Below are 113,819 nucleotides of genomic sequence, written 5' to 3' on the forward strand. Positions count from 1 at the left end.
TCATCTCTTAATACTACCTCTCCAGCTGGAATATTGACCATTAATGAATCGATTAGTTGAATTAAATCGTTAGTCATTTTCTATTCCTCCAAACGTTCATTTTATATGAACTTATAGTCATATACTTATTACAAAATACAATTTTCAAAAAGCGTTAAATCTTTCATAATAAAAAACGATTAGTTTTATTAAACTAATCGGTAAGATCCACAAAGAATTTTTGTGTTACATTCTATTATTATATGTGCTCTAAAAATTTCCGAACCTCATTTGGAGATTTTAAAACAATAACCTTTTTCTCTTCGGGCAATTGCTCTAACCCTTTTAAAATTGTAGGTCGTTTAGCATTAGGATATTCCCATATCCATTTAAAAAATTGCAAATCAAATCTTTCTTCACATCCCGCGCCCATATCTGGTCTTATTTTATTCCGGTATTTTACAATTCTTTTAAAAGCACGATAAATACAAATTGTTCTATGAATATCAAGGAAGATAATTGTATCAGCTGCATTCAGTCTTATACCCATCGTCCCACCATAATTCCCATCAATAATCCACTTCTCATCTTTAATTAAGTTATTTTGAACTGCTATTTGTTCTTCTCTCGGAACACCTTCCCAATTCGGTTTCCAAAATAATGCATCAAGATGATGCACCTTAATATTTAATTTATTCCCTAACTGCCTTGGTAATGTAGATTTTCCTGAACCACCAGAACCAATTAATATTATTTTTTTCATACCTTTACGATACCTTCTATAACTTCTTCAATAGCTTCCTTATTAGCGAAAATCCAGGAGAACATTTCTTCATTTAACTTTAATAAATCTGGTAACTGGACAAAATAAGCAATAAAGATAATTTGAATTGAAAGCATAACATACCAAATGGCTTTTAGTTCTTCTTTCGTTAAATCATTTTGTTTATAATAACCTTCAAAGACTTTGCTAACGATATGTAACCATTTCCCTCTTAATCTTTCATCACTAAATAGCTCGCTTAATATACTTGTACAACAATAACATAAATCAAATATTTTTACATTATTTTCTAAAATCTCAAAATCTATAAACCCTTCCAGTTTATCATCTTTAAAGATTACATTTGATAGATGCATATCACGATGAATAATTTGTCTCGGTAATGGATGGACTGTTTCCTTGAAAGCTGCGTGCATTCGCTCCATCTTTTGAATTACCTCTCGATGAACATACTCATTCTTTTCTAAAATCGGTATAGCCCATTCAAATACCATCCTATATAAATCTCTTTTTATTAACTCATGGTCACTATTCACCGAATGTAATGCTTTGTGCAGATTAGCTATTTCTTCTCCAATTGTACTTGCTAGCCTTTCCAGCTTATTCGTATCTTTTATTTCTAAAACACTTCCGGCAACATACTCATATAAGCAATAATATTTTTCTTTATATAATACATATTGTTCATCATTTTCTGTCTTTACTACTCTCTGTACTTTAATTCCCTTTTCATACAGTTGCTTCAAAACATCGAATTCAACTAGAAGTTGCTTTATTGATCCTGTTTTCTTTAAAATATACTCTTTATTCTTGCATATAACCTTCGCTACTTTTTGTTGAATTACAGTAGCTGTGACATGTTCATTTTGAAACCAAAACTTTGCAATTTCCAGTGCTTGTTCCATTTACAAATACCCCTTTTACAATTCTTATGTCTTCCGAAAAATAACCTCACACAGTACTCCCACTCCAACACCAATTGTATAAGCAACTAAATCACTCCACAAAAATCCGTACCCTAACACAAGTCCACCTAAAGTCGTTGCACGAATATTATCTATCCATTCCGCATGATACAATTGGCTCACTTCAATCCCGTAGCAAAACATTAAACTAATAAAAGCCAACTTCTTCGTCTCTGTTTTAGGAAACAAAAATCCAAAGCCAGTGAAAATCATTAATGCCCATAAAGCATCGCCTAAGTAATCATTTAATAGATGTGGTAGTGCAAAAGCAAACTTTCTTGAGCTAAGACCTAAAATAATAATAACTATAGTAAATAGTGCATATACTACTCTATTTCGTTTCGTATTCATTTTAAAGTCCCCTAATATGTAATGTAAAACTGTAAATAGCTAGTAAAACAAAGTTATTTTACTAGCTATTTATTAGTTGCTTTAATGATAAGAAAATGTGGATTCGTATTTAGATAATAATATGATTTTTCGTCTACTTCTTTCATTTTTTCAATTGCCTTCGGTTCTACTATCTCTTCTAATACAAAATAATTTGTAGTTTCATTTAGTATGTCTTGTAATGATCTTCTAAAAAACTTGACTTCAATAGTAATATTCGGTTTAACCCAAGTATCTATTAATAACTGTTTTTCAAAATAATTTTCACATGGAAACTTTGTGAAATCCATAAAAGGATGATGAATAGAATAAATAAGTTCCCCACCTGGCTTCAATACACGACGAAATTCTTGAAATACTTGATTCCAATTTTCTATATAATGAAGAGTTAATGAACTTACAATCACATCATATGTATTATCTTTAAATGGCAATGTTTCTTGCAGATCATGACAAAGGAACGTTGCTTCTTCTCCTATATTTTCTTTTGCTGCTTTTACCATTTCAGGACTTACATCAATTGCTGTAACATTTGCTCCTCTTTTTATGAATTGAGAAGTATACCATCCAGCTGCACATCCAGCATCTAGTATCTTTTTTCCTTCTAGTTCCTTTGGAATAAGCTCCATCATCGCCGGTCTTTCATAATAACTGTTATATGGATTTGCGAAATCTAGATTTTCTTTATATGTACTCGCTAATTTATCATACGTATCTTTAATCGAATCTTTCATTACACACACTCCTAATACATATTAATCCATTAACTCCTGCTGCTTTTTCTTTGAAAATGATTGTAGTACTAAATCATACGACCAATCAATCATTTTATTAATTTGCTCCTGCTCTATATCCTTATGAATATAAACAGTATTCCAATGTTTTTTATTCATATGATACCCTGGAATAATTGTTTCTGGATAATCTTCTCTTATTCTTAATGCGACTTCTGGATCACACTTCAATGTAATCGCAGCTTTTTCGCCTTCTTCATGATTTACTATCGCAAATATTTTATTATTAAGCCTCATACACGTTGCACTCCAGCCATCTGGAGAATCTTCTGTCGCTTTTCTTTTCGATAAACAGTACGCTCTTGTTGCATTCATTTTAATTGGCACCTCTTATTCTTTCCCTGTTTGATTACGATGCATCACAATTTGCTTCGTTGCTTGAAATTGCTGCTCACCGTAAAACTTTATTAGCTTCTCACCGCAAAATAGACTAACAATATCAATATGAGATATTTCTCGAAGTAATATTGTAAGCATTTTCTCTCCAATACCTTTATTTCTTACACTCTCATGTACGACAACATCTTCAATGTATGCTCGAAAAACACCATCAGAAACGACTCTAGTAAATCCAACTAATTCATTTTCTTCCCATACTCCAATGGCTATACTATTCTTTAACATTTTTTCAATATCGACTTCTTTTCTTTCTGGCCACCAACCGACAGAATCATAAAGCTTCTTTATTTTTTCTGCACAGATTGGTTGTTCTTGTTGCAATTTATACGTGTACATATGCTTCCTCCCATCAATCAGTATACATAATATTATTATAATCTCTTTTCAAAAAAGTGCTGACTATGACCTTTCGGATGATCTTCAACGACACCATACTCCCTGTAACCGTGCTTTTTATAAAATTCTGGTGCTTGAAAACTAAATGAATCTAGCAATATTAATCTGCACTCTTTTTCCTTCGCAATTTCTTCAATTTTATGTAAAAGTTGGCTACCATAACCGTCATGACGAACTGATTTATCAACCCATAAAAAGTCGATATGAAGATGATAAAAATACATCGTACCTGTTACACCACCAAATATTTTTCCTTCTTCATTTTTTACTACGAGGCTTACTTCTTCCATCGGCTGTTTTACTTCATCTGTTAAGATGGACATATTATATTGAATAACTTTATTTTTAATGTATTCTCCTTCAATACGTGTACCGTTCTCTATATGTTTCATATACATTGCTTCCTTTCAACTTAGTAAGCTACATTTTATTTTTCCCTTTTAAAATACTAATCAAAACGAATCCACCATATGTAATAAAGCATGAAAAGCCAATTATCCCTGGTACAGAGACATAGCCTACCCTTATGTAACTTATAACTGCAAAACAAGCGATAGACAATAAAACAGATGGCCAAAATATAACAGCTATTTTTCTTCGTCCTCGTTTCGATGTACTTTCTTTCACTTCAGAAACACGTGTGCCAAAAAGCAATACAATACAAATAAGGATCGCTGCAAAGTAAATTGTATCTAATGACAAATTGTGATCATATAGTGCGATTCCAACTTCAAGAGCAATAATCGTTAAAATTAAAATAATGATTGTTGAAGTCTTTAAGTTTCTTTTCAATCGCTCACTCCTAGCATGCTTTCACTATATTCTTTGTATATGTACTTTAAAACTACTGCAAAAGCTTCATCTACCTCTTTATTTTCACGGCGATTCGGTAAATCTTTTCCCCCATCACATAAAGAAGCGGAAATTCGTTAAACATTCCTATAATACCAATATTTATTGTAGCTGTGAGTAATCCACCTTTCATATGAGCTAGATGATAATATGGGATTTCTTCATACTCTCCTTGCTGTCTTACCATGCCGCAAATAATTGGTTCCCATAATTCTGGTTCTGATTTATAACCTTGAAAGGTTTGTATGAAAAGGGCAAGAACTTCACTTAATTCTCCAACATTTTTCTCATCTCTAGCATTCTCTTGTATATAAATTTTTGAAAAGTACGTTTGTGCGTACATTTTCACAGCATCCCATCCACCACAGTGCATTACAACTGACTGTGCAACGCAACTATCATGACAAGCAATCATTACCTCTACCGCTTGACTAAGTGTTAAAGAAGTTCTTCCTTGTAAATGCGGATATAACTGCGCACTATCTTCATGCGGATTAAATTTAATGTGATGAAGTATATCATTCCAATTATGTTTATTTTCCTTCACCATTTGCGTTACTACAAATCCAATGACTAATTTTGCTGCTGATGCTAACGGAATATTTAATTCATTATTATATGAAGCAACTATCCGATTATCTTTTGTAGAATAAATTGCCATTCCCACATAATTAGATTGTACCTCTTTTATTTTATTTATAACAATTTCCATTTCCATCCCTCTTTTTATATCGTTATATTAACTTCTAATATTTCAACATTGAATGTAAAAAAACTTTTCATTAGCTATTAAAATAAGAAAAAGGTAGCATGAATTTTTTCTTGCTACCGAAAAATATTTATTCTTCTATAGGATTTTCAGGACCGTTAAGTTCCAGCTGATAAAAAGCTAAATCTAGCCATTTATTAAACTTATAACCAGCTTTTTTTATTGTTCCTGCATGAATAAATCCATAGTTTTGATGCAAGGCAATACTTTTCTCATTCTCTGCATCAATTCCAGCAATTAAGGTCATATACTCTCTTTCCTTTGCAATTTCGATTAATGTTTTCATTAAAGACGTCCCAATCCCATTTTTTCTATAATCCTTATCAACATACACCGAATGCTCAATTGAATATTTATAAGCAGGCCAAGCTCTAAATGGTCCAAATGTCGCAAATCCTACTACTTTATTATCTGATTCATATACGAAAATTGGATACCCTTCAGCCTTTTTTTGTTCATACCAATCTATTCTATTTTCAAGGGTTACAGGTTTATACGCATATACAGCTGTTGTATAAAGTATCGCATCGTTATAAATATCTAAAATGTATGCTAAATCTCTTTTCGTTGCTTCCCTTATCATTGTTTTCTTCCTTTCATCATGTTCATCTTATTTCACTATCTTTTCAATAGTTTTATTTTATCGAAATTTCCGATTTTTATCTACATACGAATACTAGCTTTTCGGAAACCATCAAGTATATTTATTGCAGCAGATAACATGTAGAAGAAAATTCCTCCCCCAATGAGCCACGTTTTAAACTCCTCTGAGGAAATAGTAAATGCATTTGCCAAATACGTAATGAATCCTTCGTTTAATAAATGTGGATTTACTACAATTACAATGAATATGATTGTTCCGACTACTTGAAGAATAGCATTTCCAATTGCCAACCTTTTCGTCCATTGTCCCTGTACTAACTTATAAAGTGATATAGCTACTTCGAAAACGATCATAACCAAAATTAGGGGCCAGTATTGAAGCAAAACATCTTGATTAAACGTTGGCGCGACAAACTTCAATCCGTTTTCTGTACCATGATATACGCCTACAAGATGATTCGCATAAAAGTAAAGTGTAGCCCATATTGCTGTCCACATTAAACCTCCAAAAACTTCAAACTTCGAGATTGCTTTTTTCTTTGGGATATACGAGATGTTTTTCAAATCATCTGGTGTCCATTTTTTTAAACTTGTCGTCAACGGCTCGATACCTTTGTCTTTATCTGTTCTTTCTAAAATAACAAACACAAGTGTCAACCAGAAAAATACATGGAGACCCACTTCAAAAATTTCCCCTATACCTTTACCTATCAATTGTAAAATAACATTTAATACCGCTTGATCACCATTATAGCCTATAAAATTTTCTGCAACCATTGAAATGAGCGCAATAACAGCTGCAATTGGTATAATCATTTTTAATAGCGTCGTATATACATCAAAATAACGTGGTCCAATTAAATGCATTGGTCTATCCAAGTACCCATTAGCCAATGAAACTGGACTTCCCAATTTTTCGAGTACGCTCTTCACATCTTCCTCATTATAATCGTCTGGTAACATATCCTCTATTGTTGACCGTAGTTCAAGTGTAATATCTTCACGATTTTGTTCAGGCAATCTCTTCGCAACTTCATGGACATACATATCAATCAAACTCATTTTCGTCCTCCTCCTTTAATAAGTTATAAAGTTCTTTCGAATCCTTTACCCACTGCTTTTTCAATTGTAAAAATATCTCTAATCCATATTCACTTAAAACATAATACTTACGAGGTCTACTCTCTGTTTTATCCCAACTACTCGTCACTAACCCCTGCTTTTCTAATCGGCGAAGTAGTGGATATAAAGTACTTTGATCAATTGTAATCCCTGATTGCTCCAATAACTGGACAAGTGAATATCCGTACTGCGGCGTTCTTAATTGACTTAAAACAGCTAACGTTAATGTCCCTCTTCTTAACTCAGTAATTAACGAGTTTAATAAAGTATCCATTCACTCACCTCATTTCCATTACTATATGTCATACAGTATGTGTTTTATACTATGTATCGTACAGTATTAATGTGACAAAAACTATAATCATTTACCAAAAAACGGATAATAAAAAGCGCAAATTATATGATTTTTGCTTTTTTAGCTAAGTTATATATCTATAGCACTAACTACTAATTTTGAAGTTCCAGTAATGCTATATTAAGTTACAAATATCGTATACATATGATGTGAACATAACATTTCACTATAGGAAGCTATAAAAATGGCGAATTACCATGCTTGAATGATTCCCGTTTTCAGCACCTAATCAACGTTATTTCCTTCATAAACTTCATCTTGTTCAAAATCTTTATTTTTGTTTGGTTTATTAGAGAAAAATAAAAAAACAATTAAATTAGGTTAATTGTTTTTCAAATGCAAAATCTTTATTTTTTTAAATAATCTATGATATTCGAAAAGACAAACTCTCCAAATGCAAGTGGTATATAAATAAACCATAACTTTAATATTGCCTTTGTTTCTTTGTGATCAGAATCCCCCATTAAAACCAACCCTATCCTTTTTCTTCTAATATTTTCATTTTAATTCCAATAACAAGGAAATTATACCATTCATTAAAGTTATAGTCTATTTTTTCTAAAAATTAAATAAATAAAATTCTTGTATTCCCTCAATATTCAGATAAACATAATAACTTTTTTACGTTTCATCTTCAAAGTCAATAATGAGTCCTGTTAGAACCGCTACATTACCAATTGATTGGATTCCGTGACCAATAAAATCCATCTTAAATTCTTCCTACTTTAATTTATGTAATGATATAATAACAATAAATTTTCAACACGTGCTTAATAGAATGGGGACTTATAATGGATAAACCTCTCACTGCATTACAAACTATTATTATACATATGAATACAAATGAACATTGGCATGATTTTATTTGTTATTGTCAGCATCGCGAAGCGGGACTTCGAAAATTAGCTTATAAACCTTTAGAGACATTTATTTCAAATGCAAAGAAATGGGAATCAAAAGATCAAGAAGAGTTTGCCATTTCACTGTTTACTATTTTAGATGCATTAAACGAAAAAGATGAGGTCTTAACTTTTTCACTAAATAGTTTTCTAATAGACATTCTATATAGATGGACAGAAAACAACCCATTTGATTCAAGACCTTTTAGATGGATAGGAATTTATATGGACTCTAGCAATAAAGATGACGATTTAGAAAAATTCCTTCGAAAAGCGATTGAATTAGGTGGTGATACCGAACAAGAAGCTATGATATACCTAGTTTCTAATTACATCCATACTTTAGAATTTGGTACACATGAATTCCCTTCAGGTTATTGCGGAGATTTAAGCGAATGTATAGAAAAACTTCCCTATATGCTTCAATTAATTAATAGAATTCAGAATAAGAACATAAAGGAGCAAAACATTGGTCAAATACAAGAACAACTACACCTTATTCTAGATTGGTTAAAACATACACAAACTCCAGTAGATGCTGTTCGTATATGGGAAAAAGAACAAACTAAGGAATTAGAAATGGTCATTGTATATTATTTACACAACAGCTCAAGTCGTTAATTCATCTTGTACAGAGATAATAAAGTTGTTTAAAACATAATAAAATTGTTTGAAAAACGCCAGTCATGTTATTCAACAATCGGACTATATAATGGAATGAATCCTTGTAAAAATTATAAATATTTGAAATAATCATTATTAAGTTGAAGCAGAACGATTGCAGAAAAAGGTGATACGACTTTTTCTTACTTAAGAATCGCGAAACAGTTGAAAATTTTAATTAATTATATTCCGAAAGGGTGTGTGTAGTATCTTATCAACTAATGTTTTTACTTATAAATCTAAGGATGGAAAAACAGTAATAATTAGAGAAGCTAAAGAACAGGATGCAGAAAGAATACTAGATTCTGCTTCAAAAGCTTTAATAAACGCTCCATACATGCTAAGTACGGTTGAGGATGTAAAAAAGGTACGTATCGATGCTATTCAAAAAACGTTAAAAGCTTATCATGAAAATCCAAATTATGTACAGTTTATTGCTGAAGTTGATGGTAAGTTAGTCGGTGCAATAGATTTTAAGAACGGAAACAAAGAAAAAATTAGTCATCAAGGGGCTTTTGCGATGACCATACTACCTGAATATCGAAATTATGGTATTGGAAGAGCTCTTCTAGAAACGTTAATCAATTGGGCTAAAAATAACAGTAAGATTGAAAAAGTTTGTCTTGAGGTAATGGAAGATAATCTAGGTGCAATCCAGTTATATAAGAATCTAGGCTTCTTTGAAGAGGGTAGAAAAGCAAAGGGTGTAAAATTGGATGATAGCTATCAAAATTTAATATTAATGGCTTTATTCGTTTAAAATTGAACATTAATTTCAATATAAAAAGAGGATCTTCATAGTCATCTCCCTGTTAAGTAGACAGTAATAGAAATCCTCTTTTTATATTTATCCCACATTAGCTTGCAGTAAAACTCCCCACTGATTATAGTTCCACTTTATTTTAATCCTTTAATTAAAGGTGACGCTTCCCCACTATGGAAAATCCATAAGTCATGAAGTGATCTCGTACATCCGACATATAGTAATTTTGCATCATGTTTTGTGTTTTTGTAATGTTCTTCATCCACATCAATTAAAAGCACCGCATCAAATTCTAAACCTTTCGCTAAATAGACAGGTACTACTGATATACCACCTTCATATTTACTTTGGTTTGCTTCAATTACGTTGACCGTTAATCCTGCATTTGTTAATTTCACATATATATCACGGCATTCATCTTCTGTTCTTCCGATTACCGCAATTGTTTTCACATCTGCATTTTGCAAATGTTTTACCGTCTTCACAATTTCAGTAAATTGATTTTCTGCATGAATTACTTTCACATCTTCTCCACTGCGGAAGACTGGTGTTGCGAGTCCTACTGGGATTTCTGCATTTTTAATTATTTCATTTGCAAATTCAATAATTTCTTTTGTAGAACGATAACTTCTTGTCAATTCATAATAACCGGTTTCTTGGAATACTTCCTTAAAAGCATTCCAATCTTCAATTCCTTGGTAATCATAAATCGCTTGCGATAAATCACCTAATATAGTGAAAGAATTACCTAATGTAATTTCTTTTAATACATAAACTTGGAAAGGCGAAAAATCTTGCGCTTCATCAATAACAACGTGATGAAACTTCTGCCCGATTTCAATCCCTGTTATACGATGATGTATGTATATTAAAGCTGGTAAATCTTCTACATACACTTCTTTTTTACGACAACTCTTTTCTGTTTCTTTAACAAGTTCTTCAGGTAATACCTCAAGTATTTCTTTACTTTTTACTATTGAACTATACAGTGAAAGAGCACTCATTTTCGGCCAAAACTTCATATATGCGTTCAGTCTCTTAGTCGCTTCTTTTTTAAGTAATTTTTTCTCGTTTGTTTCCCCGAATTTTTTAAGTTCAATTTCAATCCAGCGCTTCATTCGTCCTACTAATCGTTCTCTTCTTTTCTGTAAAGGATAATGTTTATATTCAACTTGCATCCATTTTTTAATATCTTCTACTGGAATAATTGCTCTATCCCACGCCTCAAAATCTTTTGTCGGAACTAACTCATTTTCAAATTGGATCATTCTCTCTTCAATAAACGTCTTAAATTCCAACGTACCCTTTAATTTACCTAGCATTACCTTCTTTTCATCACGACTAATTGAAAATGCTTCTTTCAATTTTTCTTCTGTCTGCTTTAGTTTCACTGAATCATCTAACGTACGTAATGCCCAATCCGGAAACGTTGTTTGATTAATATTCCCTACACCTAATTCAGGAAGTACACTCGAAATATAGTCTAAAAACAGACTATTCGGCGCAAATACGATCATTCTTTCTGCTTCTAGTTGTTCACGATATTCATAAATTAAAAAAGCAAGGCGATGTAAAGCAATTGTTGTCTTTCCACTCCCTGCAACCCCTTGAATAAGTAATGGTAAATTTCTTTCCGCTCGAATAATATCATTTTGTTCCGATTGAATCGTTGAAACAATATCCTTTAGCTTATTATCTTTATTCTCACCTAATCGATATAGAAGAAAATCATCGGCATGCGATACATCTTCATTTCCTTTTACATATGTATCAACAACACGTTCAAGTTCTCTTTTTCGAATGGAAATGTTTCGTTTTAAATACACATCACCTTCTACTAACCCATCTGGTGATTGATAAAATGCTAATTCGTCTCCACCGGTAAATGAATAAAACATACTTGCGACAGGTGCCCGCCAATCGATAATGATTGGCTTCATCGTGTCCATATCCGAAACCCCTACTTTTCCGATATAAATCGGCATAACTTCTTCTTTTCCATCTTCCTGAAAATCTAACCTTCCAAAGTACGGCTCTTGCACACCAATACGTAAGTTTTGTCTATTAGACTCCCTCATACTTTCAAGAATTTGCTCTTTAAAATCTTCTCCATAATAAACTGGGATTTTTTCAAGCTTATCCAATTGCTTATCCATCGTATGTAAAGTATCCTTCATTTTTTGTAACTCATCTTCAAATATGTTGCTCATTTCGACGATTCCCTCCTGTCCGTTCTAATTTTTCAGTCGAAGTATCATTGTATTAAAAATCCAATCATAAAGTCAATAGTTTCCATTTAAATTTTCCGAAAAAACTTACTTTTCATCTTTCTAATTTAAAAAGAATATGCAACATCTAAATCACACAAATACACATATAGTATAATGATGCATGCAAAAGATACTACTTTCTATTTGTCTCCTATTTAATTTATCTATTAAAAAACATTGTAAAAATTAAAGAATTTAATCAATGGGCGCTTTACTGCCCATAAATAGTAGGATAAATAAAAGTAAAGGAGGCTCTTCAAATGAATATTTTGAATCTATCTCAAGATTAAATATGCTTCTATCTGGCTATATCCTTATGGTTTGTTGGTCAATTATGTATGTTGAAATATATAGACTTACAAAATCCGTCTGGCCATGCGTTATCATGCATGCGATTGAGGATGCTGTTCCTACTGTTTTAGTTACCCTAACAGGGATTATTACCCTTACAAACAGTAGTGATTTTTGGTTAAATCCTATTAGCGGGGTCGCTGCTACTGTTTTATTTCTCGGAATTGGAATCGTACTAAGAACTATAAGAATAAAAAGAGAACGACAATTATTCACACAATAAAAAGCAGATAATGAATTCGTCATTATCTGCTTTCCAATTTTTAAAACTACCTTATTATATTTTTTGATACATAAGCCAGTCACCAGAGTCTATCACTTTCTTTAACATCTTTTTATCTTGAGCGATATACACATATGCCTCAATTTCCCTATCAGCAACATATACTGTTTGCGTGATTCGATCATATAAATCAGTCTCCGCATTACCTGTATATTCTTCTAGTTCATCTAACTTACACAATATCTCATCATTTACTACATAAACTTCTCCATACACCTGTTCTTCAATCGAATAAGTCATGGCCGGATATCCTTCGTTCGTATCAAATAATTTGCCATATGTCCAAGCTCTGTCTGCGATGCATGTTGCACCTAGCATATAATGAGCATTCGTTTGTCCTCTTCTTAACGTGCCATAAACGAAAACATGATACATAAATTCTTATCCCCTTTATATGCCTCTACTTTCTTATTTGTAAATAAGCACGAATCATAAAGTAACTCACTTCATTCGGAAGCTGTTCTTTAATAGATTTCAGACCACCATCTGCATTTTGAACGGCAGTTTCAATAAGAGATTCATACTCTGCTGGAACAAAGCTTTTCCAATCTACTTCCATTCCATCCTCATAGCAGCGAATTAAATGGTTTTCGATTGTTTGTCTTGATAAGTTACGTTCTTTTGCAATCTCATTCAAATCAATACCTTGTTTATACATTTCATACGTTTCTAAATGAGAATTTGCGGACGCTTTTCCTGACTTTTTACGCTCTGAAACTACTTCTGTCTTAATCGTTTCAGCATAATTTGGATTTTCTTCAATAAAATGCTGAACTGCTTGTAAGAAGTGCGAGCCATATTTCACAAGTTTGTGTTCTCCGATACCTTTTACCGTCAACAATTCGGAATCACTTTGCGGCATTTTCACGCACATATCTTTCAATGTTTGGTCAGAGAAAATAACGAACGGAGGTACACCTTCTCCTTGTGCAATTTCTTTACGTACTTCACGAAGCACTTCAAATAAAGGATGGTCTTGAACAATTTGTCTTGTCTCTACTCGTTCTTTTCGTAAAACATTCTCTTTACCAAGTAATACTTCTTTCCCTTTTTCTGTTACTTTTAACGTCGGATAAGTGCCATGCTCAACTGCAATTAACTCGTCTGAAATTAAAAACTCAATAAACTCACTGACCTCTTTTACACTACGGTTCGATAAAAGCCCATACGTTGGTAAAGTATGAAAATTAAATTCAATAACTTTCTTATTCTTCGACCCAGTTAGTACTTGCGCTATCATTTGCTTTCCAAAGCGTTGGTTCGTTCTAATCATGCATGATAAAACCATTTGTGATTCCCTTGTCACATCGATGCTCTCGCGATTGTCTGTACAATTACCACAGCGTCCACAATCTTCTTTCGGTTCTTCTCCAAAGTATTGCAAAATGAATGATTGTAAACATTGTTCTGTATGACAGTAATCGGTCATATTTTGCAATTTTTCAAGTTCATTTGAAAAACGTGATTCTCCAGTTGATTGATCAATTAAAAAACGCTGTACTTGTACATCTTGAGAAGAATATAACAATATACATGTACTATCTAATCCGTCACGACCAGCACGTCCTGCTTCTTGATAGTAACTTTCCATATTTTTTGGAAGCTGATAATGAATTACGTAACGAATATTCGATTTATCAATACCCATCCCGAATGCAGATGTTGCTACCATTACACTTACTTCATCTCGTAAAAAGAGTTCTTGTTGCTCATTTCGATCACTATCACTCATACCAGCGTGATATTTTGATACAGAAACTCCTGCCTTCATTAAATCTTCATATAACTGATCGACTACTTTTCTAGTAGCTGCATATATAATCCCAGATTCCTTTTGATTTTGACGAATATAATCCGCCAAATATGCATTTCGATCTTGCCCTTTAATGACAGAAAACGATAAGTTCTCACGCTCAAACGTTGTCATAATTGTATTTTCTTTATTAATTTCAAGTGTATTACAAATATCATCACGTACTTGCGGTGTTGCTGTTGCTGTTAATGCTAATACGAGCGGCTTTTCTGGAAGATAATCTAATATGCGATGTATATGTAAATAACTTGGACGGAAATCATGTCCCCACTGTGAAATACAGTGTGCTTCATCAATCGCAATCATAGGGATTTTCATATCGATAAGTTGGTCAACAAACTCCATCGAATCAAGACGCTCAGGCGCGACATAAAGTAATTTGTAATGTCCTTGTTTCGCTAATTGAATTCGCTGATTTGCTTCAGCAATCGAAATAGAACTATTAATATATGTAGCTGAAATGCCATTCTGTACCAATGTATCTACTTGATCCTTCATAAGTGATATTAAAGGAGATATAACCAACGTCGTGCCTTCAAATACTAATGCCGGAATTTGATAACAAATTGACTTACCGCCACCCGTTGGCATAATACAAACCGTATCTTTCCCATCTAGTACATTTTTAATTGTTTCATCTTGTCCTCTTCGAAACGAAGAATAACCAAAGTAGGACGCTAAAAGTTCTTGTGCTTTAGTAAACAAAAAAGAGTCACCTGCTTTTCTTTATCTTTCATCTACTTCTATTATATCAATCACTTATGCGACTTGAAAGGGATGGATAAACGCTTATTGTTTTTTCATTATTCTATATTTAATATGAATTAGCATCCGTGTTTTATATGTTTTACAACATTTATAACGTAAATCCAGTACACAAGAAGAAAGAGTTTCAATTTAAATGTTCATTTTATTTCCCTTTCTTGAATACTACTAATCGTATACATATAAATTCAGGAGGTTACTATATGAAGCATCGTAATATGAGTTCCATCACAGCGAAAACGAAAACACAAAAACTCCAATTCTCTAATAATGATGCGTGGAAATATGAATCATACTATAAGTATCAGCCATTATTCTCTTATAAAAAGCTTTTACATTTTCTTTCTCAACTTTTTAGACGTTAATATATGCGCAAAAAATGTATCATTCACAGAAGTTTTCTCAATATTAAACGTATAGACTTACTACAATTCAGTTGTTACCATATATAATAATCTGTTGGATAAATCCCTTAAGTTGACCTGCTTATATTAGCAGGTCTTTTTCATGATTACATACTTCTGTGTACCTCGATCTCACTTCCAAGTCTTTTCTCCATTTTATAACCATATTTAACTCCCAACAATTCATGATTATCATGAATTGTTGGGAGTTAAATTGTTCACATATAATTATGCAATTCTTCTTTCTCAATACACAAAAGACATTTTACTTGTTACTATAAAAGTACTCCAGATGAGTTTTTTGCTCATCGACATTATCTAGTTATTGGGGCCTGCCGCGGGAAGCAGGTCCCTTTGACTGTATGAAGGTCCTAATTTCATTTGGACACATTTACCAGGGTTTTTCAAAAGAATTTTATGATAACATTACGTAGTCGAGTCCGACATCTCGGCAATACCCTTTTGAGGGTCTGCAACTTCCCTTGCAGACCCTCTTTTACTTTATATTCAATTTATTCATATATACCACAACATCATTCATTGAATTTCTCCATTTCAAATTCCCTAAAAATAATCTAGGACACGTAACTAAAAATAAATCTTCATCATACTTTGAGTTATACATGTTCAAAGGAGTGTTACTATTTATGTATTCTTATTGGCAATCGTATTACTCCCCCTACCATAACCCTTATGTAAACTATGATTTATCCGTACGGAACTACCGAATTAGTAAAAATGAGAATTTTTTAAAAGGGTATATGCGTTCTTTATGGGAACAACACGTCGCTTGGACGAGATTGGCTATTATAAGTATAGTCTTTAATTTACCAGATGTTAACGTTACTGTTGGACGACTTCTACAAAACGCAACACATATGGGACTATCACTTGAACCATTTTACGGTGAGGATGCAGTGAAAAAATATAGTGCATTAATTAAAGATCACTTAGTAATTGCAGCGGATCTTGTTAAAGCCGCAAAAGCTGGTAATCAAAATGCAGCGGCCGCTATAGAGAAAAAATGGTACGCTAATGGTGATGAAATTATTGAATTTCTTAACAGTATCAACCCATATATAGATAAAGAAGAATTTAGAAAAATGTTTTATGAACATTTAGCACTAACGAAAGCAGAAGCACTTGCCTTCCTAAATAAAGATTATGAAGCAGGAGTAAAACTTTACGATAAAATTGAAAAAGAAGCATTAGAAATGGCCGACATGATAACAAACGCAATCGTAAAACAATTCCCGCAAGTATTTCAATAAAGTGAAACTTTAATCAGAGTAGATATTACTACTAAGTAATACTTGATAAAAATAAGTCGGTTTCCAAACATAAATCGGCTTATTTAGTTTTCTCTCCATGATATTTCACCTCTCCTCTTTACATTTAGCTTATATCGATATATTTTATTAATATCCGTTTTTTATAGGAGGAAATAGTTTGATTAACGCGATTGGTCTCGTTTTTATACTTACAAATAAACACGAGAAAAAAAAGAAAGTTTACTTAAATGAAAAATTTGCACTAATAGATATTATTGATTCTAAAGAAGTATTTGATGATGAAGGGAATCCTTTAGTAGAACTAACATGTAAATACAGTATATATTTAGATGAAAAATATTACTGTAAATCTCTTGATGATTATACCGGACAAGTATTTCCTTTCTTAAGTGCAAAAATAGGAAAAGGTCTTCTAAGAAACTTAAACTACTACTTTTCTTACGTTGATGCCTATGATAAGAAACCACCAGTTAAAGAAATAAGACCACTTATGAAACAAGTAACGAACAGATAGCCAAAAATACAAAAAAAAGAAAGCATCTAACTCTGGATGTTTTCTTTTTTATTGAAAACTCATTAACTTTCATCCTCTTCTAAAAGTATGTATCCAAGCATATTTTAAATTAAAAACATTGGAGGATTAGAGTGAATGAAATACTCAGAAACAATTATAAGCAAACGACTTCGAATACTTAAAATGACGGGTATGTTTTTCATGCTAGTGTTAATAGCATGGATTGGCTATACAAAATTACTTTATGAAAACGGCTTTCTTCAAGAAAAAAAGAATTCAGTAGAAGTAATGAACACTAGCATTACAGGAGAAATAGAGCAGCTTTTTCATATAAACTTGCAAGGTTATCGAAAAACAAGCCTTGATGCTGTTATAGAAGCAAGCAAAACCGATCCAAGTGAACTATCCCTAATTGAACTGGTCAACAAATCCTGCTCGCGAGATTGCATAGGCGAACCAGTAACATATGTAAACTCAAACAATGGATATATCTTTTATAAGGAATCTAATGGAACTAATGTAGCTATAACGGTTAAAAAGAAAGACACATGGGTAATTGTAAAGAAATCTGTTCAAGATGGAATATAATCACCCAAAAAAAGAGTACGTATCTGGTCATCTCCCTGTCAAGTAGACAGTAATAAAAAGAGTATTATGCCACGGCCTTTTCCCGATATTCTATCGGGGAAAGGCCGTGAAGTTTTTCTTGGAACCTTTCTGTATTATAGAATTGAATATATTCTTGAATTGCTTGATAAGCCATTTCATATGTTTTTGGGCGCACTAAATACAACTTCTCTGTTTTTAAATGTGAGAAGAATGATTCAATACATGCATTATCAAAACAGTTCCCACGTCTAGAATGACTACCGACAAATCCTAATCTTTCTAACTGCTTTGCGTAAGATTTTGATGTATATTGAAACCCTTGATCTGAATGTAAAAGGGGCTTAATGGATAAGGATTTCCCCTCTAATTGTTGTAATGTAGTTAAAACCAAATCTAAATCATTTCTTCGAGATAGCTTCCAAGCGACAATTTCATTGTTATATAGGTCTAACACGGCTGACAAATAAGCAAACTGATCTCCAATTCGTACATAAGTAATATCCGTTACATATTTTTGATTTTGTTTGTCCGCTTGAAACTCTCGGTTCAAATGATTTTTAAATATCACCGATGTTTTCCTTCCGTAAAATGGACGTTTTTTTCGGATGATAGATTGGATACCTAATTCTCTCATGAGACGGCGAACACGTTTATGATTCATTACCATTCCTTCTCGAGCTAAAGCACGAGTCATACGTTTATACCCATAGTAAGGGTGCTGACGATGAATAGATAAAATATGTTCTTTATGCCACATATCCCTTTTCTGACGTAAACGCTGCACGTTATGATATTTCCGCCATTTATAGTAGCCAGCCTTAGAAACTTCCGCGATTTGAAGCAACTATCGGAGTGGATAGGCTTGGCGTAATGAATCGATAAGAGAAAATCGTTCTTTCTTTAGGACCATTCCTTCCCGTGTAGATTTGGATTGCGCTTTTTTAAATACTCAACCTGTGCCTTCAAATAAGCATTTTCTTCTTCTAGACTATTAAAATTCTTTCGATTCCAGACACCACGTTGATCATCAAAGGACTCCCCCTGTTGCGCACGTTTTACCCACTCAATAATCTGGGCATCGCTCTTCACACCGAGTTGTTCACGAATTTCTCGCAATGATTTTCTCTCTTCTAATCGAAGACGAACTGCTTCTCGCTTTAGTTCTTCTGTATATTTTTGAAATGATTGTCCTTTTCTTGCCATAAAAAAATCCCCTCCAGATAAAACAGTATTGAGTCCATCATATCAGATGGACTCTTTTTTTACTGTCTACCTATAGGGGATAATACCAATCGTACTCTTTTTTATTATTAAAACCCTTCCTCTTCATGAATACAATGGCATTTCGGTTTTGTTTTACAATGACATTTTTCACACTCACATTTCGGTTTCTCTTTGCAACAACATTCGTGAAAATCATTGCGTTTACATCTACATCTCCCAAACATTAAATTATCCCAAAATGTATTACAATTTCGGGAATGCCCACAATGACAAGTATTCCCCATGAATCTGCTTCCTCCTTAATAGAATTCATCATATTCTATGTTTAAAAGTATACAAAGGCTTGTTTATTAGTCTATTTTCTCCATATTATAAGTAGAGTTAAAAGATTACATAAAAATAAAAAACCGTCACATGACGGCTTTTTATTTAGCAAACTACTCTTTTGTATAAAAATATTTAATTCCTTTCGTATCTAACCAAGCAGTTGCTTTGTCCAGTTCGTTCCCTTGACGATAATCTGTTTCGAAATACACAAGCCCTTGGTTATCTCCACGAGATATTATTTTAGAAGTATATCCAAGCTTATCCATCATTTGAATCATGTCAGGAACTAAATTTACACCAAATTCATAAGTAACTACTTTGTTATATTTATTCACTATAATTCCAACCCCTTCTTGTTTTTTTATCGGCTCAACAATTTGATTTGTAAACCAAGCTAACGGCTTATTTCCAATCAGCTTATTTAAATCACACTTGCCGATACCAGCCACATTGCCTGTTTCTGTGTATTGCCAAATATCACATGGATATGCCGGTTTGTTACCACCATAACGAGGAATCCATACAAAATCAGAATTGACATTTGCCATTCCAAATGGAGCATACATATGATGAGCAATATATAAACCAGCCTTCTTAGCTCCTAATCTGCGTAATTCATCAATAAAAGCTTGTGTACCTGCTCTCATATCGTTCATTGTTCTTACTTCTACGTCAGCTACCCAAACTGTTGCATTTTTATCACCACGGTTCCAAAAGTCTCTTGCTTCTATCCGTGCATCCTCTACTGAAACGAAACGACAGAACGCATAATTACCAAACGGAATATTTCTTGCTTTCATTGCTTGTACATAATTTTTATATAAAGGATCTACATAATTTGAACCATCTTGCACACGTGCAATTACAAAATCTAATTGTGGTGCTGCGATATCCCAGTTAATGTCGCCATTCCATTTCGAAATATCTACAATATAACCCATTATTTAACATCTCCTTTTTCATTATTATATTCAAAGCTTGTTTTTTTGCTATTATCAACTAATAAATAGTATGAGAGGTAGTATATTATTGGGTAATAATTTAAAATTCGGCTTATGTATTGAGAAAACAAAATATTATTACAGGTTTAACAAGTAAAGATTTACAAAGCTCTAAACTATATAAAGTGAAACTATAATTAGTAGGAGGCTACGAGCAGTGAAATTCCCACTTAATTTCTTAGCTTCATCCGAATTTTGAGATAAGAATTTTACTGCCCACAAATAGCTAGATAAACAAAACCACCTTTCTGACAGGTGGTTTTGTTTACTAATTTACATATACATTGTCCATATTTTTATAGTTACATAATTATTAGTTACTTAATATACTTGTTAACTAAATATAAGACAATTTTTAGTTTTTAATCAAACTAATTTTCATTTTATCTCACGTACTCATAGTACCATTTTCGTGCATCTAACCAAGCTGTAAATTTATCGATATTTCCAGACGGATAGCCATTCGTTATAGCATAACCAATGCCATCTTTCTGAACGACAATTTGTCCATCAATACCCGCATCTACCATAGCTTGAGCCAAAGCTTGTAAATTACTAAATGCTACACCACCAGTTTTTACTTTGAGCAAATCCGCTGCACCTCCTCCAGTTTGTCCTGTAAGAGCAAATACAACAGAATTAGCGATTTTATCAACATTCCATTTTGCCATATCAGATTCATTGTCAATAAATCCTAATTCTATAAGAATAGCAGGTGCTTTCGTCCCATTTAATACCGCTAAATCTGTACGCTGTTTCGCACCTCGATCACGCCATCCAATATCTTTTGCTAGTTGAGCTGAGATTTTAGCCGCCAAATCTTTCTGATCATAATACAAAACCTCAACACCCTGTCCATTTCCATCACTTGCATTAAGATGAAAAGAAATAACTAAATCCACAGCATGGGAATTGCTATTCCGAATGATATTATTTAAATTTTGTGATTGAGTTGCCCCTACCTCGTCCGTATCGTCATAAACCGTGTGTCCTAGGGATCTTAACTTAGCCGCCACAGCATCTTTAACTTGCCTATCTAAAACGTGTTCTTTCCGATTCCCAAAATTAGCACCTTGAACAATACTATTGTGTCCTCCATGCAAACTATATCTGGCCATTATTTATCAACATCTCCTTTCTTAATATCCTATTCAAAACTTGTCTTATTGCTATTCCCACTTACAATTTTAACTGTACCCATATGTCCTACATTTTCTAGAAGTGAAGCAATTTGTTTTCGATATAAAAAAGCTATCGCTTCATAAATCGAATGATTTATTCTCTAAATTACTTTTACATGAATGACGACACGAACAAAAAAAGCATCACCCTTTCGGCGATGCCTAAAAACTCTATTTTACTTTTCAGCTCCCTAAATAAATAGAGTTTAAAATCACTGAAACTACACCTATATTTCCTCCCCTTCCTTCACCGCTTCTTTCAACCTCTGCAACATATATCCAATCCCTTTACACCCCTCTAGCGGATATGTAATCATTTCTTCTGGATATAACTTTGTCACTACTTTTTTATGCTTCTTCCCTGCTAGTAAGACGATTTCGTCAAACTGTAATAAACTTTTATCTACCATCTGTTTTTGTAATTGCTCTATATTTATTACCTCATCGCTTTTTGAATCAAATGCAAGATCATAGTTTTCTAATACAATATCATTTGGTCTTAAAAATCCATGTTTCGCCGATAATATAACCCAGTTTTCGAAAAACATAGTTGCGTACGCCTGACATGCTTTTCCGAACGGACTAATATACACATCTTTTGCTTCCATCGGTCCGTAGTCTGAATGTTTATCCCAAATTTTCTTTTTTCCACATGGAATTATACATATCCTTTTCATATATATTTCTACTCCCTTTACTTTGGTAAATAAAATTCGTTATTTTGTACATTTTTCTCTCAAAATACTATATAATAATTCTGAAAAGTTTAAATTACACATTTTACCATATATGTACTATGGATCACTCTCATTGCAAATATTATAATACCATAAAAATTTTTGCATTTTTTTCTTCAAATTTTTATAATTAAATTGAAATATTATGATTTATAAATTAAATTAGGAAGGAGGTCCATAAAAATGAAAAATATTATCCCTGCACTATTAGTCTATTTTATTGTTTGCGTTATTTCCGTTATCATCCCAGCATCTGAAGGCTATAATTATGTCGGCTGGAAGTTATTTGTTGGGCAAGTGTATGCGATACCTATTTTCTTCATTACTGCTATAATTACATTTTATATAAACAAGAAAAAATCTTACGAATAAACGATTATAAGGATAGCTAACGCTATCCTTATTTTAATTCGTTAATCAAATTTAGAATGACCCTTGCAGTACTTTATATCCTTTCTTCTAAAAAGTCAAACGCAACTTCTGTATTTCAGCGTTTAAACGTAGCTCCTCCGAGAGCCAGCTCTCTAATTCTGAAACCGACGTAATATTTCGTTCTAAAAGTGACTGTAATTTACTCTCCAAATCATTAAACATACACAATCCTCCCGTTTTTAATTTTCTGTTTTTTAGAGATAAAAAAGGACAAGTAGCCAATCTGACTACTTGTCCTTACTGTTCATCTGTACGCAATACGATTAAGCTTGGAATGCTTCTGTTAATACTGGTACGATTTGTTTTTTACGAGATACAACACCTTTTAAAGTAGCTGTGTTGTTTTCTAGTGATACGTTGTATGCTTTCTCAACAACGTTTGCTGCTTTACCAATCGCAAGACCGACAGAATCATTAGTTAAGATATCAGTTACAACGAATAAGAATAGGTCTAAACCTTTTTCTTCTACTACTGCAGAGATTACTTTTTCAAGTTCCGCTTGGTGTACAAGAACGTCGTTTGTATCAACAGCGTTTACTTGTGCGATTTCAACTTTCGCATTACCCATTTGGAATTCTTTAGCGTCAAGAGAGATTAATTGCTCCATTGTTTTTCCGCTTAAGTCAGCACCAGCTTTTAACATTTCTAAGCCGTAGTTATCTGCATCTACACCAGCGATTTGCGCTAATTCACGAGCAGCTGCTACGTCTTGTTCTGTGCAAGTTGGAGATTTGAATAGTAAAGAATCTGAAATGATTGCAGATAACATTAAACCTGCAACTTCTTTACGAATTGTTACGCCATTTTCTTTGTACATTTTGTTTAAGATTGTAGCTGTACAGCCAACTGGCTCACAACGATAGTATATAGGATCGCTTGTTTCAAAGTTAGCAATACGGTGATGGTCAATAACTTCTAACACACGAACTGATTCGATATCGTTAGCACTTTGTTGACGCTCGTTATGGTCAACTAAAATAACGTTGTCCACTTCGCTTGCTACTGTCTCAACAAAACGCGGTCCTGCTACTTTAAAATAGTCTAACGCAAATTGAGTTTCACCGCTGATTTCGCCTAAACGTACAGGCTCAGCATTCATTCCTAATTCTTTTTTCAATTCTGCATAAGCAATTGCAGAACAAATTGCATCTGTATCTGGGTTTTTATGCCCGAAAACTAGTACTTTTTCCATGTTTTCCACCTCTTCATGAAAAGGATATCTTAAAGAAGCAAATATGACAATATTTAAAGCATATTTTTTTATAAATAATTGCACTTTCTTCTATATTTTTCATCATTTTCATAAAAAAAATCATCTAAAATGAATTAGATGATCGAAATGTATGTTTCAATTAAAATAGTGTAGGAGCTTGCACTACATTGTTAAAAGCGAAATTTGAGGATAAGCCATTATTCAAAAGGTTTACATCTATAACTTGATAAAACGCATTTCCAGTGTCTGCAATTTCCCAAACAGCTAAAATAAGATGGTATCCACTACGGTCAGTTGGTACATTTGCTTCGTGCGTTACTGTTGTCCCTGGTCTAGCTCCACCGTCATTTTTCACATAGAATGGCACTAAATCTAAATCTGATCGCGTTAAAGGTTTATTTGGATTCCAACCTTTTTTCGTAATATAATATTTCCACTCTTTTGTACTATGAGGAGCCGTTAGTTTCCACTTGAATGTATTCGTCCCGCCATTTAACGTAACTTTCTTCCACCTATCTACAGTTTGAACATCTAAAGCGGGAAAATGACCAGCCCCTGCAATTTGTCCATCAGAAGGTCCTAGTTGCGGAAATCCACCTATCCCTTCTACGCTTTGTGGTTCATATTGAATCGGTCCACAATTTACATTTACCCCTTGCTTACATAAATAAGATCGGCTCGCTGGTGATTCTACATATCCATGAGCTGAAGCCTTTTCTGAAAATCCAAATGTTAATAATCCCGTAAGTAATACTCCACCACTTAAAATAACTTTCTTCATCTTTTGTAAACTATTCTTTTTCATACTTTCATCCCCTTCCGATAATAAAGCGAAAATAACTATAGTTGGCTAGTCATCTTCTCTACATTTATTATAAGACGAGAATCATTACTAAAAGAACCCTCTAAAAACTTTCTCAAATTCATTTAGTGCGTTAATTAGATTATAATTAACTATTTTAACACCGCCAGAAAAATATAGACGGTGTTAAAAATAGTCGTTTATTATTCACTTACTAATAATTAAGCACTCTCCCCGTTTGATTATACCTTAAATGTTTTTATAATAAATAATCGTAGCATCTAACTTACCATTCGGAGAAATTGCATACCCTGGTATTGTTCCAACTTCTTGGTAGTCTAGTGATTTGTACAGTTTATTGGAAGGATCTCCTTCTCTAGTATCTAATACTAAAAGAGACCTGTTTTCTTGCTTTGCTCGTTCCTCTGCTTTTTGCATAAGCGATCGCCCAATACCGTTACGTCTAAAGTTTGGATGAGTCATTAATTTGCAAATCTCGGCTCTATGAATTCCGTTAGGCTTAGTAACTAATTGTAATTGAATACTCCCTGCTACTTCGTTGTTTATTTTAGCCACATACAATATCACTTCTGGCGCTAATACTGTTTGCCAATACTTTGTTGCGTCTTTTTGTTCCAGTGGAGGCAAAAAACCAATTGATGCCCCATCATTTACAACCATTTTCAAAAGTTTCGAAAGTTCTTCCATATCATTTTCTAGTTGCTTTATTTCTTCAATTACTAAATTTCGCATTACTTTTCCCCCTTTTGTTTCATTGTAACAATTTTTAAAGAAGGAATAATGAAATAATAAGATGAATTTATAGAAAGATATGACTTTTTGTGAAAGGATAACGATATGAAATATATATTAGATAGAACGTACGCAAAAGAATTACTCGAATGGGCATATGAAAAAAAACCGGGCCCTTGGTTTGAACATTCACTACATGTTGCTCATGCAACTGAAAACATAATTATAGAACTTATTAAAAATGGGTATAACCTAGATGCTGACATAGCATATAACGCTGCCCTTTTGCATGATATCGGAAGATACAAAGGTTTTACCAAATCGGTCATTCATTCCTATGATGGTTATATGTATATGAATGATTTAGGGTATACAGGAAACGCTGTTATTTGTGTGACACACTCATTCCCATGCAAAAATGAACATATAGATATCGCAGCGGAATGGAGTCTCGTTCCTGACCATATGAGAAGCCGGTTAGTTGAAATATTAAATGAACATTGTAACTACGACTTATACAATAAAGTAATTACTCTTTGTGACGCTCTTGCTGATGCGGGTGGCTTTACTACGCTGGAAAGAAGATTAATTTCTGTTGGTTTGCGTCATGGTACAACATCTCATACATCTTTACATTGGAAAGGGTTTTATGCGATTAAGAAAGAATTAGAAGCTTTAATCGGTAAGAGTATATACACAGTTCTTCCTGATGTAGAAAAATCTATTTATGAAGATATAGAATATTGAATTGAATTGAATACAAATTTAATTTCAAATAAAAAAACGTTTTAAACATAAAGTTTAAAACGTTTTTTTATTCAATGCTTTTGATTTTTCAGTTCTGTTAAACACTCTTGCACTAAAGTTACCGCTTGACTCATCGCAGCTCCGCCAGCAAATGCTGCTGAAACACCACATGCTTCCAGAATCTCTTTATCTGAACATCCTTGATCAAGACAACCTTTTGTATGATAAATTGTACAATACTCATCTTGCGTTGCTAAACTAATTCCTAATGCAATAAGTTGCTTTTCTCTTTTTGTTAAAGCACCCTCTTGAAAACAAGCTTGCGTGAACGCATTATATGTCTCAGCGATTTCAGGAATTTGATTTGTAAAACTACCTATACCTTCTTTATAATGATGTAGAATATCATTTATCGAACTATGTTGCTCATGTTCCATCTTATTCCCTCCAGTCATATTATCCATACCTATTGTAGTATGTGATGAAATGGAGGCAATATACCTTCTTTTAAATTAAGAATTTTCAGTTAATTTAAGTTATAATTTTAAATTATCATCTACAATAACTTTTTCTCTAGAACTTTTTCTTTCAACCTCTTTACTTCTTTCTTCCCAAAATGTTAATCCTTCAATCCCTATATTTTTAGGATTAAATACTGGATCTTTCCCTTCTTTTTTCTGCGTTTCATAATCTTTTAACACTTTTAATGCGGTTTTACTTAAAAGTAAGATTGCGATTAAGTTTAACCATGCCATACTACCAATTCCTAAATCTCCAAGATTCCATAAAAGCGACGCTGATTCAACACTACCGATGTAAACCATAATTAAAAATCCAAATTTTAAAACTGGTTTTAACCAGCCATACTTCAATTGACGATCTAAATAAGTAAGTGTCGTTTCAGCGATATAGTAATAAGCGAGTAACGTTGTAAATGCAAAAAAGAAAATCGCAATTGAAATAAATATTGGACCAAACCCTGTTATCACAGTTTCAACTGCTTGTTGTGTATAAATTGGACCAGCTTCCACATTTCCTATATTTTGTACAATAGCGGTTTTCCCTTCAGGTATAACATTATACATACCTGTTATTAAAATCATAAGAGCTGTCGCTGTACATACGACAATTGTATCGATATATACGGAAAACGCTTGAACTAATCCTTGTTTTGCAGGATGCGATACTTCAGCAGCCGCCGAACTATACGTCGCTTCTCCGACACCAGCAACGTTTGAAAATACAGCACGTTTTACGCCCCATGCAATAGCTGCACCAACAATTCCACCAAACATTTCATTTACACCAAATGCACTAGAGAAAATTAAAGCAAACATACTTGGAATCTCCGTTACATTCGCAATTAATATGATACATGTAACAATTACATAACCAATTGCCATAAATGGCACAAGCATTTGAGAAACGCCAGCAATTCTCTTTACACCACCAAAAATAATTGCTGCTAGTAACACGACTAAAAATATACCAGTTATATATTTGCTAATACCATTAGAGTTTTCGAATCCAACTGCGATACTACTAGATTGAATACCTGGTAATAACACGCCATATGAAAGTGTTACAACTACCGCTACAATGACTGCAAACCATTTCATTTTTAAACCTTTCTCAATGAAATATGGAGTACCGCCGCGATATTCATTCCCTACTTTACTTTTGTATACTTGAGATAATGTTGATTCTACAAACGCGCTCGCTGCCCCTAACAAAGCCATTACCCACATCCAAAATACAGCTCCAGGCCCGCCGAAAGCAATCGCTGTCGCTACCCCTGCAATATTACCAATTCCAACTCTTCCTGATAAGGCTAAACAAAATGCCTGAAAAGATGATATTCCCGTCTCGGAACTCTTTCCTTCAAATAATAGTTTAATCATCTCTTTAAAATAACGAATTTGCAAAAAACGTGTTGCAATCGTGAAATATACGCCTGCCCCTAATGCAAAAACAACTAAACCGATACTCCACACTTGCCCTACTAACCATTCTACTAAATTCTCCATCCAAATCCCCCTTATCATTCTTCGGAAAAGCAATTTTGTATATAAAAAAACGGACAACTATTATCAAACTTTCTAGTTGTCCGCATCTTTCATTATTTCATCCCTCAATTTTTGTCAGTAAAACACCCTATTACTTTATATTTACCCAAACACTTTTCACTTCTGTATAATTATCAAGCGCATATGAACCTAATTCGCGGCCAATACCAGATTGTTTGTATCCACCAAATGGTGCAGCTGCATTTTCTAAGTTATAATCATTAATCCACACTGTTCCTGCTTTTAATTTATTTGCCACTTGATGACCCGTTTTGATATTTTGCGTCCATACACCCGCAGCAAGGCCATAGGATGAGTTGTTCGCTCGTTCAATTACTTCTTCTGTCGAATCAAATGGAAGTACAACAACAACTGGTCCAAATATTTCTTCCTTAACGATTGTCATATCGTCTGTAACATCTGTGAATACAGTTGGTTTAACGAAATAACCTTTTTCAAGCGCACGTTCGCCACCAGCCGCAACTGTAGCACCTTCTTTCTTCCCTTGCTCAATGTAATGTAACACACGCTCTTGTTGTTTCTTAGATACGAGTGGACCCATTTCCGTTCCTTTCTCCATACCTGCTCCAAGTTTTACGTTGTTCGCCATTTTCATAAGTGCATCTACTACAGTTTCATAATGTTTACGATGAACAAATACACGTGATCCTGCGCTACAATTTTGACCGTGATTATACATAATACCTTGGAATGCACCATTAATTGCTTCTTCCAAGTCCGCATCTTCTAAAATGATATTTGGTGATTTTCCGCCAAGCTCTAACGTTACATGCTTAATCATTTCTGCAGACTGACGCATAATATACTTTCCTGTAACAGTAGATCCTGTAAAAGCAACTTTATCAATGTCATGATGATTTACAATTGCCGCTCCTGCATCAGGACCAAAGCCTGGTACAAAGTTTACAACGCCGTTTGGAAATCCAGCCTCTTTAAAGAGTTTTGCTGTATATAGTAAAGATAAAGGCGTTTGCTCTGCTGGCTTTAATACGATCGTACAACCTGTCGCCAGTGCAGCTCCCATTTTCCAAGAAGACATAACGAGCGGAAAATTCCACGGAATAATCTGACCTACAACACCTACAGGTTCATGTCTCGTGTAATTTAAGTAATCTTTTGAAATTGGGATTGTTTGCCCAATAATTTTTGTAGCCCATCCTGCGTAATAACGATAATTTTCTACAGTTGCTGAAATATCATCATCAAGTGCTACTTGATATGGCTTTCCATTATCTAAAGCTTCTAGTTGCGCTAATTCTTCTCTATGTTCTTCAATTAAATCTGCTAATTTATAAATAAGATGCGCTCTTTCAGCAGTAGTCATTTCTGCCCACGGACCGGATTCAAATGCAGATCTTGCCGCTTTTACTGCAGCATCAATATCCTCTTCTTGCGCTTCACATACGACAGCTAGAACATCTTCTGTAGCTGGATTATACGTTTCAAACGTCTTTCCCCCAATAGCAGCAACAAATTCGCCATTAATAAACATTTTAATTTCTTCATTTAAAAACGCTTCCACTTTTGGTTTCAGCTCAATATTTGTCTTTAACATTATGTTCTCCTCCTTATTTAAACAGCTACATGAGCTGCAATATTTGATAAAATCGTTTGAAGCTTTTGATCCTCGTCAACAGTTAATCCTAGTCTTGGATAGCGAGAAGGTCCTCCCGCTTGCCCATGTAATTCCATGGAACGTTTAACGATTTGAACATATTTCCCTGATCCTTCAAGAAACTCGCAAAGTGGTAAAATAGCATCGTTTATTTCCCACGCCTTTTCTAATTCACCATTTTGAAAATGCTCATACATTTTTGTAACGAGACCGGGAACGATATTTCCTGCTACTGAAACCCATCCCGAAGCACCAACTAAATATGATTCCATAACTAAATCTTCAGAACCACAGAAGACTTGGAAAGCCCCTTCACTTTGTCTTACTAAATCTCTCGCTTTTCGAATATCTCCGCTAGATTCTTTAATATGTGTAACATTTTCACACTCTTTTCCAATACGGAGCATTAGCTTTGTACTCATATCAACACCAGAAGTAAATGGGTTATTGTATAGCATAATTGGTATATTTACAGAATTTGAGATTTCTTTAAAATGAAAATAAATCTCCTCTTCCTTCGGTTTACAATAGTAAGAGTTTATAATTAATGCACAATCCGCTCCGTGCGCTTCTGCATGTTTCGTATATTCAATTGTTTCTTTCGTCGTCTCTGCTGCAGTTCCAACAATGACTGGAATACGGCCATCAATTTCTTTCAACACGGTTTCTACCATTTTAAATCGTTCTTCTTTTGATAAACTTACAAACTCTCCTGTACTTCCATTAATGATGACACCTGCAACCTTTTGTTCGATAAAGTAATTTACATTTTGTTTTACCCCATCCCAATTAATTTCCTGAAATTCATCCATCGGTGTTATTAATACTGGACATGCCCCTTTAATTTTTTGCATATTTATCTCTCCTTATCACATTTTATTTTAATAAGAAACCTGCCGGAAATGGATCCGTAGGGTCTAATAGAAACGTCTGCATTCCTGTAATAAATCCTCTACTTTCAAAACGGAAAATGTATCCTAGTTCCTCCTTCTTCACTTTTTCCACAGTTATAAAACTATTAAATATACTTTCATTTTTAAAAGGTTTATCCGCCATATAATCATTTTTAAATAACGCATGAACATAGGAAACGATAGTAGAAACAAAACCTGGCGAACGTACGATAAAGTTATCTTCATGAAATGTAATCGACTTTATATGGTTCTTTTCTTTTTGCGAAGGATCTACTAAAATAAGCCTTTTTATTAGCGACTGTTTTTGTATAGCCTGCAGTGTAGCTTCTCCCCATCTTTTCAATTCTGAAATGTTTTCAACACGAATTTCTGGCGAATACGCACCTTTTTCTACAACTGCATATACTTTATCTGCTTGTATGAGAGAATAACTTACATTACCAACCTGTAAATTTTCCTCAATCAAATAGCATAGTTTGCTTTCAAACGAAACCGATATAACTTCATCATTCTCTACATACGCATGAACTAAAAATATTCCAGATAACGTTTCAATTTTGTATTGATTGGACTCTCTCTTTTTTAAATACCCACTTTCGAGTAACATCGTTATTACTGCAACAATGCCTCCATAATGAAGCGGAATCGAACCTTCATGATTAAAAAATAATACAGCTGCATCCACTTCATTATGGATAGATGGAACGACAATACACCCATTCAAACCGATAAAACCACGTGGTTCATTTAATAAAAGCTTCATCTCTTCTGCTAATTCACCTGAAAATTGTTCATTTAATTGCTCCAAACTGTAGTAGTATTTGCATGGTACGTCTTTCATTACACGAAATGCCTCGCCATTTACATGTACGTCTACTGCTGTATACATTTTTTGAATGTTCATTTTATATCCTCCGTTTCATGTTCCATCGGCGGAATTAGCAAAAATCCTTCTTTAAGTGGATCCATTTCATTGTAAAAAAATCTATGCATACCCATAAGCCAAGCTGATCCCGTAATTTTCGTTATGACAGCTTCAATATTTTCAACATGTGTCGTATTCATGACATATCCTTTAAATAAAGAACCAACGATACTCTCATGAATGAACTCTTCACCAATTTCGATTTCTTTCTGAGCGTATAATACAGCTAGCTTCGCAGATGTTCCTGTACCGCATGGAGATCGATCTATTCCGCCTGGTGGTACAACAACTGTATTTTTCACATGCGCACATTCATGAGTAGGATCTGTATAAAATTCAACATGTGTTAATCCTCTTATAAACGAATACTCTGGATGAGTGATTTCAAACTTCTCATTAATTGTGTTTCTTATATGAATCGCCTTATCGATGATTGTAGATGCATTTTCTGGTACTAATTCTAGATCTACTGATTTCGCATCAATAATGGCATAAAAATTCCCTCCATACGCAATATCAGCTTCTATAGTTCCAATGTCTTTCACTTGTACAGTAATATTTTTTAATAAAAAAGCTGGTATGTTACAGAAAGATACTTCTTTTGCTTTTCCATCTTGAACAGCAATATCTACTTCAACTAAGCCAGCCGGTGTATCTAGTTTTAAAGAAGTAATCGGTTCAACTACCGGAATTAAACCTGATTCAACTAACGCTGTACATACACCGATTGTATCGTGACCACACATCGGTAAATATCCACCTGTCTCTATGTATATAACACCTATATCAGCCTCAGGATGACACGGGTCTGTTAATAATGCCCCTGACATTACATCATGACCACGCGGTTCATTCATTAACAATTTTCGAATCCAATCATACTCCTTTTTCATATGTAACATCTTCTCTGCCATCGTCTCTCCAATCAACTTTGGAAGTCCACTAATTAATGTCCTCGTTGGATTCCCACCCGTATGTGTATCAATTGTCGTAAAGACTCTTTGTGACTTCATCCGTTTAACACCCTTTCTGTAAAACGACTCAAACGAAGTGGTTCAATAGGAATAATTGTCTCTTTTTCATTTAATAACTCTTCAATTACTTTCCCAGTAACTGCTGCAAGACTAATTCCATCCCCTTCATGCCCAGCGGCAATGAAATAATTTGGAATATGTTCCACTCGTGAAATAATCGGTAAATGATCTTCTGTCCACGGACGTAAACCAGCGTAAGAACGAATTACCATCATATCTGCCATTTTCGGATAAAAGCGAATCGCTCTATTTGCAATACATTTAATGGCTTCATTGTTTATTCTCGTATGAAACCCTACAAATTCACGGCTACTTCCAATTAAGAAATTTTGACTTTCAGTAGGCTCAAATACGAGCGCAACCCCGTATTTTTCAGTTAAAGCATCTACTTTTCGTTTTCCGCCAAATTTAGAAATTAAATAACCGAATTCCATTACTTTACGGCATCCTACGTGTTGTTGCCTTGAAGCTACAATAATATGCCCTTTTCTCGGTTCAATTGGTATATTTATATTTAACATCTGACCAATCTTAGGAGCCCACACACCCGCTGCATTTACAACTTGTTGTGCTGTAAAAGTTCCATTCGTAGTTTCTACAACAAATGAACCATTCGTATCTATGTTTATACTCTTTACTTCGGTCTGTTTAAAAGCTTTTGCGCCAAACTTTTGTGCCTCTGACAGAAGCGAGAATGCAAGGAGATATGGATTCACAGTTGAATCCGTCGCACATTCTAAACCGCCTAATAAATCATCAGCAAAAAAAGGCGACTCTTCTCTTATATCTTGCCTATCAAGCATTCGAAACGGTAATCCAGCTTCTTTTTGCCGATTTACCCATTGCTGCGCAGCTTCCATCTCTTCGTCTGACTCACATACAAGAATACTTCCTGGTGCCCTATATTCAAATGAATGCTCTAATTCTTCACTTAAATCAGTTACTAATTTTTGACTTACTAAAGACATTTGACTATCAAACCCTGGGTCTTTATCAATGGCCAAAATATTCCCATCACACCGTGAAGACGTCCCGCTGACAAATTCTCCTTTTTCAATGATTGTTACGTCTCTTCCGTATTTTGAAGTGTAATAAGCGATAGAACACCCTATTATTCCACCACCTATAATTAAAACGTCGCAGTGCCTCACACTATACTCCTCCTTTCCCTAAACCTCTCACTTTCTTTTATGCAATTGACGTGCCAATTCTGTACATATACAATTTTTATAAACAATATTTTTATTTGTAAAAATATTTTAAATTTATAGTAAATAGGTGTATTATTTTTTTATCACTGTCAAAATTTTTATACATAACAGGAGGACATTATGGCATTTTCATTTCCGACTATACAAGAATTTTTGGAAAGCGCTTTAATCAATCATACATGTAGCCTTGATCGCATTAAGAAAATAAACGAAAGGTTTTATTATCTCCCTTCTACTACAGAAGAATATAATTGCGCAATTATTTATGTAGATGACTCATTCACTGCATTAATTGACGCTTTTTCTTATGAATTAGCTGTTATCATCCTTAACGAAAACGATGAGCCGCTATGCTGTATAACTTCTCAGCAAATGATTCCATTTCTTTATAAGTCCTACAATGAACTACAGTCATTTTATGACACTGTAATACAAACAACTGACTCTTCTATTACAGTCATTGATAGTAAAGAATACGTTCGAACTTGGACAGATGGCGCTGAAAAAATATTTTCAGTCAACCATAATGAGATTATTGGGCAACCGATTACTCGTTTTTTTGATTATAAAGACTTGGAAATTTTACAATCTTTACATGATGGAAAAAGCATAGTCGCTCAGTTCCATCAGCCTCGTCCCGATTTATTCGTATTAATTAATTCAAATCCAGTTTATTGTAATGATGAAATTATAGGAGCAGTCGTTTCAGAAACAGATGTTACAAATCAAGTCGCTTTAAATGAAAAACTATTCAATATGTCACATGAAATGCACCGTTTAGAACAAGAAGTGGCAAAGTATAAAGATGAATCCGATCCATTCCTTGCGATGAATGGGAAAAGTCCTGTTATACAAAGAACGATACAATTAGCTAGAAAAGTTTGTTCGGTAAAATCAACTGTTTTAATACTTGGGGAAAGCGGAGTTGGAAAAGAAGTATTTGCGAAAGCAATTCATGAAGCAAGTGAGGCAGCGAAGGCGCCTTTCATTTCGATTAACTGCGGGGCAATTCCAGAAGCGTTATTTGAAAGTGAATTATTCGGTTACGAGCGTGGGGCGTTTTCTGGAGCAAATAGTAAAGGAAAAAAAGGGAAAATTGAACTCGCGCAAGGCGGTACTTTATTTCTTGATGAAATAGGTGAAATGCCACTTGATATGCAAGTAAAACTGTTACGTGTACTGCAAGAGCGAAAGTATTACCGAGTTGGTGGTGAAAAAGAAATTAATATTGATTTCCGCATTATCGCTGCTACAAATCGTGATTTACAAGAAGAAATGAGAAAAGGAACTTTCCGAGAAGATTTATATTACCGCTTAAATGTAGTTAGCTTGCATATTCCACCGCTGCGCGAAAGACGCGAGGATATTATTGAATTAACTTATTCTTTCTTAAATGATTTTTCAATCAACTATAACCGACCAATTCGTGACCTACCTTCAAGCATTATGCATGAACTGCTTCATTACAATTGGCCAGGTAATATTCGCGAACTTCGAAACGTTGTTGAACGGCTTGTGGTATTCGCAACAGACGGAATTATAAAACAAGAATATCTACCATTTCATACGACTGAAACTTTAGACAACCATACATCTCATTCCCTATTACTCAGCAACAATAATACAATCCTTTCTTTACAAGAAGAGATGGATGAGCATGAGAAAAAAGTTATTGAAAGGGCTTTACGAATTTTAAATGGGAATAAATTAGAATGCGCAAAACAACTTGGCGTAACAAGGGCTACTTTATATAACCGTTTAAAGAAACTTGGACTTCAATAAAGAATCATTATGCACCAATCAGGCGTTTACAGGTAGCCATCTCCTCTCTATATTGGCATGATTTTTGCATATATAATTTGTGAAAATCGAACTAGAGGAGGAATACACATGACAAATAAAAACAACTTAATCGTTTGTCGTTGTGAAGAGGTTACATATGGACAACTTCAATCGACAATTGCTGAATATAACTGCTCGGCAAGAGAATTAAAACTAAGAACACGTGCTGGCATGGGATTTTGCGGTGGGCGCACATGCAGAATAATGATAGATCGAATGATTGAAAATGCGAATCCTGACGTAACTCTTAATGAACTACCGTTAAAATATCAACCACCAATACGTGCAGTTACTTTTGGATCAGTAGGTGAAAGTAAATGAGTAGAATTACACATCACCCTATTTTAGGTACTTTACAAAGTAGTGAGCGTATTACCTTTCAATTTAACGGTCATCAATACGAAGCATATGAACATGAAACGATAGCTGCTGCCCTGTTAGCAAATGGAATACGGACATTAAGAGTTCATGAAGATAGCGGAACACCGCGAGGTATTTATTGTAATATCGGGCACTGTTCCGAATGCCGCGTGACAGTAAATAATCAAACAAATGTACGCGCATGCTTAACTGTTGTAGAAGAAAACATGGTTGTTGAAAGCGGGAAACAGCATCCGAATATCGTGAGAGAGATGGTGAAAAAGCGATGAGTGATGTAATTATTATAGGTGCAGGGCCAGCGGGATTATCTGCTTCTATCTCTTGTGCTCGTTTCGGACTAAAAGTGCTCGTTATTGATGAATTTATGAAGCCGGGCGGGAGATTGTTAGGACAGTTGCATCAAGAGCCTACTGGAGAATGGTGGAACGGAATAGAAGAATCGAAGCGACTTCATGAAGAAGCAGAATCACTTTCAGTACATATCAGGTGCGGTGTTTCGGTCTATAATTTAGATAGAGATGAAAACAATTGGTTTGTACATACTAATATCGGTACATTAGAAGCACCTTTCGTACTACTTGCTACTGGAGCTGCGGAATATTCTATTCCCCTTCCTGGCTGGACACTTCCAGGAGTGATGTCAATTGGAGCAGCTCAAGTTATGACAAATGTTCATCGCGTGCAAGTTGGAAAAAAAGGAATTATTATTGGTGCTAACATTTTGTCTTTCGCCATTTTAAGTGAATTGCAATTAGCGGGAATTACAGTGGATCATATTGTACTCCCTGAGAAAAGCGAGTTAAGTCAAAAAGCTGGTGAACCTGAAGAAGTTTTAAACTCTCTTTTAAATGCAGCTCACCTCGCTCCTTCTGCTTTCTTGCGAATAGGTAGCCACTTTATGAAATTTGATTGGATTCGAAAAGCTGGATTAACATTCTATCCAAACAACGGAATGAAAATAAACGGAACGCCACTTCACCTTCGGAAAGCAGCTCTTGAAATTATCGGAACAGATCAAGTTGAAGGTGTACGTATTGCTAATATTGACTCTAAAGGAAATGTTATTAATGGAACAGAGAAAATATATGAAGCAGATTTTGTATGTATTGCCGGGGGATTATACCCACTTGCCGAACTTGCAGCTGTAGCCGGTTGTCCCTTCCATTACATTTCAGAATTAGGCGGACACGTTCCTCTCCATTCCGAAACAATGGAAACTCCTCTTCCTGGTTTATTTGTAGCTGGCAATATTACAGGCATTGAAAGCGGAAAAATTGCGATGGCGCAAGGAACAGTTGCAGGTCTATCTATCGCAAAATATGCAAGTAAAAAACGTGATATAGTCGACCAACAATTATCTCACGCCATGCAAAACGTTCACTTTGTTCGTCAGAAAGCTGCAATTCAGTTTAATCCGATGGTAGATATCGGTAGACGAAAAATGAATGAAATTTGGCGTGATTATTCTTCTACATATGCACATACTAAAAAGAGCTCCTGAGATTATTCTCAACAGCTCTTTTCTCTACTCATCTGAGTTATTAAATTTCGCTAATGCGTAAATTCCTTCTTCATCATCTAATTCAAGTTGCAATCTCGCTACGAATGGATTGACATTATATTCTCTGTCAAGCAATAAGCGTAAAGCTTCGATTAAGTTTGCTTGAATTAAAATTTGCTGGCGACCATTTACCTCTACTTCCGCAGAGAAACCGTAGTCATCATCATACATAAGTTCAACTAATACTTCTTCTGGACCCACTTGTCTTTTTTCAGCGATATATATACAAAGCGCATTTATAAGCTCTTGTTCAGAAATTTTTATTGTTTCCATGCTACTTCATCTGCCTTCTTCTTACGTTGGTCTTTGAAGTATTTAAATGCACGAACTGCTAACATTACGATACCAGCCATTACTAACATATTTACCATAAACGCTAATACAGAACCAAGAGCTCCCATATTTGCAAATAAGCTACCCATTAGTAAACCACCAAGACCACCTAGTAATAAACCTTTCATAAAGCTTCCTTTATTACTTTTTGGTGCTGTATTTGTTGCTTTCGTTTTTGAATCTGGAGTCGTTTTTTGAGAATTTACATTTGAGTCTTTTTTGTTTAAATCAACTTTTGACTTTTGACCTGAACTTGGTGTAAATGATTTTTTACCAGATTTGTAACTTTTCGCTGCCGCATGATCTACGAACATAAAGCTGCTAGCCCCAAAGATAACCATGAATGCTGTCATTACTGCTACAAGTTTTTTCAACATATTATATCCATTCTCCTTTTATATAGATATATGTGAAATCTATCTTTCTAGTAAATTCAGAATGATAGATTTGTTTTTAAGAACATTTTAAAGGTTCTTATGAACTTATTATATGAACTTTTGTCGAAATATGCAAGTATTATTTACTTCCGACAGTTTGGTGACAAAGGAAAAATTAAGCAAAACAGAATTGACTTTAAATGAAACAAAACATATTATAAGTTCATAAGAACTTTTTATTATTTTGGAGGTGAAAAGATGGAAACATTTCATCTCACACGAAACGAAATGGCTACCCTTCTTCTATCACTAAGAGGATGGAATACGAAAAAGCCTCTCGGTATTTTACAAGAAGCTTGGGCAAAGTCACATAAAAAAGATATTGAAAGCGGACAAAGCGTTACAGCTTTTATTACTACCGCACTTTCACCTATTTTTGAAAAGCTGATTAAAATTGACGATACTGATGTCGGTTTTTCTTTAAATGAAATAGTTGCGCTTGGCAATCAGATTGAAAACACAAGTTTCTCTGTAACTGCTATGCAAAACTGGGTGAAACGAGATATAAAAGAAATGATTGGCTCTCCTCAAAAGGGGAAAAAATATTCAATTGAACAAGCAGCCTTACTATTTATTGTCGAAGATTTAAAAACAGCACTTGATTTTGAATCCATTCGTAAGCTATTACGCCTTATTGTAAATGACCCGGCCGATCGAAGTGATGATTTAATCAATCCTGTTCATTTATATGTAGCATACTCTTCTCTATTTGAAGAACTCAATCAAGGGAATTGCTTACAATTAAATGCAACAGATACCGTTCATACAATTGAAAACATCGTAAAAGAAAAAGCTGATAAAATCGCAAGCAAGTTCGATCAAATTAATAACGAACAACGCGAAGCAATTCGTAACGCTATTATTATTGCGACCCTTTCTGTACATACCGCATATGTACAAATGTTAGCAAAACGTTACGTAACAGCAACTTTATTTTTACAGAACTTAGATGTGAAGCCTTAAAAAACAAGCATCCCCCCGTCATATACGTAGTACAGGGGGATGCTTGTTTTCAATCAATATAAAATACAAAAATCATTTTACATCTAAGTTTCATTCTACAATAGCTCTTGATTATGTAAAAATCATGACTAACCTAACATTCAACAATGTTCATTTCTTTTTATTAAATTCCCATCAGATTTTCTCAATAAACTTAATTACTTCATCTTTATAATTATATTTGTCATTAATTTCTTGTAATAATTCAATATCATGCGTATGAGTTTTTCCTGTCTCTAACAGCTCACGATATAAATCAATATAAGGAAGATTTTTATTTATGGCATTTTTATATTCCTTTTCTACATCGTAAAAAACCTTTTTAAACCTCACATCAGTAATCCCTGCCTCATCAATTTCAAGAATTGCATACTGAGCACGTAAGTCAGAGTTTAGCTTATTCCACTTGTAAAAAGGTTGTCCAACTGTTCCTGGGTTAATAATTAATTGATCATTGCTACTATAGCGCAATAATTGATGGTGGGTATGAGCGTAAATCGCAATATCATAATCACGATCAAATAACCGATCAAACTGTCCCTGATTATTAGTGGGCCACAAATCTCCCCCGTAATTTTTATTTTGTAGATTATGACTAATACTGATTGATAAATCATTAACCTGTTTTGTTATATGTAATGGTAAATTTTTAACATGCTTAATATAGTTTTCATCCAAGTTTTCACATTGATACTGAACTAATCTAGAAACATAAATATCAGTTGCGTTATCAATATCAATATTTTTATTAAGAACGTCAAGAAAACTATCTTCCCAGTTTCCTTGTACATAAGTATCAACGTTAATACTTTCTAATATTTCAAATAAATCATTCGATCCAGGACCAGGCATAATTAAATCTCCTAAAAACCAATAATCAGTCACACCTTCTTTCATAGAATCTTCGATAACTGCTTTTAAAGCAGTTGCATTTCCATGTACATCTGCCAGTACAGCAATTTTATGTTTCATGTATTTTATTCCCTCCTCTAAATTTACGTTTCCATCTCATTCATTTTTTATTTTCGAACCAAATCAAATTGAATAGGCATATTCTTTTTTAGGCAATTTTACTATCTCTTGAATGAAATTTGATTTCTCTAAAATGTCCTCTAACTGCCCCTCACTATAGACGTAAATACCACCTACATATGAACTGTACGCCTTTTTCTCAGTTATTACTGCTAAGGTGCTATTTTCCTTTTTAAAATCACCCTCTAGTCCTTTTTCAAAAGATAAACTTTTGGCTTCTGAAAAATAAAGGTGAATTAACGTCGCTAATTGTACGTCCTCTGATTTTGCAAAGTACTTTATTTCATTTAAAATCATTTCATCTTGTAACGGAAGAAAGTCTTCTACTTCTAACTTCTCTCCTTTATGAAAGAAGTTTTGAAGTTCAGGAGTATAGAACGAAAGATTTTTCTCCTCTATCATTTTTAAAATTGTTTGCAGCAATATGTCTTTTCCTATCACAAACGGGTGGTCAAATCCATTATTGTAAAGCTCTTCTTTCATTTTCATTAATTGTTCGATGAAGGGGATTCCTGATTCTTCAATAACAAGTTTATCGTCAATTAAACGCATGTTAGCAATCAATTCTTCTATCTGTAAACCTTCTAATTCAAGCGATGAGTAATATAAATCTCTATTCCAAAAATCTAATTGATCCATTCCTAATGAATTAAATAAGAGCTCATCTATAATTGGAAAAACTCCATCTTCTGTTAAAGCTTTCGTTACATCATCTAATAATCTATGTGTTTGATTTAAAATCGTACGTATTTCTTCGTCCTCTTGAATGATTCGTACCGTCCACTCACCATGATCTTCACCCGATATTTGCTGAAAACAATGTGAATATGGCCCATGTCCAACATCGTGTAGAAGGGCTACAGTAGATACTAGCTTTCGTTCATATTTCGATAAATGTATGTCACCAATCTCAGTAAGATGTTCTATCACTTTATTTACTAGCACATATACACCTATCGAATGTTCTTCCCTCGTATGCATTGCGTTCTCATGTAAAAAATAAGTATGTCCTTGTTGTTTAATATTCGCCAACCTTTGAAATGCTTTTGTATCTATCAATCGAAGGATATCTCTATCACGAATAGAGATTGGTCCATAAATCGGATCTGTAATATACATACGTTCTCCTCCTATTTTTGTAAATGAAAGACCTATACCATTATACTTAATTTTCAGTCTATTATCATTGATATATGAGAAATTTTTAATAATCTTTTCATTAACCCTTCATGAAAACGTGGCTTATATCTTTTACTATAATAATTATGAGAGACATAAAAGAATTGAAATAGCAATCCCCTATGTAAATAAGGTATAATCTACATATAGTGAACCTTTTACGTCATTAAATAAAAGGTTCTTATACTCAAAAATTCATAAACTAGAAGGTGCAACAATGTTAAGTAGTTTTATTTATTCAGTATTAACGTTTTTTGAAGGATTAGGTTATTGGGGCATTATGCTTGGACTTATGATTGAAATTATCCCAAGTGAAATTGTCCTTGCTTATGCAGGATACTTAGTATTCAATGGAAGTATCTCATTTATAGGCGCTGTTGTATTCGGTACAATTGGCGGTGTTATTGCTCAAATCTTTATTTATTGGCTTGGACGATACGGCGGACGCCCTATATTAGAACGTTACGGAAAATATATTTTCATACATAAAAAACAAATAGATGCTGCAGAAGATTGGTTTAATCGTTACGGAACTGGCGTCATTTTTACAGCACGCTTCATTCCAGTAGTGCGTCATGCGATTTCAATTCCTGCTGGTATTACAAAAATGCCATTACTACGTTTCACTACATTAACAGCACTTGCGATTATCCCTTGGTCTATTATTTTCATTTATTTAGGTGAAAAACTAGGTGAAAATTGGGAGAATATAAATGATATTGCTGGTCCGTATGTGAAATCATTCGCAATTGGTGGCGTCGTACTTATACTTTTATACTTCGTTATAAAAAAATGGACAAAAAAGCGTAAAAATCTCGCTTAAGAATATAATAAAAACCGCTATAAATTCATTCGGAATTATAGCGGTTTTTTATTTATATATGAATTAATCTTCAGGAATTATATAATACCTTTCCATCTACATTTACATGGATAAGCAACCATTTGATCATTTCTTTCGTATATTATCTCAAAAAGGAGTGATTCCCCTATGCATTGGCAGCAAAAAATACCGTACTTAATCGGACGCCCTATCGGCATTTCCTTCATAAATGGGCAAGGAACTTCTGGTGTATTATGTTCAGCGCATGATGGTCAATTATATGTGTATGAATACCTTTATCAAGCTCAGTTTGCAATGAAACATTATGATTATAGACAGATTCAAGATATACATGCATTCCCAAATTGTCCTCACCAAAATCCTCTATACTAAAAAAATCGGAACGGCTCATAGCCATTCCGATTTCTATACTTTATTTCTCAGAATAAAATTTCTGCACTGCTTCATCAAAATAAATCCAACCTTTCCAGCCCAAATGAATCGTATCTTTTAAGAAATACTTATCATATTCATGACCAGAGAAATCAATTACTGGATATCCTGCTTTCTCAACCTGTTCTCGAACTTTTTTATAATACACTTCACGGCGTTCTTTCGGGAAGCCAGTATAATCATACCAAGGCCCATTTACAGGTACAGAAATAAAGAGTGGTTTGACATTTTTCTCTTTAAATAACTCTAAAATAATTTGTAAATCATCGTATTCTGGTGATTCATCATATGTTTCATTTGCTCTAAAGTTTTTTAACCCTTTTAGTTTTTTCTTCAGATTATTCTTATGATAATACGGATTTTCAATTCCGAATGTATTTGTAGTAGACTCAGCTTTCCCTTCTTGTTCTGCGTGTTTACGTGCGTCTTCCCAAGAAATTGAACGAAGTCCGATATTTGTTTTCTCCTTCATCGGTTCGATTTTAAATAAAGAGTTAAATATATCTCTATGATCTAAAATATTTCGATGCATATAAGCAAGTGGTTTAACTAAACCTGCTTTTATGTTATGTTTCGTATCATTATATACAATACCTTCTAATGAATTTTTTAATATATCATCTTCTTGAACAACTTTATAATCTAATAGCCGTTTCGCGATTTGCTTTTTCATTTCTGGATTTATCTTATCATTAAAAATAAAATGATATGCTTGTTGTTTGGAGAAATTATTAGTGAAATCCCCTTGTGAGACACCAGTCTTTGTAAACCATTGTGGTGAAAGAACAAAGACTACTTTTTTACCTTCTAATTCATCCATAGTAGATGTCATATTTAAAATATGAGCTAAACTTTGTGTACCGCCAGTTCCAATTAAAAACGGTGTAAAACCAGCTGGATTTACTTTGAAATAATTAGACGGATGATATGCATCCATTCGTAAAAATTCTGATGAACCGTACATCGGTAAATACTGTGAATTCTCTAACATTTTTTGCTGTAAGAAAACACTTTGTAATTTCTCTTTTTGTAAAGAAGTTGCCGCATCTTCTACCTTCTTATCACTAATAAGTGATACTAAACTTTTCGATGGGATTAGAATGATAATGAAAAAAAGCACACATGCTAAAATTATAGGACCAAAAGCATGCTTCATTTTCATCTTCTGTCCCTCTTTCTATCGTTATTAAATTGTAACCCTTGTTTTTGACACGTCATCTTTTCTCTCCTTTGTCTCTATACATGTTCCATTCTATTTATCTATTATATACATGTATGTATTTCCTTCCTTGTTCTATTAAGCCCTATATAAATAGCGCAAGAAAATGTTTCCATAGAAACATGTTAATTATACAAGATTCTACATAAATTTCACACTGGAATTTTAGTAATAATTTTATTTTTTAACAATAAAAAAACATATGAAATGTCTAGAATTCTTCGGATGATGTATGAAGTTCAAAATATGATAATAAACGCCCGCTATGATTAACTTCATGAGTATATATAAACCCGAGCTTTCGTAAAAGTTTTTTCGAGCTCTCATTTGCTACTTTAACTCTAGCAATTATTCTTGTTACATTCAAAGTCTCTATTGCATATTTAATGGAAGCCTCTGCTGCTTCTAATGCATACCCATTCCTCCAATGTTCTGGGTCAAGGAGATACATAATTTCTATTGCACCTGTTTCATCTACCTTTCTTAAACCACAATGTCCTAAAAGCTTTCCTGTTTCACTATTAAATAACAATCATACCCCGAAGTCATACTGTTCCCAATGTAAGATAAGTTGCCCAATATAATCATTTGTTTCTTCCTTCGACATTCCTCTTGATTTAGCCAACCATTTGCCAACAGTATCTTTTTTTAATATGTTATAAAACTGATTAATATCTTCTACAATTGGTTTCCTCATAAATAATCTTTTTGTATAAATTACTTTCTCTTCTTCAAACATAGACATCATTTCCCCTCCAAATACTGTTTACAGACTAATAAATTATACCATGAACTATTTTTCTAACTTTAAATAAGAAAAACAGACTATCACATACATGAAGTCTGTTTCTCCATTCTTTTATTTTTGTACATCTGCCCATTTTAAACTTGTAGCTGGACCAAATTGATGTACATATAAATCTTTCACATATGGTTTTTGTAAGTAAGATAATCCACGCTGGAATACCGGTGCAATTACTGCATCATCAAGTAGCATTTTTTCAGCATCTTGCATTGCTTTCCAGCGGGCCTTTTCATCATTACCTAATTCTGTTTTAATCTTCTTAATTAACGCATCATATTCTGGGTTTGCATATTCTGTATTATTGACGCTACTTCCAGAAAGGAATACTTCTAAGTAAGTCATTGGATCTGGATAATCCGGTAACCAGCGTGATAACGACATTTCATATTCTTTCTTCTTCTCAAGTGCTAATTTTTGCGTATGTGGTTGTAATTTCACATTCACTTTTAATCCTGGTAAGTTTTTCTCAAGCTGCTCTTTAATGTACTCTCCAACTTTTTTAAAGTTTTCCAAGTCATAATTTAATAGTTCTAACGTCACTTCATCTGTACCTGTTTCTTGCTTTGCCTTTTCCCAATATTCTTTCGCTTTTTTTACATCAGTTTTATTAAACTCACCTGCCGTACTTCTAAAATCTTTTTTATCTGGCCCCTTTAAAAATCCTTTTGGTACGTAATAGTTTGCTGCAACCGATCCATCATTTAAAAATGAATCTGCGAGTCCCTTCTTATCAAAAACTGTACTTAGCGCAAGACGTGCATTTTTATTTTTAAGAATCGGTACATTTTCATTAAATCGGAAGAAGTACATAACTGGATCTGTATATTGTTTTAGCTCTTTATTATTTTTATATTTATCTACGAATTCTGTAGAAATAACAGCTCTATCAACTTTATCTGTTTCATATAAATTTACCGCAGTTGAAATTTCTTTTACAATTTGATAGTTTACTTCATCTAACTTCACTTCTTTTTTATCCCAATACTTATCGTTTTTCTTCATTGTAAAGCTAGCTTCATGCTTCCACTCTGATAATGTAAACGGTCCATTATATACCGCTTTATTTGCTTCTAATCCATATTTATCACCTTGCTCTTTCGCATATTTTTCGTTAATTGGATAGAAGGATGGTAAAATTAATAATTTCGTAAAATACGGTACAGGATGTTCTAGCTCTACGACGAATGTTTTATCATCCTTCGCTTTTACTCCTAATTCATCTAGACCTAGTTGTTTTTTATTTATCTTCTCAGCATTTTTTACATCGTACGCAATGTATGCATATTGAGAAGCAGTATCTGGATTTATCAATTGCTTCCAAGCGTATACGTAATCATGAGCGGTTACTGGCTCTCCGTTAGACCATTTCGCATCACGCAATTGGAATGTATATGTTTTTCCATCTTTACTCACTTCATATTTTTGTGCGCCGGCTTCAATTATTTCATCATTTTTCGATAGACGGAATAGTCCTTCCATTACGTTATTCAAAACGTTAAACGAGACTGCATCTGTTACTTTCCCTGAATTTAACGACGGAATTTCACCTGTTTCTAGTAACTGTAATACTTTCTTCTCATCTTTCGGCTTTGTTGCAGTTTTTTCTTTTGCGCAACCAACTAAAAATGAAGAAACTAATAGAGTACTAACTAATGAGTAACGAATAACTTTTTTCATTTAAAAACCCCCTTCTATTTTTAAGGTAAGTAACGACGAGCACCAGCGTATTCTTCTATATATCCTGGTGTATTTAGCGGTATAATCTCTACCGACCTTTCAGCTCTTGGTGAGTGAATCATATTGCCATCACCAATATACATTGCAACGTGATGGACACTACCTTTCCCTTGATCATGTGCAAAGAAAATTAAATCTCCTTTTTGTAGATTTTCTTTATCAACTGCAACCCCTGCTCTTGATTGCGGTCCAGAATCTCGCGGAATTGTAATGCCGTGCGATTTATAGATCGTATGTGTGAAGCCAGAGCAATCAAATCCAAAACCACTTGTACCAGCCCATATATACGGTAAGCCTAAAAACATTTTCCCTGTGTTAATTAAATCATTGGCCGCCGGAGTTGGAATATCAGTTTGAGATCGGTAAACTGTTCCATCATTTTTTCGTAGCCATGCTTTCTGACCGTTTGGCAACAATACACGGTATGAAATTGTGTCTTCACTTAATAGCGGCAGTCTTGTATTATAACTGACTTCAAGTGATTTATGTTTTTCAGAAGGATTTATATATAAAATCGCTGTTGGTTTGGTTATTAAGACAAAAGGTTCATTTGTTTTATCTGCAAATTCTTGATTATATGTTAATTGTTTTTCAGGCATCCAGCCCGGATAACCTTCTTCATTTCGTGGTGTTGGCTGTCCATGCACTAATACCTTCACCCATTCACCTTTCTTATCAATAACAGTTACTTCTTGACCGAGTAAAGCTTGTGTTTCTAATTTATTTGCATTTGTTAACCATAGTTTCTCGTCAAGTGTCATTGATTTCGTCCATTTCCATAGATCCACTGGATTTGTTGCACTCGGTGTATCGATTGGTCTTAATGAATCAGGTGCTGTCCATAACGTTGCAGCAGATACATCTATAAATGCTTTATTATCCTTCTTTTCTTCAGCATTTGCCGATGTAAACGATGAAAATATAAATAAAGTTGTTAAAAATGCAGTTCCTACTTTTTTCATATATATCCCCCTTAAAAGATAGTTTACTTGTCTCTTCTCCTAAGATTTACTATTCACTGTCGATTGAAGGTTTACCTTTGATCCAGAATAAGTCATTCCTTCTGGCTCTTCCATTAACCAAAGCGGTGCATCAAGATCAAAATAATGAATATTAGGATGCGCTGCCGCTAAATGCGCAACAGCACTAACGGAAAGTGAAGACTCCATCATGCTGCCCACCATACACTTCACACCAGCTGTTTCTGCGATATCAGCAATACGCCATGCTTCACGTATGCCACCACATTTCATTAATTTAATATTAATAAAATCTGCATATCTTCCTTGAACGAGCTTTAATGCGTCACTTGCTGAAAATATACTTTCATCGGCCATAATTGGCGTTTGCACACGATCTTTGACGTACTTTAACCCATCCCAATCTTTCGCGTGTACTGGTTGTTCAATAAATTCTATATTTAAATTACGATTTTCCATCTCTTGAATGATAGAGACCGCTTCTTTTGGACTCCAACCTTGATTCGCATCTAAACGTAATGTCGTATTTCTTGGTACCACATTTCGAATTGCCTCAATACGTTCCAAATCTAAATGCGCCTCTTTACCCACTTTAATCTTTAATGTTTGAAATCCTTTTTCTATATGTTTCTTCGCTTCTTTTGCCATTAATACAGGCTCATCCACACTCACTGTAATATCGGTATGAATTTCTTTCTTCCCGCCTAACAATGCATATAACGGCACATTTTGATATTGGCAATATACATCATATAAAGCGATATCTACCGCTGCTTTCGCACTTGAATTTCCAATACAACTCATTTGAATGCGCTGTAGTAACTGCTGAAATTGAATGATATTTTGACCAATTAAACATGAACGCATCGGCCCTAAAATCGCTTCTTCCATTCCGCTGGTGAAATCCCCCGTAATAACTGGCGTTGCGGCTGCAGCCCCCTTACCAATCACTCCTTCGTCTGTATGAATATAAACATCTATACTTTCAATTTCGGTTACAGTACGAAGCGCGGTTTTAAACGGTGTATGCAGTTTTACACGTCTACGATTTACTTTTACATCTGTAATTTTCATTTTGTTCATCCTTTCGTTCTCCAATGAAGTGAAATTTTAATCCACCGGAGATTTATACCCACGGATTATTAGGTAAACCCATTGGGCATTTACTCTCCTATCTCTCTACTTTATTTTCGTTTACTTTTAATGTAGGACGATAATGTGAAATAAAAAAATCCAGCCATAAGAATGATTCTTACGGCTGGATTTTGTCTATGATTGAGTAGACAAAGCAGCAAGCTGATTATATTTTTTCTGTGCATCTTTTAGCGCTACAAGTAACGCTTTTTGAGAAGAACCGAAATATCGGTTCTTTACTTCCATTACTAACGCCGGGTCATTTATATTTTTATGTAGAAATAAATATTTAACAAATTGAGATGTTAATGCAATTGTCGCTGAGCAGTCTGCATCTACAATTTCCCCTGTATCCTTAACAAGGATAAATGCTACGAAATAGCTTTTAAACTTTTCAGTAATGGGATTATTTTGAGGTGCTTTCGCATCCCCTACGATATAAATTGTATTTGAAGCGTACACAGCTATCTTCCTTTCTTATACGAGGATAACGGGTTTCTTAATAGTCGTATGAGCGAGGAACTCAACGTTGATTAAAAAATGTATCCGCTTACCTTGTATTATAATATAATTGACAGAATTTTAACAACATTTATTTTAGTGTATATTCCATATTTATGAAAACAGCTTAAACTCTTCATTTTTACAATATGTGATTGTTCCTTGTACCATGACATTCATACATAAAAAACTGCACCTCCAATTGTTAGACGCTGCCTAACAATTGGAGGTGCAGTTCAATGGCTAACTGTTTTTTTATTACTTTGGCATCACAAATATAGTTTCATTTGACTTAGAAAATTGATACTCTTTTCTCGCTAACTTCAAAATTTCTTCCTCATCGTCTGTTAAATTTTCTATGTTAGTCTTTAAAGAATCTTTATCTTTCTTTAAAGATACTAATTGTTTCTTTTGATCCATAATCGTATCTTTCTTTTTATCAATTACTTCTTGTTGTTTCGTTAAAATATATTGAACGTACAGAGTAGTTGCTGCAATAAAAAGGACCATTAAAATAAGACGCCTTAACTTCTTTTTATTTATCTTACGCTTGTCACTAGGTTGTGATGATTGTTCTGGTATATTAGGAACATTTACTCGTTTGAGTTTCCTCATTCAAATCCCCCTAACCCATATTTTTCACTACCATCGGCACGTTTTCTTACTAAACTAAATTCTATTCTTATAAAATAAACTCCTTCACAAAAATATCCCATAAATTAACCAATTAAAGATAGCATTCGACGACATTTCTACATTTACACCGTTTTTTTTTATACATGCTGCTATAAAATAGTAGTTTCTGTAATTCTTTTTCTACTATTGTAGAAGAGTTTTTTCACACACAAAATTCTTACCCCACATATCCATGTTATAACATGCTTACAAGGAGGAGAAATATGCATTACCGCACATTAGGTAAAACTGGAATAACTGTTTCTGAAATAGGTTTTGGGGCATGGGCAATCGGTGGTGATGAATGGGGACCTGTTAACGATAAACAATCTATAACTGCTATAAAAAAAGCAATTGAGTGTGGTGTGAATTTTATTGATACTGCGGATGTGTATGGTTTAGGACATAGTGAAAAGTTGGTGGCTACCGCGATTAAAGGACATCGTAATGATATTATCCTATCAACGAAAGGTGGTTTAATCGGACACCACTACGACCCTAATGGAGTTCCTGTATATGATACTCCCGAAAAAATCATCGCCGTATTTGAAACAAGTTTACAACGTCTTCAAACAGATTATATTGATCTTTATTTTTGTCATATTTGGTGGCATAATCGTAGAGAAACAGAAGCATTTCTACGTGCATTTGACATATTAAAACGTGATGGAAAAGTAAGGGCAGTCGGTGTTTCGACTCATGATTTACAATACATTCATCATTTCAATAACAACAACGAAATTGATATCGTACAGCTTGATTACAATATATTAAATCGAAAACCAGAAAAAGATATATTACCATTTTTACAAGAGAAAAATTTAGGAGCTGTTATTCGTGGTCCATTAAAAATGGGCATTTTAACTGGAAAATTCACAAATAAAACAATTTTTCCGGATGGAGATTTACGTAAAGATTGGCCAAATGAAACTTGGTTTCAAGAAGACTTACAAACTGTAGAGAAACTTCGGTTGCTCTCAAATAAAAATCAGACCTTAGGGCAACTTGCACTTCGCTATGTACTCTCTCATCCGGCAGTAAGTGTTGTAATTCCTGGTGCCAAAACAGGAATACAAGCACAAGAAAATGCAAATGCATCTGTTCGCCCTATGTTGAGTGATGAAGAGCTTAACTATATTCATTCAATATAAAAAGCCCAATCCGGGCTTTTTAATTTGGGAAACTAATATCATACTCCATTCGCTTCGCTGTGTCCTCCGCAACATGCACCCCTAACAAGTTTTTCACAATATGAAATGCCATATTAATTCCAGCTGAAATTCCGGCAGATGTTATAATATGTCCTTCATCTACAAACTTTACATTTTCTATAACTTCAACATTTTGAAACTCATTTTTAAACTTTTCAATACTAGCCCAATGTGTTGTTGCTTTTAAACCTTCTAGTAAACCTGCTTTCGCCAGTAATAGCGCTCCTGTACAAACTGAAGTCATCAGCTTTACTTCTTTCATTTGTTGGCGAATCCATTTTATTACTATTTCATTTTTTATTTCATATTTTCTAGCACCTAGCCCGCCCGGAATTATTAAAATATCCACTGGTGGTAAATTTTCAATACTATAATCTGGCTGTACCTTCAATCCATTCCTTGCTGTAATCATTTCCCCATTCTCACTAACTGTATAAACAGTAAATGTTTTTTCTTCATTCACCTCAGTTACAGAAAAAACTTCAAATGGCCCTGCAAAGTCTAACACTTCTACTTCATTAAATAAAAATATACCAACACTCCATTTATTCATCATAAGTTCACTTCCTGTTTCAACTAATGTAAAAGGTGATTATACCCTTTTTCTAATGCAATATCATACGCTGTTTTCCCATCATTTTTCTTAATCATCTTATTAGCTCCATTTTTAAGGAGCAACATAATTATTTCTTCATTTCCTAATAATGCTGCTTCGTGGAGTCCTGTCCAGCCACCACTTTGCATAATATTTACATCTGATCCTTTTTCAATTAAGAAAGCGACAAGTTCACTTTGCTTGTTCGCAATTGCCGCTTGCAAAGGTGTATTTTCATTTTCGTTTTTCGCTCTACTATGTATATCTGCACCGCTTTCTAAAAGAAAACTCGTTATTTCTTTCTGTCCAAAATAAGCTGCTAAATGAAGTGGTGTCCAGCCATCTTCACTACATTCGTTAACAATACTTGGACTCGCCTTTATAAACTTCACTACTTTTTCCTTATTACCACTTATAACAGCTTGTGCTATTGATTGTAAATGCTCCATAATAATCTCCCATCCTTCAAAATATTTAAGCATCTCCTTCTACATGTTCTATTCATTATTATATTTTCCTTTTAAAATCTTAAGTTTACATAATAATATTATATATCACTTTTTTGTGCTTAATGCTGAATAGCAATAATGTTAAAAATACTGCCTTTAAACAATGAAGACCATAATTTCATTAGAGTGACTGAAAAAGCAAGCAAAAAACTATACACATAGTTTTCATCATATTTGTTCAGTTGCATGAACTAAAACAGGTAATGTTTATTCTGCTATTTATGCTTTCAACGTATCAAATAATATTATTCCAATAAAAAAACAATCCATTTTTAAAATGGATTGTTTTTTTATTTCTGTTTTATGCGGTTTATTTTATTTTTGTATTTTCAATGATAAAATAATTATATTTACAAAAATGAAACACTACTATCTTAGCCCCTCTTATAGTAATTTTTTCGTTTGAAAACAAAAATACAATTTCACCTTACGATTGAAAAAACATATGTAAAAGTTTCTAAAACAGCTGCCTTATCATACTAATCTATAGCAATTCTGTCTTCTTCCCTTACCTGTTTCCTTTAACACATACGATTTTAAAACTAGCGCCGTTAATGAATCTGTTAATGTTTTATATGATAAATTTGATAATGCCAATAGATCGTTCGTATATAACATTCTATGCTTCTCTAATAATAATAGTACTAATCGTTCAGACGGTTTTAATGCCTCGTCACTTTCTAGTATAAAGTCTATATTTTTCATTTCTCTAATTACTACTCCTTATATAAAAAAATACTTTAGGTGCTAATTTAATATGAAAATAATACATAACAAAATTATAGATATATTAAAATAGTACCATCTAAAAACACTATTATACTATAACATAGAAGTAGTGTTTCCCCAAATAGGAAATGCTTTTTTATATCGCTGTAAGATTCTTGCAAATGTACATAATATTTTGTACGATTACCCGCCAAGTTTTCTTCTAATTTCGCTGCTCATCCTGATGTATTTGTAATCAATGAAGTTCTTCTAAATTTATAAACAAATAAAAAACGGTTGTCATTCATGCCCTAAACATGAATGACAACCGTTTTCTAGTTTCTTCTTAATTAACATGCTCTATCTTAAATATTTCTTGCAATATGCGGCTTACTGTAATGACTTGTTCCACCGCCACCTACAACTACTTTACCGCCTTTTTCGAAAATTAATAATTTACTTGAACCATCTGCAAGAAGCACTATTACTTCAGCATTATTACTTGTTGCTATATAAATTACATAACCACTCTTTGATATACAAGTTTCCCAATTCGCATCAAATTCTGATCTTACTACACGATTTGAATACACTTGATTTTCAATTCTATCTTGTTCTACGTTTTCCAAATTTATTCTCCCCTCTTCCCTGCATAGTTATATATATTAAAATAGCACCATCTAAAATAGTGACCGATTTTAACATAAATAGTATATGTAATTAGTAGGAGAATGCTTGGACAATAGAAACGAAATAGACTTCGGGAATTTTACAATTGAAACTTCTCTTTAATCATTTCCGCTACTTCTTTTGCACTCAAATACGTGTTATTAATTTTTATATACTCTTCTTTTTCAATTTCACCATGAAGAGAGTTTAATCTATGCTTTTTCATCGTTTCTTTCAAATTATTTTCAGACCACTCAATATCTCTTTTTTTCGGTTTATGTTCTAATCGATTCGAACTTTTATTTCGTTCTAATCTTTCATCTAATTCCGCTTCCAGCTCTACAAAATACACTGTCCCACCTTTTGATTCAAAAATATTTTCTACATGATGTATATAATCCCAATCCTCTTGGAGGTCAAATGCCCATATATACGTAAAAATCATTCCAGATAAATCACTTTTAGATACTTCTTCAAATATTTCATTACGAAATAAACTTACTAGTCTTTTTGCTTCTTTCGTACTATAATCAAAAATTGGACTTACTAAATCAATTGTCATGTGGTTATGAAAAAGTTTTAAACCGGTTAATGTTGCTAATTCTTGCCCCACTGTCATTTTTCCAACTGCTTGTGGGCCAAATATTAATATAAGTTTCATTTATTTCCCTCCAATCTTTCTCTATAAACCATTACATAAAATTAAAAATAAGGCAGCCGATTTTTAATCGATTGCCTTATTTTTTATTCATAGTTTTAGTTCTATTCTTTTCGCACAGCTTCAAAAGTAATCATTTGATTTGCATTTGACGGTTCTTTTTCATAATCATATTCAGCAGAGTAAGTAATGTTAGAGAAACCTAAACTTTCTAAAAGGAGTTTAAACTCTACTATTCCATACCAGCGCAGCGCAAAACGTTGTAACTCTGTTTGTACGAGCTGTCCTTTACTCCACTTTTCATATTTCAAATATGATACAGTAACTTGGTTCAGCCAATCTATTTCAATTGATTTATTTTCTAATGTGATTCCGTCTCCACTCGGCAAAGAGAAAGTCGATGTATGAATTTCTCCAGTCTTCCAGTCATGCGGAAGCATAATATCTACGATTAATTGTCCATCTGGATTAAGATGTTCATAAAAACATTTTAATGCATTTATAGAATCCAAACGATTTTCAATTAAACAAAAAGATCCAGTAGGAATGATAATTGCGTTATATTTATGCGGAAGTGAAAATTGTTGCAAGCTTCCTTCATACAAATTAGGATGTAAGCCTCTCTCTTTACAGCGCTTACGGCAAGAATCTAGCATTTCAGGCGAATAATCTATCCCATCCACTTTAAAACCAGCCTCTAGAAGCGGAATGATGACACGCCCTGAACCTACTGCAGCTTCGAGGATTCTTCCTCTACAATCTTTTAAACGTTCTTTGTAATACTCAATATCACCATTTAAAGAATAACCGACTGGTTTTGTGTAATCATACAGTTCCGTACAAAGTGTACTATAAAAGCTAAACATTTATTTTCTCCTCCGTTTTTACGTACGGAAGATTTCAATTCAACTAATCTTCCTGTACCTCTAATTTTAATGAGATTTCGAAAGAGCTGACTATCATAATATATCACTCACTTTCCATAGAATATAATGATATTGTATTACATAACCTTCCAATTCGAAATATAAAAATTAAAAATTCAGACTACAAATTAAAGAGCTTACTTTAGTAAGCTCTTTAGAAAAAATATTTATTTCACAATCGGCAATGTCACTTCACTTAATTTCACTGTAAGTTTCGTGCCAGCTTTCGGTCTAATTGTATAATCATAATCACTTGCAATTAAAACAACTCCGATTTGATGCCCCGCTTTAAATACATAATCATCTGGTTGCATGTCCCATGTGAATGTATAATCTTTGCCCGGTTGAATCGCTGTTGAATTTTCTATACTCTTTACGTTTTGTGGGTCCATCCAGCCTCTCGTTACGATTTCCGGCTTCGCTCCTCCATAGTCAACAAGTAACGCTGTTAAATTTGATACAGATCGATCAATATTTCCTGTAATTGAAATCTTTGGTGTACCACTTATACGCGTATCTTTTTGCAGTACAGGCATTGTATATACTAATCGATTTGCTACTTCTAATTCTGGGTTTGCTACTAATTGATTTGATTTTATTTGTGCATCATCTAAGAATGAGAAAACTTTATTAGCCGATCCCATACTTAGTGGCAAATTGACTGATTTATTGCTTAAATACATACGGATTTTTGAAGGTACAGCCGCTGGATCTGGCCAATTTTTTATCTTTTGCCACGTTTTATTTTCTCTTTGCACATCAACCATTGGTTCATCCATAATTCCATTTTCAATTCCGTACAACCAATAATCTAACCATTTATTTTGTGTTTGCTGCCAGTTATTACTTGATGTCCCACCATGACCACCTTGGTGTAGCCACATTTTACGCGGAACATTATTTTCTCCAAGTGCTTCCCACCATTGCGCGAACTGTTTCGTTTTAACATTCCAATCGTTTAAACCATGAACAACAAATACACTCGCTTTTACATTTTTAGCATCTTTTACATAGTTACGTTTATCCCAAAAATCATTATAATTACCTGTTTTTCGGTCTTGTCCAGCCGTTAACTCTTTTATAACTTGTCCGCAAACTTCAGGGGTTTCCCTTGTCAGTACTGCTTCTGCCATATTATCTGTATCTTCTCCTTGATACCCGCCTGGAGCAATGACTGCACCATTTGCACGATAATAATCATACCAACTACTAATTGCTGCGATTGGAATAATTGTTTTTAAACCTTCAACTCCAGTAGTCGCAACAGCATTTGGTAATGTACCATTATAAGAAACTCCAGTCATACCTACATTGCCTGTAGACCAATTTGCCTGAACTTCCTCACCCTGTTCTGTAAATGCTTTCGCGCGACCGTTTACCCAATCAATAACAGATTTTGTCCCGAGTATCTCTTGTTCATCTCCAGTTGTAGGGCATCCATCTGATTTTCCAGTACCAATACTTTCGCCTAAAATAACTGCATAACCTCTTGGCACGTAATAGTTCCCATACGAACCAAGATTAATCGCTCCATACGGTTTTCCTTCATACGCATACAATTCTTCATCTACATTATATACAGGAACATCTTTTAATCCAGATCGATATGGACTCATTTCATAAATAACAGGAACTTTCACATTCGGATCTGTCTTTGGACGCATAACTTTTATCGATACTCTGTCTTTCTTACCGTCTCGATCACTATCAACTTCTGTCTCTACATATAAATTTTCGATAATAGCTTCATCGAGAGAATAAATCGGTTTTGTCATCCCATTTTCTAATTCAATTTTCGTATTTTTAGTCTCTTCCTTCTTCTCTGCATGCACATCCATAGTAAAGCTAGGTATAATTGTTGCAGATAGCATTGCTGACAGTGTAATTGCCATTTTCTTTTTACTCAAAATATTCCCTCCCCTTATTCGTTCTCTTTTACTATATAACAAAATAACTGAAAATTCAGTTTTATTTTTATATAAAAGTTGAGAAACTCAAAGATTTCTTATTAAGTAAAATTTAATGGAGGTGTGAAATTATTTTCCCACTCCCACCTTCTTTATAAAGTGAAACTTTAATCAGCCCTCACCAATTGGGCGTTTACGATCAGCAGGGCCACTTCTTTGCTTTCGCTGAATTTTGAGGTGGGGTCTTACTGCCCGGCAAATAGCGGGATAAATAGAGAAAAAGACAACCGATATTTCTATCGCTTGCCTTACATTCCATTTATTATTTTTCTAACTCTTTAAAGGTATCTTTCAAGTCTTTATCAGATACCTTTATATCTGCATTTTTAAGCAGTTCTCTAGTAACTTGTTGATGGAATTGAGGATCTTGTATACGTTGCTGTTCTAATTCTTTACGAATATTCTCTTTCTCTTCCTCATACGGTTTAAGCTCTTTTTTATCCATTAGCTTAATAATATGATATCCGAAAGAAGATTTAACAGGTTCACTCAATTGACCAACTTCTAACTTATACGCAGCATCCTCAAATTCTTTCACCATCATACCAGGTCCAAATTCAGATAGTTCCCCACCTTTTTCTTTAGAACCTGGATCCTCTGAATATTGTTTAGCCAATACCGCGAAATCTTCGCCACTATTTAATTTTTCTTTAATTTCTTTTGCTGTCTTTTCATCTTTTACTAAAATATGGCTAACTTGAAGCTTTGGCTTATAATGATCTTTAATATCTTTTTCCGTTACGGTTGCTTTAATAGCTTTTTCAAAAGCAAAAGTAAGCTTTAATTTCTCTTTCAACTGATCTTCATTTTTCACACCATTGGATTCCATATATGTATTAAAATTATCGCCCATCTTGTCTTTTAATTCTTTTAGTTGTTTCGTTACCTCTTCATCCGTAACTTTATATTTATCATGTAATACTTTCTCTACTACCATTTCAGATAAATTCTGTTTACCGTAGTTTTCTTTTAATTTTTTGTTAAAATCACTTTCTGAAATGCTTCCTGATTTTGTCGTTACAATATTATCTGATGAACCACATGCAGATAAAGATAACGTCATACCCATTAAAATGCTACCAATTACTAATTTCTTTCTTTTCAAATCTGAATACCTCACTTCATTAAATTCAAATATAACTATGTAAATATAACGTTTTCCTGTGAACTTCACGTGAATTTAATGAAAGTAGAACATTTGCTAATTCTCCATTTAATACATCAATTTTGAAAATTATGGTGATTCATCCTATATCGCTAATCTCTAAAGCTGCATAAAGGACTAATATTTTCATTAGTCCTTTTTCACATTTATATAAAATTGAATTTCTCCATCTATAGAGGAAACTTCATATTCAAAACCATGCCTTTCTAAAATACTTTTCACTATCGCTAGCCCTAATCCTGTACCTGATTTTTCTTTACTACGAGAAGATTCTAGTACGTAAAAAGGCTCCCAAATTTTCTCGATATCCTTAATTTTATCCGTAGGAATGCCATTTTTTATTTGGAAATATATACTTTTATTTCTATCTTCTAATGTAATTATTATGGTTTGATTTGCTGTATATTTTATCGCATTAGAAATTAAATTTTGAAACACCATTCTCATTTTATTTAAATCTGCATAAACGATTGTATTGCCCGCATTACAATTTACTTGCAAGTTAATTTCTTTCGAATCCAGTTCAATCTGATGCTTATCTAATATACTCTGGACCAGTGGTTCAATGGGGAATTCTTCTTTTTGTAAAATATCTCTTTCTAGTTTAGAAAATCGTAATAGTTCTTCAATTAAGTTTGATATTTGATCTGTTTGTTTAATAATTGTATCTACGTAAGTCCCATCATCTAATCCATCTTTAATCCCCATAGAGTATGCTTTTACTAATGCGATCGGTGTCTTTAATTCATGCGTTACATCACCCATAAATCGTTTTAAATGTTCATTACGATCAGTTAAGTCTTGATGTGCTTCATGTAGTTTTTCACTCATGATATTAATACTATTGGCCAACTCTCCTATTTCATCATTCGTTTTCACTTTCGTTCTTTTAAACTGCAAATGTGAAATATCCTGAGCCACATCACTTAACTCTTTCAGTGGTGTCGTTATTATTTTTGAAAGTATCCACACAAGTAAAATAATAAGAAGGAGCGAGAAACATAGGATATATAAGTAAAATGTATTTAACGTATTTATAATTTCATTTGAATTCGCAATGGAAGTCCCAATTAAAATTATCGTATCATCTTTCGCAATATATTTAGCAAAAAAACTCGCTTTTACCTTTCCTTGATCGTACAGTTTATTCGATTGCCCTTCCGTCTTCACTTTCATAACTTCGTCTTTCGTAATCCAAAGCTTATTTAACGTTACTTTCTTTTTCGTAAGTTGCATGCGTAACGCGTCGTTCATAGCATCTTCTGACTGATTAATTGGCGTATACGCAATTGTAACGTTATTTTCACTTTCAATTGTATGAATAACATCTTCTAAATCATTGACTGGCGCATTTTGTATTTGAGTTGTAAATTCATTTAAGTTTTCACGTGTTTTATAAATATTATATTTCGGCAGGAGAAAGTTAATTAATAATAAAGAAATTGTAAATATAAGAATAACGGTTAAAGAAATGCTGAGAAATAGCTTTTTCCCAAGTTTATTCACTTTGTTCCTCCAAACTATAACCCAGCCCACGATGCGTCTTAATAATATTTTCTCCAATTTTTTTACGCAGCCTTCTTACATGTGTATCAACCGTTCTCTCTTCTCCAAAATAGTCAAATCCCCATACAATGTCTAACAATTTTTTACGAGTTAAAATAGTTCCTTTATGATTTAAAAAGCATTTTATTAATTCGAGCTCTGTTTTTGTAATTTCTAACTCTATATCATTTTTATATACTTTATTTTTGGCAAAATTTATCTTTACATCTTGTACTTGAATAATATCATCATGCTGAATAAGTTTTTTCGCTCGCGTAATTAGTACTCCTGGATGAAATGGTTTTTTTACGTACTCATCTGCCCCACTTTGAAGCGCTGCTAATTCATCTTCACTTTCACTTTTCGCCGTAAGCATTAATACTTTTACGCTTGAATTCTTTTTTATTTCCTGACAGACAGTAATACCACTATGTTTCGGCATCATCCAATCCAAAATAGCTAAATCAATTTTTTCATCATAAAATATTTGAAGTGCTTCCTCTCCGTCTTTCGCTAATAATACTTCAAAGCCTTCTTTTTCAAAATAAGCTTTTAAAATCCTTAACATATCTTGTTCGTCATCTGCAATTAAAACTTTCATATTTTTTCCTCCATTGCTTTTAAACAAAAACCAATTGTATCATACAACATCCTTGTTACATGAATGTGACAGAAAAATATTTAAAGCTTTTGAGGGGATAGTAATGGTGAGGTGTTGTACTATGATAAAAAAAATCGGGGTCATTTCTCTTCTTCTATTTCTATTATCAACAAATGCGTTCGCAAATACAAATCAACAAATTGAAGTATTTGATTGTCAAAAAGAAATGGTCATTCAAAAACAATCTTTAGATCCAGTAATCCAAAAAGAAGCAGTTCAATACGCTAAATCAATTACTGGTCCATTTAAAAACTTAAATGTCGTTCCAAAAGATGGCTATATGATAAAAATCCCTTTATCTAAGCCGGTTTCTATTACTAATCAATGGTTACACACTACAATAGACGAAGTACTTATACTACTCCCACTAAAAGAAAAGCCTTATATTATGCTTTATGATGATGAAAATAATCCGCATTTTTATTATGTAAAAGGTAAACCAGGATTATTATTGAAACAAATGAAGGTTAAAATGTAATTGAATGAAAAGGAGTCACCTTATAAGCTAAATTTTAAAAGCTAAGGTGCTCTTTTTTATAATAACAATTTGGTAAATGAAATTATAAAAGTTGTTTTTAATATAAGGGTCGCACCTTCATATATATCAGGGATTTTTAAAATATATCGATTTATCAACGAAAATACCTTTCCGTAGCTATTCTTTGGATAGCAATCTCTATAATAGTTTGTAGTGACTCGATCCCTTATATAATCCCCCTTTTACAAATCCATTTGAAGTATAAAACACATCCCCTTGCTTCGTGTCAGCATGTAAAACAATCACTTCAAAATACTTTTCCGCATGACATAATAGTTGATTTAATAATAAATTCCCTAACCCTATACGCCGATAATCCTTGGAAATATAAAATCTCCTCAACCGCCCAATCTTATTGTCTTTTGTGTACGGATCTTTATTTAAACCTCCAACTCCGATTAACATATCCCCTTGGAAAATACCATATAAACATTCTCCAGTTTTATTGAATACATTTACTTTGTTTTTATATTCATTTATTAGTCTTATAAGGAAATTAAACCCTTCTTCTTCACTGTCTTGAACGAGATGACTGAATTCATATTCCATTAAATTTTCTATTTGTTGAATATGTATATCTTTCAAGTCCATTCCCCCTAAGTACGAAAATACATAAAAATGCTCGAGAATCATTTATTCTGAGCATTTTTATGGTTGTTACTTTATTTAATTCATAGTATGCATATACTTCACTTCATATGTAAATCGATAATACAGTTAATTAATTTTATTATGAAAATATAAGAGCCTTGCTACAATCTAGTGTGTGGTAAGGCTCTTTAAAGTTGTGTAATTCTTATTGAACTAAAGCACCTGTTTACTTAAATGAATACATATACATTTATAATGTCTCTCAAATATAATATCAGTTTATATATTCCCCATTCTTCTCTAACAGGTTCAAGATAAATTGTAATTTGTTAATCAATATGTTTGTGTAACCACTGTTCAAATATTTTTAACTGTTCTTCAGTATGAAAATAATGTTCACCCGTCTCCATAACTTCTAATTCACAACGATTTTTTTTTGTAAAATAGTTAATAGTTTCAAATTCGCACAGTTCATCCTTAGCTCCGTACATAATATATGTATCTGTATTCCATGTACTAATAGGATGCTCTTTTACATAGCATAAATAATCCCAATATAACTTTTGACCAATAGGTGTCTCTATAGTCATTTCTTTTTGTAAAAGCTCCGGTGTTACATTAAACCATTTCATCATATTTTCGATAATTCGTTCCATATTAACTACTGGTGATAAAAATAATGCCTTTTCTATCACATCATTTTGAAAAGCTAAAAGGCTAAAATACGCTCCCATACTACATGCAAACACGTTTATTTCTTTCCAATGTTCTTTTGCGTAGTTCATAATTATAGATAATTCATTAACACAAAACTGTACTTTACAAGGAGTGTTATCATTCTTTCTTTCTCCATGCTCAGGTAAATCAAAGCTTAATACTTGATAACCTTTTCGATCGGCTTCTTCAGCTAATATTTGAATAACTGCATCTTCCTTATTTGACATATTTCCATGTACTGCAATAAAAATTTTTTCACTCTTATCTCCCCACAAAACCGCAGGAATATTACTAATTTTAAAATTATTTTTAAGCATATTCCCCTCCATAAAATAAGACATATAGGACTCGAAAAAAATGCACACACTTTATTTATCTCTGTACAGCAGGCAGTATCCGCTTTAAATCTATTAAATCATCTATTACTATATCAGCCTGAGCAAGTTCCTCTTCTTGCGCAAAATCAAAATTGCATCCAATTGCAAGTAAACTGTTATCTTTCGCTGCATTTATATCAGATAGCCGGTCACCGACTACCGCTGCCTCTTTTATATCATATTTGTTCATAATCCTTTTAACTAAGTCACCTTTATTTAGCGATTGTATTTGTTCAATACTAAACGTTTCAGTCACCCACTTGTCTAAAGCATAATACGTTACGATTGCTCGTAAATATTCTTTCAAACCATTACTAGCAATGTAAATTGAACAATTATTTTCTTTTATATATATAAATATTTCTTTTACATTTGGATATAAAGCGCCTTTTCCGCTTTTTATGTTTTCAATTAGTCTATCTAAAAAATATGCATCTGTTTGTTCTCTTATTTCAATAGAATGTTCCGGTAATAAAGCTTCCCAAACTTTCGGTAGCGGCACACCCATAATTTCACGGTATTTTTCAATCGGTGTTACCGTATCCCATAATTGAAGTGATCTTAAGTGATCAAAAGTATCATCTAACGATAATTCTAAAATTTTATCTGTTTGAAATAATGTTCCATCCATATCAAAAATTAATGCTTGTAACATTCTTATCTCTCCTTTTGGACTATAGTTTTACCAGATATATTTTTAAGAATCTCAATAATAATTTCTGAGCAATAATTTGCAGCAGTTTTCGCGAAATCATCATAAGAAACTTGAGCTTCATCATCTGCACTGTCAGAAATACATCGTATAACAAGAAACGGTATATCATTTATGTAGGCAACATGTCCAATTGCTGCACCTTCCATTTCTGTACAATGAGGTGCGTATTCGTCTATTAATTTTGCCTTTAACTTTGAATCTTCAACAAAACATTCACCACTTACAATTCTTCCTTCGTGAGCTTGAATATTTGAACTATTACTGTTACATGCTTTACGTGCTAACTCTATCAATTCCTTACTTGCAATAAACTCCTCTTGAAACGGGAATAATTTTTTCATTTGATTTTTACTTACATCATGATGAGTAACATTCGTTGAAATAACTACATCACCAACTTTTACATCTGGATGTAATCCACCAGCAACGCCCGTATTGATGATAGAGTCTACATTAAATTTATGAATTAATGTTTGCGCACATGCAGCTGCATTTACTTTCCCTACACCAGAACGTGCAATAATTACTTCTGTTCCCATGAATTCTCCAATATAAAATGGCATTCCCGCTATTGTCTGTTCTTCTTGTATTACTAGCTTTTCTAAAAGTAAATCTATTTCAATTTGCATTGCTCCGATAATGCCGATTCTGTTCATGTATGTAGTCCCCTTTATTAATTAATCCCTTTAATCCTCTCTGACATAACCGACAATAAAAATTTCGGAAGTACAAGTTGTCTCTTTAATCTTTTCGGCTGTGAGAGTAACCTATACAGCCATTCAGTTCCAGTATCCCTCATTATTTTCGGTGCTCTTTTTACAGTACCAGATATTATATCAATCATTCCTCCGATACCAATAGATAGCGGAACGTTTAATGTTTGTATGTTTTCATAAATGAACTCTTCTTGTTTTGGTGAACCTAGTCCTACAAGTAATAAATGCGGCTTGAATTGCTTAATTTTCATTTTTATTTCTTCTATTTCTTCACCATTTACAAAGCCATGCTGTCCTTTAAATTGTGCTCCTGGGAACTGCTCATTTAATTTTTCTAATGCCTTTTTATTACTTTCTGGCGCAGCTCCAAAAAGAAAGACACGATATTCATTGTCGTTACAATATTTTATTAAATCGTGAGTTAAATCCGCCCCAGTAACACGTTCTTTCAAAGTTCCTTTTAATATTTTCGAGCCAATTATGACACCAATCCCATCCGCTGTTATTAAATCCGCAGATAGTAACATCTTTTTAAACTGCTTTGATTTTTCCGTATTTTCCTTTGCAGACATAACAATTTCAGGATTTGCAGTTACTACAAACCTTGGTTTCTCTTGTTGTTCATGTAGCCAACCTTTTAATAAACTTATAGCTTTTGCATATTCTAAAGTTGAAAAAGGTATACCTTTTATAAACTGCTGATCCACTATACTCTCCCCTTACATAAGCTGTAAATATTCATCAATGTCTTTAGAAATTTGAATAAAAGCTTTATTCCAAAATTCATAATTTCTTATATCTATTTCAAAATGTTTTTTCATAAGCTCCTCTACTGGAGCCTTTCCTGTTTCTCGTAAGAACTCTTTATATTTCGAATGAAAAGTACTTTTACCTTCTTGAGCTATTTCTAATAAGCTAAAACTTACTAAATATCCAAATGTGTATGGATAATTGTAAAAAGGAACATCTGCTATATAAAATTGAATATATTTCATCCATACAAACGGCTGGTATTCACTTAAAGCTTTTCCATAAGCTTCTTTTTGTACCATTATAGATAATTTCTCAATTTCATCAGCACTTAATGGACCCTCTTTACATTTTTCATAAAATGTTTTTTCAAACTGATACGATGCTCGTATTGCCATTACATAATTAAAACTATTTCTTATTTTCCAGCTAAGTAATGACTTTTTCATATCTTTACTATCCGTTGTTTCAATTAGATAATTTAAGAGTACCGTTTCAAAGAAAATAGATGCTGATTCAGCCGTACTCATCGGCAAATAATCATCTAAAAAAGATGTAGATTGTTCAAAACTCATATTATAAAAATGCCAAGCATGTCCTAATTCATGAGCGAGCACTCTTACACTATCTATACTCCCATCATAACGCATGGAGATTCTTGATTCTTTCTCACTGAAAAATGGAGCACAAAACCCACCTGGTGGTTTATTCTCTCTCGGTTCAGCATCTACCCAACCACTTTCTATCGCATTACGTGCAAATTCTGCTAATTCTTCATCAATATTCTTACATGCATCATAAACGTTTTGTATTGCTACTGAAAAAGGAATCATGACCTCATTACTTTCCTTTACCGTCATAAGTGCATGCCATGTAATTGAAGCTTTCCCTTTCTTATACACGTTTAAAGCACTTACTAATTTATCAAGGTTTTCTTCTGTCGCATTCCACATTTGGAATAATACAGTTTCTGAAATGCCATTCGCATGAAAAGATTGTGTTAAAATCTCTCTATCTTCTATTTCATTACTCTTTGCATTACGCAATCTCCCTACTTGATTTAATACAGTAGCAAAGATTTCTTTTTCCTTATGTAAAGCACATGTTAATGACTCGAATACTTCTAATCTTTCCTTTTCATTATCACTATTCATTGCAATAGTATTTGCTTGTCCAAAGGATAATAGTTTATTATTGTGCTCTATTTCTATCCTATCCCGTAATTGTATGTACATATTTTCCCACGCATTAAGTTCATCTTTTATTAACTTAGTATTATCTGAAGTTTCCACTTCATTATGTTTTATTACTTGCTGTAATTCACTTTTTAGTTCCTTCACTTTCACGGTCAATTTAGTAAGGTCAGATGGAACACTTTCTTCAACCGATCGACAGTACAAATAGTATTCTGCTTTTTCAATAGCTTGTATAAGCTTTGAAAGAATCTCTACATCTTTTGTTACAAAATATTGCTCTTTCAACTCCAAAATCGGAAATAGAATATCCTCATTCAAATACAAGCGATTTAAATCCCATCTAGCACTTTCTTGCATTTTTATAGCCGCCTCCTATTTTTACAAATAGTTACAGATATTTCTCCCCACACAATTATATATGAAATGGCAAAATTTTGATATCTCCAAATATTTAAATTCCTATAAATATATTCTTATTTATACTCTTTTCTTCTACCATTAAGTATCATTACACATATAAAAAATACTCCCTCTACAAGATTGCATTTGATATAGGAAAACTTCAAAGATTTTATCTTCATCAATACCATATCGACCGATTATCACAGATTAAAAAATAAAAAAGGATTGATCAAAAGATCAATCCTTTACTCTACTTCATTTAAGAAAAATAACGTTATAACGCCAGGTCCTGTATGTGCACCGATTGCTGCACCAATTGTATTTACGATAAATACTTCACAGCCAAATCTTTCCGTAATTAATGATTTTAATGCTTCCGCTGTTTCTAAATCGTCACCGTGAGTCATACCGATTGTTTGACCTTTAAGGTCTTTACCACGTTCTTCCATAATATCAACAATACGGCTTAATACTTTCTTTTTCCCTCGTACCTTTTCAAGTGGTACAAGTTTTCCTTCTTCCACGTTTAAGATCGGTTTAATGTTTAGTAAACCACCGATAAATCCTGCGACTTTGCTTAAACGTCCACCTCTCACTAAGTACTGTAAGTCAGCTACAGTGAAGATATGTTCCATATGGCTCATTAGAAAATCAACACGCTTTAAAATATCTTCTTTTGATGCGCCGTCTTTTGCCATTTTAGCAGCTTCTAAAACGACAAGACCTTGACCAAGCGAAGCACATTTCGTATCAATAATTTCTAAATCTAAGTTAGCATATGTTTCTTTTACTTCCTCTTTAATGACAACTGATGATTGATATGTACCAGACAGTTCAGATGAAAAAGCTAAATATATACAAGGATTACCTTCTTTTGCATAAGAAACAAATTTTTCTTGGAACGTTTCAAGTGAAGGCAATGACGTTCTATAAACAGCGCCTTCTCTCATTTTTTGCAATAATGTAACTGACTCTAATGTTACTCCATCTAAATACTCTGTTTCTGCTTCATCATATACACGGAGTGGAATTAAATCAATATCATATGCTTGCAGCAATTCTACTGGTAAATCCGCCGCACTATCCGTAATGATTTTAACACCCATTTTTAAACCTCTATTCTGTTATAAATATAAAATAATAAAATAAAAATAGTACTTTTAAATTATATACGTAAAACTTAAATGAAGAAAGGAAAACACTTTATATTGTATGCACTATTCTTCAAAACTTGAACTATTAATGAAAATGATTCTATTTTAAACACCTTTTTCTTATTATTTTTCTAAAACACGAATAATTTTATAAGTATTTTGTATCATTATATTTTAATTCTTTATCTTAATATAATCTTTTCAAATTCATACTGTTTAAAATTTAAAAGCCAAATCCAATAAAGGAAATGGCTTTTACATTTTCATAAAATAACCAAACTTTATTTTCCATCAAATTGTTTGTTTACATTCATACTTTGGTGATGTTGAATATTAGTCCAGTTATGATAAATATTTATAGCCTGTACTATAATTAAAACAGTGAATATTCACCTGTAAGAATCACTAGATAAAAACAAGTTAAACATTTTATAAAATATTTAATTTTACTAGTAAAGCTAATAAAATTTGGAGAAGAATTTGAACATTTACTGCTATGTCTGTATCCGTAGTCGTAACTGTAACATTTCTAGAATTTCTAATAACAGTTTCTTGTTTATTAATTTGTTTAATAGATGATTTTTGAAACAGTTCTTGTGCTACACGGTCAGCTTTTTCACTATCTGCTATAGAAATACTTATTATAACCACGATAGCTGCTTGTAATGCTGCTTGAATAGATAAAGCAGCTTTTGTATCTGTAGTAGTAACTTCTACATCTGCGGAATCTACAATTGTAATAGATTCTTCAGAAATTTGATACGTTTTACTTTCTTGCGCAGCTGCTTCTGAAACGCTAGCATTTTTAAAAGATGGATGAGGATTTGAGGAATCTAATGCACTCCACTTTTTATTTTCATCTGAATGACATGTTTTGTCCATATGTTCACCCCCCTTCAATCTAAATAATTATTAACTTGTGATTGTATTTCAGAAACAATACTTTTAATTTGCTGCTTTTTTTCTGGTGATAAATTTTTTAATTTTTCTTCATTTATCCCATGCCTATTAAAAATATCTGAGAGTAAAAGGTCTATAATTATATTCTTTTGATCCTTATCAAACTTAAAGGAAGAAAATTTATTTAAATCATCCATTTACAATGTTCACTCCTATCAGTTTTCTATAAAAATTTCAAATAACTACCAGCATTATATGTATTTAAATAAAAATTGCTTGGACAAGTAACTTAATCTTCTATTTTTACTTTTTTTACTAATAAAATCAAAAAGCTGTCTTCTAATACGAAGACAGCCCTCCTTTACTTCACATATTTAAGTTTTATTCACTGTTAAATAATAAGTTCATCTTTGTTATTGTGTAGTTTTCCACACTTAATTTCCCATAAATCTTGAATATTAATTCGGTCATAATGAGAAGTCCAAGCTTGTACCACATATTACAACAAAAAATATTTACTTAGAGTGAACCCTTATAGCTAAACTTTATAAAATGTTTAGTTTAACTAGTAGCGCTAATAAAATTTGAAGGAGAATTTGAATATTCACTGCAATATCTGTATCAGTAGTTGTTACGGTTACGTTTCTAGAATTTTTAATAAATGTTTTTTGTCTATTAATTTGTTTAATAGCTGATTTTTGAAATAATTCTTGTGTTATTTTATCTGCCTTTTCACTATCTGCTATAGAAATACTTACTACAACTACGATAGCTGCTTGTAATGCCGCTTGGATAGATAGCGCAGCTTTTGTATCTGTAGTAGTAACTTGTACATCTGCTGAATCAACTATTTCAATATATTCCTCAGAAATTTGATCGATTTCATCTGTTTGTATAGCTTCCTCTAAAAAATTTGCATTTTTACTAAACGAATAATCATTTAATGATTCGCAATCTTCTTTTTTTGGCTCGCAATCCTCTTTTTTTGGCTCAGGAACTCGTTTTTTCGGCTCAAACTCCCGGTTTAATGGATCCCGATTTTTCTTTCTTCTACAAACTTCACATTCACACATAAAATCACCCCTTTTAGACTAAAAAATTAGCAATATGAAAATATTGGCTAACTACTAGCATTTTATGTATTTTTAAAAAATTTGTTTGGACAAGTAACTTGATTTTCTATTTTACTTCTAATTCTTTTTTCTAATAACAAAAGGCTGCCTTCTAATAAGAAGACACCCCTCTTTTATTTCACATTTATATAAAAGACCCATACTTAAATACACTAAACTTCATATAATATATTGCATCCTTTCTTTTTAGAATAAGTAGTCGTTTACTGAAGGGCACTTTTCGAAGTGCTCCTATCTTTAATCCCCCTCTTTTTCAGGAAGAGTTTTTTTACTAAACCCTGATTTGTATCACTAAGGCTAGGGATTACGACATTTCCTTAATAACTTCAATGAATACAGTAGCTACTAATTAAAATACCCCTATGATCTTCTCTACACTTAAACCATCGTGCGTTACCGAACGCATGAATTAATTTTTATTTTGACTATGTAACACTAAATTCACAAGATTATTATCCTATGTTTGGCGAATCCATCATTTCAATGCCAGCAACCCCACACTTTTAACTAATAACTTAAACAAATGGGCTACCTCAAGGTTCCTTTGATATAGTATCTTATGTTCTATATAATGAAGAGAGCGCTAGTATTCCGAAGGAGGATATATATGAGTATTCAATTGGCCACATCTAACGATTTAAAATGGATTAATAGTCAATATGACTCAATAGGATTTGTACGAAGTGATTTAAAGAGAGATAAAGTTGCAATTATTACATATAACAACGAGTATGCAGGTGTTGGCCGATTAGTCCAAATAGATGAAGATACTTTAGAAATGGGCGGGATTTTTATTCTGCCTCAATTTAGAGGGCTTCAATTAGCTGGTGAGCTTGTTTCATTTTTAGTAGAAACTGCGAAAAAATCACAAATACAAAATGTATATTGTCTTCCTTTTGAGGAATTAGAAAACTTTTATAAGAAATATGGATATACTGAAGTCGATACTACGACAGAAGCAGTCCATCCAATTATTCTAAAAAAATATAATTGGTGTTTGGAGAACTACGATAAACACGTTCTACTATTTAAATTGTAAATATAATAAAGTGAAACTTTAATCAGTGGGAGTTTTAATCAAATCCCTCACCAATCGGGCTTTGATTAAAACTCTATGTTCCGTCAATACTATAGATAAGATGATTGTATTTCTCCATTTCCCCTTGGAGAGGAGCAGTTGGCTTTTGCTAGCTGCTCTTTTATTTTTTCAAAAAGTCACATAAATATCTTTAATTCCAAACATTCAAAAGATAAAATATGATATGATTGTTATGAAGATATTTACTAAAAAATAAATGCGCCCTAGACTTACGTACTAGGGCGTATTTATTTTTTAGTATGTAACTCCTTCACTCATCTATTATCCACAAAATAAGTATCATATGCCTTATCAAATTCATATCCTAACTTTTCTGCTAGTTTAGCAGATGTAGTATTCGCTGCGTCCCAGTTTGGATACTTTCCATTTTCTAAGCAATCCAATATAAGAGCTGCACTTACTACAGTTGCCAAGCCCTCTCTTCTATGATTGTGATCAGTCGCAACTTCAATTTCAATCCCATCATTATAAATACTATACGAGGATGCACCGCATACAACTTCTCCGTTATATAAAATGCTATAACCTATACCACGGTTTATATAATCTTCTACCGAATGAAATTGACTTGTGAAATCTTCAGATATCTTATGTAATGTAGGGCTATTTGCGATATACTCGTCTATTCTTCTTAACTCATATTCTTTTGGAAGTGCTGATATAAAAGTTTTTAATTTTGAACGATTAAAAACTTCTGGATTTCGTTTGAATTTATAACGTAAAAACTTATCTATTTTTCTTTCATGGAATGTTTCTAAGCGTTGTTTCCACTCTTCACTATTTACGATAACTAAAATTCTTTCTGGAATATTACGTAATAACTCTTCTGTTTCTTTCGTATTTGGGTCTCCAGCGTAAAATGTAAAAATCCCTACCGTAACTTGTGCTACTTTTGGATTTTCAAGATCATTTACCCAAGCAGTACCCATATGCCCTTGTAAATAAGAAAGTAAAACAACGTTATTGAAATCCTCAAACATAGAAACTAGTTTTTTTCTTGTATGTATATTCGCTTCATACATCATTTACATTCCCGCCTTCTTTAGAATCAACTACTCTTAACATTTTCATGAGCGCTCCATAATTCGTATTCATATACATACCCACCTGTTCATCATAAAAGCAATTGACTATTAAATTAAAACTTCGAATATTTATAAAATATCAGTAAACATAAAATGATTATAACATCTACTAACTATGAAATGATCAACATATAAAATAAGTCAACAATAAATATATTTCTTACCCGTTAACAAACGGTTTGAAGGACCAACATAATTAATTATGTAACAACCCTCAACAATAGTTTGAGGGTGCATTTAAATACATGTGTTATAACTCATTTTTATAAATAAAAGATTCCGTCTCACCGTTCTTATATACTTTAGTCAATTTAACAACTGATTTGTACGTGTTAACGTCATCCTCTATCATTTTTTTCATCTCTTCTATTTCGGCATCACCAGTTCCGCCCTCTATTTTTAAACAGTTCGAAATGGAAAGGTATCCGCTTGATGCCAATATAAAAATAAAAATCGTATCAGGAAAATTAATAAATAATAATCCGTAGTTTAAAGGGTCTCCAGCTGGATGTGATAAAAGTAATCGAAAACCTACCAGTTCAGGTACTTGAACAAAATCTCTAGAAACTCTCGCCTCACCTACTATAGTAATTTGCTTTACTACATTCCCGAGATCATCTGTAAATTCAGTACATCTAGGTGGATTAATTGTTGTTGCTTGGAAAGACACATTTAATTCAGGATTGTTAAAATCGAAAAAGATTGTACTCCCCTCCGTTAAACAATGCGGGCAAACATTTCCTAGCAAGCTAAAGTCCTCTTCAATATATTTAACTTTTGTTTTGCAACTACATACTTTCCCTATTCGAATTGCATCAATCTTTGAACAATCGACAAATATAACCTCATTGTCTTCTTGTACGAATGATACGATACCTGTTTTCTTATTAAATGAAAGAAAATAAGATACAGCAATTTCGTTTCCTGCTATTATGATACTTTCAACTTTTGTATACGGTTCTAGACTCTGTAAAAACTCACATATACTATTTTGGCAACACCCACAATCACGTTTCGGTTCACACCCCACTTACACTCCATCCCTTCTCTATATAGAATTGCTACTACATATATATGAGAAGAAAATAAGAAAAGCTTGGACAATATAACGTTAACGTAGTAATATCGTTACCTACTCGTACATTTATATGGAAATCACACCATTTTTGAGTAAGGACACATAATTTTTACTATAAATACATATAACAATTTCATCTTTCATAAAAAAAACGTTATAATAAGGTGTAGCCTCTACGATTACGTTATAAAGGAGATTAAAACAATGGCTAAAATTAAAGTATACCAAGCAAAAGAGGAAAATATGGAAGCAGTAAAAAACATCATTGATGTTGAGGAACAAAACCCAACTGCTGAAAACTTACAAAATCTATACGCATGTGTATTAGATACTGAAGATATGGCATTGCCTGAATCATACATTGAAGAAGATATCTTAATTGATTCTATTGAAGTTATGGTTAACGCTTCTCAAAGCAAAGTAAGAGACTTAGGTGCTTACGATGTAATCGAAGTTCAAAACAAAGGTAAGAAAACACAAATTTTACTATTAGCAGACGAAGAATACGAAATTATCGAAGGCTAATCTAAATCCGTACATACGAAAAAGCTCCTTTCCAATTAGAAAGGAGCTTTTTCATTACGCTTTTGATGTTTCACTCTTTTTATTCGTTTGTTGTTTCTTAATTACCATGCGCTCATTTCCCATAAAGAAAATGAATATGAATGCTAATCCAGCTGGTACCAATGCCCACATGAATGTTTGAACAATTGAACTAGAAAGAGCGTCAATAATCTTATCTAATATTTGCGGAGGGATTTGAGATCTTGCCGATTCTGATAGAATAGCTCTTGAATCCCCTAAAGCGTTTGTATTCATTCCCCCGCTCATCCCTTTAAATGCTTCTTCTAATTGATCTTGGAAACCTGTTCTTTGGATCATTCCGAAGATTGTAATGCCTAGTGTCATTCCTAACGAACGAATGAAGTTACTCGTTGAAGTCGCAGACCCGCGCTGTTCCATACCGAAGTTGTGAATAGCTGCCATACTTAGTACAGAGAATGAGAAACCGACTCCAAATCCGATAATAATCATATAAACTGTTAATAATGCACGACTTGTTTCTGGTGTTAACGTGCTTAATAAGAATAGTCCAATTAGCATAATAACCGCAGAAATAATCATAATGTTTCGGTAGCTAAGTTTAGTTGTTAAAAATCCGCCTAACTGCGCTGTTACGACTGATCCTAACATCATCGGTAAAAGTAATAATCCTGAGTTTGTTGCGGTACCACCGTATACACCTTGAATAAATAACGGAATGTACACAGTTGCTGACATAAATGCAGCACCGTAACATAAAGCAATAATTGTACTCATTCCGAATAAGCGCTGCTTAAACATCTCAAATGAAATAATTGGTTCTTCTACTTTTCGTTCAATAAAAATGAATGCGATGATTAAAATGGCGAATCCACCAAATAAGCTTAAAATAAAGCTAGAATCCCAATCATATTTTTGTCCACCTAGTTCTAAAGCAAACATTAAACAAATTACTGCACCAACTAAAGTAATTGCACCAAACCAATCAATCTTTTGCTTTCTATGAACGCGTGATTCTTTATAAAAGAATGTAATAAAAATAAGTGCTAAAATGCCAAGTGGTAAGTTAATATAAAATACCCAGTGCCAGCTAATGTAATCGGTAATATAAGCGCCAAGTAATGGCCCGAAAATACTAGATAATCCAAATACCGCTCCGAATAAGCCACCCATTTTCCCGCGTTTTTCAGGTGGGAAAATATCAAAAACGATAGTAAACGCAATTGGCACTAATGCCCCGCCGCCAATACCTTGAATGGCACGATAAATACCTAACTGTGTAATATTTTCAGCAGTACCACAAAGTGCCGAACCAATCATAAAGACAATTAAACCGAAAATAAAGAATCTCTTTCTACCATACATATCTGATAGCTTACCGAAAATCGGCATGCCTGCCATTTCTGCGACCATATAGGCAGAAACGACCCATACAAAGTTTTCGAGGCCTCCTAAGTCACCAACGATTGTTCCCATCGCCGTTACGACAATGGTATTATCCATCGATGCCATTAAAATACCTAGCAATAAGCCCGCCACAACAAAGCCGAGCTTATTATTCTTCTCAACCATATCTCTTGCTCTCCCTCATACTACTTATATTTGTTTATGTTCTTTTACGACTGCATTACCTTTTTGATTAAAACTAGTATGATATTCTACAACACTAATTTCACATCCAGGACCAATTGTGACGTTGTTGCCTCTTACAACTTCAGCAATCGTATGTTCTAAATAGATATCATCTCCTTCAACAATCGAAGTTTGGAGGTTTCCAGCATGACTAGTAAAAGGAATAAATCTCGTTTTTTTACGAACAGTAATCTTTTTACCACCAATTTCTCTTACCTTACTGCCTTCATAACGAAGTGAGATTTGAATATTTTCAGCATTAAGTAATCCAGCACTTTCAAGACCACCAGTTAATGATAAATCTTCTATTTCAATATCTCCCTTCACATTTAAAGCACCTTTTACATCTACGAAATCACCTGAAAACTTTCCTGCAATATCTATCATACCTCTAACTTTTGTTTTTTCAATATGAGCATCACCATGAATTTGTGTATTACCATATACTTTTACATATTCCGCATCTACATTTCCTTGTACTTCGTTATCTCCATACACGACATAGTTTTTCACTTTCACATTACCGCGTACATCACTCGTTCCGTACGTTTTAAACTCATTGCAACTCATATCATTGGTAATTGTTCCTTCACCGCGAATCTTCACTTTATTATAATCTCCGCCTGCTGAATTACCAGAACCATTTACTGTGAGACTATGTGGATGTTCCATACTGATTTCTCCCTTCCGTTAAACCTGCTTAATTTCTTTTACATTTGCATTTTTATCAACAGTAAGAACACCCGTATATTCAATCAGTTCAATCTCACAGTTTGCTCCTACTGTAACATTGTTTCCTCTTACCGTTCTTATGTGAGCATAATCAATATCGATATTGTCACCTTCTAATAGTTCAGCTTCTAACTGCAAGCCAAATACTGTTTTAAATAGCCTACTAAATGTACCTGATCTATGTCTTACTTTAATCGTTTGACCACCAATTTCTTTCGCTCGACATGTACCGTGAATATTTATATTAATTTCATCTGCGCTTAATAAACCACCGATTGTAAATTGTCCTTCTGAAGAAAAAGTATCCACTTCACAATTACCGTCAATTGTAGCTTGACCATTGACTTTAAATTCTTCACCAGTAACATTTCCACCTATCGTACCTTTTCCTGCAATTTTCAAACTGTTTGCTTTTACATTTTGCGTAATTGTTGCTTTTCCATCAATTCGCATCGTTTCAGCATGAACTGTGCCATCAACTTTACCAGATCCGCTAATTCATGCACTGCTACTTTTCAAATCGCCAGTAACTGCACCGTAACCGTTACATTCAAATTGCTCACATTCAACATTTCCATTCACAGTTCCTTTTCCGTTTAATTGCACTTTATGAAACTCGCCACCATTCGATGAACCGTAACCATTTATAATCAAATTATCTGTACGCATACTTTCTCCTCCACTACAACAATTTAGTTTTTAATGCTTCGGTATATTTCATAATCGCTTCGCGTAAAACGATTTTGGTGCCTTTTTCAAAAATTAAATCGTCCACGTTTGAAACTAATAAACATGTCGAAATACCTAACTTTCGGACAATGATTAAGTCACAAGTTTTATGTTTCATTGCTTCATAATTTTCACGTAAAACTTGCAAGACCATTTTTCCTTCTTCTAAACTAATCTCTCCTGATTGTAGTAATTCTTCTAACATGTACACATAAAGAATGTCTACAAATTGAAACTCTGCTGTTTTATTCGTTTGTTCTATGAAAAATTGTAAAACTGGTTCTGATGCAATCCCCTTGCGTAAAATCTCTTCCTTTGTTAAAAGAATTTCTCTCACACTCGGTGAAAACATGTTCGCTAGTTCATCAAGTGATAAATCCTCTTTCATCGTTTGGATTTTATCGATACGCTCTAATATCTTTTCTTTCGGAAAAAATGTCTCTTGACCTGTAAACGTTGATTTTCGTACAAACCAATCTTCCGGAATTAAATTTTTTCTTTTCCACCTATATAACTGTCCGTATGAAATACCAGTTAGTTCTAATAAATCTTTTTTTGAAATTAAATCTGTACTCAACTGTATAACACTCCTTCCTGATAACAATGTAACATAACACTGTTACGCTGTAAATAGACTTTTATCACAAGTAGCGTAACAATGTGTAAAACAAACCTATTCTCACATAAAAAAAGGCTCTTACACATCTTATGAAAATGTGCAAAAGCCCTTATATATCAAGATTTAAACCAAATATTATAAAAATCAATCCAACCTTGTGAATTAATCATTATATTTTGAACTTTTTCATGTGTACTTACCTCTTGTTTATTACGATATAAAGGAATAATATGAATTTGACGTAACAAAGTATCCTCGATATCGCGTAACAGTGTAACTCTTTTCTCTAATTCTTCTTGTCTAAAATAAGGAGACAACTTTTCATGAAAGTCCATGCTGCTTTGTCCATGAATAAAACTATTTTTTGTAAGAAACATATATAATAAACTATCTTCTATTCGTTCACTTATTGTGGCACTATCATGCATCATATCGGCCTTTTGTATCGTACTTACTTCCAATAGCTCTTCTATCTCAAGAAAATTATTTTCTACACGAATCCCGTACTTCGCACACTCTTTTTGTATCCATTGTGCATCTTCAACATGATCTCGTCCTGTAAATGTGTAGAGTTGTAGCACTTCACTATGATAAGTACTCCTTTTAATTAAACTTTCGATATCTTCGTCAATATCTACTATGCTTTCATTTGCTAATATTAGTTTCTTTGCCACTTCTCCACGTTCTCCGTCGAGTTCTTGAACGATTGTATAACCATGAATGATTTGATATAACGCTTTCCGAAATAACGCATCTTGCATTGGTCCTTCTTTCGTAAGATTACATGTTATATATGTCACGTTCGACTCAAGCCGAGACAATTCTTTATTATATTTTTCTTTATCTTTATACTGCGCCTTTACTAAAACATCGTATGTACTTACACCTTGTTCTACATTCCACAACTCAATACGATCTAAAAAAGGTCTTTCACGAAAATATAAAGGATGTCCTTCTAAAATGAACAGATTTTCATTACTTTTATATAATTGAAAAGGCCCTGTTCCAATTAACCCTCCTGCTTCATCTTCATTCACGATAGAACACTGTTCTGCACTTAGCATATGTAAAAACATTCGATTTTCCGTATGTAATTGAATTTCGAAAACGTAGTCATCCACTGAACGGATATTTTCAACGTGTTGTAACATCCATGCGTGTGCATTATTTTCCAGCTTCATAAATCGATTCAACGAGTATATAACATCATGTGCAGTAAGTTGTTTTCCATTATGAAAGTGAACTCCTTTTCGTAAGTAAAACGTCCATATTTTTTCAGCGTCATTATATTCCCAGTGAAATGCAAGTCTTGGCTCTATAATGTTTGTATTACCGTCTACATACACGAGTGTGTCGAATATATGTTTTACCATATGGCATTCTGAACGCATTGTAGCGTATACAGGATCTAATGTGATATCTAAATTCATTTGTACTTGCAACCGGAGTACATCTCTTCTCCCTTCAGATGTCATTTCAACCTTATGACCAAATATTGAATCCACCCAGGAGTGATATTCTCCCTTTACCGATGGAAAATGTGAGCTATAGCGTTCCACAAATATGCTTCCGCTTTTCACATCCCCTTTTTTCGTTATTTCTTTTCCTCTATCTAAAATTAAAGACATCGGGTGCTTTTGAAATATTAACTTAGAACGATTTCCTCTGCCGCGACCTGGAAACCACTTAATCCAATTTAACTCATCTAATTTTTTTATAATTAATTTACTATTACGCTCTGTACAAAATAGTGTTCTAGATATATTTTGCACTGTTACTTCCAATCGTTCTCCCTCTTTTTTCCCTTTTCCATAAGCAATCCATAGTTCAATGTATTGATCTAAAATAAACATCATACTCCCCCTAAAAGGTGAAAAATACTCCCTATTGTTTCTACCCTTTTTCCAACTCTCCTTTCATCTTATCATTTCAATATAGAAAGGAGGAATTAATATTGAATTATCTCTTACTTCGTTACAATAAACCTATTTTTATTAGACTGTGCGGTGAATTATTAACCCGAACGACTGAATCTATGTTAGCTCTCATTATGATTATTTACGTCAATAAAATGTTAAACGGCAATGTAATAATAACTATGCTGATTTTCGGACTGCAGCCACTTTCAGACATTTTATTTACACTTATTGCTGGAGGAATTACTGATAAATATGGCCGAAAAAAGATTATGTTACTCGGATTATTACTACAAGGTGTTGCAATCGGTAGTTTCGTTTTCGCTCAATCCGTTTTTATATTTGCACTGTTATATGTCATTAATGGTATTGGCCGTTCCTTATACATTCCAGCTCAGCGTGCACAAATTGCTGATTTAACAAAACAAGAGCAGCAAGCAGAGATTTTTGCTCTCCTACAAACGATGGGAGCAATCGGATCCGTAGTCGGCCCTTTAATCGGTGCAAGTTTTTATAATACTCACCCAGAATATTTATTTATCGTGCAAAGTGTAACTCTTACGATATATGCTGTTGTTGTTTGGACCCAGCTCCCAGAAACTGTTCCACCTATAAGTAAGTCGAAACAAACAGTTGAGGCAAGTTCACCAAAGCAATTTGTTTTTAAACATTACGCCATATTCGGTCTTATGGTTTCTACACTTCCTATTAGCTTTTTTTATGCACAAACTGAGACGAATTATCGTATTTTTGCAGAACATGTATTTCCTAATCTCGTATTCATACTCGCATTTATTTCAACATGCAAAGCCATTTTGGAAATCATTCTACAAATCTTCCTCGTAAAATGGTCTGAACGATTTTCTATGGCGAAAATCATCCTTATTTCTTACGCCTGCTATACAATAGCTGCAGTTGGCTTTAGTTATTCAACGACGATATTGTCGTTATTCTTCACCTTACTCTTTTTAGTCATTGGAGAAAGTATTGCTCTAAACCATTTATTACGATTCGTTTCAGAAATTGCACCTCATGATAAACGTGGTTTATATTTTTCAATTTACGGTATACACTGGGATATATCTCGAACGTGTGGACCAGTTATTGGTGCAGTTATATTAAGTAAGTTAAATGGAAGTATGCTGTTTTATATTTGTGCTAGCTTCTTATTAGTTGGAGGTATTGTTCAAGCGCTATTTGTTCAAAGTTTGGAACGTAAAAAAATCGTGAACCATCCTACACATAATTTATAGGTTACTACTTTTTCAGTAAATCAACATTTCTTATTGGATAAATGCTAAAAAATAAAAGTGAAGTATTTCGCATATGAAAGTATGTTTTATATGACAGGAGACGTTCCTTGTTTACAACTAAAAACACCTCACTTCAAGAAAGTGAGGTGTTTTTGAAATCACTTAATTTCTTATCCTGCCATTTTATTAATACTATCCTCTGGCGAAAATACGGAAATATGATCGACCTTACCAGTCGATTTTGGAATGACAAATTTCAATTCATACTGGTTATTTACTTTGTATACATATATTTTATCTTCACCATTCTCTTTAACTGAAGATGGTTTTCCTAATGCTTTTTCAATTTCTTGTAATGTAATCAATTTTAGTTCTGCATGATATGAGCGTACATCAAAAACTTGTGACCCTTTATTAAATCCGAAAACAACATTTTTATTTGTAAAAGTTGCGTACATTCCATTCCCTGCATATTCGGTTTTATTTGCTTTCCCCCACGCTTTTTCAATTTCTTCAATATCCCCTGTATGGGCTCCAAATGGCACATTAGGTACCTTTCCTTCTTTTGCTAGTTCAAACAAATCTTTAACGTGGTTAATTGATTTTTGATTAAGTGTTCTATCTTTCGAATCTTGCTCAGCTGATGGTTTTGTTGTTTTTTCATTACTTGGTTTTGCTTCAAGATTTTTCTTTTCTTCTGAAGAATTGCTTTGTTCATTTTTATGATTTTCCGAGGCTGGATTTGCTTCCTTTTTTTCGTCTGTCCCTTTACATGCTGCTAATGCAAATGTGCATGTAAAAGCAAGAAATAACATAACTATTTTCAAATATACCTTCATCATTTTTACCCCCTATTGTATTTTATTCATTTCGATAATCAACCGGATGCGAAGTATAGTATTAATTAAGGACTTCTAATTCTAAATCGTCACTTTCCCATAATTTTAAAAAACTTGGAATTATATTGTTAATCATCGTATTCATCTCCTTCTTTAAACCTTCTCTTCTCAATGATAATATCCTCTATCTATAACTTAAAACATGCTGTCACAACAGCTCCTTGAAACAAAAAAACCAGTAGGAAGTGATTACTCTTTTCCTACTGGTTGAAATGAAATTAAACGGTAAATCTTAGCTTCTTAAAAAATGTAGCGATAGTGTTTTTTACTGTTTCAAAATTATAAGCAAACGTGTTATCTCCACTTAATGATGAAATACATGTTAAACCTGCAGCTTTAATAAAAGCTTTTACATCTACAAGCATAGAATTAGCCTCCAAGAATTTAATTACAATCATTATAACAGGTGTTTTACGACGCTAACATGAAAGTAATAAATAAATTTCTATTATTAATTTATCTCGCTATTTGCCGGGCAGTAAGATCCCCACCTCAAAATTCAGCGGAAACAAAGAAGTTAGGTGGGGGCCCTGCTACCCGTAAAAGCTAAATTGGTGAGGGCTGATAATCAGTGGGAATGAACAAAACCCCCACTGATTAAAATTTCACCTTATTTAGCTTACAGTACACCATTTCAATGTCATATAAAAAAGCTGCCCAAAAAGAGCAGCTTCAAATATGTATATTACACTTCGATTGATTTACCATCTTCAACAATATGATAAAGTAAATGCGCTAAATGATGAATTGGACCGTATTCTTCCTCTTCCTCATCTGTTTCGCCTTGGAATTCAAGATCGTTTAAGTATAGTGCTAAAAATTGATAGTATAGTTTTAAATCAAATCCGTAGCATGCAGTTGGTTCTTCATGATCCCCTTCATATTGTAACATTAAGTATTGATCATTTCCTTCTGCATCTTCTGCATCAAAGAATACGAAGAAGCCAACGTTTGTATCTAAATCAAATAAATGACGAGTACCTTTTTCAGTTGCTTTATTGAAGTCCTCTTCACTTAATTTATGTACTGTTGTCGCTTTTGCATTATCTTCTTGATGGAAATTTACTGTAAATGATTTCAATGCTGACACCTCCTGATTGTATAATACTAGCATAACATATAAAAAGGACTGCTTACAAATGTAAACAGTCCTTACATTCATTTTCGCATTGCTCGTAATAAGAAACTTACGATGAAAATTAAAATAATCGCACCGATTAAAGCTGGAATAATTGCATATCCGCCAATGACTGGACCAAAACTACCAAGTAATTTCGAACCAACCCAAGAACCGATAATACCAGCAATAATATTACCAATTACACCACCAGGTACGTCCTTTCCAGTAATTAAGCTCGCAAGCCATCCTAATATACCACCGACGATTAAAGACCAAATCATATAATAACCTCCTTTACATTTCACCAATCAAAATATAATTAGAAACAATTGCTTACCATTAGTTATGTGACATTTTTCATAAGTTATTCATGTTGTTCAACTTTAAGATTTTTGAGAATAATACACACAGATTAAACCTTTTTTTGAACTAACGATTTATCCGACTTGTTATTACACACATTAAGAACAATCTGGCTTCAATATTGTTCGCATAAACTCTTCTTTAAAAGCTGCATAGTTAAAACCAACAGCAATTCTTTGAATCGGCCGATCATCAAACCTTGTTGGCTCAGCTATTTTTCTAAAGTCTGCTACACTTTGGCCCCTAGTCACATCATTTGTCGTACTAATCCACACTGCCGATTTTTTATATTCGAAAATACTGTCATTTATAAACGAGATAAACGGTAGTAAATCGTGTATAGGACTTCCACCAATACCCGGATATTCTTTTTTATAGAAATTCTCATAATAAAAATCAATCATTGGTTTAATGAGTTTCGCCTGTCCAGTTCCTTGTTTGTCTATTATATTGGCCATTTCAGGCGTAATAAGCGCGCCCTGTGTTACATTTAACGGGTATATGCTAGCGTTTTTCGCATATTTCATAACAATATTTGCTGCAATTGGATCACCATAAAAATTCGCTTCAGATACTGGTGTAACATTACCTGGAAATAGGAAAGCGCCGCCCATTATATAATACGAACAAATACGATCCATTATATTTGGATACAATAAAAATAACGTAGCAAGCGTCGTTAGTCTCCCTGTCGCCACAATTATAATATCTTCTGGACAAGGTTCGATTAATTTGATTAATTCACAAAAATTTTCTCGTTTACAAATTCTCATCTCAGGTGGAATAATAGGACCTAAACCGTGATCCCCGTGGATTTCAGGGAAAAACAAAGGCTCTTCAGCTGTCATCGGTCTACTCGCACCTTCAATAATTTTCACTTGTGTAGCATAGTACCTTTCTAAAAAATAAACATTTTCCGTAACGATATCTCGTGATACATTCCCGTACTCAGCAACAATACCTAGAATATCTAATTTACATGTTTTATTTGCATAAATTAACGCTACGGCGTCATCAATACCAAAATCTCCAAAAAAGATAATTTTCTTATTAACTATTCTCACCCCTCTTAAGCATAATCTACTATTATTATTATGTGAAAAAGACAAGGCGGTGAAACAGCGCAAACTAAAAAAGTCGCCTATTTATTGGCGACTTCAATCTTTTTATAAGACAAATATGCAAGTACATTTTTACTTGAATCGTATTTCGGGTTATTTCCTTTTCTCGGCTCTCTCATATGTGTCTTTTCAAATCCAGGAATGTCTGGCATTTTCCCCATAAATTCAAGCATTTCTTCCTCAGAACCTTCAATGCGTACACGAATCATTATAACTATTCCTCAATTCTCAGTTTCTCTGTACTAAGTATATCGTACTTCAGAAAGACTGCAACACATTTATCTTTTTAACGTTGTACTTTTTTTACATATAAACATAGCCATTTCAGTATAGAACGATTCTACTTTATTATTTTTAAATTGAATATTAAAATATCCCTTCATTTCGTTTGGTGCTTTCATCATACATTCTGTTAATTTTTCACGCTTTTGTAAAGGGACATCCATCATATTACACCACCAGTCAAAATCAAACTTCTTATCAAAAGTAAGACATGACTGCATTTGCAAACCGTTTTTTTCTAATAAAGTAAGCCATTCTGTCTTTTTTAGAGCTCGTTCATGACTTGGGTCTCGCTTTTTTTCTATAAAATTATAAAATGTATCATATTCATTATTTTCTGGCGAAACATTATCTATTAAGATGAATAATCCATTATCCTTCAATGTACGATTTACTTCATAAATAAATTGAGCCGGATTCGTAAAATGATGGGCTGCAATCCGGCATGTGATTGTATCAAAAAAATGGTCTGCAAATGGTAAATCCTCTGCGTTTCCTGCTACAAAAGATACATTTTCATGCCCATTCTGCTTTATAAAAACTTTTGCTTTTTCTAACATCTGTTCTGTTAAATCAAGTGCAACTACTTCTTCAAACATGGGTGCTAACATATTTGCCACATGTCCGCCACCAGTAGCAACATCAAGAAGACGATTATTATGACGAGACTCAACTTGTTGAACTACATATTGTAAATCCAGTCCTTTAGCATGTATTTTACTATTTACATATTTATCTGCATTACTGCCAAACTGTTTTTTCACAAGCTCTTCTTTACTCATATTATCATCTTCTTTCTATTGTTATTTACATATACGACTCATATAATTATTACAATTCTCTTCATGTATTTTCAAATCCTCTTTTCATCTCACTTCTCATCACGTTCCCTTATAATCAAAATAATATGATTATACGTTCTTTTATTAAACAAAAAAGGCTACGGGAACTTGCCCCCTAACCTGACTAAATATTTACTACATTTTTATTTCTTCATATATATCTATATAATATAAATCCTCTTTCAACTTCATAATAACATCTACTTCGTTATAAGTAGCCTCACGAGCATGTAAACCAAATTGATCCATACCAATCCATATCCACCCAGGTGTAAGATATAAAACATCTATATTAAAATAATCTAACTTAGTAAGCTCCGATGTAATAAATTTATCTTTATTAGCGATTTGTTTATCTATTAAACCATATTCTTTTCCATTTTCAAATAGCGATATAAATTTCCCTACAATCGGATGTTCACGAACAATAAAATGATATTCTTTTTCCTCTATATTTACCACAATCAAACGAGAAACAGATAAATCAGGCCCTGAATTCGACATATTTGTTTATCCACCTCCTTATATAGGCTTCTTAAATATGATAACAAATGAATATTCAAATTAAGTTAATATAATGTAAAAAATAAAAAAGCTGAATCCCCTTTAGAAATCAGCCTTTATAATTCGATCAACTTTATTCTTTTACAAATTATTATAATGTTTCTTTTTCCTCATCATTTCCGGAAACTAAATTTCCTATAGCATCCGCTGTTACTTCCACTACAAATTCACAAATACCTGCTACAACTTCTCCAATTACTTCATCCATCTTTTTACCCCCTTATTTTATGTAACTTATTTGTAGTATAGAAGAAATTAGCGAATGTAAACTATCGAAAAAGGTGACATAAACCTTACAGAATTGTAAGCTCTTTCATCCCTCTGCTTACCCCCTTTGAAACTCCAAGTATTTTTAGCAGACATATAGGCCATCATAAATATGAAGCAAGTAATAATCTAGTGTCAGGAGGCGTTTAATATGTATTACGTAAAATTAATTAAAGGTCAATCTTTCTACGCTTTTGATCATCGTTTCTTGGTGTCTGAAGAAGAAGAGGTTTCAGAGAAAATTTATAATTACTTACGACGTAATGAATTTTTTGAAGTACGTAAAGAAGAATACTCTGCTTAATTACAAAAAGCATTAAGAAAAATATCATCTTATTTTGATATATTCTTAATGCTTTTATGTGAATTTCTTCTTTTCAATAATTGTTGTTGACTCTATTAAATAATCTAGTATTTGTCCAAGCTAATTCTTCACTATTTTCATATTCTAGTATATGAAAATAGTGAAGAATATGACTCATATCATTGATTACCAAGCTACTCAACCTATTAGTAAAACTGGTGAAACAACTTTTGCAATCCCCTCTTCTCCAAATAAAGCAATTCTAGCAAATTTGAAATTGAGAATTTCAAGTAGAGATTCACGTAATAATCGAGTAGAATTAATCGCTACAATTGGTGTAGAAGGAATAACTGGGACTTCACAAGTTTTATTCCGAATTTTCCGTGATAATATTGAAATTTTTAATGCACAAGTAGGTATTGAATCTACAGATTCTGAACAATTTTACGTACAAACATTTCAAGCTATAGATCAAAACGTTAGCAGTGGAACACACGAATATTCATTAACTGTAGAAAACCTTACTAGTGGTGCTAGTGCAGAAGTTGTTGGTCCTCTATCTTTTAGCGCTTTAGCTATTGGAAAAGAGCAAAAATGTTGCTAAGTGAATCTAATATTTAATTTTGTACTTGAGAAAAGCGAGGCGTAGTTATACGTTCTTGCTTTTATATATATTCTTACTTTCTATTAGCTTTAATCATAAAATTTTTACGTTTTGATTCACTTATTTCAGCACTTAACACATCAAATTTTTGACAAATCAAAAAGATTGAAATCCACTTATGAAACACGTAATATAGACTCTGACTCTAAAAAAGTTGGTATAAAAACACTACATAAATAAGGAGGTTTTATATACGCGTTTTTCATTTTAAAAGACGGAGAGGTTTTATGTTATGTGGCGTAATAAAAACGTTTGGATTGTTTTAATTGGGGAGTTTATTGCAGGTCTAGGATTATGGCTTGGTATTCTTGGCAACCTTGAATTTATGCAAAAATATGTCCCTTCTGATTTCATGAAATCAGTTATATTATTTATCGGACTATTAGCCGGTGTTCTAGTTGGACCTATGGCTGGCCGTGTCATCGATCAGTATGAAAAGAAAAAGGTTCTTCTTTACGCTGGGTTTGGTCGAGTTTTAAGTGTTATTTTCATGTTTTTTGCTATTCAATTTGAAAGTATCGCATTTATGATTGCATTTATGGTTGCTCTTCAAATTTCAGCAGCATTTTATTTCCCTGCATTACAATCTGTAATTCCACTCATCGTACGTGAGCATGAGTTATTACAAATGAACGGTGTACATATGAATGTTGGTACAATTGCTCGTATTGCAGGTACTTCACTAGGTGGAATTCTTTTAGTTGTGATGAGTTTACAGTACATGTATGCCTTCTCAATGGCAGCATACGCCTTATTATTCCTCTCGACTTTCTTCCTACAATTCGAAGACAAGAAATCAACAACACCAAGTAAACAAGCTGCAAAAGATAATAGCTTTATGGAAGTATTTCGTATTTTAAAAGGAATTCCTATTGCTTTTACAGCACTTATATTAAGTATCATCCCTCTATTATTTATAGCTGGGTTTAATTTAATGGTTATTAACATTAGCGAAATGCAACATGATCCTACGATTAAAGGGTTCATATATACAATTGAAGGTGTCGCATTTATGATAGGTGCCTTCGTAATTAAACGTCTATCTGATCATTTCAAACCTGAAAAATTACTATATTTCTTCGCAGTTTGTACTGCTTTTGCACATCTGTCATTGTTCTTTAGCGATATAAAATGGATGGCTCTTACATCATTTGGGTTGTTTGGGTTTAGTGTTGGCTGCTTCTTCCCTATTATGTCGACGATTTTCCAAACGAAAGTGGAAAAAAGTTATCACGGTCGCCTCTTCTCATTCCGTAATATGTTTGAGAGGGTTATGTTCCAAATCGTCTTACTTGGCACAGGCTTCTTCTTAGATACAATTGGGTTACAATATATGGTTCTCATCTTCGGAGTCGTTTCATTATTGATTATTTCTATTTCCCTCTCTAAGCAGAAACATTATGAAAAACAGCATTCGCAATCTGCGAATTTATAAAATAAACAAAGAAGTATGGATCTAATATTGAATCCATACTTCTTTGTTTTATAATACGCCTATTTATTACGTTTATTGAAATTACCTAAAGGAGTATCCTCCTTTAATTTCGAATAGATTATAAAAAATACTCTTTATAAAAGGAGTGGTAAAATGTCTGGTGGCATCGAAGTATTTATTGTCCTGCTCTTTGCAATTGCTCTGTTTAGCATCCTAAACTTTTTAGCCATTTCCTTATCTGGACATAGTTTTAAAAAAAGAATCGTGGCAGGTTTCATATTTTTACTACTGACTCCCATTATCTTTTTGACTATCGCAACATTTGCTTCTATATTCGATAAAGCAGGATTTGGCGCAGGTACGTTAGCCTTTATGATCGCAAGCGTATATATATTAAATGGAATAGTGATTCTGCTTTCCTCTTTATTTATGCTCAAAAAAGACATAACATAGGCTATGGTACTAGCATGAATCTGACTTTACACTAGATTCATGCTTATTTAATTTCTCCTAAATTTTTATATGAAATTAAATAATTCTTTAAAAAAATTTAAACTTTATTTATTATAATATCCCTATCGTATTCGCACGTTTATTCAAATTTAAAAGAAAGGAGCACAAAATGAAAAAGGTTCTACTTACAATTCCTATACTAATCATCCTACTTAGTGGATGCAGCAATAACGATATATACGGTTCTTGGGAAGTCGTTGACAATAAAAATGGTGAATGCCCTGTATATTATAAATTTGAAACAGTTGTCAAAAAAGAAAATAAAGAGGAAATTGTGCAAAATTTAGTAGAAATGCAAACAACAAAGAATAAAGACGATTTATATAAAGGCTCATTTGTCAAAAATTCTAATGTATATCACATTGATTATGGTAATTCATTTACATCGGACCAAACTTTAAAAGTTGCCGACGGTACACTAAATGTATACTTTTTGACAGCCGAAAAATTATGCACATATAAAAAGAAATGATTACATTTCAGAGGAGACGCAGAAAATATTTTCTGCGTTATTTCACTTTAGAAATCGGCCACAAAAATAGCCCTTGTTTTCGTATTCTTTTTCATTCAAAACATGAGAAATATACTTAATAAAAACTAGAGAATACCTTAAGTTATATAAAATGAATCCTATAATAGACATTTCAATTAACACATCTACGCTATTTACATCGATACTTTTCAAAATAGGCTAATCCTTCCTCTAAATTTGTCAATCATTTTAATTTTCATAAAAAAATGATAAAATATAAACATGTGTTTTCAGAATAATTAAAAACGCAGAATGAAAGCACTGTTTTAGGAGGGGTTTTGATGACTTACACGTTAGCAACTAGAATGAAAGCATTCCAATCTTCTATATTTAGTGAATTAGGAGCCTATAAAAAAGAAAAAATTGCAGCAGGTCATAACATGATTGATTTGAGCATCGGAAATCCTGATATGCCGCCCGCTGATTTTGTAAGAGAAACAATGGTACATACAGCGAGTGAGAAAGAGAGCTACGGGTATACATTATCAGGTATTCAAGAATTTCACGAAGCTGTAACTGAATATTACAACAATACTCATAACGTTTTATTAAATGCGGATAAAGAAGTTTTATTATTAATGGGTTCACAAGACGGGCTCGTTCATTTACCTATGGTTTATGCAAATCCAGGTGATATTATATTAGTTCCTGATCCAGGATATACAGCTTATGAAACAGGTATTCAAATGGCTGGTGCAATATCTTACTACATGCCTTTAAAGAAAGAGAATGATTTCTTACCAGACTTAGAAGTCATCCCTGAAGAAATTGCCGATCAAGCGAAGATGATGATTTTAAACTTCCCAGGGAATCCCGTTCCAGCAATGGCTAATGAAGATTTCTTTAAAGAAGTAATCGCATTCGCGAAAAAGCATAATATTATCGTTGTCCATGATTTTGCTTATGCCGAATTTTATTTTGATGGTAATAAGCCAATTAGCTTCCTCTCTGTACCTGGTGCTAAAGAAGTTGGCGTAGAAATCAATTCTTTGTCAAAAAGTTATAGTTTAGCAGGTAGCCGTATTGGATATATGATTGGAAACGAAGAAATTGTTCGTGCACTTACTCAATTTAAATCTAATACCGATTACGGTGTATTTTTACCAATTCAAAAAGCGGCATGTGCTGCACTAAGAAACGGTGCTACGTTTTGTGAGAAAAACCGTGAAATTTATCAAGAACGTAGAGATACACTAATCGATGGATTCCGAACATTTGGCTGGAATGTCGATAAGCCAGCTGGTAGTATGTTTGTCTGGGCAGAAATTCCACAAGGATGGACTTCTCTAGACTTCGCTTATGCATTAATGGATCGTGCGAATGTCGTTGTTACACCTGGTCATGCATTTGGACCTCACGGAGAAGGCTTCGTACGTATTGCACTCGTTCAAGATAAAGAAGTGTTGCAACAAGTTGTTGAAAACATTAGAAATAGCGGCATTTTCGTCCTTGAAAAAGTAAATGAATTAGTTAAAAATTAATTCCGGCTCCCCTGCTTAACTTTAGCAGGGGTATTATTAATTGGAGGTACTTTCATATGCATATTAAAGACACACTTCCCCATCGTTATCCATTTTTAATGATTGATAAAGTAACAAATGTAAAACAAGATGAATTCGTTACAGGATATAAACTCATTACAAATAACGAATGGTTTATAAATGATAGTCACAAACATATGCCTCATATGTTAATTGTAGAAGCACTTGCTCAGCTTAGTGCATTTGTACATACAAGTGATTCTGAAGGACTAGGATTCCTCTCCTCTTTAGATGGAGTTGAATTCCACGGAAAAGCATATCCCGGTGATAAACTTGATTTACATTATGAGCTAACGCGCAATCGCCGAGGTTTTGTTCTTGGTAAAGGTATTGCAACTGTAAACGACCAGCCTATTGTAACTATAGAAAAACTATTAATATATCAAGCAGATTAAAGTGTTCCTTATATCAGTTGGAAATATCTATTCTCAACCGATTGAGTAAATAGGAAAACATATTACGTAGTTAGGAGCAGGAAAATGGAACGTACTATCGGTATCGATGCTGGAGGCACATTAACGAAAATAGCTTATTTTAACAAAAAAAAGCTATTAACTTTTGAAAAATTTTATTCGCATGAACAACATAAAATAATAGATTGGATTAAAAACAACAATGGCATAAAACAAATATGTATTACGGGTGGTAAATCGAAACTATTACAGCATCTGCTTACAGGTTCATATAAAATAATAGAGCTAAACGAATTTGAAGCTACTCTTCCAGGTGTCCAATACATATTAAAAGAAGAAAAACATGCTATACGCAATTTTATTTTAACCAATATCGGTACAGGTACTTCTATCCATTACGTTTATAATCAACAATATATTCGCGCTGGTGGAACCGGAGTTGGTGGTGGGACTATTATGGGACTTTCAAAATTGTTAACAAATATAGATCATTTTGAAGATGTAATCCCTCTAACAAAAGTAGGATCTAGAAAAGAACTAGATATTACGGTTGGAGATATTTATGGTGGTATTCTTTCCCCTATCGATAATAACTTAACTGCTAGTAACTTCGGAAAAGCAGCCATTACAGAATCAAATAATAGTAGCTCCGATATACTAGCTACTGTACAAGGACTTGTTGGTGAAGTCGTTACTGCATTAAGCCTTCAATTCGCTGAAACAAAAAACATTGAACATATTATTTATATTGGTTCGACTTTATGTAATAACGTACAACTTCAACATATTATTAGTAGCTACACCGAATATCAAAATAAAACACCAATCTTTTTACAAGATGGTGGTAATAGCGGTGCAATTGGTGCATTACTTCATGCTACGAAATAAAAAGCTGACTTTTGTCAGCTTTTTAGAAATGGCACTTCAAATTCAATAATTGATTCCCCGTTCTCTCCAATTCGCTCCACGCTTATTCTATCAATCACACAATTTAACTTCCCATGAAAACTAGGAATCTCCTTCACTACTTCAGCAGCTAATTCGGCACTTTCTTTTCTTCCGACTGTTACATGCGGGATGTACGGAATGTCTTCTTTCAAAAATTGTAATAAAGGTCCTGTATATAGAATATTATGTAGTTCCTCTATTTGTTCTTTCCCCTTTTCAACTCGTAAAAACAAATATTCTCTTTCACTTGTAATTTGATTCGTAAATTCAATTTCTATATTCTGTATCGGTTTTGATACATTTATAATATGTAATTTCAGCTCATCATTTGAAATCGAACTTTCAAATGGGAATACAATTGTAATATGCGGTGAAATTAATCCAAATAAAGGATCATGTTTTCGCCTAATGTCCTCGATTTCGCTAATGAACATGTTGTTTAGAAAAAGTAAAATTGTACGCATTTTTATCCCCTCAACTTTTCCTCATTATAATATGTATCATATTCTATGACAGCCTGCCCTTCAACAACTTGTTTTGCTTACCTGTAAAAATAAAAAAACTTCTCAAATGAGAAGTTTTCATATAGCATGATTATTATTTTCCTGCCAAACTTTTCTAAACTTTATATAACAGGCAATTCTCCAAGGAAAAATATACGATACTGCAACAACATAAAATAATAAACCTATTGTTTGCTGATCTAAGTCAACAATATATTTTCTTGAACCGTATCTCAAAACGACAAGTGCAATAAAAGTAATTAAAAAAGCTGCACTTTTTTTCGTATAAATATTCCCATCATCTCTTCGTTCATAATTTGTTAATACTATAAGCGGCACAGCAAAAAGTACACCAATGAATACCGCTATACTTACTTGCAATATAGCTGGATGTACGGGACTTAAAAACCATACAATACCTGGTGTTAAAAATAGTAATGGCCATAAAATACGTTTTCCTGATCCCTTTATTGACTTATGCATGGAGCGATAACGACGCCAAAATATTAGTAGTGCAATGCATAAAAAGACGGTTATTAGTGAGGACGTGTCTCCCATATATTTTCCTTCTCCCTAAAAAAATAATCTATCACTATTTTAAACTGTTCGTTCAAATGATACTTTACGAATAAATATACTACTAGTTATGATATAAAGAATTGTTAATCCAATTGAAATAACAATAAAATAAGGGATATCTATTAAAGATACATCATTTGTAAATAACAATCCTTTTATCCCTACTTCTCCATACAGCACACTATTTGTTGAAAGGAAAAGCGACCCACCAATCATGAGACCAATCCATTGAAATCTTTGCTTAAAAATTACTACTACTTGAAAGAAACATGCTATCGTAACATAAAATAAAAATTGTAAAATAAACTGTTGTATTAATTGCTCTCCAAAGTTAACATTTACTAAGTTATATTTTATATCTTGTAAAAATAGTATTTGAAGGAATGAAAACAATGCGGATTGCAACACAATATAACAAATCGCTCCGATAAAATATTGTATTCTCGTTATACCAAATGAAACTGCTAAACGAAATAAATCATCTTGAACAATGAAAACACTCCCTACTATAAAAATCATAATTGCAATTGAAGGATTATTGATAATTTCGGGTAAATAACCAACTTTCGCTTCATTTAAATGAGCAGCATATAAAGCTCCTTTTATTAATAAAGCTACAATCCAAAATATTAAAATTGCTTTATAATGAAAATTTATATGTAACCTCAATTGTTTCATTAACATCGTCATTCCACTTCACCACCAGTCATGTGAATAAATAGTTTTTGTAATGTAATTCTATCAATTACTAAACCTTCTTTTTCAAGAGAGTAACAATCTTCATTAGAAAGCTCTTCCCATATAACAGCAATACCTTTATTCCCATAAATTTCTTTATTTATAACTTTTTTATTAATCAAGAACTCCTCCACTTTACCTTTTTGCCCTGAAATAATATGACCTTGTTGCAATAAATCTTCCACTGTTGATTGAACAACAAGTGCACCTTCTTTTATGATAATTACTTCTTCAATAACATGGGTTACTTCTTCTACCAGATGTGTTGATAATATAATTGTTCTGGGATACTCCCCGTAATCTTCTAGTAGTAAACTATAAAATAACTCACGATGTGCTGCGTCTAATCCTGTAGTTGGTTCATCAAAAATAGTAATTGTCGCTCTGCTTGCTAACCCTTTAATAATTCCTACAACTGTTTGCATGCCATGAGATAGTTTATGGTATTTCTCTGTTATATTAAGCTGAAATTTACCCGCCAGTTCTTCAGCAAACTTCTGATCCCAATTTTTATAAAACATGTTACATATCTTAAAAATTTCTTTTACGCTATAACTTAAATGAGACTCTTCTTTTACTCTAACGAAACAAATATTTTGCATCGCTTTACTATTTTCAAAAACATCTTCACCAAATATTGATACACTTCCACTACTTGAAGTAATTTGTCCTGCTAGTAAATTTAATAAAGTCGTTTTCCCTGCTCCGTTCCTTCCAAGCAAACCATATATTTTATTCTCTTCCAATGAAATCGTTACTTCATTTACAGCTATTTTCTTTTTATACTTTTTCGTTACATCTTTCGTTTCAAGTGCAATCATCCCTCTTTCCCCTCCTTCGTAATCTTTTGGATCATATCCATCAATTCATCTTTTGATATTTCTAGTACTTTCGCTTCTTCCCACACTTTAGGTAAATATTCAGTCATAAAAGTATTTTGTCTTTTTTTTAGTACAACTTCTTTTGCTCCTTTTGCAACAAACATCCCGATCCCTCTCTTTTTATATAAAATTCCCTCATCCACTAATACATTCACCCCTTTAGCTGCGGTAGCCGGATTTATTTGTAACATCTTCGCAAATTGATTTGTCGATGGAACTTGTTCTTCTTCAAGCAATATGTCTTTTAAAATATCAGATTCAATCGTTTCTGCAATTTGTATGTATATTAATTTATTTTGTTCTAGAGTCGGCTTCACATTTTCACCACCTTAGGTTCATAGGTTCATTACTTATGTAATTAACCATATCACATAGAATTATTTTTTTCCATAAATTTCTTTTACAAAAAAGAGAGTCATTCAATTAAGAATGTCTCTCTTTCTAAAAATTCGAAGTTTCAACTCTTGTTCTCAAATTCTTTTCATTTATACCATTTTGACAAAAATTAAACTGTTGTCCCTCAATACATTTTGTACGATCTACTACTTGCCCTAAATGATAGCTTGTATGCTCAACCAAATGTAATAGACTTTGAAGATCAATATGCCTTTTTTCTTCCCAGACCTGTATATATGCTTTGCCCCACTCATCAAATATTTCTTCAACAGTTTTTAACAAAGCTTCAGAGCTTATTTGTTTCACTGGAAAATATTCTTCAATTCCATTTTCAAAAACTGTATTTGGATCCTTATAACGCCTTGTATTTCTCTGTAAATGTTCACAAATATGTAGTACGATTCCACCAATTGAATTAACAGAGGTCTCTTTTTTCCACAAATCTTCTTCACTAACGAGCCTAATTGCCTGTACTAATTTAGGTAAATAATGATCCTGCATTCTATGATAAGAAATTTTGTATACTAACTCCATCTTCTCCCCTCCATTATTTCAACTGGCTCACTGGATATTTAGCAAATAAAGATTTCCGAAAATCTTTATCTTCCACAAGCATTTTAATTTTTTCTTCATTGCCGTTAAAGAACTTTATAACTTTATTTTTATCCCATATATCTTTTTCTTTTGGAAAATCATCGAATTCCCTATGCAAAATTGATAACATTTCTTCCCTCATTATCTTAAAGTTTTTATTTTCTATTTGAAACTCATAAGCTTTTGCGTTTGGTACTAAAATTACTAGATAGGTAGCATTAAAGAGAAAATTCTTCTTCATCGTATCTTTCTCATCAAACCAATACGTCTCAATCATTTCTTCTGTAAGAGCTCCACTCTCTTTTGCACCATAGTTCACTTTTATATTTTCATTTTCTAAACTTATACTTTGAACTGTTCCACCACCAGGTAAATGATGAATAATTGCAACCACATCTGAATTATTACCAACGTATGTCCCAGTATATTTCTTAAAATCATCTGACCTAACATCATATATATCTTTTATTCTTTCCCCGTTAGAACAAGCCGTAATGAATAAAAAAATTGTTAGCATAACGATTATGTTATGATGCATATATTTCATTTAGCATCCCCCATTTTTATCGATATTTCGTTAATTACAATATTTACTTTCAAATCCCTTTTTAAATATACGCATTTTAATCAAAATTAAAAATTTTCATTTTTTATGTTTACAATTATCCATTAATTGTATATACTTACTAACGTAAGAAAAAAATTCTAAAAGGAGGTCGAAGGAAATGATGAAATTACAATTACATGCATTAACTTTAGCGTTAACTGCACCTGTGTTTTCTGGACAATTAAATATGAATTCGACCACCCTAATGGAGAATTGAAAATCGTACTTTATTTCATTTAATTCATAAATTCGCCACAGGAGGTCGTATACTTTCCTGTGGCTTTTTCACGCCCAGCCATAGGAGAACTGTATCTTCCTGTGGTTTTTTTGCGCGATTTTTTAGTCTCTTACATTATTTTTCTAAGAAAGGAGCAACATTCAATGACTATTAGCGTATTGTTTTTAAGTATTACGATTCAAAGAAATACAATTTCCAAAGATGAAATTCTTCATAATGAGCAAATTGAAAAAGCTATGAATGATGTTAAGGAGCGCCAAGCACTTTACTGTGATCACCTGTAATTCCTTTTCGAAAGGAGGAATTCATTTATGACTTTTCATATTTTCTTTTTTACGACTGTGCTTCAAAAAAATACTTTATCTGAAACTGAAATCAATCGTAAACAACAGTTAAAACAACTGACTGATAAAATAACTGACATTAAAAGTTCATACTACACTCAAATGTATTAAAAATATATTTTAAAGGGGTAATATATTCATGAAATTTAAAGCATTCTTTTTAACAATCACCATTCAAAAACGTAAGCTTTCACAGAAAGAGATTTTACGTGAGCAACACATCCAAAGCATTATGGACGAAGTAAAAGAGCGCCAATCTTCTTATTACACTCGTCTTTTCTAAATCACTTATAAAGGGGTAATTATTTTATGAAATTTAAAGTATTCTTTTTAACCATTACCATTCAAAAAAATAAATTTTCCGAGTCTGAAATGCTTCATGAGCGACAAATTAATCAGGCTATGGATTCTGTAAAAGAAAGACAAAGTCATTACTGTAGTCACCTATAATTTCTTATTACACTCGTTTTTTCTAAATCATTTATAAAGGGGCAATTATTTTATGAAATTTAAAGTATTCTTTTTAACCATTACCATTCAAAAAAATAAATTTTCTGAGTCTGAAATGCTTCATGAACGACAAATTAATCAGGCTATGGATTCTGTAAAAGAAAGACAAAGTCATTACTGTAGTCATCTGTAATTCCAATTCGAAAGGAGGAATTCACATATGAAGTTTCACCTTTTCTTTTTAACCATTACCATTCAAAAAGAAACAATATCTCAAAATGAATTAAAACAAGAAAGACAATATAAACAAGTTATTAATGAAATTCGAGATCGTAGAAGCAAATACTACACTCACCTTTAATCGTTTAACTATATGGAATTGAAAGGAGTCGATTATGATGTTGATAGCACGCTGTAAGGAAATGATTTGGATAGTTCAGAGGGATTCCACATAGTTTTATAGAGCTTATACCACACAAGTTTATCACTGAATTTGATGTATAAAAAATATATAATAAAATCAAATTAACCCACTTTTAATTATTTATTTATAAACAAAAGATACACCACTTAAAAAGCGGTGTATCTTCCTCAGTTTTTACTATTTTCGGTTACTTCTCTTCGTCTTAAACAATCTCACTAAGTTCGAAACAACTGTTTTTGTTACTGCATAAACTGGTACTGCTAAAATCATTCCGATAATTCCCGCAAAGTTACCTACCCCTAAAATTAAAATAATAATTGTTAGTGGATGAATATTTAATTTCGAGCTCATAATACGTGGTGAAATAATATTACTTTCAAACTGTTGTACAATTGTTACGATAATAATTACGTATAAGGCTTGCATCGGAGATACGAACAGTCCTACAATAACAGCTGGTGCTGCCCCGATAAATGGACCTAAGTTAGGAATGATGTTTGTAAATGCTGCGATAATTCCTAAAACGAAAGCGTACGGTAAATCAATAATTAAATAACCGATAAAAGTAAACGCACCTACAAATATACAAACGAGCGCTTGCCCTTGAATATATGCAGATAATGTTTCGTTCGTTTCCTTAATGATACGAAGCCCCTCTTCACGGTAAGATTCTGGTAATAAACTTACCGCTTTTCCTGGAAAGGCATGTCCATCTTTAAACATGTAAAATAAAATGAACGGTACAGTAAATACAACTAATGCAACGTTCGTGATAATACCAAATAAAGCCGTTGCACTCGACGTAATTGTATTTGGTATATCTTTTAAGTATTCAATCGCATTTTTTTCAATTGTTTCAATGGAAACGTAGTTTTGTGTAGATAACCATTCAAACAACCTATGATGTGATAATTCTTGTATGTATACTTTTCCCTCTTTTATGTAGCCTGGCATATTTTTTACTAAGTCCATTAGCTGTTGTGAAATCGTAGGAACAACTACTCCAACGCCAACCGCAGTTAATGTTATGATAAAAAGATATAACAGCAATATCGCTAAATTTCTAGGTACTTTTTTATTCTCCAAAAAGATTAATACAGGATTAAATATGAAGTATAAAAAAAGCGCGATTAAGATTGGGAAAAATAATGTTGATATGAAGATACCAATCGGTTGAAATAAAAATGATATTTTTGTGCAAATAAATATGATTCCTACAACCATTAGCACTTCTAATGTCCAAAAGTGCACTTTTGATTTCAAAAAAATGGCCTCCTTTAAACTAGCACTTCTCTTCATTGTACCAAAATAAGTATGAATTTCACATAATATTTTCCTTTACAATATTCCAAAATACCAATAAATACACTACAATGAGATTACATACAAATTTGCAGGTAAAGGTGATAAAAATGACACAATGCATCATTTGCAGAAAAGATACGAAAGAACTTAGTGAACAATATGTCATTCCAGAAATATTATGTGGATATTATTTCACAAACTCAATTTGTGATACTTGTCATGAACAAATGACAACAAATATTGATCGTCCTTTAATTAGGCATAAATTGAGTCAATTTAAGATTGAACAAATGAAAAGACAAATTGATTCCCCACTCTATACGAATGAGCACGGTGAGGAACTTGCGGCTGCTGAGACTGATGTTGTCGAAGTAAGCGACGAAATTCTTTATTCTAATGCATTAATTATGAAACTATGTAAAAAGCACGATATTTCCTTACATAATGAAATTTGGAAAGAGGAACGTGTAACGAAAGTAGCGAGTTCTATTCAACGTGAATTACTATTAGATAACCGTAAATATAAAATGAGTATATTAAAAATGGCTTATACATTCGCTGTACAAGCAGTTGATGGCTACTTTGAAGATCAAGATGCAATTGATATTTCTACCATTCTCTCAAATGCAGATTTCGTGGAACTAAAAGAAAAAAGCATTGTACGTGATTTAAGCAAAAGTTCTTTATGGAATACGCTAAATACAAGTAGTGAAAATCATTACTTTATTTTACTTAGCGATAAAGACGGTCTGTTTTGCTTCATTCGCTTGTTTGACATCTTTGATGTTGTCGTTCATTTATCAGAAAAAAGATTTGACCTTCCATCACCCATTGTCGGTGTAAATAATGTGAATACACAGAAATTTTATGTCCAAAGTTTAAAACAGTATATGGATGGGCTGTTCAAAGAAAAAGCACCTACTATATAATAGATACCAGAACATACGGTCTCCTTTCTTGATGAAAAGACACTGTGTTATAATGAGTATGAAAAGAACAATACAATCACATAAACCAATTATAAATTGTATATAAATAAAAAAGACTAGTGTGCGGCTACACACTAGTCCACGTAACTTAGCAGATTGGATTGTTCATTTATCCTATTTGTTTCTTACAAACAAAACAACCCACATTCTATAGGCATAGGTGGGTTGTTATTTTTTGAGCTTGTCTATTAAAACGACGACGAACGTTAACAATGCAACGAGAAACAGTCCACCCTGCAGTAGCAACGCTATTTCACTCACGTATTATCACCCCCCTCCTACTCGGAGAAGTGATAATTGAACAACCAACCGCACCTTAAGTTACCCTTTGATTTTACCATATTTTCTAATAATTTACGATGAAAACCCGCAAGCGAATAACTTGCGGATTTTTTATACCCTATTAACAGGCAGTAAACAAAATGAAGCAATAAATAAGTGAAACTTTATTTCTCACTATTTTTTTAATGCATATGCATCAGCAATCATTTCACCAACAATTTTATTTTCTTCTTTCTTCTTGTCTTTCAATAATGGGAATAACAATTCTGCCACTTCATACGCTTCTTCTAAATGCGGATATCCTGATAAAACAAACGTATCAATTCCTAACGATTCATATTCTTTTATCCTTTCTGCTACTGTATGCGGATCGCCTACAAGTGCAGTACCTGCCCCACCTCTTACAAGTCCGATACCAGCCCATAAATTAGGGCTTATCTCTAACGACTCTCTCGTACCTTTATTTAAATGTGTCATCCGTTTTTGACCAACCGAATCATATCTTGCAAATGTCTTTTGAGCAAGCTCAATTGTTTCATTATCCACATATTGAATTAAACGTTCGGCCTCTTCCCATGCTTCTTCTTCTGTCTCTCTTACAATTACGTGTAATCTAATGCCAAATCGGACTGTACGCCCCTTCTCTTCTGCAAGTTTTCTTACTTCTTCTACTTTTTCTTTTACTTGCTCTGGCGGCTCTCCCCACGTTAAATATACATTACTATGTTCAGCTGCTACTTCTTTTCCAGCAGCTGATGATCCTCCAAAATATATAGGAGGATATGGCGTTTGAACTGGTGGGAATACAACTTTACTATCTGTAACTTGAATGTGTTTTCCTTCTAAAGAGATCGTTTCACCTTGCAATGTCGATTTCCAAACTTTTAAAAATTCATCCGCTGCTTCATACCTTTCATCATGATCAAGATATAATCCATCTCCTTGTAGTTCAACTGGATCTCCTCCAGCTACTACATTAATAAGCAGTCTCCCATCTGAAATTCTATCAAATGTAGATGCCATCCTCGCTGCAACTGTAGGGGACATTAGTCCTGGTCTCACTGCTACTAAAAATTTTAGTTTTTCTGTTTCAGCAGCAAGAGCTGAAGCTAACACCCAAGGGTCTTCACATCCTTGACCAGTTGGAAGTAAAACACCCGTATATCCTAAATAATCAGCTGCCGCAGCAACTTGCTTATAATAACCATATTCAGCTGCTCTTCCTCGTTTTGTCGTTCCTAAATATCGACCATCTCCATAAGCCGGAATAAACCATAATAATTCCATGCCTTTACACACCCCTTATTTATTTTGAATCGTATACTAACACATTCTATATAAATTACCCCTAATAATTTATATGTTAATTCCCAGTCTCACCTTTAAAATTATCTCGCCATCTTAAAAACTTCGCTTCTAGTAAACGTACTAGAGAGTCAGAAAACTTCCCAACAAATGCAAAGATAATTATGCCGACAAATACGATATCTGTATTTGAAAATTGCCTTGCATCCATAATCATATAACCAATACCTTCTGTAGATCCCATAAGTTCTGCTACTACTAAACTCACCCATGCAACACCTAACGATAACCTTGCTCCTAGTAAAAGGTTAGGCAATGCAGATGGTAAAATGAGTTTCGTAATTAGTTTTCTTTTGCTAAACTCTAACACTCTCGCTACATCAAATAACTTTGAATCCACACCTCTAATACCTAAAAATGCGTTTACGTATAAAGGAAAAAATGCACCATCTGCAATTAATAACACTTTCGATGTTTCACCAAAACCGAACCATAATACGAAAAGTGGCGCAACAGCTAGATGAGGTACAGTTCTTAACATTTGCACAGATGGATCTAAATATTGCTCACTTCTCGTTGAAAATCCAACAATCGTTCCTAAAATGATTCCTAAGCCCCCACCAATAAAGAAACCAGCCGCAGCCCTGAATACACTAATACTTAAATGGCCGAATAACTCTCCTGTTTTAATAAGCTCTTGGAAAGCTAAAAAAATATCTAATGGTGTTGGTAAAACTGTTTTAGAAACAAGACCGAATACGCCAGCTAACTGCCAAATTATTAATATAATAACCGGTATAGTAATTGCCCTTACTAAAACTTTTACATTTAACTTTCGCACATTCTTAACTCTGTTTTTCTCAATCGTTATACTCGCTGGTTTCATAACAGCTTTCGTATTTTCCACTTTACAAAACCTCTTTTCACTTCGCTTTCAATGCTTTTTCTACGAAAGAATTATCTACAACTTTTTCCGCCTTAGTTTCTTTCTTTATAGAACCGAGCTTATATTGAAAATCCGCTGTCTTTTGTTGTTCTGCTATTATTTCCTTCGTTACCGGAACTAAAATTGGTTTGTCGTGATTAAACACTTCTTTTACGATCTCCGCATCTATCTTTTTTACAGAAGTATATACTTTTATTGCTTCATCTAAGTTAGCATCTTGCCATACACGTGCTTTCTCATAAACTTTGAGGAATTTCTCAACTAATTCTGGATGTTCTTTCGCAAATTTTGTTCTCGTAATTAAAAATTCTGGTGAAGAGACATTTAATGTTTCACCGTCTGCAATCACCTTCGCACCTTTATTTAACGTATGTAATGATATGAAAGGGTCCCAAATCGCCCATGCATCTACTGATCCTGATTCAAATGCAGGCTGCGCTTCATCTGGTTGTAATTGAATGACATTTACCTCTTTTGCATCAATCCCTTCTTTATCAAGTGCTCGATACAATAAATTAAAGGCACTACTTCCTTTTGCTACTGCAATTTTTTTACCTTTTAACTCTTTTACACTCGCAATCTTGCTATCTTTTTGAACGAGAATTCCAGTTCCTTTTCTCGCATAACTTGTATTGGCGATTTCGGTAAATCCAATACCTGCTGCTTGCGCTGAAATGACTGGAGAATTCCCTACTTCACCAAAGTCTAATCGGTTTGATGCGATTGCTTCAAAATAAGGAGGTCCACTTTGGAACTCTGTCCATTTCACTTTAACTCCTTCTTTTTTAAACTCCTCTTCAAACCACCCCTTTTTCTTTGCTAGTAATAGCGGGCTTAACCCTTGCTGTATACCAATTTGTATTGTTACATCTTCTTTCTTACTACTTGCTGTACTTTTTTCACATCCTAATAAACATACTGATATAGCTAAAGCAAAAGAAAGAATTTTAAATTTTTTATACATATAAAATCACCCTTTTCCTATATACTTGTTTGAATCAACCCTCCATATTCAAACTGCTGTAATACTTTCGTTCGAAGTTGTTGGAACGATTGAGAAGTTTTATTTCGCGGATAAGGCAAATTATTTTCAATCACTTTATGTATTTTCCCTGGTTTTGCACTCATAATGATGATTCGGTTTGAAAGATATATCGCTTCGTCTATATCATGTGTAACGAATATCATTGTTGTTTTCTTCTGCTCCCAAATATTTAGCAATACTTCTTGTAAATGACTTCGAGTAAAAGCATCCAGCGCTCCAAAAGGTTCATCAAGTAATAATACATTTGGATCTCTTAATAACGCTCTCGCTATCGCAACACGTTGTGACATCCCGCCTGAAATTTCTTTCGGATACGATTTTTCAAAGCCATCTAACCGAACGATTTCAACCCATTCTCTCACCTTATCTTTCACATACTTATCTTTTAACGACAAATCTGCCGCTATATTTTCTTCAACTGTTAACCATGGAAAAAGCCTATGTTCTTGAAAAATAAAACCTTGTTTCTTGCTCGTTTTTAAGATAGGCTCCCCGTCAATAACAACTTCACCTTCAAAATCATTATCTAGACCTGCAACAATTTTTAGTAATGTACTTTTTCCGCACCCACTCGGACCAATTACTGTAACAAAATCCCCTTCCTCTAATTGAAAATTAATATTCTCTAGCACTTGAACCGTACCAGTTTGTTTCAAAAAATATTTTGATACCCCATCAATTGAAACAGTCATTTCTTTCCCTCCTTAAAATGATTCATATAAATGAACAGATTCAGTATTTGTGCAATAAAAAAACCAAAGGCATTTTATCTGTTGATAAAATGCCTTTGGTTTCTCCAATCAGCAATACGTTATGGAATTAAGTACATATTATACAAATATTTCCGATAAGTCAACTAGGTTTTATTAAAACATACATATGATTTGTTTGAACATTTTACTTTTGTTTATTTAAACGACGTTTACTTACTATTTTTTCTGATCTTTAATCCACTGTAACCAATAAGAAAACTCACACGCTAAATGCATTTGATGGGATTTAATTAGACTATTAGGACAAAGGGCTGGGAACTCAACAACTAGACTTACTTCTATCCCTGTATCAGTATCTTTAAATTGATGTCGAACTCCACCAATAGTAGTACCATCTTTCATACGTGCAACACCTGTTGATTGGTATTGATAAGATTTATCTCTCGGTGTTTTCAATCCGGTTTCGTCACCAAAAACAATGAAAAATTGAACTGGAAACGGAGAATTACCAGTAGTTTCGATAACCTCTAATTCATTTTCCCCAAAGGGTCTTAGTACATAGTGATCAGGACAAGCAGATAAATTCACTTTGTTATTTTCACGTGATTGTTCAAGCATCAAACTATCAATTCCATGTATGGCTTCTTCTGCTGTAATCCCATCTAAATAAATACTAGTTTTTGAAAATTTTCGTCTATCGCCAGATAAAAGAGTACAGATACGCATACCTATTGCACTTAATCTAAGTTTTGATTTCAACTTTTCGTACATTTCATTGTATGTATATCGCAACTTTATTTCCGTTAGCTGTTTTATCATGACGTCTGTATCATTTATTTCAGGCTCTTTATGTCCTAATATATATAATACTTTTTTTATCCGTTCTCTTTTCCATTTTATAAGTTGCTCTTGTGAGATATTATTTCCATCGATAATAATTTTCATAAACTTTCTCCTTCCTTTTGATTGTATCGTAGTGTAGTTAATACTAAATTAACCATTTCATGTTTTGTATCTAGATTCAACTTTACTTCTGAATGAGCAATACTGCTAAGACCGTATAGAATAAACCCAGAAGCTAATAATGAGTTATCAGTATAAAAAACCCCTATGTTTACTCCCTCTTCAATTACTTGTCTAATTAACGGTTGCATACGTGCGAATAATTTCTGTTCCAGTTGAAAATGTTGTTCCGTCTGAAACGAACTCACATTTTTATAGGGTGCTAACTTTTCAATAAATGTCCAAAATATATCTAGTGAATCTTTCATCTTTTGCATGACAGACCGTTCATTTGAAACAAGTATTTCTTCAATTAACTCCATATTTTTCACAATACAGTCATTTAAAACTTCATCAACAAAATTCTCTTTAGACTTGAAGTAATAATAAAATAAGCCCGTTGCTACACCTGCATGATTCACAACATCTTTTATGCCAAATCCTTTCATACCATTTTTCATATATAGTTCAAAACCAATATCCATTAACTCTTGGCGTCTTACATCTGGTTCTTTTGATATTCTTTTCATACGTCATCTCCTACAATGTTTTCACCACGACTGAATCTGATTCAATCATAAACGACTGAACTTGATTCAGTCAATATTATTTCATAAATTTAAAATCGATTTAATAACTAAGCGACGAAATTTCTACAAAAAAAGAGTAATCTCAAGAGATATGCTACTAACCTTAGATTTATCAAAAAAGTTAGATCATATAACTTGAGACTACTCATTTCCATTCAAAATATTTATGTAATTAAATTTTATTTCCTCCGCACCCTGGCTGTCTCCAAAACTATTGGTGGAAGCTCTTTTTGAATGATTTCTTTTAATTCATAAAGAGCTTTCTTCACATAACCACCTTCGAAATTTCCTAATGGTTCTGGTAATTCATCCTCATCCAATATGAAATATTCTCCATTTGGAAGTACCATAATATCGATGATTAAATCTTCAAAGGAAACCACTTCATCTTTTATTTGTGTGTTTTTTACGATATTAAAATAGGAACCTAAATACTTTCCTTTTATATCTCTCCATACGTATAAATTGTACGGACGATCTCTCCAGTAATATGCGATTGTATAACTCCCTTTTGGGATTGTTAACTTAGTATCATTTGCAGTCATTGTAAATGAATACTGCACCTCGTGAAATAAAACGATACTTTGTGATTGCTTTTCAAGTAATAAGCAATTGTGATCTACTATTGTTGAGTTATACCGGATTTTTCTTTCTATAATTTCAATTTTCGATGTAAGTAACTTATTCATTATTTTGTTTCCCCTTATGCTAGTTCTATCCTCAATTATATCTATTTATGTAGTGATAAAGAAGTGTATAGTTTTTTATATAATGATTTATACAAGTACATAATAAAAACTCCTTCTTATTTAGAAAGAGTTTTTCACTATCCATGTTTCATATTTTTTCACTTCTAACGGAAACTCATTTGTTTTCATGCAACTAACAGTACTATTACTCATGTTTTAACTTTTCCTTAACCGCATCATAAAATTTTCGTTCTTCATCAACATTTAAGTAAACACGACTTACTGTTTTAGAAAAGCCGTATAACAACTGCGCTTTCACTGGCTCTTTTAATGTTATTTCAAAAGTAGCAGGTTCTTTTATGAACTCCATAACAGTTGCATCCAATACCTGCTTCCCTTCTTTTGCCGTTAGCAATTCACCCTTGTAGAACGCAATATTATCAATTTGTGTAAATGGCATAACAATTTTCTTTCCTAATCCGATTTGAATGATTACTTGTTCTTCTGTTACGACAAGTGGATTTTTGCGCATCGCTTGTATTTCAGCTATAAAATAAATCATCGCGTATACATTTAAAATAAGTAAAATCCATGCTATTACTGGATTCCACTGATGTAGTAAATAATGAAAACCAATGCTTTCAATTGCTGTTGCGTGAATAATCATGATATACACACCTATAGCACCAGTCTTTTTATGATATGAGTATACAGATTTACCTGTTGGTACTTTTTCACGCCACGATAAAAACGCATAATAGATTAACTTACACTCTGTTAGAATGACATCTATTAACTTACCTCTTTTCATAGTAGCGTCAAACGCTGCATCAATTGCATAAGAAAAGGAATAATTTTCTCTTCTATATTCTTTATATTTTTTTATTATTTTAGGAAGCACTCTAACAATTTTATAGAGAAGGAATAATTCTAGACCTACAAATGCAATTTCAGCCGCAGCAATAATATAAGAGATGAATGAAAAAGCTTGTAAATAATCACTTGGAATAATAAATCTTGCAAAAATATAACCAGCTATTACAACAGGAACTATATATGTTAACGAGTATCTTTTTCGAATAATGAAGAAATATGTGATGATTGGAATGACAAACAAGCAATCTAATAATGACCCAAGCACAACTTCTTTCGGCGCAACTGGTACAATTGGAAGGGCATACAATAAATAGTTTGATAGCATAATTAAAGAGACGAGTCCAATCCAAATACCTTTTCGCCTTCGTGATAGTGTAACCTTCATACGTTCACTCCTTTATTTAAAAACCTCATTTAAATGGTCTTTATAAAATGAAATGGCACGTTCAAATTCTTTTACTTCCTCTACTTTCACGACAGTTTCAAGTAATAATTTCATCGCTGATTCGTGATCGTTTACGTTATATTTTGCTAATGATAAAAATACTTTCATCGGAGCGTTCTCTGGAAATTTTTTCACCCCAGCTTCTAATACTGTAATTGCCTTTTCATATTCCCCTATACAACGATATGTACTTCCTAAACCAATATAAGCACCGCAAAGCGATTCGCCATCAAGTCCATTTGCGATTGCCTGCTCATAATACGGAACTGCTTCTGTTTCTAGCCCCATTACATCATGTATCCACGCACACTGATACAGTACTTCTGCATCCTTTGTAAAGTTTGTTAATCCTATAAGCATCTCTTTAGACTGCGCATATTTCTTTTCATTTCTAAGTTTAATAGCTTGCTTTAATAAATGTTCCATAGAATCCACTCCTCACCAATTATTCTGTGTATAGCTCTTGATTGGTATACGCTTCACATTCGTGTAAAAGTAAAATTCCCACCAATTAAAGTTTCGCTTACTTATTACTATGCGGATTCATTCTCATCTAAAAACTTAATTTTAAAAAGCAGTGACACGATTACATAATACCTCTAAGCTTTTGACAATTTCTTTCGCTGTTTCATCTTTCCCATTACACAACTTTCCTTTACCATCCTGTCCAATTACATAATGCACAGCCCCGCGCGAATATAAAGAATGTGGTGAATTCGCAATCATTACATTCGCCCTTGCTTCTTTCATTCTATTTTTTGCTCTTTCAAACAGTTCTTCTTCATTTAAATCACTTTCAAGTTTAAAACCAACAAGTACTGTTTCTGGGTCCCATTCTTTTATTTGTTTTAATACCTTTGGAGCCTTTTGAAAGTGAATAATCGGTGCTATATCACTTGAAATTTTTCCGTTCATATTAAGAACATTACCATCTTGATCACAAATTTTCTCTACAATCCAATCTGATCCAGCCGCTGCCATAATGACTGCATCAACCTTTTCATGTGATATGATACTTTTCATTTTATCTTGTAAATCAACGATTCCTTCAAATGGATGTAATTCTAACCCTCTATGTACATCACTCGGTTTCTCCGCAAAATAACCGTGTAAATATATAACATGTGCCCCTTTAGCTAGAAGTTCTTCTGCGATTATCCTTCCGATTGTACCTTTGGCCATATTCGTATGCCCGCGTACTTGATCCCATTTTTCTAGACAACCACCGCTCGTAATTAATACCTTTTTCCCCTTCATTGTAACCATCCCTTACTAATTTTTCTTACGAAACCATTCTGTTCCAAAGTCAACTATATCACGCTGTTTCATTAGACGACACGTTGCATTCCCTATCTTCCCATTTTTTACAGTTCCTTCTCGCTCAAACTCCACACCAATTTCTACAAACTTCTCAGATTCGTAATCCATTTCAACAAACTCTTTCCACACTCTTTCACCGTTTTCTATAATAGGTGCTCCTACTTGTATTAACTCACATGCACCAGAACGCACCTCGGATAAATGAACAGACGTATTGGAATCATATCCAACACCAATTAATAATACGTACCCGTCTAAATCATATATTTTTCTTAATGGAGATTCTTCTCCAAAGCTCATTGATAACGAATGGTTCATTGTTATTTCTACTGCATGTTTTCCCCATGCAGCAAAACTTCCTAACGGATGATTACTACGTACTACATTCGGATATGTACGAAAACATTCAACTATTTCACCCATTCCCCTTGTTGGGGTTATACGTGAATCAAATGCTGGGACGTTATCTCGGATAATTTGCCACCAGTCTTCCGGTACAGGTGGTCTTGACCAATGTTTCGGATCGGACAAATCCGAAGATTGCGTTGGCATTATTATCGTTCCTTCTTCCGTAACAACTTTCATTAATGCTTCTACTACAGCAACGGCACCACCAGATATCCACCCGATAGAACTTAGTGATGAATGAACGATAATTGTCATTCCTTTTTCGACTCCTAATGCTTTTAAATCTTTTGTTATTGTTTCGATTGTATTTGGAAATTGTGTACTTGCTACTATTTCATTCATTTTCATATTGGTTCCCCCACTAGCCACGTAAATTTAAACTTTTATATAAATATATTATCATATTTTTCTCAATTTTTAACTTAATCATATTCATTACTACAAAAATATGTATATTATTATACTGAAGCCTCAAAACTCTATTAAAATCGTAGATAATGATGAGCGAGAGTTTTTTTGAAATGAAGAAAAATGTAAATCCTATTTTTTCAAACTATACTCCATATACATATTTTTATACTATTTTTCCATGTAACAATGAAGTCTTTCTATCCCTGGATATTTTTCTCCTAAACTTTTAACTTGAAAACCAATTCTTTTATAAAATTCTACCGCCCCATCGTCTGTCTCCGCTTCTATATAAGTCAATTGATATATCCTTACCACTTCTTTAATCATTTGCAGTGCAATTCCTTTTTGACGATAATCTGGAGCCACTGCTATATGACATATGCGTGCTTTAGTTTCTCCGATTATTTCAATACCTAGACAAGCTTTTTCTTCATATTTGTACAAAGTCCCTTTATTACTTTGATAAAATATTACTGCTTTCTTTAAGCTTATTTCATTTGGACCGACGGCATATTGTAGCACATTTAATATTGAATCTTTCTCAATTTGTTTAACACACTGTAAATTCATACTTTCATCCCTTTCTATGAAAAAAGACTAGCTCTTAATAAAAAGAGCTAATCTCATTACGCCGTTATTTTTTCTTCTTTTTTTACAACGACAGCCACATAACTATGAAGTATCATTCCAATAATAACGAGACTCATACCAATCCAAGATAATGATGATGGAATTGGTGCAGATAACCAAATCAACTCTCCTACTAGCGCAAATAAAACTTCACCAGACTGCGTCGCTTCCACTGTTGCTAATTTTTGCGGATCATCTTTCACAAGATCTGTTGCAAAGAAAAATAATACTGTCGCGATTAACCCAGAGCTAACTGCTACAATAAAACATTGAAAAACTTGGCTACTTGACGGTAATCCGCCTGTTGATACTTCGTAACCAGATAATAAAAACCAAAATGGTAAACTTGCTAATGTCATACCGAGTACTCGCTGAAATACATCTAATTCCCCTTTACAAACTTGCATCATTTTTCTATTTCCAAGAGGATACGCAAATGCTGCAATAAGTACAGGAACTACACATAAAACGGTTTCACGAATACCTAATGAAGAAGCATGTTCTACTTGCATGAGAACGACACCGAATAAAATAATGCCCGACATTACTAATTCCTTCATCGGAAGTTTTTTATGTAGTGGATCCACCGCAAAAAATGGTGTTAACAAAATCCCTGCAACGATTGTAATTTGCCATGTTGATGCAACGAGCCAACCTGGTCCGAACGCTCCAGCAAAACTAAGCGGTGCATAAAAGAGACCAAATCCAACGATACTCCACACTAACCATTCTTTCGGATTGTTTTTCATATATTGAAAGAGTTGCTTTAAGTTCCCTCTATACATAACAATAAGTAATAGCATTGGAACCATAAAATAATACCGTAATGATGCACTCCAAATCCAGCTTCCACCTTCTAAGTCCATTGCCCTGTTCAAAACAAAAGTAAAGGCAAAGAAAAATGATGCCAGTATTCCTATAACAATTGCTTTCATTGTAAAACCCCTTGTATTTAATTTTTTATCTCTATGACCTATATTTTAGTATACGCGATGAAAAATCTACATTCAAACTTACATTTCACTTTAGGATGATGAAGGAATTGTAGTAGATTTACATGGGAATAAAGTGCATTGGTATGAAATCGAGGCCATTACATATCAAAATTTTCAAGGGTCAAAATCTACTTTAATCTCGACCCACTATACTCACCATGAAAATATACGCATCCGCTATAAAAGATGGCTACCAACTATTGCACATTCAATTTACTGGTTTTCTATTGAGAAACCAAAAGATTATCATAAAAATTTAATGATAGCTTGGGAAGAAAAGCGAACGAATAAAAACAAACGCCTCCTTTAATTATTATTTAGGGGCGTTCGTTCATTCAAAAATTAAAGAATATGTAGTTTATATTCTCTGTATAATTTCCTCAATCGACTTATATGAGCTTGATGATACCGATTATGATCTGCTATATGCCATATTCCCCATCTTATTGTCGCAGTTTCGCCTTTTTCATACAAAACTTCCCGCGTTAAATCAGTTTCTGTTAGTTTCATACATTCTTCATAAAACAATTTTTGCACTGCTTCATAATCTTGCATTAACTCTTGCAATGTGTTTTTTCTTAAACTTGGTAATTCTCCTACTTCATTTAACATAGGACCATATTTATTTTCAAATGCTGGCGGAACATCTTCTCCCTTGAAACGATACACCCAATGTAAATCAACAACTGCTAAATGCTGAAGTAACTGCCCAATACTATTTTCATTATTTTCAGACCCTTTATAGGATAGTTCGTTCTCTTCAGTACCTTCGACTAACCTTTGCAATCTATTAAACGTATCAGCAACCGTCGCATACAAAATCGCTACTTGAGGGTCCATTTTTCTTTCTAAATGGAGATCTTTCATACAAAACTTCCTCTCTTAAAAGAACAACACCATATGTTCATCATCACTATACACACCATTCATTTTTATAGCCCTTTTTTCAATTCCGTATGTTTTAAATCCCATTGATTCATATAATCGTTTGGCTGGTTCGTTCGTTGACACAACCCCTAAATTCAATTGCTCTAGCTTCATCTCTTTTGCCCTTTCAATTGCTTTACGTATTAAATCACGTGCAAGACCACTTCTTCGATTTTCAGTATCTACATACATTGCAACGATATGTCCTTTATGCTTATATGCGTCTTTTTCTTCTGTTAATAAAGTAACAACCCCAACTAAACGATTTTCATTATTAAAAGCACCAAATGTAAAACTACTGTTGGATGAAAGATTACTAGCAACTCGTTCAAGAGGGTTTTCTTGACGTACTGCTTCTTCATAAGTCGTTATAAATGCTTCTGGATTTACTTGTAGTGCTTGTAAACGCAACTCCCAATATTTTTTTGCATCCGCTTTTGTAAGTAATCGAATCATTTTATTTTCCCCTTTTTAATTTACATAATATTTTTATAGGTTATTATTTTTTTGATTCATACTCTTCTTTTAATATACTGTAACGATAGCGATGAATGAACT

Annotated in this window: 132 protein-coding genes and 6 pseudogenes (2 of these 138 only partly in view); 36 read left to right on the forward strand and 102 right to left on the reverse strand. The window is 33.2% G+C overall.

Annotation, left to right across the window (positions count from 1 at the left end; translation table 11 throughout):
* The 14 genes and pseudogenes from ACTFR3_RS01465 to ACTFR3_RS01530 all read right to left on the reverse strand — a co-directional run.
* Positions 1–77, reverse strand: partial view of a formylglycine-generating enzyme family protein gene (locus ACTFR3_RS01465; RefSeq protein WP_440044101.1) — the start only. The gene continues 604 nt to the left of window position 1, outside the view; 77 of the gene's 681 nt are visible here — the first part of the coding sequence; it begins with the start codon at positions 75–77; its stop codon lies beyond the left edge, outside the window.
* A gap of 161 nt (positions 78–238) precedes the next feature.
* Positions 239–742: a DNA topology modulation protein gene (locus ACTFR3_RS01470; RefSeq protein ID WP_088338684.1), complete on the reverse strand. Its 504-nt coding sequence runs from the start codon at positions 740–742 to the stop codon at positions 239–241.
* Positions 739–1,668: a phosphotransferase enzyme family protein gene (locus ACTFR3_RS01475; protein ID WP_000434081.1), complete on the reverse strand. Its 930-nt coding sequence runs from the start codon at positions 1,666–1,668 to the stop codon at positions 739–741. Before ACTFR3_RS01475 ends, ACTFR3_RS01470 begins: the two co-directional genes overlap by 4 nt.
* A gap of 24 nt (positions 1,669–1,692) precedes the next feature.
* Positions 1,693–2,079: a DUF2809 domain-containing protein gene (locus ACTFR3_RS01480; RefSeq protein ID WP_088338685.1), complete on the reverse strand. Its 387-nt coding sequence runs from the start codon at positions 2,077–2,079 to the stop codon at positions 1,693–1,695.
* Between the two features lie 65 nt (positions 2,080–2,144).
* A complete protein-coding gene (locus ACTFR3_RS01485; protein WP_000655262.1) occupies positions 2,145–2,852 on the reverse strand; it encodes a class I SAM-dependent methyltransferase in 708 nt (235 codons plus the stop codon).
* A gap of 21 nt (positions 2,853–2,873) precedes the next feature.
* Complete coding sequence (locus ACTFR3_RS01490; RefSeq protein ID WP_000994620.1) at positions 2,874–3,227, reverse strand: MmcQ/YjbR family DNA-binding protein; 354 nt, start codon at positions 3,225–3,227, stop codon at positions 2,874–2,876.
* A gap of 15 nt (positions 3,228–3,242) precedes the next feature.
* Positions 3,243–3,647, reverse strand: a complete 405-nt coding sequence (locus ACTFR3_RS01495; protein ID WP_440041289.1) for a GNAT family N-acetyltransferase — start codon at positions 3,645–3,647, stop codon at positions 3,243–3,245.
* Positions 3,648–3,682: 35 nt separating this feature from the next.
* The gene (locus ACTFR3_RS01500) at positions 3,683–4,099 is read right to left on the reverse strand and encodes a GNAT family N-acetyltransferase (protein WP_000680416.1); all 417 of its coding nucleotides are present in this window, start codon (positions 4,097–4,099) and stop codon (positions 3,683–3,685) included.
* 28 nt (positions 4,100–4,127) lie between these two features.
* On the reverse strand, positions 4,128–4,499 hold the full coding sequence (locus ACTFR3_RS01505) for a hypothetical protein (RefSeq protein WP_440041287.1): 372 nt from the start codon (positions 4,497–4,499) through the stop codon (positions 4,128–4,130).
* Positions 4,496–5,271, reverse strand: a pseudogene (locus ACTFR3_RS01510) (serine hydrolase). The gene ACTFR3_RS01505 and the pseudogene ACTFR3_RS01510 overlap by 4 nt, the downstream one beginning before the upstream one ends.
* Before the next feature lie 127 nt (positions 5,272–5,398).
* Positions 5,399–5,911: an N-acetyltransferase family protein gene (locus ACTFR3_RS01515; protein ID WP_440041286.1), complete on the reverse strand. Its 513-nt coding sequence runs from the start codon at positions 5,909–5,911 to the stop codon at positions 5,399–5,401.
* Positions 5,912–5,991: 80 nt separating this feature from the next.
* On the reverse strand, positions 5,992–6,993 hold the full coding sequence (locus ACTFR3_RS01520) for an HAAS signaling domain-containing protein (protein WP_440041284.1): 1,002 nt from the start codon (positions 6,991–6,993) through the stop codon (positions 5,992–5,994).
* On the reverse strand, positions 6,980–7,327 hold the full coding sequence (locus ACTFR3_RS01525; protein ID WP_103621491.1) for a PadR family transcriptional regulator: 348 nt from the start codon (positions 7,325–7,327) through the stop codon (positions 6,980–6,982). The genes ACTFR3_RS01520 and ACTFR3_RS01525 overlap by 14 nt, the downstream gene beginning before the upstream one ends.
* Positions 7,328–8,032: 705 nt before the next feature.
* Positions 8,033–8,107, reverse strand: a pseudogene (locus ACTFR3_RS01530) (DUF6944 family repetitive protein); the annotation flags it as partial.
* Positions 8,108–8,199: 92 nt separating this feature from the next.
* Between ACTFR3_RS01530 and ACTFR3_RS01535 the strand changes: the two are divergent.
* Positions 8,200–8,928 (forward strand): hypothetical protein, encoded by a 729-nt coding sequence (locus tag ACTFR3_RS01535; RefSeq protein WP_440041282.1) that lies wholly within the window; start codon positions 8,200–8,202, stop codon positions 8,926–8,928.
* Between the two features lie 241 nt (positions 8,929–9,169).
* The gene (locus ACTFR3_RS01540; RefSeq protein ID WP_000337118.1) at positions 9,170–9,730 is read left to right on the forward strand and encodes a GNAT family N-acetyltransferase; all 561 of its coding nucleotides are present in this window, start codon (positions 9,170–9,172) and stop codon (positions 9,728–9,730) included.
* A 137-nt stretch (positions 9,731–9,867) separates the two neighbouring features.
* On the opposite strand, the gene ACTFR3_RS01545 is transcribed toward ACTFR3_RS01540, so the two are convergent.
* The gene (locus ACTFR3_RS01545; protein ID WP_440041280.1) at positions 9,868–11,943 is read right to left on the reverse strand and encodes a HelD family protein; all 2,076 of its coding nucleotides are present in this window, start codon (positions 11,941–11,943) and stop codon (positions 9,868–9,870) included.
* Between the two features lie 319 nt (positions 11,944–12,262).
* Here ACTFR3_RS01545 and ACTFR3_RS01550 point away from each other — a divergent pair.
* A pseudogene (locus ACTFR3_RS01550) lies at positions 12,263–12,577 on the forward strand (CPBP family intramembrane glutamate endopeptidase); the annotation flags it as partial.
* 54 nt (positions 12,578–12,631) lie between these two features.
* On the opposite strand, the gene ACTFR3_RS01555 reads toward ACTFR3_RS01550, so the two are convergent.
* Both ACTFR3_RS01555 and recQ read right to left on the reverse strand, forming a co-directional pair.
* Positions 12,632–13,012 carry a gamma-glutamylcyclotransferase family protein gene (locus tag ACTFR3_RS01555; protein ID WP_000274908.1) on the reverse strand — a complete coding sequence of 127 codons (381 nt, stop codon included), beginning with the start codon at positions 13,010–13,012 and terminating at the stop codon, positions 12,632–12,634.
* Positions 13,013–13,037: 25 nt separating this feature from the next.
* Positions 13,038–15,155 carry a DNA helicase RecQ gene (gene recQ / locus ACTFR3_RS01560; protein ID WP_072770035.1) on the reverse strand — a complete coding sequence of 706 codons (2,118 nt, stop codon included), beginning with the start codon at positions 15,153–15,155 and terminating at the stop codon, positions 13,038–13,040.
* Between the two features lie 263 nt (positions 15,156–15,418).
* Here recQ and ACTFR3_RS01565 point away from each other — a divergent pair, with 263 nt between their 5' ends.
* The 4 genes from ACTFR3_RS01565 (at position 15,419) to ACTFR3_RS01580 (ending at position 18,013) form a co-directional block, all read left to right on the forward strand.
* A complete protein-coding gene (locus ACTFR3_RS01565) occupies positions 15,419–15,580 on the forward strand; it encodes a hypothetical protein (protein ID WP_000682744.1) in 162 nt (53 codons plus the stop codon).
* Between the two features lie 686 nt (positions 15,581–16,266).
* Positions 16,267–16,890 carry a hypothetical protein gene (locus ACTFR3_RS01570; RefSeq protein WP_000287728.1) on the forward strand — a complete coding sequence of 208 codons (624 nt, stop codon included), beginning with the start codon at positions 16,267–16,269 and terminating at the stop codon, positions 16,888–16,890.
* A gap of 178 nt (positions 16,891–17,068) precedes the next feature.
* Positions 17,069–17,425: a hypothetical protein gene (locus tag ACTFR3_RS01575; protein WP_000606231.1), complete on the forward strand. Its 357-nt coding sequence runs from the start codon at positions 17,069–17,071 to the stop codon at positions 17,423–17,425.
* Positions 17,426–17,560: 135 nt separating this feature from the next.
* Positions 17,561–18,013 carry a hypothetical protein gene (locus ACTFR3_RS01580; protein WP_000877572.1) on the forward strand — a complete coding sequence of 151 codons (453 nt, stop codon included), beginning with the start codon at positions 17,561–17,563 and terminating at the stop codon, positions 18,011–18,013.
* A 64-nt stretch (positions 18,014–18,077) separates the two neighbouring features.
* Here the strand turns inward: ACTFR3_RS01580 and ACTFR3_RS01585 are convergent.
* The 4 genes and pseudogenes from ACTFR3_RS01585 to ACTFR3_RS01600 all read right to left on the reverse strand — a co-directional run bounded on the left by ACTFR3_RS01585 (position 18,078) and on the right by ACTFR3_RS01600 (position 22,444).
* Positions 18,078–19,237 (reverse strand): annotated as a pseudogene (locus ACTFR3_RS01585) (IS3 family transposase).
* A 458-nt stretch (positions 19,238–19,695) separates the two neighbouring features.
* Positions 19,696–20,526, reverse strand: a complete 831-nt coding sequence (locus ACTFR3_RS01590; protein WP_063220353.1) for a GH25 family lysozyme — start codon at positions 20,524–20,526, stop codon at positions 19,696–19,698.
* Positions 20,527–20,969: 443 nt separating this feature from the next.
* The gene (locus ACTFR3_RS01595) at positions 20,970–21,704 is read right to left on the reverse strand and encodes an N-acetylmuramoyl-L-alanine amidase (RefSeq protein ID WP_000135290.1); all 735 of its coding nucleotides are present in this window, start codon (positions 21,702–21,704) and stop codon (positions 20,970–20,972) included.
* A gap of 290 nt (positions 21,705–21,994) precedes the next feature.
* Positions 21,995–22,444: a DUF6884 domain-containing protein gene (locus ACTFR3_RS01600; RefSeq protein ID WP_000820903.1), complete on the reverse strand. Its 450-nt coding sequence runs from the start codon at positions 22,442–22,444 to the stop codon at positions 21,995–21,997.
* 243 nt (positions 22,445–22,687) lie between these two features.
* Here ACTFR3_RS01600 and ACTFR3_RS01605 point away from each other — a divergent pair, with 243 nt between their 5' ends.
* Entirely contained in the window at positions 22,688–22,876 is a 189-nt protein-coding gene (locus ACTFR3_RS01605) for a DUF4017 family protein (protein ID WP_000789485.1), read from the forward strand.
* A 323-nt stretch (positions 22,877–23,199) separates the two neighbouring features.
* On the opposite strand, the gene ppaC is transcribed toward ACTFR3_RS01605, so the two are convergent.
* From ppaC to ACTFR3_RS01620, 3 genes are all read right to left on the reverse strand, one after another.
* Complete coding sequence (gene ppaC / locus ACTFR3_RS01610) at positions 23,200–24,129, reverse strand: manganese-dependent inorganic pyrophosphatase (RefSeq protein WP_440041277.1); 930 nt, start codon at positions 24,127–24,129, stop codon at positions 23,200–23,202.
* Positions 24,130–24,289: 160 nt separating this feature from the next.
* Positions 24,290–24,955 carry a lytic polysaccharide monooxygenase gene (locus ACTFR3_RS01615; protein WP_000742279.1) on the reverse strand — a complete coding sequence of 222 codons (666 nt, stop codon included), beginning with the start codon at positions 24,953–24,955 and terminating at the stop codon, positions 24,290–24,292.
* A 246-nt stretch (positions 24,956–25,201) separates the two neighbouring features.
* The gene (locus ACTFR3_RS01620) at positions 25,202–25,705 is read right to left on the reverse strand and encodes a GNAT family N-acetyltransferase (RefSeq protein ID WP_078385980.1); all 504 of its coding nucleotides are present in this window, start codon (positions 25,703–25,705) and stop codon (positions 25,202–25,204) included.
* Positions 25,706–25,810: 105 nt separating this feature from the next.
* On the opposite strand from ACTFR3_RS01620, the gene ACTFR3_RS01625 reads away from it, so the two are divergent.
* A complete protein-coding gene (locus ACTFR3_RS01625; RefSeq protein WP_440044103.1) occupies positions 25,811–26,452 on the forward strand; it encodes an HD domain-containing protein in 642 nt (213 codons plus the stop codon).
* Positions 26,453–26,523: 71 nt separating this feature from the next.
* On the opposite strand, the gene ACTFR3_RS01630 is transcribed toward ACTFR3_RS01625, so the two are convergent.
* The 7 genes from ACTFR3_RS01630 to ACTFR3_RS01660 all read right to left on the reverse strand — a co-directional run bounded on the left by ACTFR3_RS01630 (position 26,524) and on the right by ACTFR3_RS01660 (position 34,178).
* Complete coding sequence (locus ACTFR3_RS01630; protein ID WP_001999958.1) at positions 26,524–26,916, reverse strand: carboxymuconolactone decarboxylase family protein; 393 nt, start codon at positions 26,914–26,916, stop codon at positions 26,524–26,526.
* A gap of 72 nt (positions 26,917–26,988) precedes the next feature.
* The gene (locus ACTFR3_RS01635; protein WP_135277835.1) at positions 26,989–28,479 is read right to left on the reverse strand and encodes an alanine/glycine:cation symporter family protein; all 1,491 of its coding nucleotides are present in this window, start codon (positions 28,477–28,479) and stop codon (positions 26,989–26,991) included.
* A gap of 130 nt (positions 28,480–28,609) precedes the next feature.
* Positions 28,610–30,094, reverse strand: coding sequence for an aldehyde dehydrogenase family protein (locus ACTFR3_RS01640; RefSeq protein WP_440041275.1), 1,485 nt, complete (start codon positions 30,092–30,094; stop codon positions 28,610–28,612).
* Between the two features lie 17 nt (positions 30,095–30,111).
* The gene (dapA, locus tag ACTFR3_RS01645) at positions 30,112–31,008 is read right to left on the reverse strand and encodes a 4-hydroxy-tetrahydrodipicolinate synthase (protein ID WP_440044104.1); all 897 of its coding nucleotides are present in this window, start codon (positions 31,006–31,008) and stop codon (positions 30,112–30,114) included.
* Between the two features lie 22 nt (positions 31,009–31,030).
* The gene (locus ACTFR3_RS01650; protein ID WP_001025560.1) at positions 31,031–31,972 is read right to left on the reverse strand and encodes a proline racemase family protein; all 942 of its coding nucleotides are present in this window, start codon (positions 31,970–31,972) and stop codon (positions 31,031–31,033) included.
* Positions 31,969–33,006 carry a proline racemase family protein gene (locus tag ACTFR3_RS01655; RefSeq protein ID WP_000842048.1) on the reverse strand — a complete coding sequence of 346 codons (1,038 nt, stop codon included), beginning with the start codon at positions 33,004–33,006 and terminating at the stop codon, positions 31,969–31,971. The genes ACTFR3_RS01650 and ACTFR3_RS01655 overlap by 4 nt, the downstream gene beginning before the upstream one ends.
* Positions 33,003–34,178: an NAD(P)/FAD-dependent oxidoreductase gene (locus ACTFR3_RS01660; protein WP_440041273.1), complete on the reverse strand. Its 1,176-nt coding sequence runs from the start codon at positions 34,176–34,178 to the stop codon at positions 33,003–33,005. Before ACTFR3_RS01660 ends, ACTFR3_RS01655 begins: the two co-directional genes overlap by 4 nt.
* A 180-nt stretch (positions 34,179–34,358) precedes the next feature.
* Between ACTFR3_RS01660 and ACTFR3_RS01665 the strand changes: the two genes are divergently transcribed.
* From ACTFR3_RS01665 to ACTFR3_RS01680, 4 genes are all read left to right on the forward strand, one after another.
* Positions 34,359–36,020, forward strand: a complete 1,662-nt coding sequence (locus tag ACTFR3_RS01665) for a sigma-54 interaction domain-containing protein (RefSeq protein WP_440044105.1) — start codon at positions 34,359–34,361, stop codon at positions 36,018–36,020.
* Positions 36,021–36,128: 108 nt separating this feature from the next.
* Entirely contained in the window at positions 36,129–36,401 is a 273-nt protein-coding gene (locus ACTFR3_RS01670) for a (2Fe-2S)-binding protein (protein ID WP_000182619.1), read from the forward strand.
* Positions 36,398–36,730, forward strand: a complete 333-nt coding sequence (locus tag ACTFR3_RS01675; RefSeq protein ID WP_000087065.1) for a (2Fe-2S)-binding protein — start codon at positions 36,398–36,400, stop codon at positions 36,728–36,730. The genes ACTFR3_RS01670 and ACTFR3_RS01675 overlap by 4 nt, the downstream gene beginning before the upstream one ends.
* Positions 36,727–37,962 (forward strand): NAD(P)/FAD-dependent oxidoreductase, encoded by a 1,236-nt coding sequence (locus ACTFR3_RS01680; RefSeq protein ID WP_440041272.1) that lies wholly within the window; start codon positions 36,727–36,729, stop codon positions 37,960–37,962. Before ACTFR3_RS01675 ends, ACTFR3_RS01680 begins: the two co-directional genes overlap by 4 nt.
* A 24-nt stretch (positions 37,963–37,986) precedes the next feature.
* Here ACTFR3_RS01680 and ACTFR3_RS01685 read toward each other — a convergent pair whose 3' ends face one another.
* The gene (locus tag ACTFR3_RS01685) at positions 37,987–38,295 is read right to left on the reverse strand and encodes a YxcD family protein (protein WP_017673256.1); all 309 of its coding nucleotides are present in this window, start codon (positions 38,293–38,295) and stop codon (positions 37,987–37,989) included.
* A complete protein-coding gene (locus tag ACTFR3_RS01690; protein WP_000914478.1) occupies positions 38,283–38,732 on the reverse strand; it encodes a hypothetical protein in 450 nt (149 codons plus the stop codon). Before ACTFR3_RS01690 ends, ACTFR3_RS01685 begins: the two co-directional genes overlap by 13 nt.
* Positions 38,733–38,990: 258 nt before the next feature.
* On the opposite strand from ACTFR3_RS01690, the gene ACTFR3_RS01695 reads away from it, so the two are divergent.
* Positions 38,991–39,755, forward strand: a complete 765-nt coding sequence (locus ACTFR3_RS01695; protein ID WP_000447231.1) for a DUF1836 domain-containing protein — start codon at positions 38,991–38,993, stop codon at positions 39,753–39,755.
* Positions 39,756–39,929: 174 nt separating this feature from the next.
* On the opposite strand, the gene ACTFR3_RS01700 is transcribed toward ACTFR3_RS01695, so the two are convergent.
* Both ACTFR3_RS01700 and ACTFR3_RS01705 read right to left on the reverse strand, forming a co-directional pair.
* The gene (locus tag ACTFR3_RS01700; protein ID WP_000680868.1) at positions 39,930–40,766 is read right to left on the reverse strand and encodes a metallophosphoesterase family protein; all 837 of its coding nucleotides are present in this window, start codon (positions 40,764–40,766) and stop codon (positions 39,930–39,932) included.
* Positions 40,767–40,829: 63 nt separating this feature from the next.
* Positions 40,830–41,945: an HD domain-containing protein gene (locus ACTFR3_RS01705; protein WP_440044106.1), complete on the reverse strand. Its 1,116-nt coding sequence runs from the start codon at positions 41,943–41,945 to the stop codon at positions 40,830–40,832.
* Between the two features lie 277 nt (positions 41,946–42,222).
* Between ACTFR3_RS01705 and ACTFR3_RS01710 the strand changes: the two genes are divergently transcribed.
* The gene (locus tag ACTFR3_RS01710; RefSeq protein ID WP_440044107.1) at positions 42,223–42,828 is read left to right on the forward strand and encodes a DedA family protein; all 606 of its coding nucleotides are present in this window, start codon (positions 42,223–42,225) and stop codon (positions 42,826–42,828) included.
* Between the two features lie 168 nt (positions 42,829–42,996).
* On the forward strand, positions 42,997–43,221 hold the full coding sequence (locus tag ACTFR3_RS01715) for a hypothetical protein (protein WP_000558689.1): 225 nt from the start codon (positions 42,997–42,999) through the stop codon (positions 43,219–43,221).
* Between the two features lie 40 nt (positions 43,222–43,261).
* Here the strand turns inward: ACTFR3_RS01715 and dltD are convergent, their stop codons facing one another.
* From dltD to ACTFR3_RS01750, 7 genes and pseudogenes are all read right to left on the reverse strand, one after another.
* Positions 43,262–44,443 carry a D-alanyl-lipoteichoic acid biosynthesis protein DltD gene (gene dltD, locus ACTFR3_RS01720; protein ID WP_000782309.1) on the reverse strand — a complete coding sequence of 394 codons (1,182 nt, stop codon included), beginning with the start codon at positions 44,441–44,443 and terminating at the stop codon, positions 43,262–43,264.
* Positions 44,444–44,711: 268 nt separating this feature from the next.
* Positions 44,712–45,239 (reverse strand): annotated as a pseudogene (locus ACTFR3_RS01725) (GNAT family N-acetyltransferase).
* 120 nt (positions 45,240–45,359) lie between these two features.
* Positions 45,360–46,982: a peptide ABC transporter substrate-binding protein gene (locus tag ACTFR3_RS01730; RefSeq protein WP_060852048.1), complete on the reverse strand. Its 1,623-nt coding sequence runs from the start codon at positions 46,980–46,982 to the stop codon at positions 45,360–45,362.
* A 20-nt stretch (positions 46,983–47,002) separates the two neighbouring features.
* Positions 47,003–48,004 carry a C40 family peptidase gene (locus tag ACTFR3_RS01735; protein ID WP_000755417.1) on the reverse strand — a complete coding sequence of 334 codons (1,002 nt, stop codon included), beginning with the start codon at positions 48,002–48,004 and terminating at the stop codon, positions 47,003–47,005.
* A 39-nt stretch (positions 48,005–48,043) separates the two neighbouring features.
* Positions 48,044–49,105 carry a dipeptide epimerase gene (locus ACTFR3_RS01740; RefSeq protein WP_001038463.1) on the reverse strand — a complete coding sequence of 354 codons (1,062 nt, stop codon included), beginning with the start codon at positions 49,103–49,105 and terminating at the stop codon, positions 48,044–48,046.
* 186 nt (positions 49,106–49,291) lie between these two features.
* A complete protein-coding gene (locus ACTFR3_RS01745; RefSeq protein WP_000271313.1) occupies positions 49,292–49,618 on the reverse strand; it encodes a DUF3870 domain-containing protein in 327 nt (108 codons plus the stop codon).
* 297 nt (positions 49,619–49,915) lie between these two features.
* A complete protein-coding gene (locus tag ACTFR3_RS01750; protein WP_001228737.1) occupies positions 49,916–50,272 on the reverse strand; it encodes an FtsB family cell division protein in 357 nt (118 codons plus the stop codon).
* A 284-nt stretch (positions 50,273–50,556) separates the two neighbouring features.
* On the opposite strand from ACTFR3_RS01750, the gene ACTFR3_RS01755 reads away from it, so the two are divergent.
* The gene (locus tag ACTFR3_RS01755; RefSeq protein ID WP_000559357.1) at positions 50,557–51,483 is read left to right on the forward strand and encodes an aldo/keto reductase; all 927 of its coding nucleotides are present in this window, start codon (positions 50,557–50,559) and stop codon (positions 51,481–51,483) included.
* A gap of 19 nt (positions 51,484–51,502) precedes the next feature.
* On the opposite strand, the gene ACTFR3_RS01760 is transcribed toward ACTFR3_RS01755, so the two are convergent.
* From ACTFR3_RS01760 to ACTFR3_RS01805, 10 genes are all read right to left on the reverse strand, one after another.
* Positions 51,503–52,099, reverse strand: coding sequence for a DJ-1/PfpI family protein (locus ACTFR3_RS01760; RefSeq protein WP_440044110.1), 597 nt, complete (start codon positions 52,097–52,099; stop codon positions 51,503–51,505).
* Between the two features lie 20 nt (positions 52,100–52,119).
* Positions 52,120–52,587 (reverse strand): ankyrin repeat domain-containing protein, encoded by a 468-nt coding sequence (locus ACTFR3_RS01765; protein ID WP_332282903.1) that lies wholly within the window; start codon positions 52,585–52,587, stop codon positions 52,120–52,122.
* Between the two features lie 534 nt (positions 52,588–53,121).
* Positions 53,122–53,352: a hypothetical protein gene (locus tag ACTFR3_RS01770; protein WP_000789031.1), complete on the reverse strand. Its 231-nt coding sequence runs from the start codon at positions 53,350–53,352 to the stop codon at positions 53,122–53,124.
* Positions 53,353–53,720: 368 nt separating this feature from the next.
* Positions 53,721–53,984: a hypothetical protein gene (locus ACTFR3_RS01775; protein ID WP_000432421.1), complete on the reverse strand. Its 264-nt coding sequence runs from the start codon at positions 53,982–53,984 to the stop codon at positions 53,721–53,723.
* A 140-nt stretch (positions 53,985–54,124) separates the two neighbouring features.
* Positions 54,125–54,685: an AAA family ATPase gene (locus ACTFR3_RS01780; protein ID WP_440041268.1), complete on the reverse strand. Its 561-nt coding sequence runs from the start codon at positions 54,683–54,685 to the stop codon at positions 54,125–54,127.
* Between the two features lie 101 nt (positions 54,686–54,786).
* Positions 54,787–55,548, reverse strand: a complete 762-nt coding sequence (locus tag ACTFR3_RS01785) for a class I SAM-dependent methyltransferase (protein ID WP_088338702.1) — start codon at positions 55,546–55,548, stop codon at positions 54,787–54,789.
* A gap of 227 nt (positions 55,549–55,775) precedes the next feature.
* Positions 55,776–57,515 (reverse strand): Xaa-Pro dipeptidyl-peptidase, encoded by a 1,740-nt coding sequence (locus ACTFR3_RS01790; RefSeq protein ID WP_088338703.1) that lies wholly within the window; start codon positions 57,513–57,515, stop codon positions 55,776–55,778.
* 322 nt (positions 57,516–57,837) lie between these two features.
* Positions 57,838–58,680 carry a peptidylprolyl isomerase PrsA gene (locus tag ACTFR3_RS01795; protein ID WP_440044112.1) on the reverse strand — a complete coding sequence of 281 codons (843 nt, stop codon included), beginning with the start codon at positions 58,678–58,680 and terminating at the stop codon, positions 57,838–57,840.
* Positions 58,681–58,869: 189 nt separating this feature from the next.
* Complete coding sequence (locus tag ACTFR3_RS01800; RefSeq protein WP_088338704.1) at positions 58,870–60,246, reverse strand: sensor histidine kinase; 1,377 nt, start codon at positions 60,244–60,246, stop codon at positions 58,870–58,872.
* On the reverse strand, positions 60,239–60,886 hold the full coding sequence (locus ACTFR3_RS01805; protein WP_000865979.1) for a response regulator transcription factor: 648 nt from the start codon (positions 60,884–60,886) through the stop codon (positions 60,239–60,241). Before ACTFR3_RS01805 ends, ACTFR3_RS01800 begins: the two co-directional genes overlap by 8 nt.
* 121 nt (positions 60,887–61,007) lie before the next feature.
* Here ACTFR3_RS01805 and ACTFR3_RS01810 point away from each other — a divergent pair, with 121 nt between their 5' ends.
* Entirely contained in the window at positions 61,008–61,424 is a 417-nt protein-coding gene (locus tag ACTFR3_RS01810) for a hypothetical protein (RefSeq protein ID WP_000591771.1), read from the forward strand.
* A gap of 198 nt (positions 61,425–61,622) precedes the next feature.
* Here the strand turns inward: ACTFR3_RS01810 and ACTFR3_RS01815 are convergent, their stop codons facing one another.
* The 10 genes from ACTFR3_RS01815 to ACTFR3_RS01860 all read right to left on the reverse strand — a co-directional run bounded on the left by ACTFR3_RS01815 (position 61,623) and on the right by ACTFR3_RS01860 (position 70,075).
* Positions 61,623–62,117, reverse strand: coding sequence for a GNAT family N-acetyltransferase (locus ACTFR3_RS01815; protein ID WP_113304098.1), 495 nt, complete (start codon positions 62,115–62,117; stop codon positions 61,623–61,625).
* 287 nt (positions 62,118–62,404) lie between these two features.
* Positions 62,405–63,109: an alpha/beta hydrolase gene (locus ACTFR3_RS01820; protein ID WP_326265178.1), complete on the reverse strand. Its 705-nt coding sequence runs from the start codon at positions 63,107–63,109 to the stop codon at positions 62,405–62,407.
* A gap of 55 nt (positions 63,110–63,164) precedes the next feature.
* Positions 63,165–63,824 carry an HAD hydrolase-like protein gene (locus ACTFR3_RS01825; protein WP_017673243.1) on the reverse strand — a complete coding sequence of 220 codons (660 nt, stop codon included), beginning with the start codon at positions 63,822–63,824 and terminating at the stop codon, positions 63,165–63,167.
* A 2-nt stretch (positions 63,825–63,826) separates the two neighbouring features.
* Positions 63,827–64,540: a 5'-methylthioadenosine/adenosylhomocysteine nucleosidase gene (locus ACTFR3_RS01830; RefSeq protein ID WP_001079719.1), complete on the reverse strand. Its 714-nt coding sequence runs from the start codon at positions 64,538–64,540 to the stop codon at positions 63,827–63,829.
* A 17-nt stretch (positions 64,541–64,557) separates the two neighbouring features.
* Positions 64,558–65,307, reverse strand: coding sequence for a WecB/TagA/CpsF family glycosyltransferase (locus ACTFR3_RS01835; protein WP_017673242.1), 750 nt, complete (start codon positions 65,305–65,307; stop codon positions 64,558–64,560).
* 12 nt (positions 65,308–65,319) lie between these two features.
* The gene (locus tag ACTFR3_RS01840; protein WP_017673241.1) at positions 65,320–66,903 is read right to left on the reverse strand and encodes a M3 family metallopeptidase; all 1,584 of its coding nucleotides are present in this window, start codon (positions 66,901–66,903) and stop codon (positions 65,320–65,322) included.
* Positions 66,904–67,193: 290 nt separating this feature from the next.
* A complete protein-coding gene (locus tag ACTFR3_RS01845) occupies positions 67,194–68,054 on the reverse strand; it encodes a DegV family protein (protein WP_000538278.1) in 861 nt (286 codons plus the stop codon).
* 477 nt (positions 68,055–68,531) lie between these two features.
* Entirely contained in the window at positions 68,532–68,984 is a 453-nt protein-coding gene (locus ACTFR3_RS01850; protein ID WP_000361676.1) for a spore coat protein, read from the reverse strand.
* A gap of 14 nt (positions 68,985–68,998) precedes the next feature.
* Positions 68,999–69,199 (reverse strand): spore coat protein W, encoded by a 201-nt coding sequence (locus ACTFR3_RS01855; protein ID WP_000342253.1) that lies wholly within the window; start codon positions 69,197–69,199, stop codon positions 68,999–69,001.
* Positions 69,200–69,547: 348 nt separating this feature from the next.
* Entirely contained in the window at positions 69,548–70,075 is a 528-nt protein-coding gene (locus tag ACTFR3_RS01860) for a spore coat protein (protein WP_127064007.1), read from the reverse strand.
* A gap of 667 nt (positions 70,076–70,742) precedes the next feature.
* Here ACTFR3_RS01860 and ACTFR3_RS01865 point away from each other — a divergent pair.
* On the forward strand, positions 70,743–71,174 hold the full coding sequence (locus ACTFR3_RS01865) for a GNAT family N-acetyltransferase (protein WP_000027166.1): 432 nt from the start codon (positions 70,743–70,745) through the stop codon (positions 71,172–71,174).
* Between the two features lie 314 nt (positions 71,175–71,488).
* On the opposite strand, the gene ACTFR3_RS01870 is transcribed toward ACTFR3_RS01865, so the two are convergent.
* Both ACTFR3_RS01870 and ACTFR3_RS01875 read right to left on the reverse strand, forming a co-directional pair.
* Positions 71,489–72,259, reverse strand: coding sequence for a GNAT family N-acetyltransferase (locus tag ACTFR3_RS01870; protein WP_088338710.1), 771 nt, complete (start codon positions 72,257–72,259; stop codon positions 71,489–71,491).
* 310 nt (positions 72,260–72,569) lie between these two features.
* Positions 72,570–73,349, reverse strand: a complete 780-nt coding sequence (locus tag ACTFR3_RS01875; protein ID WP_000501710.1) for a BC_2878 family exosporium-associated protein — start codon at positions 73,347–73,349, stop codon at positions 72,570–72,572.
* Between the two features lie 252 nt (positions 73,350–73,601).
* Between ACTFR3_RS01875 and ACTFR3_RS01880 the strand changes: the two genes are divergently transcribed.
* Positions 73,602–73,922, forward strand: coding sequence for a hypothetical protein (locus ACTFR3_RS01880; RefSeq protein WP_001062733.1), 321 nt, complete (start codon positions 73,602–73,604; stop codon positions 73,920–73,922).
* Positions 73,923–73,976: 54 nt separating this feature from the next.
* Here ACTFR3_RS01880 and ACTFR3_RS01885 read toward each other — a convergent pair whose 3' ends face one another.
* The 5 genes and pseudogenes from ACTFR3_RS01885 to ACTFR3_RS01905 all read right to left on the reverse strand — a co-directional run bounded on the left by ACTFR3_RS01885 (position 73,977) and on the right by ACTFR3_RS01905 (position 79,505).
* The gene (locus tag ACTFR3_RS01885; protein WP_000229612.1) at positions 73,977–75,512 is read right to left on the reverse strand and encodes an MDR family MFS transporter; all 1,536 of its coding nucleotides are present in this window, start codon (positions 75,510–75,512) and stop codon (positions 73,977–73,979) included.
* A 24-nt stretch (positions 75,513–75,536) separates the two neighbouring features.
* Positions 75,537–76,244 carry a hypothetical protein gene (locus ACTFR3_RS01890; protein WP_017673238.1) on the reverse strand — a complete coding sequence of 236 codons (708 nt, stop codon included), beginning with the start codon at positions 76,242–76,244 and terminating at the stop codon, positions 75,537–75,539.
* Positions 76,245–76,262: 18 nt separating this feature from the next.
* Positions 76,263–76,973, reverse strand: a pseudogene (locus ACTFR3_RS01895) (polymer-forming cytoskeletal protein).
* Positions 76,974–76,986: 13 nt separating this feature from the next.
* Entirely contained in the window at positions 76,987–77,610 is a 624-nt protein-coding gene (locus tag ACTFR3_RS01900) for a YhbD family protein (protein ID WP_000102257.1), read from the reverse strand.
* A 158-nt stretch (positions 77,611–77,768) separates the two neighbouring features.
* Positions 77,769–79,505, reverse strand: coding sequence for an SgrR family transcriptional regulator (locus ACTFR3_RS01905; RefSeq protein ID WP_088338525.1), 1,737 nt, complete (start codon positions 79,503–79,505; stop codon positions 77,769–77,771).
* 101 nt (positions 79,506–79,606) lie between these two features.
* On the opposite strand from ACTFR3_RS01905, the gene ACTFR3_RS01910 reads away from it, so the two are divergent.
* Positions 79,607–80,821 carry an MDR family MFS transporter gene (locus ACTFR3_RS01910; RefSeq protein WP_001108464.1) on the forward strand — a complete coding sequence of 405 codons (1,215 nt, stop codon included), beginning with the start codon at positions 79,607–79,609 and terminating at the stop codon, positions 80,819–80,821.
* Between the two features lie 170 nt (positions 80,822–80,991).
* On the opposite strand, the gene ACTFR3_RS01915 is transcribed toward ACTFR3_RS01910, so the two are convergent.
* The 8 genes from ACTFR3_RS01915 to ACTFR3_RS01950 form a co-directional block, all read right to left on the reverse strand.
* Positions 80,992–81,663, reverse strand: a complete 672-nt coding sequence (locus tag ACTFR3_RS01915) for a YjgB family protein (RefSeq protein WP_135277807.1) — start codon at positions 81,661–81,663, stop codon at positions 80,992–80,994.
* Positions 81,664–81,938: 275 nt separating this feature from the next.
* Positions 81,939–82,085: a hypothetical protein gene (locus tag ACTFR3_RS01920; protein WP_000959548.1), complete on the reverse strand. Its 147-nt coding sequence runs from the start codon at positions 82,083–82,085 to the stop codon at positions 81,939–81,941.
* 320 nt (positions 82,086–82,405) lie between these two features.
* Entirely contained in the window at positions 82,406–82,801 is a 396-nt protein-coding gene (locus ACTFR3_RS01925; protein ID WP_000834883.1) for a hypothetical protein, read from the reverse strand.
* A gap of 77 nt (positions 82,802–82,878) precedes the next feature.
* Entirely contained in the window at positions 82,879–83,121 is a 243-nt protein-coding gene (locus tag ACTFR3_RS01930; RefSeq protein ID WP_000638306.1) for a GlsB/YeaQ/YmgE family stress response membrane protein, read from the reverse strand.
* 180 nt (positions 83,122–83,301) lie between these two features.
* Complete coding sequence (locus tag ACTFR3_RS01935) at positions 83,302–84,267, reverse strand: nucleoside hydrolase (RefSeq protein WP_001223682.1); 966 nt, start codon at positions 84,265–84,267, stop codon at positions 83,302–83,304.
* Between the two features lie 77 nt (positions 84,268–84,344).
* Entirely contained in the window at positions 84,345–84,533 is a 189-nt protein-coding gene (locus tag ACTFR3_RS01940) for a DUF3970 family protein (protein WP_000621873.1), read from the reverse strand.
* A 69-nt stretch (positions 84,534–84,602) separates the two neighbouring features.
* The gene (locus tag ACTFR3_RS01945) at positions 84,603–85,388 is read right to left on the reverse strand and encodes a class I SAM-dependent methyltransferase (RefSeq protein WP_075677168.1); all 786 of its coding nucleotides are present in this window, start codon (positions 85,386–85,388) and stop codon (positions 84,603–84,605) included.
* A gap of 195 nt (positions 85,389–85,583) precedes the next feature.
* Positions 85,584–85,952 carry a hypothetical protein gene (locus tag ACTFR3_RS01950; RefSeq protein WP_000071478.1) on the reverse strand — a complete coding sequence of 123 codons (369 nt, stop codon included), beginning with the start codon at positions 85,950–85,952 and terminating at the stop codon, positions 85,584–85,586.
* 478 nt (positions 85,953–86,430) lie between these two features.
* On the opposite strand from ACTFR3_RS01950, the gene ACTFR3_RS01955 reads away from it, so the two are divergent.
* The 8 genes from ACTFR3_RS01955 to coaW all read left to right on the forward strand — a co-directional run bounded on the left by ACTFR3_RS01955 (position 86,431) and on the right by coaW (position 92,569).
* A complete protein-coding gene (locus ACTFR3_RS01955) occupies positions 86,431–86,583 on the forward strand; it encodes a YqbF domain-containing protein (protein WP_000291905.1) in 153 nt (50 codons plus the stop codon).
* A gap of 169 nt (positions 86,584–86,752) precedes the next feature.
* Positions 86,753–87,187, forward strand: coding sequence for an exosporium protein ExsC (gene exsC, locus ACTFR3_RS01960; protein ID WP_135277803.1), 435 nt, complete (start codon positions 86,753–86,755; stop codon positions 87,185–87,187).
* A gap of 292 nt (positions 87,188–87,479) precedes the next feature.
* Positions 87,480–88,682 carry an MFS transporter gene (locus ACTFR3_RS01965; RefSeq protein ID WP_000269258.1) on the forward strand — a complete coding sequence of 401 codons (1,203 nt, stop codon included), beginning with the start codon at positions 87,480–87,482 and terminating at the stop codon, positions 88,680–88,682.
* A gap of 153 nt (positions 88,683–88,835) precedes the next feature.
* Positions 88,836–89,135 (forward strand): hypothetical protein, encoded by a 300-nt coding sequence (locus tag ACTFR3_RS01970; RefSeq protein ID WP_135277801.1) that lies wholly within the window; start codon positions 88,836–88,838, stop codon positions 89,133–89,135.
* Between the two features lie 169 nt (positions 89,136–89,304).
* Entirely contained in the window at positions 89,305–89,667 is a 363-nt protein-coding gene (locus ACTFR3_RS01975) for a hypothetical protein (RefSeq protein ID WP_000757022.1), read from the forward strand.
* Between the two features lie 341 nt (positions 89,668–90,008).
* Positions 90,009–91,208 carry an LL-diaminopimelate aminotransferase gene (locus ACTFR3_RS01980; protein ID WP_440044114.1) on the forward strand — a complete coding sequence of 400 codons (1,200 nt, stop codon included), beginning with the start codon at positions 90,009–90,011 and terminating at the stop codon, positions 91,206–91,208.
* A gap of 56 nt (positions 91,209–91,264) precedes the next feature.
* A complete protein-coding gene (locus ACTFR3_RS01985; RefSeq protein WP_000547649.1) occupies positions 91,265–91,663 on the forward strand; it encodes a 3-hydroxyacyl-ACP dehydratase FabZ family protein in 399 nt (132 codons plus the stop codon).
* Positions 91,664–91,747: 84 nt separating this feature from the next.
* The gene (coaW, locus tag ACTFR3_RS01990; protein WP_440044115.1) at positions 91,748–92,569 is read left to right on the forward strand and encodes a type II pantothenate kinase; all 822 of its coding nucleotides are present in this window, start codon (positions 91,748–91,750) and stop codon (positions 92,567–92,569) included.
* 14 nt (positions 92,570–92,583) lie between these two features.
* On the opposite strand, the gene ACTFR3_RS01995 is transcribed toward coaW, so the two are convergent.
* From ACTFR3_RS01995 to ACTFR3_RS02025, 7 genes are all read right to left on the reverse strand, one after another.
* Positions 92,584–93,093 (reverse strand): 2'-5' RNA ligase family protein, encoded by a 510-nt coding sequence (locus tag ACTFR3_RS01995; protein WP_440044116.1) that lies wholly within the window; start codon positions 93,091–93,093, stop codon positions 92,584–92,586.
* Between the two features lie 117 nt (positions 93,094–93,210).
* Positions 93,211–93,690 (reverse strand): CcdC family protein, encoded by a 480-nt coding sequence (locus ACTFR3_RS02000; RefSeq protein WP_440041257.1) that lies wholly within the window; start codon positions 93,688–93,690, stop codon positions 93,211–93,213.
* Positions 93,691–93,729: 39 nt separating this feature from the next.
* Positions 93,730–94,401: a DUF4052 domain-containing protein gene (locus ACTFR3_RS02005; RefSeq protein ID WP_000178200.1), complete on the reverse strand. Its 672-nt coding sequence runs from the start codon at positions 94,399–94,401 to the stop codon at positions 93,730–93,732.
* Entirely contained in the window at positions 94,398–95,270 is an 873-nt protein-coding gene (locus tag ACTFR3_RS02010) for an ABC transporter ATP-binding protein (protein ID WP_000560921.1), read from the reverse strand. The genes ACTFR3_RS02005 and ACTFR3_RS02010 overlap by 4 nt, the downstream gene beginning before the upstream one ends.
* Positions 95,267–95,647 (reverse strand): GntR family transcriptional regulator, encoded by a 381-nt coding sequence (locus ACTFR3_RS02015; protein WP_000805185.1) that lies wholly within the window; start codon positions 95,645–95,647, stop codon positions 95,267–95,269. The genes ACTFR3_RS02010 and ACTFR3_RS02015 overlap by 4 nt, the downstream gene beginning before the upstream one ends.
* A 124-nt stretch (positions 95,648–95,771) precedes the next feature.
* Positions 95,772–96,260, reverse strand: a complete 489-nt coding sequence (locus ACTFR3_RS02020) for a DinB family protein (protein ID WP_000424637.1) — start codon at positions 96,258–96,260, stop codon at positions 95,772–95,774.
* Between the two features lie 13 nt (positions 96,261–96,273).
* On the reverse strand, positions 96,274–96,867 hold the full coding sequence (locus ACTFR3_RS02025) for a DUF4825 domain-containing protein (protein ID WP_440041255.1): 594 nt from the start codon (positions 96,865–96,867) through the stop codon (positions 96,274–96,276).
* A 441-nt stretch (positions 96,868–97,308) separates the two neighbouring features.
* On the opposite strand from ACTFR3_RS02025, the gene ACTFR3_RS02030 reads away from it, so the two are divergent.
* The 6 genes from ACTFR3_RS02030 to ACTFR3_RS02055 are packed head-to-tail and all read left to right on the forward strand — an operon-like array spanning position 97,309 to position 98,320.
* Positions 97,309–97,449, forward strand: coding sequence for a YrzI family small protein (locus tag ACTFR3_RS02030; RefSeq protein ID WP_000156193.1), 141 nt, complete (start codon positions 97,309–97,311; stop codon positions 97,447–97,449).
* A gap of 27 nt (positions 97,450–97,476) precedes the next feature.
* Positions 97,477–97,620, forward strand: a complete 144-nt coding sequence (locus ACTFR3_RS02035) for a YrzI family small protein (protein ID WP_000142729.1) — start codon at positions 97,477–97,479, stop codon at positions 97,618–97,620.
* A 28-nt stretch (positions 97,621–97,648) separates the two neighbouring features.
* On the forward strand, positions 97,649–97,792 hold the full coding sequence (locus ACTFR3_RS02040) for a YrzI family small protein (protein ID WP_000668965.1): 144 nt from the start codon (positions 97,649–97,651) through the stop codon (positions 97,790–97,792).
* Between the two features lie 26 nt (positions 97,793–97,818).
* Positions 97,819–97,959, forward strand: a complete 141-nt coding sequence (locus ACTFR3_RS02045; protein ID WP_000669805.1) for a YrzI family small protein — start codon at positions 97,819–97,821, stop codon at positions 97,957–97,959.
* Positions 97,960–98,011: 52 nt separating this feature from the next.
* Positions 98,012–98,152, forward strand: a complete 141-nt coding sequence (locus ACTFR3_RS02050) for a YrzI family small protein (RefSeq protein ID WP_000669805.1) — start codon at positions 98,012–98,014, stop codon at positions 98,150–98,152.
* Between the two features lie 27 nt (positions 98,153–98,179).
* Entirely contained in the window at positions 98,180–98,320 is a 141-nt protein-coding gene (locus ACTFR3_RS02055; protein ID WP_000668498.1) for a YrzI family small protein, read from the forward strand.
* 240 nt (positions 98,321–98,560) lie between these two features.
* Here the strand turns inward: ACTFR3_RS02055 and ACTFR3_RS02060 are convergent, their stop codons facing one another.
* Positions 98,561–99,646 carry an AI-2E family transporter gene (locus ACTFR3_RS02060; RefSeq protein WP_000837892.1) on the reverse strand — a complete coding sequence of 362 codons (1,086 nt, stop codon included), beginning with the start codon at positions 99,644–99,646 and terminating at the stop codon, positions 98,561–98,563.
* Between the two features lie 149 nt (positions 99,647–99,795).
* On the opposite strand from ACTFR3_RS02060, the gene ACTFR3_RS02065 reads away from it, so the two are divergent.
* Positions 99,796–100,617, forward strand: a complete 822-nt coding sequence (locus tag ACTFR3_RS02065) for an HNH endonuclease (protein WP_000189709.1) — start codon at positions 99,796–99,798, stop codon at positions 100,615–100,617.
* 228 nt (positions 100,618–100,845) lie between these two features.
* On the opposite strand, the gene ACTFR3_RS02070 is transcribed toward ACTFR3_RS02065, so the two are convergent.
* From ACTFR3_RS02070 to ACTFR3_RS02150, 17 genes are all read right to left on the reverse strand, one after another.
* The gene (locus tag ACTFR3_RS02070) at positions 100,846–100,938 is read right to left on the reverse strand and encodes a putative holin-like toxin (protein ID WP_001289320.1); all 93 of its coding nucleotides are present in this window, start codon (positions 100,936–100,938) and stop codon (positions 100,846–100,848) included.
* A gap of 195 nt (positions 100,939–101,133) precedes the next feature.
* The gene (gene ssuD, locus ACTFR3_RS02075; protein WP_000422246.1) at positions 101,134–102,246 is read right to left on the reverse strand and encodes an FMNH2-dependent alkanesulfonate monooxygenase; all 1,113 of its coding nucleotides are present in this window, start codon (positions 102,244–102,246) and stop codon (positions 101,134–101,136) included.
* 76 nt (positions 102,247–102,322) lie between these two features.
* Positions 102,323–103,171, reverse strand: coding sequence for an ABC transporter permease (locus ACTFR3_RS02080; protein ID WP_000432128.1), 849 nt, complete (start codon positions 103,169–103,171; stop codon positions 102,323–102,325).
* Positions 103,172–103,187: 16 nt separating this feature from the next.
* Entirely contained in the window at positions 103,188–104,174 is a 987-nt protein-coding gene (locus ACTFR3_RS02085) for an aliphatic sulfonate ABC transporter substrate-binding protein (protein WP_060852027.1), read from the reverse strand.
* Positions 104,175–104,191: 17 nt separating this feature from the next.
* Complete coding sequence (locus ACTFR3_RS02090; RefSeq protein ID WP_000218576.1) at positions 104,192–104,947, reverse strand: ABC transporter ATP-binding protein; 756 nt, start codon at positions 104,945–104,947, stop codon at positions 104,192–104,194.
* A gap of 237 nt (positions 104,948–105,184) precedes the next feature.
* Entirely contained in the window at positions 105,185–105,913 is a 729-nt protein-coding gene (locus ACTFR3_RS02095; RefSeq protein ID WP_000691330.1) for a hypothetical protein, read from the reverse strand.
* A complete protein-coding gene (locus tag ACTFR3_RS02100) occupies positions 105,910–106,500 on the reverse strand; it encodes a TetR/AcrR family transcriptional regulator (protein WP_000822621.1) in 591 nt (196 codons plus the stop codon). Before ACTFR3_RS02100 ends, ACTFR3_RS02095 begins: the two co-directional genes overlap by 4 nt.
* Positions 106,501–106,739: 239 nt before the next feature.
* Positions 106,740–107,249, reverse strand: a complete 510-nt coding sequence (locus ACTFR3_RS02105; protein WP_001037883.1) for a DUF402 domain-containing protein — start codon at positions 107,247–107,249, stop codon at positions 106,740–106,742.
* 205 nt (positions 107,250–107,454) lie between these two features.
* On the reverse strand, positions 107,455–108,510 hold the full coding sequence (locus tag ACTFR3_RS02110; protein WP_119683559.1) for a hypothetical protein: 1,056 nt from the start codon (positions 108,508–108,510) through the stop codon (positions 107,455–107,457).
* Positions 108,511–108,522: 12 nt separating this feature from the next.
* Positions 108,523–108,996 carry a tetratricopeptide repeat protein gene (locus ACTFR3_RS02115; RefSeq protein WP_000400636.1) on the reverse strand — a complete coding sequence of 158 codons (474 nt, stop codon included), beginning with the start codon at positions 108,994–108,996 and terminating at the stop codon, positions 108,523–108,525.
* A gap of 141 nt (positions 108,997–109,137) precedes the next feature.
* Entirely contained in the window at positions 109,138–109,827 is a 690-nt protein-coding gene (locus tag ACTFR3_RS02120; protein WP_000676726.1) for a phosphopantothenoylcysteine decarboxylase domain-containing protein, read from the reverse strand.
* Between the two features lie 15 nt (positions 109,828–109,842).
* Positions 109,843–110,646, reverse strand: coding sequence for an aminoglycoside N(3)-acetyltransferase (locus ACTFR3_RS02125; RefSeq protein ID WP_119683560.1), 804 nt, complete (start codon positions 110,644–110,646; stop codon positions 109,843–109,845).
* 231 nt (positions 110,647–110,877) lie between these two features.
* On the reverse strand, positions 110,878–111,279 hold the full coding sequence (locus tag ACTFR3_RS02130; RefSeq protein ID WP_001053116.1) for a GNAT family N-acetyltransferase: 402 nt from the start codon (positions 111,277–111,279) through the stop codon (positions 110,878–110,880).
* Between the two features lie 56 nt (positions 111,280–111,335).
* Positions 111,336–112,274, reverse strand: coding sequence for a DMT family transporter (locus ACTFR3_RS02135; RefSeq protein WP_000644594.1), 939 nt, complete (start codon positions 112,272–112,274; stop codon positions 111,336–111,338).
* Between the two features lie 402 nt (positions 112,275–112,676).
* A complete protein-coding gene (locus ACTFR3_RS02140; RefSeq protein WP_000653845.1) occupies positions 112,677–113,201 on the reverse strand; it encodes a DinB family protein in 525 nt (174 codons plus the stop codon).
* A 15-nt stretch (positions 113,202–113,216) separates the two neighbouring features.
* Positions 113,217–113,717, reverse strand: coding sequence for a GNAT family N-acetyltransferase (locus ACTFR3_RS02145; protein ID WP_000620314.1), 501 nt, complete (start codon positions 113,715–113,717; stop codon positions 113,217–113,219).
* 43 nt (positions 113,718–113,760) lie between these two features.
* On the reverse strand, positions 113,761–113,819 hold the 3' portion of the coding sequence (locus tag ACTFR3_RS02150) for a GNAT family N-acetyltransferase (protein ID WP_001102491.1). 478 nt of this gene lie beyond the right edge of the window; 59 of the gene's 537 nt are visible here — the last part of the coding sequence; the start codon falls outside the window, past its right edge; its stop codon occupies positions 113,761–113,763.

It is taken from the genome of Bacillus cereus group sp. MYBK14-1 (assembly GCF_051916885.1).
GTDB lineage: Bacteria > Bacillota > Bacilli > Bacillales > Bacillaceae_G > Bacillus_A > Bacillus_A cereus.

What these genes read in the sequence shown, in the direction of transcription:
- ACTFR3_RS01470 (WP_088338684.1), bottom strand. Translation starts at nt 742, where the DNA reads ATGAAAAAAATAATATTAATTGGTTCTGGTGGTTCAGGAAAATCTACA.
- ACTFR3_RS01475 (WP_000434081.1), bottom strand. Translation starts at nt 1,668, where the DNA reads ATGGAACAAGCACTGGAAATTGCAAAGTTTTGGTTTCAAAATGAACAT.
- ACTFR3_RS01480 (WP_088338685.1), bottom strand. Translation starts at nt 2,079, where the DNA reads ATGAATACGAAACGAAATAGAGTAGTATATGCACTATTTACTATAGTT.
- ACTFR3_RS01485 (WP_000655262.1), bottom strand. Translation starts at nt 2,852, where the DNA reads ATGAAAGATTCGATTAAAGATACGTATGATAAATTAGCGAGTACATAT.
- ACTFR3_RS01490 (WP_000994620.1), bottom strand. Translation starts at nt 3,227, where the DNA reads ATGAATGCAACAAGAGCGTACTGTTTATCGAAAAGAAAAGCGACAGAA.
- ACTFR3_RS01495 (WP_440041289.1), bottom strand. Translation starts at nt 3,647, where the DNA reads ATGTACACGTATAAATTGCAACAAGAACAACCAATCTGTGCAGAAAAA.
- ACTFR3_RS01500 (WP_000680416.1), bottom strand. Translation starts at nt 4,099, where the DNA reads ATGAAACATATAGAGAACGGTACACGTATTGAAGGAGAATACATTAAA.
- ACTFR3_RS01515 (WP_440041286.1), bottom strand. Translation starts at nt 5,911, where the DNA reads ATGATAAGGGAAGCAACGAAAAGAGATTTAGCATACATTTTAGATATT.
- ACTFR3_RS01520 (WP_440041284.1), bottom strand. Translation starts at nt 6,993, where the DNA reads ATGAGTTTGATTGATATGTATGTCCATGAAGTTGCGAAGAGATTGCCT.
- ACTFR3_RS01525 (WP_103621491.1), bottom strand. Translation starts at nt 7,327, where the DNA reads ATGGATACTTTATTAAACTCGTTAATTACTGAGTTAAGAAGAGGGACA.
- ACTFR3_RS01535 (WP_440041282.1), top strand. Translation starts at nt 8,200, where the DNA reads ATGGATAAACCTCTCACTGCATTACAAACTATTATTATACATATGAAT.
- ACTFR3_RS01545 (WP_440041280.1), bottom strand. Translation starts at nt 11,943, where the DNA reads ATGAGCAACATATTTGAAGATGAGTTACAAAAAATGAAGGATACTTTA.
- ACTFR3_RS01555 (WP_000274908.1), bottom strand. Translation starts at nt 13,012, where the DNA reads ATGTATCATGTTTTCGTTTATGGCACGTTAAGAAGAGGACAAACGAAT.
- ACTFR3_RS01565 (WP_000682744.1), top strand. Translation starts at nt 15,419, where the DNA reads ATGAAGCATCGTAATATGAGTTCCATCACAGCGAAAACGAAAACACAA.
- ACTFR3_RS01570 (WP_000287728.1), top strand. Translation starts at nt 16,267, where the DNA reads ATGTATTCTTATTGGCAATCGTATTACTCCCCCTACCATAACCCTTAT.
- ACTFR3_RS01580 (WP_000877572.1), top strand. Translation starts at nt 17,561, where the DNA reads ATGAAATACTCAGAAACAATTATAAGCAAACGACTTCGAATACTTAAA.
- ACTFR3_RS01590 (WP_063220353.1), bottom strand. Translation starts at nt 20,526, where the DNA reads ATGGGTTATATTGTAGATATTTCGAAATGGAATGGCGACATTAACTGG.
- ACTFR3_RS01595 (WP_000135290.1), bottom strand. Translation starts at nt 21,704, where the DNA reads ATGGCCAGATATAGTTTGCATGGAGGACACAATAGTATTGTTCAAGGT.
- ACTFR3_RS01600 (WP_000820903.1), bottom strand. Translation starts at nt 22,444, where the DNA reads ATGAAAAGGATATGTATAATTCCATGTGGAAAAAAGAAAATTTGGGAT.
- ACTFR3_RS01605 (WP_000789485.1), top strand. Translation starts at nt 22,688, where the DNA reads ATGAAAAATATTATCCCTGCACTATTAGTCTATTTTATTGTTTGCGTT.
- ppaC (WP_440041277.1), bottom strand. Translation starts at nt 24,129, where the DNA reads ATGGAAAAAGTACTAGTTTTCGGGCATAAAAACCCAGATACAGATGCA.
- ACTFR3_RS01615 (WP_000742279.1), bottom strand. Translation starts at nt 24,955, where the DNA reads ATGAAAAAGAATAGTTTACAAAAGATGAAGAAAGTTATTTTAAGTGGT.
- ACTFR3_RS01620 (WP_078385980.1), bottom strand. Translation starts at nt 25,705, where the DNA reads ATGCGAAATTTAGTAATTGAAGAAATAAAGCAACTAGAAAATGATATG.
- ACTFR3_RS01625 (WP_440044103.1), top strand. Translation starts at nt 25,811, where the DNA reads ATGAAATATATATTAGATAGAACGTACGCAAAAGAATTACTCGAATGG.
- ACTFR3_RS01630 (WP_001999958.1), bottom strand. Translation starts at nt 26,916, where the DNA reads ATGGATAATATGACTGGAGGGAATAAGATGGAACATGAGCAACATAGT.
- ACTFR3_RS01635 (WP_135277835.1), bottom strand. Translation starts at nt 28,479, where the DNA reads ATGGAGAATTTAGTAGAATGGTTAGTAGGGCAAGTGTGGAGTATCGGT.
- ACTFR3_RS01640 (WP_440041275.1), bottom strand. Translation starts at nt 30,094, where the DNA reads ATGTTAAAGACAAATATTGAGCTGAAACCAAAAGTGGAAGCGTTTTTA.
- dapA (WP_440044104.1), bottom strand. Translation starts at nt 31,008, where the DNA reads ATGCAAAAAATTAAAGGGGCATGTCCAGTATTAATAACACCGATGGAT.
- ACTFR3_RS01650 (WP_001025560.1), bottom strand. Translation starts at nt 31,972, where the DNA reads ATGAACATTCAAAAAATGTATACAGCAGTAGACGTACATGTAAATGGC.
- ACTFR3_RS01655 (WP_000842048.1), bottom strand. Translation starts at nt 33,006, where the DNA reads ATGAAGTCACAAAGAGTCTTTACGACAATTGATACACATACGGGTGGG.
- ACTFR3_RS01665 (WP_440044105.1), top strand. Translation starts at nt 34,359, where the DNA reads ATGGCATTTTCATTTCCGACTATACAAGAATTTTTGGAAAGCGCTTTA.
- ACTFR3_RS01670 (WP_000182619.1), top strand. Translation starts at nt 36,129, where the DNA reads ATGACAAATAAAAACAACTTAATCGTTTGTCGTTGTGAAGAGGTTACA.
- ACTFR3_RS01675 (WP_000087065.1), top strand. Translation starts at nt 36,398, where the DNA reads ATGAGTAGAATTACACATCACCCTATTTTAGGTACTTTACAAAGTAGT.
- ACTFR3_RS01680 (WP_440041272.1), top strand. Translation starts at nt 36,727, where the DNA reads ATGAGTGATGTAATTATTATAGGTGCAGGGCCAGCGGGATTATCTGCT.
- ACTFR3_RS01685 (WP_017673256.1), bottom strand. Translation starts at nt 38,295, where the DNA reads ATGGAAACAATAAAAATTTCTGAACAAGAGCTTATAAATGCGCTTTGT.
- ACTFR3_RS01690 (WP_000914478.1), bottom strand. Translation starts at nt 38,732, where the DNA reads ATGTTGAAAAAACTTGTAGCAGTAATGACAGCATTCATGGTTATCTTT.
- ACTFR3_RS01695 (WP_000447231.1), top strand. Translation starts at nt 38,991, where the DNA reads ATGGAAACATTTCATCTCACACGAAACGAAATGGCTACCCTTCTTCTA.
- ACTFR3_RS01700 (WP_000680868.1), bottom strand. Translation starts at nt 40,766, where the DNA reads ATGAAACATAAAATTGCTGTACTGGCAGATGTACATGGAAATGCAACT.
- ACTFR3_RS01705 (WP_440044106.1), bottom strand. Translation starts at nt 41,945, where the DNA reads ATGTATATTACAGATCCGATTTATGGACCAATCTCTATTCGTGATAGA.
- ACTFR3_RS01710 (WP_440044107.1), top strand. Translation starts at nt 42,223, where the DNA reads ATGTTAAGTAGTTTTATTTATTCAGTATTAACGTTTTTTGAAGGATTA.
- ACTFR3_RS01715 (WP_000558689.1), top strand. Translation starts at nt 42,997, where the DNA reads ATGCATTGGCAGCAAAAAATACCGTACTTAATCGGACGCCCTATCGGC.
- dltD (WP_000782309.1), bottom strand. Translation starts at nt 44,443, where the DNA reads ATGAAAATGAAGCATGCTTTTGGTCCTATAATTTTAGCATGTGTGCTT.
- ACTFR3_RS01730 (WP_060852048.1), bottom strand. Translation starts at nt 46,982, where the DNA reads ATGAAAAAAGTTATTCGTTACTCATTAGTTAGTACTCTATTAGTTTCT.
- ACTFR3_RS01735 (WP_000755417.1), bottom strand. Translation starts at nt 48,004, where the DNA reads ATGAAAAAAGTAGGAACTGCATTTTTAACAACTTTATTTATATTTTCA.
- ACTFR3_RS01740 (WP_001038463.1), bottom strand. Translation starts at nt 49,105, where the DNA reads ATGAACAAAATGAAAATTACAGATGTAAAAGTAAATCGTAGACGTGTA.
- ACTFR3_RS01750 (WP_001228737.1), bottom strand. Translation starts at nt 50,272, where the DNA reads ATGAGGAAACTCAAACGAGTAAATGTTCCTAATATACCAGAACAATCA.
- ACTFR3_RS01755 (WP_000559357.1), top strand. Translation starts at nt 50,557, where the DNA reads ATGCATTACCGCACATTAGGTAAAACTGGAATAACTGTTTCTGAAATA.
- ACTFR3_RS01760 (WP_440044110.1), bottom strand. Translation starts at nt 52,099, where the DNA reads ATGATGAATAAATGGAGTGTTGGTATATTTTTATTTAATGAAGTAGAA.
- ACTFR3_RS01765 (WP_332282903.1), bottom strand. Translation starts at nt 52,587, where the DNA reads ATGGAGCATTTACAATCAATAGCACAAGCTGTTATAAGTGGTAATAAG.
- ACTFR3_RS01770 (WP_000789031.1), bottom strand. Translation starts at nt 53,352, where the DNA reads ATGAAAAATATAGACTTTATACTAGAAAGTGACGAGGCATTAAAACCG.
- ACTFR3_RS01780 (WP_440041268.1), bottom strand. Translation starts at nt 54,685, where the DNA reads ATGAAACTTATATTAATATTTGGCCCACAAGCAGTTGGAAAAATGACA.
- ACTFR3_RS01785 (WP_088338702.1), bottom strand. Translation starts at nt 55,548, where the DNA reads ATGTTTAGCTTTTATAGTACACTTTGTACGGAACTGTATGATTACACA.
- ACTFR3_RS01805 (WP_000865979.1), bottom strand. Translation starts at nt 60,886, where the DNA reads ATGAAAGTTTTAATTGCAGATGACGAACAAGATATGTTAAGGATTTTA.
- ACTFR3_RS01810 (WP_000591771.1), top strand. Translation starts at nt 61,008, where the DNA reads ATGATAAAAAAAATCGGGGTCATTTCTCTTCTTCTATTTCTATTATCA.
- ACTFR3_RS01815 (WP_113304098.1), bottom strand. Translation starts at nt 62,117, where the DNA reads ATGATTCTCGAGCATTTTTATGTATTTTCGTACTTAGGGGGAATGGAC.
- ACTFR3_RS01820 (WP_326265178.1), bottom strand. Translation starts at nt 63,109, where the DNA reads ATGCTTAAAAATAATTTTAAAATTAGTAATATTCCTGCGGTTTTGTGG.
- ACTFR3_RS01825 (WP_017673243.1), bottom strand. Translation starts at nt 63,824, where the DNA reads ATGTTACAAGCATTAATTTTTGATATGGATGGAACATTATTTCAAACA.
- ACTFR3_RS01830 (WP_001079719.1), bottom strand. Translation starts at nt 64,540, where the DNA reads ATGAACAGAATCGGCATTATCGGAGCAATGCAAATTGAAATAGATTTA.
- ACTFR3_RS01840 (WP_017673241.1), bottom strand. Translation starts at nt 66,903, where the DNA reads ATGCAAGAAAGTGCTAGATGGGATTTAAATCGCTTGTATTTGAATGAG.
- ACTFR3_RS01845 (WP_000538278.1), bottom strand. Translation starts at nt 68,054, where the DNA reads ATGGGTGTTAAAATCATTACGGATAGTGCGGCGGATTTACCAGTAGAA.
- ACTFR3_RS01850 (WP_000361676.1), bottom strand. Translation starts at nt 68,984, where the DNA reads ATGGACAAAACATGTCATTCAGATGAAAATAAAAAGTGGAGTGCATTA.
- ACTFR3_RS01855 (WP_000342253.1), bottom strand. Translation starts at nt 69,199, where the DNA reads ATGGATGATTTAAATAAATTTTCTTCCTTTAAGTTTGATAAGGATCAA.
- ACTFR3_RS01860 (WP_127064007.1), bottom strand. Translation starts at nt 70,075, where the DNA reads ATGTGTGAATGTGAAGTTTGTAGAAGAAAGAAAAATCGGGATCCATTA.
- ACTFR3_RS01865 (WP_000027166.1), top strand. Translation starts at nt 70,743, where the DNA reads ATGAGTATTCAATTGGCCACATCTAACGATTTAAAATGGATTAATAGT.
- ACTFR3_RS01870 (WP_088338710.1), bottom strand. Translation starts at nt 72,259, where the DNA reads ATGATGTATGAAGCGAATATACATACAAGAAAAAAACTAGTTTCTATG.
- ACTFR3_RS01880 (WP_001062733.1), top strand. Translation starts at nt 73,602, where the DNA reads ATGGCTAAAATTAAAGTATACCAAGCAAAAGAGGAAAATATGGAAGCA.
- ACTFR3_RS01885 (WP_000229612.1), bottom strand. Translation starts at nt 75,512, where the DNA reads ATGGTTGAGAAGAATAATAAGCTCGGCTTTGTTGTGGCGGGCTTATTG.
- ACTFR3_RS01890 (WP_017673238.1), bottom strand. Translation starts at nt 76,244, where the DNA reads ATGGAACATCCACATAGTCTCACAGTAAATGGTTCTGGTAATTCAGCA.
- ACTFR3_RS01905 (WP_088338525.1), bottom strand. Translation starts at nt 79,505, where the DNA reads ATGTTTATTTTAGATCAATACATTGAACTATGGATTGCTTATGGAAAA.
- ACTFR3_RS01915 (WP_135277807.1), bottom strand. Translation starts at nt 81,663, where the DNA reads ATGATGAAGGTATATTTGAAAATAGTTATGTTATTTCTTGCTTTTACA.
- ACTFR3_RS01920 (WP_000959548.1), bottom strand. Translation starts at nt 82,085, where the DNA reads ATGCTTGTAGATGTAAAAGCTTTTATTAAAGCTGCAGGTTTAACATGT.
- ACTFR3_RS01930 (WP_000638306.1), bottom strand. Translation starts at nt 83,121, where the DNA reads ATGATTTGGTCTTTAATCGTCGGTGGTATATTAGGATGGCTTGCGAGC.
- ACTFR3_RS01940 (WP_000621873.1), bottom strand. Translation starts at nt 84,533, where the DNA reads ATGATTCGTGTACGCATTGAAGGTTCTGAGGAAGAAATGCTTGAATTT.
- ACTFR3_RS01945 (WP_075677168.1), bottom strand. Translation starts at nt 85,388, where the DNA reads ATGAGTAAAGAAGAGCTTGTGAAAAAACAGTTTGGCAGTAATGCAGAT.
- ACTFR3_RS01950 (WP_000071478.1), bottom strand. Translation starts at nt 85,952, where the DNA reads ATGTCGAATTCAGGGCCTGATTTATCTGTTTCTCGTTTGATTGTGGTA.
- ACTFR3_RS01955 (WP_000291905.1), top strand. Translation starts at nt 86,431, where the DNA reads ATGTATTACGTAAAATTAATTAAAGGTCAATCTTTCTACGCTTTTGAT.
- exsC (WP_135277803.1), top strand. Translation starts at nt 86,753, where the DNA reads ATGACTCATATCATTGATTACCAAGCTACTCAACCTATTAGTAAAACT.
- ACTFR3_RS01965 (WP_000269258.1), top strand. Translation starts at nt 87,480, where the DNA reads ATGTGGCGTAATAAAAACGTTTGGATTGTTTTAATTGGGGAGTTTATT.
- ACTFR3_RS01970 (WP_135277801.1), top strand. Translation starts at nt 88,836, where the DNA reads ATGTCTGGTGGCATCGAAGTATTTATTGTCCTGCTCTTTGCAATTGCT.
- ACTFR3_RS01975 (WP_000757022.1), top strand. Translation starts at nt 89,305, where the DNA reads ATGAAAAAGGTTCTACTTACAATTCCTATACTAATCATCCTACTTAGT.
- ACTFR3_RS01980 (WP_440044114.1), top strand. Translation starts at nt 90,009, where the DNA reads ATGACTTACACGTTAGCAACTAGAATGAAAGCATTCCAATCTTCTATA.
- ACTFR3_RS01985 (WP_000547649.1), top strand. Translation starts at nt 91,265, where the DNA reads ATGCATATTAAAGACACACTTCCCCATCGTTATCCATTTTTAATGATT.
- coaW (WP_440044115.1), top strand. Translation starts at nt 91,748, where the DNA reads ATGGAACGTACTATCGGTATCGATGCTGGAGGCACATTAACGAAAATA.
- ACTFR3_RS01995 (WP_440044116.1), bottom strand. Translation starts at nt 93,093, where the DNA reads ATGCGTACAATTTTACTTTTTCTAAACAACATGTTCATTAGCGAAATC.
- ACTFR3_RS02000 (WP_440041257.1), bottom strand. Translation starts at nt 93,690, where the DNA reads ATGGGAGACACGTCCTCACTAATAACCGTCTTTTTATGCATTGCACTA.
- ACTFR3_RS02005 (WP_000178200.1), bottom strand. Translation starts at nt 94,401, where the DNA reads ATGACGATGTTAATGAAACAATTGAGGTTACATATAAATTTTCATTAT.
- ACTFR3_RS02010 (WP_000560921.1), bottom strand. Translation starts at nt 95,270, where the DNA reads ATGATTGCACTTGAAACGAAAGATGTAACGAAAAAGTATAAAAAGAAA.
- ACTFR3_RS02020 (WP_000424637.1), bottom strand. Translation starts at nt 96,260, where the DNA reads ATGGAGTTAGTATACAAAATTTCTTATCATAGAATGCAGGATCATTAT.
- ACTFR3_RS02025 (WP_440041255.1), bottom strand. Translation starts at nt 96,867, where the DNA reads ATGAAATATATGCATCATAACATAATCGTTATGCTAACAATTTTTTTA.
- ACTFR3_RS02030 (WP_000156193.1), top strand. Translation starts at nt 97,309, where the DNA reads ATGACTATTAGCGTATTGTTTTTAAGTATTACGATTCAAAGAAATACA.
- ACTFR3_RS02035 (WP_000142729.1), top strand. Translation starts at nt 97,477, where the DNA reads ATGACTTTTCATATTTTCTTTTTTACGACTGTGCTTCAAAAAAATACT.
- ACTFR3_RS02040 (WP_000668965.1), top strand. Translation starts at nt 97,649, where the DNA reads ATGAAATTTAAAGCATTCTTTTTAACAATCACCATTCAAAAACGTAAG.
- ACTFR3_RS02045 (WP_000669805.1), top strand. Translation starts at nt 97,819, where the DNA reads ATGAAATTTAAAGTATTCTTTTTAACCATTACCATTCAAAAAAATAAA.
- ACTFR3_RS02050 (WP_000669805.1), top strand. Translation starts at nt 98,012, where the DNA reads ATGAAATTTAAAGTATTCTTTTTAACCATTACCATTCAAAAAAATAAA.
- ACTFR3_RS02055 (WP_000668498.1), top strand. Translation starts at nt 98,180, where the DNA reads ATGAAGTTTCACCTTTTCTTTTTAACCATTACCATTCAAAAAGAAACA.
- ACTFR3_RS02065 (WP_000189709.1), top strand. Translation starts at nt 99,796, where the DNA reads ATGACACAATGCATCATTTGCAGAAAAGATACGAAAGAACTTAGTGAA.
- ssuD (WP_000422246.1), bottom strand. Translation starts at nt 102,246, where the DNA reads ATGGAATTATTATGGTTTATTCCGGCTTATGGAGATGGTCGATATTTA.
- ACTFR3_RS02085 (WP_060852027.1), bottom strand. Translation starts at nt 104,174, where the DNA reads ATGTATAAAAAATTTAAAATTCTTTCTTTTGCTTTAGCTATATCAGTA.
- ACTFR3_RS02090 (WP_000218576.1), bottom strand. Translation starts at nt 104,947, where the DNA reads ATGACTGTTTCAATTGATGGGGTATCAAAATATTTTTTGAAACAAACT.
- ACTFR3_RS02095 (WP_000691330.1), bottom strand. Translation starts at nt 105,913, where the DNA reads ATGAAAATTATTATCGATGGAAATAATATCTCACAAGAGCAACTTATA.
- ACTFR3_RS02100 (WP_000822621.1), bottom strand. Translation starts at nt 106,500, where the DNA reads ATGAAAAGAATATCAAAAGAACCAGATGTAAGACGCCAAGAGTTAATG.
- ACTFR3_RS02105 (WP_001037883.1), bottom strand. Translation starts at nt 107,249, where the DNA reads ATGAATAAGTTACTTACATCGAAAATTGAAATTATAGAAAGAAAAATC.
- ACTFR3_RS02110 (WP_119683559.1), bottom strand. Translation starts at nt 108,510, where the DNA reads ATGAAGGTTACACTATCACGAAGGCGAAAAGGTATTTGGATTGGACTC.
- ACTFR3_RS02115 (WP_000400636.1), bottom strand. Translation starts at nt 108,996, where the DNA reads ATGGAACATTTATTAAAGCAAGCTATTAAACTTAGAAATGAAAAGAAA.
- ACTFR3_RS02120 (WP_000676726.1), bottom strand. Translation starts at nt 109,827, where the DNA reads ATGAAGGGGAAAAAGGTATTAATTACGAGCGGTGGTTGTCTAGAAAAA.
- ACTFR3_RS02125 (WP_119683560.1), bottom strand. Translation starts at nt 110,646, where the DNA reads ATGAAAATGAATGAAATAGTAGCAAGTACACAATTTCCAAATACAATC.
- ACTFR3_RS02130 (WP_001053116.1), bottom strand. Translation starts at nt 111,279, where the DNA reads ATGAATTTACAGTGTGTTAAACAAATTGAGAAAGATTCAATATTAAAT.
- ACTFR3_RS02135 (WP_000644594.1), bottom strand. Translation starts at nt 112,274, where the DNA reads ATGAAAGCAATTGTTATAGGAATACTGGCATCATTTTTCTTTGCCTTT.
- ACTFR3_RS02140 (WP_000653845.1), bottom strand. Translation starts at nt 113,201, where the DNA reads ATGAAAGATCTCCATTTAGAAAGAAAAATGGACCCTCAAGTAGCGATT.
- ACTFR3_RS02145 (WP_000620314.1), bottom strand. Translation starts at nt 113,717, where the DNA reads ATGATTCGATTACTTACAAAAGCGGATGCAAAAAAATATTGGGAGTTG.